This window comes from Nonomuraea sp. NPDC049421 (assembly GCF_040677005.1).
GTDB classification, from domain to species: Bacteria; Actinomycetota; Actinomycetes; order Streptosporangiales; family Streptosporangiaceae; genus Nonomuraea; species Nonomuraea salmonea.
In genome coordinates this window covers 1-115,343 of the sequence record NZ_JBFAQA010000015.1, presented here as the reverse complement: position 1 = coordinate 115,343, position 115,343 = coordinate 1, and the positions used below count along the sequence as shown (strand labels likewise).

The 115,343-nt window shown below is 71.6% G+C and carries 95 protein-coding genes, 1 tRNA gene, 1 other RNA gene and 1 pseudogene (1 of these 98 running past the window's edge); 53 read left to right on the top strand and 45 right to left on the bottom strand.

Going from position 1 to position 115,343, the window contains the following annotated elements; translation table 11 throughout:
* From AB0K18_RS25475 to sepH, 5 genes are all read left to right on the top strand, one after another.
* Positions 1–259 carry the 3' portion of an MFS transporter gene (locus tag AB0K18_RS25475; RefSeq protein WP_364918563.1) on the top strand. 944 nt of this gene lie to the left of the window's left edge, so only the last 259 of its 1,203 coding nucleotides appear in the window; the start codon falls outside the window, past its left edge; its stop codon occupies positions 257–259.
* Positions 260–358: 99 nt separating this feature from the next.
* Positions 359–1,078, top strand: coding sequence for a polysaccharide deacetylase family protein (locus tag AB0K18_RS25470; RefSeq protein ID WP_364918560.1), 720 nt, complete (start codon positions 359–361; stop codon positions 1,076–1,078).
* A gap of 44 nt (positions 1,079–1,122) precedes the next feature.
* Positions 1,123–2,400, top strand: a complete 1,278-nt coding sequence (locus AB0K18_RS25465) for a D-arabinono-1,4-lactone oxidase (protein WP_364918558.1) — start codon at positions 1,123–1,125, stop codon at positions 2,398–2,400.
* A gap of 286 nt (positions 2,401–2,686) precedes the next feature.
* On the top strand, positions 2,687–3,634 hold the full coding sequence (locus AB0K18_RS25460; protein WP_364918556.1) for a protease inhibitor I9 family protein: 948 nt from the start codon (positions 2,687–2,689) through the stop codon (positions 3,632–3,634).
* Between the two features lie 157 nt (positions 3,635–3,791).
* Positions 3,792–6,755: a septation protein SepH gene (sepH, locus tag AB0K18_RS25455; RefSeq protein ID WP_364918553.1), complete on the top strand. Its 2,964-nt coding sequence runs from the start codon at positions 3,792–3,794 to the stop codon at positions 6,753–6,755.
* Positions 6,756–7,508: 753 nt separating this feature from the next.
* Here sepH and AB0K18_RS25450 read toward each other — a convergent pair.
* Both AB0K18_RS25450 and AB0K18_RS25445 read right to left on the bottom strand, forming a co-directional pair.
* On the bottom strand, positions 7,509–9,092 hold the full coding sequence (locus AB0K18_RS25450; RefSeq protein WP_364918550.1) for a PH domain-containing protein: 1,584 nt from the start codon (positions 9,090–9,092) through the stop codon (positions 7,509–7,511).
* A gap of 236 nt (positions 9,093–9,328) precedes the next feature.
* A complete protein-coding gene (locus tag AB0K18_RS25445) occupies positions 9,329–9,850 on the bottom strand; it encodes a PH domain-containing protein (protein WP_364918547.1) in 522 nt (173 codons plus the stop codon).
* 730 nt (positions 9,851–10,580) lie between these two features.
* Here AB0K18_RS25445 and AB0K18_RS25440 point away from each other — a divergent pair.
* The 4 genes from AB0K18_RS25440 to AB0K18_RS25425 all read left to right on the top strand — a co-directional run bounded on the left by AB0K18_RS25440 (position 10,581) and on the right by AB0K18_RS25425 (position 16,119).
* Positions 10,581–11,129, top strand: coding sequence for a YbhB/YbcL family Raf kinase inhibitor-like protein (locus AB0K18_RS25440; protein ID WP_364918544.1), 549 nt, complete (start codon positions 10,581–10,583; stop codon positions 11,127–11,129).
* A 184-nt stretch (positions 11,130–11,313) separates the two neighbouring features.
* Positions 11,314–12,921 carry a hypothetical protein gene (locus tag AB0K18_RS25435; protein ID WP_364918541.1) on the top strand — a complete coding sequence of 536 codons (1,608 nt, stop codon included), beginning with the start codon at positions 11,314–11,316 and terminating at the stop codon, positions 12,919–12,921.
* Between the two features lie 78 nt (positions 12,922–12,999).
* Complete coding sequence (locus AB0K18_RS25430; protein ID WP_364918538.1) at positions 13,000–15,276, top strand: SulP family inorganic anion transporter; 2,277 nt, start codon at positions 13,000–13,002, stop codon at positions 15,274–15,276.
* Between the two features lie 210 nt (positions 15,277–15,486).
* Positions 15,487–16,119 carry a class I SAM-dependent methyltransferase gene (locus AB0K18_RS25425; protein WP_364918536.1) on the top strand — a complete coding sequence of 211 codons (633 nt, stop codon included), beginning with the start codon at positions 15,487–15,489 and terminating at the stop codon, positions 16,117–16,119.
* Here AB0K18_RS25425 and AB0K18_RS25420 read toward each other — a convergent pair whose 3' ends face one another.
* Both AB0K18_RS25420 and AB0K18_RS25415 read right to left on the bottom strand, forming a co-directional pair.
* Positions 16,120–17,295, bottom strand: a complete 1,176-nt coding sequence (locus AB0K18_RS25420) for an epoxide hydrolase family protein (protein WP_364918534.1) — start codon at positions 17,293–17,295, stop codon at positions 16,120–16,122. It abuts the gene before it with no gap.
* A gap of 191 nt (positions 17,296–17,486) precedes the next feature.
* The gene (locus AB0K18_RS25415; RefSeq protein ID WP_364918531.1) at positions 17,487–18,782 is read right to left on the bottom strand and encodes an FAD-binding oxidoreductase; all 1,296 of its coding nucleotides are present in this window, start codon (positions 18,780–18,782) and stop codon (positions 17,487–17,489) included.
* Positions 18,783–18,899: 117 nt separating this feature from the next.
* Between AB0K18_RS25415 and AB0K18_RS25410 the strand changes: the two genes are divergently transcribed.
* On the top strand, positions 18,900–22,088 hold the full coding sequence (locus AB0K18_RS25410; protein ID WP_364918528.1) for a BTAD domain-containing putative transcriptional regulator: 3,189 nt from the start codon (positions 18,900–18,902) through the stop codon (positions 22,086–22,088).
* A 167-nt stretch (positions 22,089–22,255) separates the two neighbouring features.
* Here the strand turns inward: AB0K18_RS25410 and rnpB are convergent.
* The 4 genes from rnpB to AB0K18_RS25390 all read right to left on the bottom strand — a co-directional run bounded on the left by rnpB (position 22,256) and on the right by AB0K18_RS25390 (position 25,718).
* An RNA gene (gene rnpB, locus AB0K18_RS25405) (RNase P RNA component class A) lies at positions 22,256–22,646 on the bottom strand.
* Between the two features lie 146 nt (positions 22,647–22,792).
* Positions 22,793–24,178, bottom strand: coding sequence for a bifunctional RNase H/acid phosphatase (locus tag AB0K18_RS25400; protein ID WP_364918525.1), 1,386 nt, complete (start codon positions 24,176–24,178; stop codon positions 22,793–22,795).
* Positions 24,175–24,915, bottom strand: a complete 741-nt coding sequence (locus AB0K18_RS25395) for a C4-type zinc ribbon domain-containing protein (RefSeq protein ID WP_364918522.1) — start codon at positions 24,913–24,915, stop codon at positions 24,175–24,177. Before AB0K18_RS25395 ends, AB0K18_RS25400 begins: the two co-directional genes overlap by 4 nt.
* A 2-nt stretch (positions 24,916–24,917) precedes the next feature.
* Positions 24,918–25,718 carry a Nif3-like dinuclear metal center hexameric protein gene (locus AB0K18_RS25390; RefSeq protein WP_364918519.1) on the bottom strand — a complete coding sequence of 267 codons (801 nt, stop codon included), beginning with the start codon at positions 25,716–25,718 and terminating at the stop codon, positions 24,918–24,920.
* 103 nt (positions 25,719–25,821) lie between these two features.
* Here AB0K18_RS25390 and AB0K18_RS25385 point away from each other — a divergent pair, with 103 nt between their 5' ends.
* From AB0K18_RS25385 to AB0K18_RS25375, 3 genes are all read left to right on the top strand, one after another.
* A complete protein-coding gene (locus AB0K18_RS25385; protein ID WP_364918516.1) occupies positions 25,822–27,273 on the top strand; it encodes an NAD(P)/FAD-dependent oxidoreductase in 1,452 nt (483 codons plus the stop codon).
* Positions 27,274–27,368: 95 nt separating this feature from the next.
* Positions 27,369–28,394: a dipeptidase gene (locus AB0K18_RS25380; RefSeq protein WP_364918514.1), complete on the top strand. Its 1,026-nt coding sequence runs from the start codon at positions 27,369–27,371 to the stop codon at positions 28,392–28,394.
* Between the two features lie 244 nt (positions 28,395–28,638).
* Entirely contained in the window at positions 28,639–29,736 is a 1,098-nt protein-coding gene (locus AB0K18_RS25375) for a M20 family metallopeptidase (protein ID WP_364918513.1), read from the top strand.
* Positions 29,737–30,065: 329 nt separating this feature from the next.
* On the opposite strand, the gene AB0K18_RS25370 is transcribed toward AB0K18_RS25375, so the two are convergent.
* On the bottom strand, positions 30,066–31,025 hold the full coding sequence (locus tag AB0K18_RS25370) for a YafY family protein (RefSeq protein WP_364918511.1): 960 nt from the start codon (positions 31,023–31,025) through the stop codon (positions 30,066–30,068).
* Positions 31,026–31,122: 97 nt separating this feature from the next.
* On the opposite strand from AB0K18_RS25370, the gene AB0K18_RS25365 reads away from it, so the two are divergent.
* The 5 genes from AB0K18_RS25365 (at position 31,123) to AB0K18_RS25345 (ending at position 36,190) form a co-directional block, all read left to right on the top strand.
* On the top strand, positions 31,123–31,671 hold the full coding sequence (locus AB0K18_RS25365; protein WP_364918509.1) for a DinB family protein: 549 nt from the start codon (positions 31,123–31,125) through the stop codon (positions 31,669–31,671).
* Between the two features lie 163 nt (positions 31,672–31,834).
* On the top strand, positions 31,835–32,608 hold the full coding sequence (locus AB0K18_RS25360; RefSeq protein ID WP_364918507.1) for a GNAT family N-acetyltransferase: 774 nt from the start codon (positions 31,835–31,837) through the stop codon (positions 32,606–32,608).
* A gap of 64 nt (positions 32,609–32,672) precedes the next feature.
* Positions 32,673–34,103 carry an Nramp family divalent metal transporter gene (locus AB0K18_RS25355; protein WP_364918504.1) on the top strand — a complete coding sequence of 477 codons (1,431 nt, stop codon included), beginning with the start codon at positions 32,673–32,675 and terminating at the stop codon, positions 34,101–34,103.
* Positions 34,104–34,198: 95 nt separating this feature from the next.
* Positions 34,199–35,143 carry a zinc-binding dehydrogenase gene (locus AB0K18_RS25350; RefSeq protein ID WP_364918502.1) on the top strand — a complete coding sequence of 315 codons (945 nt, stop codon included), beginning with the start codon at positions 34,199–34,201 and terminating at the stop codon, positions 35,141–35,143.
* A 51-nt stretch (positions 35,144–35,194) separates the two neighbouring features.
* Positions 35,195–36,190 carry a YafY family protein gene (locus AB0K18_RS25345; protein WP_364918499.1) on the top strand — a complete coding sequence of 332 codons (996 nt, stop codon included), beginning with the start codon at positions 35,195–35,197 and terminating at the stop codon, positions 36,188–36,190.
* Here the strand turns inward: AB0K18_RS25345 and AB0K18_RS25340 are convergent.
* From AB0K18_RS25340 to AB0K18_RS25330, 3 genes are read right to left on the bottom strand one after another with little or no spacing between them, the layout of a single operon-like run.
* Positions 36,169–37,659, bottom strand: coding sequence for an AMP-binding protein (locus tag AB0K18_RS25340; RefSeq protein ID WP_364918497.1), 1,491 nt, complete (start codon positions 37,657–37,659; stop codon positions 36,169–36,171). The genes AB0K18_RS25345 and AB0K18_RS25340 overlap by 22 nt on opposite strands.
* Positions 37,660–38,682, bottom strand: a complete 1,023-nt coding sequence (locus AB0K18_RS25335; RefSeq protein ID WP_364918494.1) for an acyl-CoA dehydrogenase family protein — start codon at positions 38,680–38,682, stop codon at positions 37,660–37,662.
* Complete coding sequence (locus tag AB0K18_RS25330) at positions 38,679–39,845, bottom strand: acyl-CoA dehydrogenase family protein (protein WP_364918491.1); 1,167 nt, start codon at positions 39,843–39,845, stop codon at positions 38,679–38,681. Before AB0K18_RS25330 ends, AB0K18_RS25335 begins: the two co-directional genes overlap by 4 nt.
* A 158-nt stretch (positions 39,846–40,003) precedes the next feature.
* Between AB0K18_RS25330 and AB0K18_RS25325 the strand changes: the two genes are divergently transcribed.
* From AB0K18_RS25325 to AB0K18_RS25315, 3 genes are all read left to right on the top strand, one after another.
* Positions 40,004–41,344, top strand: coding sequence for a HAMP domain-containing sensor histidine kinase (locus AB0K18_RS25325; RefSeq protein WP_364918488.1), 1,341 nt, complete (start codon positions 40,004–40,006; stop codon positions 41,342–41,344).
* Positions 41,345–41,503: 159 nt separating this feature from the next.
* Positions 41,504–42,103, top strand: coding sequence for a TetR family transcriptional regulator C-terminal domain-containing protein (locus tag AB0K18_RS25320; RefSeq protein WP_364918485.1), 600 nt, complete (start codon positions 41,504–41,506; stop codon positions 42,101–42,103).
* 64 nt (positions 42,104–42,167) lie between these two features.
* Positions 42,168–43,157 carry a diiron oxygenase gene (locus AB0K18_RS25315; protein ID WP_364918482.1) on the top strand — a complete coding sequence of 330 codons (990 nt, stop codon included), beginning with the start codon at positions 42,168–42,170 and terminating at the stop codon, positions 43,155–43,157.
* Here the strand turns inward: AB0K18_RS25315 and AB0K18_RS25310 are convergent.
* A complete protein-coding gene (locus AB0K18_RS25310) occupies positions 43,114–43,446 on the bottom strand; it encodes a hypothetical protein (RefSeq protein WP_364918479.1) in 333 nt (110 codons plus the stop codon). The genes AB0K18_RS25315 and AB0K18_RS25310 overlap by 44 nt on opposite strands.
* A 52-nt stretch (positions 43,447–43,498) precedes the next feature.
* Between AB0K18_RS25310 and AB0K18_RS25305 the strand changes: the two genes are divergently transcribed.
* Together AB0K18_RS25305 and AB0K18_RS25300 are read left to right on the top strand one after the other, a co-directional pair.
* The gene (locus AB0K18_RS25305) at positions 43,499–44,230 is read left to right on the top strand and encodes a copper resistance CopC family protein (protein ID WP_364918476.1); all 732 of its coding nucleotides are present in this window, start codon (positions 43,499–43,501) and stop codon (positions 44,228–44,230) included.
* A complete protein-coding gene (locus AB0K18_RS25300; protein ID WP_364918473.1) occupies positions 44,227–45,261 on the top strand; it encodes a CopD family protein in 1,035 nt (344 codons plus the stop codon). The genes AB0K18_RS25305 and AB0K18_RS25300 overlap by 4 nt, the downstream gene beginning before the upstream one ends.
* Positions 45,262–45,339: 78 nt before the next feature.
* Here the strand turns inward: AB0K18_RS25300 and AB0K18_RS25295 are convergent, their stop codons facing one another.
* Genes AB0K18_RS25295 through AB0K18_RS25285 form a run of 3 tightly spaced genes read right to left on the bottom strand, consistent with a single transcriptional unit; the run spans position 45,340 to position 48,656 of the window.
* Positions 45,340–46,527 carry a hypothetical protein gene (locus AB0K18_RS25295; RefSeq protein WP_364918470.1) on the bottom strand — a complete coding sequence of 396 codons (1,188 nt, stop codon included), beginning with the start codon at positions 46,525–46,527 and terminating at the stop codon, positions 45,340–45,342.
* Positions 46,528–46,544: 17 nt separating this feature from the next.
* Positions 46,545–47,363: a class I SAM-dependent methyltransferase gene (locus AB0K18_RS25290; protein ID WP_364918467.1), complete on the bottom strand. Its 819-nt coding sequence runs from the start codon at positions 47,361–47,363 to the stop codon at positions 46,545–46,547.
* A 33-nt stretch (positions 47,364–47,396) separates the two neighbouring features.
* Positions 47,397–48,656: a cytochrome P450 gene (locus tag AB0K18_RS25285; protein WP_364918465.1), complete on the bottom strand. Its 1,260-nt coding sequence runs from the start codon at positions 48,654–48,656 to the stop codon at positions 47,397–47,399.
* 293 nt (positions 48,657–48,949) lie between these two features.
* Between AB0K18_RS25285 and AB0K18_RS25280 the strand changes: the two genes are divergently transcribed.
* The 3 genes from AB0K18_RS25280 to AB0K18_RS25270 all read left to right on the top strand — a co-directional run bounded on the left by AB0K18_RS25280 (position 48,950) and on the right by AB0K18_RS25270 (position 53,310).
* Positions 48,950–49,357 carry a PaaI family thioesterase gene (locus tag AB0K18_RS25280; RefSeq protein WP_364918462.1) on the top strand — a complete coding sequence of 136 codons (408 nt, stop codon included), beginning with the start codon at positions 48,950–48,952 and terminating at the stop codon, positions 49,355–49,357.
* Between the two features lie 327 nt (positions 49,358–49,684).
* Positions 49,685–52,465: a CocE/NonD family hydrolase gene (locus AB0K18_RS25275; RefSeq protein WP_364918459.1), complete on the top strand. Its 2,781-nt coding sequence runs from the start codon at positions 49,685–49,687 to the stop codon at positions 52,463–52,465.
* The gene (locus AB0K18_RS25270; protein ID WP_364918456.1) at positions 52,462–53,310 is read left to right on the top strand and encodes an ABC transporter permease subunit; all 849 of its coding nucleotides are present in this window, start codon (positions 52,462–52,464) and stop codon (positions 53,308–53,310) included. Before AB0K18_RS25275 ends, AB0K18_RS25270 begins: the two co-directional genes overlap by 4 nt.
* Before the next feature lie 407 nt (positions 53,311–53,717).
* Here AB0K18_RS25270 and glpK read toward each other — a convergent pair whose 3' ends face one another.
* The 3 genes from glpK to AB0K18_RS25255 form a co-directional block, all read right to left on the bottom strand.
* Positions 53,718–55,229 carry a glycerol kinase GlpK gene (gene glpK, locus AB0K18_RS25265; RefSeq protein WP_364918453.1) on the bottom strand — a complete coding sequence of 504 codons (1,512 nt, stop codon included), beginning with the start codon at positions 55,227–55,229 and terminating at the stop codon, positions 53,718–53,720.
* 9 nt (positions 55,230–55,238) lie between these two features.
* Positions 55,239–56,045: an MIP/aquaporin family protein gene (locus AB0K18_RS25260; protein ID WP_355413323.1), complete on the bottom strand. Its 807-nt coding sequence runs from the start codon at positions 56,043–56,045 to the stop codon at positions 55,239–55,241.
* A 100-nt stretch (positions 56,046–56,145) separates the two neighbouring features.
* A complete protein-coding gene (locus AB0K18_RS25255) occupies positions 56,146–56,595 on the bottom strand; it encodes a GNAT family N-acetyltransferase (protein ID WP_364918449.1) in 450 nt (149 codons plus the stop codon).
* 243 nt (positions 56,596–56,838) lie between these two features.
* On the opposite strand from AB0K18_RS25255, the gene AB0K18_RS25250 reads away from it, so the two are divergent.
* Positions 56,839–58,947: an ATPase gene (locus AB0K18_RS25250; protein ID WP_364918446.1), complete on the top strand. Its 2,109-nt coding sequence runs from the start codon at positions 56,839–56,841 to the stop codon at positions 58,945–58,947.
* A 10-nt stretch (positions 58,948–58,957) separates the two neighbouring features.
* Here AB0K18_RS25250 and AB0K18_RS25245 read toward each other — a convergent pair whose 3' ends face one another.
* Both AB0K18_RS25245 and AB0K18_RS25240 read right to left on the bottom strand, forming a co-directional pair.
* Positions 58,958–59,959 (bottom strand): hypothetical protein, encoded by a 1,002-nt coding sequence (locus tag AB0K18_RS25245; RefSeq protein ID WP_364918444.1) that lies wholly within the window; start codon positions 59,957–59,959, stop codon positions 58,958–58,960.
* Positions 59,960–60,195: 236 nt separating this feature from the next.
* Entirely contained in the window at positions 60,196–60,417 is a 222-nt protein-coding gene (locus tag AB0K18_RS25240) for a hypothetical protein (protein WP_364918442.1), read from the bottom strand.
* Positions 60,418–60,512: 95 nt separating this feature from the next.
* Between AB0K18_RS25240 and AB0K18_RS25235 the strand changes: the two genes are divergently transcribed.
* Positions 60,513–61,412, top strand: coding sequence for a PAC2 family protein (locus AB0K18_RS25235; RefSeq protein ID WP_364918439.1), 900 nt, complete (start codon positions 60,513–60,515; stop codon positions 61,410–61,412).
* A 63-nt stretch (positions 61,413–61,475) separates the two neighbouring features.
* A complete protein-coding gene (locus AB0K18_RS25230) occupies positions 61,476–62,570 on the top strand; it encodes a Gfo/Idh/MocA family oxidoreductase (RefSeq protein WP_364918436.1) in 1,095 nt (364 codons plus the stop codon).
* 149 nt (positions 62,571–62,719) lie between these two features.
* Here the strand turns inward: AB0K18_RS25230 and AB0K18_RS25225 are convergent, their stop codons facing one another.
* A complete protein-coding gene (locus AB0K18_RS25225) occupies positions 62,720–63,523 on the bottom strand; it encodes a tyrosine-protein phosphatase (protein ID WP_364918433.1) in 804 nt (267 codons plus the stop codon).
* Positions 63,524–63,587: 64 nt separating this feature from the next.
* On the opposite strand from AB0K18_RS25225, the gene AB0K18_RS25220 reads away from it, so the two are divergent.
* Positions 63,588–64,460 (top strand): hypothetical protein, encoded by an 873-nt coding sequence (locus AB0K18_RS25220; RefSeq protein ID WP_364918431.1) that lies wholly within the window; start codon positions 63,588–63,590, stop codon positions 64,458–64,460.
* Positions 64,461–64,525: 65 nt separating this feature from the next.
* On the opposite strand, the gene AB0K18_RS25215 is transcribed toward AB0K18_RS25220, so the two are convergent.
* Positions 64,526–66,625: a M6 family metalloprotease domain-containing protein gene (locus tag AB0K18_RS25215; RefSeq protein WP_364918428.1), complete on the bottom strand. Its 2,100-nt coding sequence runs from the start codon at positions 66,623–66,625 to the stop codon at positions 64,526–64,528.
* 109 nt (positions 66,626–66,734) lie between these two features.
* On the opposite strand from AB0K18_RS25215, the gene AB0K18_RS25210 reads away from it, so the two are divergent.
* On the top strand, positions 66,735–67,889 hold the full coding sequence (locus AB0K18_RS25210) for a helix-turn-helix domain-containing protein (protein ID WP_364918425.1): 1,155 nt from the start codon (positions 66,735–66,737) through the stop codon (positions 67,887–67,889).
* Here AB0K18_RS25210 and AB0K18_RS25205 read toward each other — a convergent pair.
* Positions 67,856–68,302 carry a MarR family transcriptional regulator gene (locus AB0K18_RS25205; protein ID WP_364918422.1) on the bottom strand — a complete coding sequence of 149 codons (447 nt, stop codon included), beginning with the start codon at positions 68,300–68,302 and terminating at the stop codon, positions 67,856–67,858. The genes AB0K18_RS25210 and AB0K18_RS25205 overlap by 34 nt on opposite strands.
* Before the next feature lie 74 nt (positions 68,303–68,376).
* On the opposite strand from AB0K18_RS25205, the gene AB0K18_RS25200 reads away from it, so the two are divergent.
* From AB0K18_RS25200 to AB0K18_RS25180, 5 genes are all read left to right on the top strand, one after another.
* Positions 68,377–70,110, top strand: a complete 1,734-nt coding sequence (locus AB0K18_RS25200; protein WP_364918419.1) for an ABC transporter ATP-binding protein — start codon at positions 68,377–68,379, stop codon at positions 70,108–70,110.
* Between the two features lie 104 nt (positions 70,111–70,214).
* A complete protein-coding gene (locus tag AB0K18_RS25195; protein WP_364918416.1) occupies positions 70,215–71,468 on the top strand; it encodes an MFS transporter in 1,254 nt (417 codons plus the stop codon).
* A gap of 63 nt (positions 71,469–71,531) precedes the next feature.
* Entirely contained in the window at positions 71,532–73,076 is a 1,545-nt protein-coding gene (locus AB0K18_RS25190) for a gamma-glutamyltransferase (RefSeq protein WP_364918413.1), read from the top strand.
* A gap of 23 nt (positions 73,077–73,099) precedes the next feature.
* Positions 73,100–73,651, top strand: coding sequence for a hemerythrin domain-containing protein (locus tag AB0K18_RS25185; RefSeq protein ID WP_364918411.1), 552 nt, complete (start codon positions 73,100–73,102; stop codon positions 73,649–73,651).
* Positions 73,652–73,685: 34 nt separating this feature from the next.
* Positions 73,686–74,009, top strand: coding sequence for a DUF5709 domain-containing protein (locus AB0K18_RS25180; RefSeq protein ID WP_364918408.1), 324 nt, complete (start codon positions 73,686–73,688; stop codon positions 74,007–74,009).
* 24 nt (positions 74,010–74,033) lie between these two features.
* On the opposite strand, the gene AB0K18_RS25175 is transcribed toward AB0K18_RS25180, so the two are convergent.
* The 3 genes from AB0K18_RS25175 to AB0K18_RS25165 form a co-directional block, all read right to left on the bottom strand.
* Complete coding sequence (locus AB0K18_RS25175; protein ID WP_364918406.1) at positions 74,034–74,687, bottom strand: HAD family hydrolase; 654 nt, start codon at positions 74,685–74,687, stop codon at positions 74,034–74,036.
* Between the two features lie 105 nt (positions 74,688–74,792).
* Entirely contained in the window at positions 74,793–78,716 is a 3,924-nt protein-coding gene (hrpA, locus tag AB0K18_RS25170) for an ATP-dependent RNA helicase HrpA (protein ID WP_364918403.1), read from the bottom strand.
* A 92-nt stretch (positions 78,717–78,808) separates the two neighbouring features.
* Positions 78,809–79,168 carry a VOC family protein gene (locus AB0K18_RS25165; RefSeq protein ID WP_364918400.1) on the bottom strand — a complete coding sequence of 120 codons (360 nt, stop codon included), beginning with the start codon at positions 79,166–79,168 and terminating at the stop codon, positions 78,809–78,811.
* A gap of 57 nt (positions 79,169–79,225) precedes the next feature.
* On the opposite strand from AB0K18_RS25165, the gene AB0K18_RS25160 reads away from it, so the two are divergent.
* Positions 79,226–79,657: a MarR family transcriptional regulator gene (locus AB0K18_RS25160; RefSeq protein ID WP_364918397.1), complete on the top strand. Its 432-nt coding sequence runs from the start codon at positions 79,226–79,228 to the stop codon at positions 79,655–79,657.
* 52 nt (positions 79,658–79,709) lie between these two features.
* On the opposite strand, the gene ppgK is transcribed toward AB0K18_RS25160, so the two are convergent.
* Positions 79,710–80,432 (bottom strand): polyphosphate--glucose phosphotransferase, encoded by a 723-nt coding sequence (gene ppgK / locus AB0K18_RS25155; RefSeq protein WP_364918394.1) that lies wholly within the window; start codon positions 80,430–80,432, stop codon positions 79,710–79,712.
* 112 nt (positions 80,433–80,544) lie between these two features.
* Here ppgK and AB0K18_RS25150 point away from each other — a divergent pair, with 112 nt between their 5' ends.
* The gene (locus AB0K18_RS25150) at positions 80,545–81,678 is read left to right on the top strand and encodes a TIGR03118 family protein (RefSeq protein WP_364918391.1); all 1,134 of its coding nucleotides are present in this window, start codon (positions 80,545–80,547) and stop codon (positions 81,676–81,678) included.
* Between the two features lie 232 nt (positions 81,679–81,910).
* Here AB0K18_RS25150 and AB0K18_RS25145 read toward each other — a convergent pair whose 3' ends face one another.
* Positions 81,911–82,489: an HAD-IA family hydrolase gene (locus AB0K18_RS25145; RefSeq protein WP_364918388.1), complete on the bottom strand. Its 579-nt coding sequence runs from the start codon at positions 82,487–82,489 to the stop codon at positions 81,911–81,913.
* Between the two features lie 111 nt (positions 82,490–82,600).
* Here AB0K18_RS25145 and AB0K18_RS25140 point away from each other — a divergent pair, with 111 nt between their 5' ends.
* A complete protein-coding gene (locus tag AB0K18_RS25140; protein WP_364918385.1) occupies positions 82,601–83,419 on the top strand; it encodes a DUF4253 domain-containing protein in 819 nt (272 codons plus the stop codon).
* Positions 83,420–83,484: 65 nt separating this feature from the next.
* Here the strand turns inward: AB0K18_RS25140 and AB0K18_RS25135 are convergent, their stop codons facing one another.
* Both AB0K18_RS25135 and AB0K18_RS25130 read right to left on the bottom strand, forming a co-directional pair.
* Positions 83,485–84,312, bottom strand: a complete 828-nt coding sequence (locus AB0K18_RS25135) for an SAM-dependent methyltransferase (RefSeq protein ID WP_364918383.1) — start codon at positions 84,310–84,312, stop codon at positions 83,485–83,487.
* 183 nt (positions 84,313–84,495) lie between these two features.
* Positions 84,496–85,752: a Scr1 family TA system antitoxin-like transcriptional regulator gene (locus tag AB0K18_RS25130; protein ID WP_364918381.1), complete on the bottom strand. Its 1,257-nt coding sequence runs from the start codon at positions 85,750–85,752 to the stop codon at positions 84,496–84,498.
* Positions 85,753–85,976: 224 nt separating this feature from the next.
* Between AB0K18_RS25130 and AB0K18_RS25125 the strand changes: the two genes are divergently transcribed.
* From AB0K18_RS25125 to AB0K18_RS25105, 5 genes are all read left to right on the top strand, one after another.
* Entirely contained in the window at positions 85,977–86,714 is a 738-nt protein-coding gene (locus AB0K18_RS25125; RefSeq protein WP_345387553.1) for a hypothetical protein, read from the top strand.
* Between the two features lie 775 nt (positions 86,715–87,489).
* Positions 87,490–87,702 carry a hypothetical protein gene (locus tag AB0K18_RS25120; protein ID WP_364918378.1) on the top strand — a complete coding sequence of 71 codons (213 nt, stop codon included), beginning with the start codon at positions 87,490–87,492 and terminating at the stop codon, positions 87,700–87,702.
* Positions 87,703–87,760: 58 nt separating this feature from the next.
* Positions 87,761–88,507, top strand: coding sequence for a hypothetical protein (locus AB0K18_RS25115; RefSeq protein WP_355413268.1), 747 nt, complete (start codon positions 87,761–87,763; stop codon positions 88,505–88,507).
* Positions 88,504–89,721: an FAD-dependent oxidoreductase gene (locus tag AB0K18_RS25110; protein ID WP_364918376.1), complete on the top strand. Its 1,218-nt coding sequence runs from the start codon at positions 88,504–88,506 to the stop codon at positions 89,719–89,721. The genes AB0K18_RS25115 and AB0K18_RS25110 overlap by 4 nt, the downstream gene beginning before the upstream one ends.
* Positions 89,722–89,769: 48 nt before the next feature.
* The gene (locus AB0K18_RS25105; protein ID WP_364918374.1) at positions 89,770–91,725 is read left to right on the top strand and encodes a hypothetical protein; all 1,956 of its coding nucleotides are present in this window, start codon (positions 89,770–89,772) and stop codon (positions 91,723–91,725) included.
* A gap of 34 nt (positions 91,726–91,759) precedes the next feature.
* Here AB0K18_RS25105 and AB0K18_RS25100 read toward each other — a convergent pair whose 3' ends face one another.
* Positions 91,760–93,682: a Xaa-Pro dipeptidyl-peptidase gene (locus tag AB0K18_RS25100; protein ID WP_364918373.1), complete on the bottom strand. Its 1,923-nt coding sequence runs from the start codon at positions 93,680–93,682 to the stop codon at positions 91,760–91,762.
* 71 nt (positions 93,683–93,753) lie between these two features.
* Here AB0K18_RS25100 and AB0K18_RS25095 point away from each other — a divergent pair.
* Together AB0K18_RS25095 and AB0K18_RS25090 are read left to right on the top strand one after the other, a co-directional pair.
* Positions 93,754–94,797: pseudogene (locus AB0K18_RS25095) on the top strand (ADP-ribosylglycohydrolase family protein).
* A gap of 61 nt (positions 94,798–94,858) precedes the next feature.
* A complete protein-coding gene (locus AB0K18_RS25090; protein WP_364918370.1) occupies positions 94,859–95,518 on the top strand; it encodes an FCD domain-containing protein in 660 nt (219 codons plus the stop codon).
* A 147-nt stretch (positions 95,519–95,665) separates the two neighbouring features.
* On the opposite strand, the gene AB0K18_RS25085 is transcribed toward AB0K18_RS25090, so the two are convergent.
* Positions 95,666–96,370 carry a hypothetical protein gene (locus tag AB0K18_RS25085; protein ID WP_364918367.1) on the bottom strand — a complete coding sequence of 235 codons (705 nt, stop codon included), beginning with the start codon at positions 96,368–96,370 and terminating at the stop codon, positions 95,666–95,668.
* 318 nt (positions 96,371–96,688) lie between these two features.
* On the opposite strand from AB0K18_RS25085, the gene AB0K18_RS25080 reads away from it, so the two are divergent.
* Positions 96,689–96,943 carry a hypothetical protein gene (locus AB0K18_RS25080; RefSeq protein WP_364918364.1) on the top strand — a complete coding sequence of 85 codons (255 nt, stop codon included), beginning with the start codon at positions 96,689–96,691 and terminating at the stop codon, positions 96,941–96,943.
* Between the two features lie 155 nt (positions 96,944–97,098).
* Here AB0K18_RS25080 and AB0K18_RS25075 read toward each other — a convergent pair whose 3' ends face one another.
* The 6 genes from AB0K18_RS25075 to AB0K18_RS25050 form a co-directional block, all read right to left on the bottom strand.
* Positions 97,099–97,626, bottom strand: coding sequence for a nuclear transport factor 2 family protein (locus tag AB0K18_RS25075; protein ID WP_364918361.1), 528 nt, complete (start codon positions 97,624–97,626; stop codon positions 97,099–97,101).
* Positions 97,627–97,928: 302 nt separating this feature from the next.
* Positions 97,929–98,327 (bottom strand): nitrite reductase small subunit NirD, encoded by a 399-nt coding sequence (gene nirD / locus AB0K18_RS25070; protein ID WP_364363460.1) that lies wholly within the window; start codon positions 98,325–98,327, stop codon positions 97,929–97,931.
* On the bottom strand, positions 98,324–100,750 hold the full coding sequence (gene nirB, locus AB0K18_RS25065) for a nitrite reductase large subunit NirB (protein ID WP_364918358.1): 2,427 nt from the start codon (positions 100,748–100,750) through the stop codon (positions 98,324–98,326). Before nirB ends, nirD begins: the two co-directional genes overlap by 4 nt.
* Positions 100,747–102,141, bottom strand: coding sequence for an FAD-dependent oxidoreductase (locus AB0K18_RS25060; protein WP_364918355.1), 1,395 nt, complete (start codon positions 102,139–102,141; stop codon positions 100,747–100,749). Before AB0K18_RS25060 ends, nirB begins: the two co-directional genes overlap by 4 nt.
* Complete coding sequence (locus AB0K18_RS25055; RefSeq protein ID WP_364918352.1) at positions 102,138–104,165, bottom strand: molybdopterin oxidoreductase family protein; 2,028 nt, start codon at positions 104,163–104,165, stop codon at positions 102,138–102,140. The genes AB0K18_RS25060 and AB0K18_RS25055 overlap by 4 nt, the downstream gene beginning before the upstream one ends.
* Complete coding sequence (locus AB0K18_RS25050; protein WP_364918349.1) at positions 104,152–105,462, bottom strand: MFS transporter; 1,311 nt, start codon at positions 105,460–105,462, stop codon at positions 104,152–104,154. The genes AB0K18_RS25055 and AB0K18_RS25050 overlap by 14 nt, the downstream gene beginning before the upstream one ends.
* Positions 105,463–105,663: 201 nt before the next feature.
* On the opposite strand from AB0K18_RS25050, the gene AB0K18_RS25045 reads away from it, so the two are divergent.
* Entirely contained in the window at positions 105,664–105,954 is a 291-nt protein-coding gene (locus AB0K18_RS25045) for a hypothetical protein (RefSeq protein ID WP_345387581.1), read from the top strand.
* 64 nt (positions 105,955–106,018) lie between these two features.
* Here AB0K18_RS25045 and AB0K18_RS25040 read toward each other — a convergent pair whose 3' ends face one another.
* Positions 106,019–106,486, bottom strand: a complete 468-nt coding sequence (locus AB0K18_RS25040; RefSeq protein ID WP_364918346.1) for a GNAT family N-acetyltransferase — start codon at positions 106,484–106,486, stop codon at positions 106,019–106,021.
* A 118-nt stretch (positions 106,487–106,604) separates the two neighbouring features.
* On the opposite strand from AB0K18_RS25040, the gene AB0K18_RS25035 reads away from it, so the two are divergent.
* Positions 106,605–107,582: an aldo/keto reductase gene (locus tag AB0K18_RS25035; RefSeq protein ID WP_364918343.1), complete on the top strand. Its 978-nt coding sequence runs from the start codon at positions 106,605–106,607 to the stop codon at positions 107,580–107,582.
* Positions 107,583–107,761: 179 nt separating this feature from the next.
* On the opposite strand, the gene AB0K18_RS25030 is transcribed toward AB0K18_RS25035, so the two are convergent.
* On the bottom strand, positions 107,762–108,277 hold the full coding sequence (locus AB0K18_RS25030; RefSeq protein WP_364918340.1) for a hypothetical protein: 516 nt from the start codon (positions 108,275–108,277) through the stop codon (positions 107,762–107,764).
* Complete coding sequence (locus AB0K18_RS25025; RefSeq protein ID WP_364918338.1) at positions 108,268–108,747, bottom strand: hypothetical protein; 480 nt, start codon at positions 108,745–108,747, stop codon at positions 108,268–108,270. Before AB0K18_RS25025 ends, AB0K18_RS25030 begins: the two co-directional genes overlap by 10 nt.
* A gap of 110 nt (positions 108,748–108,857) precedes the next feature.
* Between AB0K18_RS25025 and AB0K18_RS25020 the strand changes: the two genes are divergently transcribed.
* The gene (locus tag AB0K18_RS25020) at positions 108,858–110,198 is read left to right on the top strand and encodes a hypothetical protein (protein WP_364918335.1); all 1,341 of its coding nucleotides are present in this window, start codon (positions 108,858–108,860) and stop codon (positions 110,196–110,198) included.
* Positions 110,199–110,333: 135 nt separating this feature from the next.
* On the opposite strand, the gene AB0K18_RS25015 is transcribed toward AB0K18_RS25020, so the two are convergent.
* Together AB0K18_RS25015 and AB0K18_RS25010 are read right to left on the bottom strand one after the other, a co-directional pair.
* Positions 110,334–110,471: transfer RNA gene (locus AB0K18_RS25015), tRNA-OTHER, on the bottom strand.
* Between the two features lie 120 nt (positions 110,472–110,591).
* A complete protein-coding gene (locus tag AB0K18_RS25010) occupies positions 110,592–111,323 on the bottom strand; it encodes a hypothetical protein (protein WP_364918332.1) in 732 nt (243 codons plus the stop codon).
* A gap of 263 nt (positions 111,324–111,586) precedes the next feature.
* Between AB0K18_RS25010 and AB0K18_RS25005 the strand changes: the two genes are divergently transcribed.
* The gene (locus tag AB0K18_RS25005) at positions 111,587–111,880 is read left to right on the top strand and encodes a hypothetical protein (RefSeq protein ID WP_355413230.1); all 294 of its coding nucleotides are present in this window, start codon (positions 111,587–111,589) and stop codon (positions 111,878–111,880) included.
* Between the two features lie 151 nt (positions 111,881–112,031).
* Positions 112,032–113,456 carry a glycoside hydrolase family 28 protein gene (locus AB0K18_RS25000; protein WP_364918329.1) on the top strand — a complete coding sequence of 475 codons (1,425 nt, stop codon included), beginning with the start codon at positions 112,032–112,034 and terminating at the stop codon, positions 113,454–113,456.
* Here AB0K18_RS25000 and AB0K18_RS24995 read toward each other — a convergent pair.
* Positions 113,446–114,462 (bottom strand): hypothetical protein, encoded by a 1,017-nt coding sequence (locus tag AB0K18_RS24995; protein WP_364918327.1) that lies wholly within the window; start codon positions 114,460–114,462, stop codon positions 113,446–113,448. The two genes, AB0K18_RS25000 and AB0K18_RS24995, sit on opposite strands and share 11 nt — an antisense overlap.
* An 82-nt stretch (positions 114,463–114,544) precedes the next feature.
* On the opposite strand from AB0K18_RS24995, the gene AB0K18_RS24990 reads away from it, so the two are divergent.
* Positions 114,545–115,177 carry a 1,4-alpha-glucan branching protein gene (locus AB0K18_RS24990; RefSeq protein ID WP_364918324.1) on the top strand — a complete coding sequence of 211 codons (633 nt, stop codon included), beginning with the start codon at positions 114,545–114,547 and terminating at the stop codon, positions 115,175–115,177.
* Positions 115,178–115,343: the final 166 nt, after the last annotated feature.

Here is a 115,343-nt window from a genome sequence, read left to right as displayed (position 1 = left end):
CACGCTCATCACCAGCTTCTCGCTCACCGAGCGGCTGGTGCCGCCGTCGCTGCTCACCGAGGGCATGGCGTGGATCTCGACGGCCATCGGGTTCGGCGTGGCCGCGGGCGCGTGGGCGGGCGGGCGGCTGACCGAGTCGTACGGCGCCTCCGCCGCGTACGGCTTCTCCGTGGCCGCGGCCGTCGCGGCGGTGATCGTCGGCGTGGGAGGTTCGGGTTTGCTGAGACTTCCCGAGGCTGCTTCACCCTCCGAGAGCTGATCCGCTACGGTCGGGAGATCCCTCGCAACACCCAACACACTGGAAGCACTAGTTATGTCCCGACACATCAGTTCACTTCTAGCAATCGCGGCTGTTTGCGTGACCCTTGCCCCGGCGGCGGCCATCGCCGAGGCGACCCCCGCTCCCGCCCAGGGCGCAAAGTCCGCGGCCGCCGAGAAGAAGGCGGCTCCGGTCGACTGCTCCCAGGTGAAGTGCCTGGCGCTGACGTTCGACGACGGACCGGGCAAGTACGCGGGCACGCTGCTCGACACGCTCAAGAAGTACGACGCCAAGGCGACGTTCTTCCTTGAGGGCCAGTACGTCAAGAGCCGCCCCCAGTTCGTCAAGCGCATGGTCGCCGAGGGCCACGAGCTCGGCAACCACAGCTACAGCCACCCCGACTTCACCAAGAGCGACGCGGCGACGATCCGTAACGAGATCAAGAAGACGCAGGACGCGGTGAAGAAGGCCGCGGGCGTCGAGCCCAAGCTGCTGCGCCCGCCGTACGGGCTGGCCGACATCCAGGTCTCCGACATCGCCATCGAGTTCGGCATGCCGATGATCCTGTGGACCGCGGGCTCCGCCGACTGGAGCTCCAAGAACGTCAAGGCCATCCAGAAGCAGACGCTGGCCGTGGCCAAGCCGAACGGCATCATCCTCATGCACGACTGGGTGAAGCAGACCGTGGACGGCATGCCGGCGCTGATCAAGACCCTGAAGAACAAGGGTTACCACCTGGTCACGGTGTCCGACGTGATCAAGGACCAGAACCTGGAGCCCGGCGACATCTTCCCCGTTCCCGCAGGCTGGGAGAGATGAGTATCGTTCGCGTTTAATCGGACGACTTTCGCTGGAGGGTGCTCGTGGCCTTCGTCAACTGGGCGCGCAATCAGACGGGCACCCCGGCCGAGATCCGCGTACCGGCCCGCGCCGACGACGTCGTACGCGCCGTGCGCGACGCCGCCGGCTCCGGCCGCCGCGTACGCATGGTGGGGACGGGCCACTCCTTCACCGGAGTGGCCCTCACCGAGGGCATCATGCTCAGGCCGGACGCGCTCACCGGCATCGTCTCCCTGGCGGACGACCGGGTGACCGTCCAGGCCGGCACCCCCTTACGCGTGCTGAACGAGCTGCTCGCCGAGCGCGGCCTGGCCCTGGCCAACATGGGCGACATCACCGAGCAGACCGTCGCGGGGGCCGTACAGACCGGGACCCACGGCACGGGACGCGACAGCGGCGGGCTCGCCGACCAGATCGCCGAGCTGGAGATGGTGCTCGCCGACGGCACTTTGACCACGGCCTCCCCCGGCGACGACCTCTTCGACGCCGCCCGCGTGGGCCTCGGCGCGCTCGGCGTCCTGACCACCGTCACCCTCCGCGTCGAACCCGCCTTCCTGCTGCACAACCGGCGGCGCAAGCTCGCGCTCAGCGAGATGCTCGGCGCGCTCGACGAGCTGACCTCCGCCAACGAGCACCTCGACTTCTTCTGGCTGCCGCACACCGACGCCTGCCTGGTCAAGACCAACAACCGCAGCCCAGGGCCGCCCCGGCCGCCCTCCCCCGCCCGGCGCTGGCTGGAGACCGTCTTCCTGGAGAACACCGTCTTCGGCGCCGCCTGCGCGCTCGGCGCCCGGCTGCCCGCGCTCATCCCGCGCATCAACGCCGTCAGTGCCGCCGCGCTCGGGGAGTCGTCGTCGGTGGACCTGTCGTACAAGCAGTTCACCGCGCGGCGCGACGTGCGCTTCCTGGAGATGGAGTACGCCGTCCCGCGCGAGCGGCTGGCCCAGGCGCTGCGCGAGGTGCGCGACCTCATCGAGCGGATGGACTGGAAGATCACCTTCCCCGTGGAGGTGCGGGTGACGCCGCCCAGCGACGCGTGGCTGTCCACCGCGTACGGGCGCGCCACGGCCTACGTCGCCTGCCACGTCTACCGGCCGACGCCGAACCCGGCGTACTTCGCGGGCGTCGAGGAGATCATGACCCGCCTGGGCGGGCGGCCGCACTGGGGCAAGCTGCACACGCGGGACGCCGCCTACCTGGCCAAGGCGTACCCGCGGTTCGCCGACTTCGTCGCGCTGCGCGACCGCCTGGACCCCGGCCGGCTGTTCGCCAACGCCTACCTGGACACCGTCCTGGGCTGACCCGCCTCAACCGGGCGGCTCGGGGCTGCTCCCGCCGTTCCCGCCGTTCTCGCCGTTCCTGGGGTTCCCGCGGGGCCTGCCGTTCCTGCCGCGCCTGCGCCGACTTGCCGGTGACTTGCTCGTGCGCCGTCCGCCCGGTCAGCGCCTGGTGGACGAGGACGCCACGCCCTTCCCCCGGATCAGTGCTTCCTCACACCATGCGTTCGGTAAAGAGCTTTCTCGTGAATAGACGTGAGTGCGTGTCCCGGTGCTCGTGCGACCTGCGTGACAGGCACCCTTGTAACTCGTGCCCCGACGACTCGGCCTGCCCTCCGTGTACCTCGCCGCGGCTGTGGCAACGGCTGCCACGACCGCCGTCCCCTTGGCCATGACGCCCGCCTCCGGTCTCGCCCTGCGCGACACGCCGCAGGAGCCCGCCCGCCCCTACGTCGTCACGGCCCGCGACCGCGCGGCCGCGCGCGACCTCGTCGGGGAGGTGCGCTGGCGGGTACGCCGCTACTACACCTCGGCGCTGCCCGGCCTCGCGACCTTCCTCACGCCCGCCGAGCTGGCCGAGCTGCGCGCCGACCCGCGCGTCCAGACGATCGAGCCCGACCGTGAGATCCACGCCATGGCCACCCGCGAACCCACCCGCCGCGCCCCGGCCGGAGCCAGAGGCGACGGCACCACCGTGTACGTCGTGGACAGCGGGGTCAAGGTCCGCCGCGACCGGTTCGACGACCGGGCCTGGCGGGCCTTCGACGCCACCGGCGGCACCGGGCGCGACTGCCGCGGTCACGGCACCCGCGTCGCGTCCCGCGCCCACCGCGCCGCGCCAGAGGCGGGCATCGCGTCCATACGCGTCCTCGGGTGCGCCGGCACGGGGACGCTGTCGGACGTCCTGGCCGGGCTCGACTGGATACACCGGCACGCCCGGGGCCCCTCCGTGACCGCGCTGGCCATCGACGGCGCCGACTCCCCCGCCCTGGCCAGGGCCGCGGGGTCGCTGTCGCGCTCGGGGATGTTCGTCGTGGGGACCGCCGACGTAGGCGCCTGCCACGTCACCACCGAGGGGCTCGCCTTCTCCGCCCGCGCGCCGTATCTGGCCGGACTCGCCGCCCGTCACCTGGCACTTCACCCCAATTCAGGACCGGCCGCCCTGGCCGACCGGCTCGGCTGCTCGACGGCGCGGGGCGCGATTCGCCAGAACCCGTCGCGGCCACATAACCTCCTCATGCGCGATGGCGGGCTCTAGAGGTATGGACTCCAATGTGACCGGCGTCACATCGCCCATGGGCTATCCCAGGAAGGCGATGTTCGGACATGCCGGGTACGGTGCTGGCAGGCAACCGGCACACGCGAGAGACTCAAGGGTCCGGGGGAAGAATGGCGACGCTGACGAAGGGACTCGCATGCAGGAGCTCCGACTCGTCGCGGTGAGTGAGGACGGCACCTACCTCGTGCTGGCTACTGCCGGGCGAGGGACGCGCTTCACGCTTCCCGTGGACGACCGGCTCCGTGCTGCCGTCCGCGGCAACTTCTCCCGTCTCGGCCAGTACGAGATCGAAGTGGAGAGTCCGTTGCGCCCCAAGGAGATCCAGGCCCGCATCCGCGCCGGAGAGACGGCGGAGGAGATAGCCGCGACCGCCGGGATCCCGGTCGAGCGTGTCCGCTGGTTCGAGGGGCCGGTGCTCCAAGAGCGGGAATACGTCGCCCAGCAGGCGCAGCGCGTCGCCGTACGCATGCCAGGAGAGTCAGCGCCAGGGCCCACGCTCGGCGACCTCGTGGCCGAGCGCCTCACCAGGCGCGGCGTGCCCACCGACGAGATCGACTGGGACAGCGCCAAGCGCGACGACGGCCTCTGGCGCGTCAAGCTCGGCTACGTCTGGAACGGTCACACCCGCCACGCCGAGTGGCTCTTCGATCCGCGCAAGCGCCACGTCACCCCGCACGACGACGAGGCGCTCCGGCTGTCCGCCGCCGACTTCGACCCCGAGCCGCCGGTGGTCGAGGACACCACGGTGACGCCGTTCGCGCCGCGCGTGGCCAAGCTCCAGCCGGTGCCGCCGCTCTCCTCCGAGACGCTGCCGTTCCCGTCCGTGGTGCGCCGCGAGCCGGAGGAGCCGGCCGTGGGCTACGAGCCGGCCGGCCGCAGTGGCGACGGCCCGTACCCGTCGACGCGCGGCACCCGCGACTCCTCCCACGACGACGACTTCTTCGACCCGCCCGCGCCGGCCGAACCGCCCGCGGCCTCGGACGCATCCACCCGCGATGAACGCCGTCCCGCCCCCTTCGACCCGCTGACCCGCGATCCCGCGCGGCAGGAACCGGCCGCACGCGAGCCCTTCCACCCGCCCACGCATGAGCAGTCGCGGCCCGAACCGGGCCGCGAGACCGGCTACACCCGCCCCGGCGACCCGACCCGCCGCGGCGGGTCTTCGCCATGGCTGCCCGACTTCAGCTCCGGCCGCGACCCCGAGTCCGCGATCTACGCCCCAGCCGACCGCACCCCTGACACCACCGACCGAGTCCCGGGCACCGCCGACCGTATGCCCGGCACCGCCGAGCCCTCGCACGCGGCCGATCGCACCCCGGTCACCGCCGAGCCCACCCGCCCGGCCGACCACACCTCAGGCGCCACCGAGCCCATTCGCCCGGCCGATCACGCACCTGTCACCGAGCCCAACGGTCCGGCCGACCGTGACTCCGCCGCGCCCCAGAGCCGGCCCGCTGACACGCCACAGACCGCTTCCGCCGCCACCGCGCCTCCTGAGCAGGCCACCCAACTCCGGCCCCAGGCTCCTGCGCCCGCCGCCGAGCACATCACGCAGCAGCAGCCCATCACCACGCAGCCGCCTGCCGACGCGACGACCACCGTCCAGCAGCCGGCACCCGCCACATCCCCGGCGACCGCTGCCGAAGCGCTCACGCCCGCTCAGGAGGTGGCGGCACCCTCACCCGAGGCCGCTGCCCCTGCACCCGAGCAGCCTCAGGCCACCACGGACGCCGCTGCCACGGCGACCGAGCCCGACCTCGTCACCGCGACCGCCGAGCCGACCACCGCCACTGAGTCCCAGCCCGGCACCGCCGCTGAGTCCCTGGCCAGCACCACCGCTGCGCCTCAGGCCACCACCGCCACTGACACCCCGGCCAGCACCGCCACTGAGCCTCAGGCCACCACCGCCGCTGAGCCCGCAGCCAGCACAACCGCTGCTCCTGTGGCCAGCACCATCGCTGCGCCTCAACCCAACGCCGCCGCTGAGCCCCAGGCTCAGGCCCAGGCCACCGCCGACGCTGTCGCACCCGCCGCACCCGACGCAGCGGCCACCTCTGCGTCGCCCGGAAGCACGACCTCCGAGGCAGCCGAGCCCAAGACCGAGGCCGCCTCGCCAGCAGTCGAGCCCAAGACTCCGGAGGTCTCCGCGACCGCCGAGGCGTCGGCGCCCACCCAAGCCGCCCGCGAGGCCACACCGGCGCAGGCGGCAGAGACGGCGCCGGCCGTGCCCGCTGCGGAGCCCCAGGCCGAGACGCCCGAGGCCCAGGCCGCGCCCACCGACGCTCCGGCAACCCAGCCTGAGCCCGCCGACGCTCCGGCAACGCAGGTCGCGCCCACCGACGCTCCGATGGCCCAGGCCGTGCCCGCCGACGCTCCGGCGACCCAGCCCGAGCCCACCGGTGCCCCGGCAGCTCAGGCCGCGCCCACGGATGCACCAGCGGCCCTGGCCGCGGCTGGGGATGCGCCGGTGACCCGGGCCGAGGCTGCCGACGTCTCCGCTGCCGGCACCGAGTCCGCTGCGGCACAAACCGGTACCGCTGCGGCACAAGACGACGCCGCTCCGAAGGCCGAGTCCGTCACCTCTGAGGCGGAGAAGGCGGTCACCGTAGACACGCCCGCCGAGGTTTCCTCGCCTGAGCCCGCCGCCGCTTCCGTACAGGAGCCGACGGCTCAGCCCACCGCCGGCCCGGCGCCGACGCCCATCGCCGAGCAGACCTCCAGCGCGGACGAGCCTGCCGCGCCCGAGAAGGCGGCCACGCCCGAGCCGTCCGAGAACGCGACCGCTCCTGAGCCGCAGAAGACTCAGGAGCCGGAGAAGGTGCGGGAGCCGGCGGCCGCGGCCGAGCAGCAGGACGCCGATCGTGGGAAGAAGTCCGCGGAGCCCGTCCAGGAGCCGAAGCCGCGTCCGGCGCCCAAGCCGAAGCCCGCCCCTCCTGCGGTCCCGGCCGCACGGGCGGGCAAGGACGACGGCAAGGAGGAGCCCGCCGTCCAGGTGCCCGCGCCTAAGCCCGCTCCGGGCCGGCGCAAGGGTTCGAGGGGCCGCCGCGCGTCCGTTCCGACGTGGGACGAGATCATGTTCGGCGCCCGCCGCCAGGACTGACCGCTCCCCACCCGGCCAGGGAAAACCCCTCCACGGCCAACCCACCCAAACCCAGCAACACCCGCACAAGACACCCGGACGGACAACACACCACCCGGTCAACGCACCACCCGCTTTACACGCAAGCCATCACCCCGCCGTGGCGGCACCGGGACACGGCGCCACCCGGACACCGCGCCACCCGGCCAAGACATCCCGGACGGCGCCCCCAGACAACTTCGGCGCCCCCGGACAACTTCGACGCCCGAGTCCGTCGGTGTCCGAGTCCTCCGGTGTCCGAGCCCTCCGGTGTCCGAGCCCTCCGCGGTCCGAGCCCTCCGCTGTCCGGACGCTCGCGCAGCCGAGACCGTCGGCACCACAGCGCAGCGGCACGCGAATGCGCCCGCGCGTGGACACGTTTGAAGCGGAACGCCGCGGCGATCCCAAGGCGTCCGTGCCACGCCCGGCCCCCAGGGCGTCGCCGCCCACCGCCTGCCGCCCTGACCATCGCCTGCGGTGAGCGCCGCCGCACGCCGGCCTTTCCCGTTCGAACCTCCGCCCCAACCCGCGTCGCCCGCTGTGCCCGGATCCCTGCGCATCTCGACCTCTCACGGCAGACCAAGGTCATCGGTGTCAGGGGGATGATGGCCAGCGGGCGGAGATCGCCTCCAGCGTCCCCGTTCGGGCCTCCGCCCCAACCCCACATTGCCCCGGCGTGTCCAGACCCTGCGCATGCCGACCGCTCACGGCGTCGTCTCGATGTCAGGGGCGGCATCAGGAGCGGCGGAGGGGATCGCCTCCCGCCGTCCCGTCCCCGTGAGGGTTCTGGTTGAGGAAGGGGGCAAGCCATTCCGGGGTCACTTCGGTGGAGAGGTCGACGGCCTGGGTCATCGATACGTCCATGGCCGAGTAGCCGCCCTTGCCCGCGCCCACGCCGGCGATCAGCGTGAGCACCCCGGCGCGCCGCTGGAACCAGGTCTGCCGGAGTCGCCAGCCCACCACGGCGCGGCGTTCGACCACGGCCTGGGCGCGCCGGAGCGACCCTGACCGTACGGAGAGCCGGCGGCCGTCGTAGCCGTGGCCGAGTGAGGCGTACCGGTCGAGGCCGAGCGGGACGCCGGCGGCGGCGAGCAGCAGGGTCACGATGAGGAGCATCCACCAGATCATCGTCCCGAAGAGCCACACGCCGACCGCGCTCACCAGGGCCGCCGCCGCCCAGGGGGCGATGGCGCGGAACAGCCGCCGCTGCCGGGCCACGGGCGGATGGGGACGCAGGTCGCCCCGGTAAGGGCCGATCGCGTCGCCGGTGACCTGGAAGGCGACGCTACGCGGTACGTCGGGCAGGAGTTGCCCACGCGTCTCCGAGTCGCCGAGCCCCGTCACGATCGCCCAGGCGCGGACGACCCCGGCCCAGCGTTCGGCCAGGCCGTCCACGATCTCGTAGCCGCGTACGCGCTGGAACTCCAGCGACACGCTGCGCCGGTTGATCAGCCCGCGCTCGGCCACCAGGTAGCCGTCGCGGCGCTTGAGGCGGAAGTCCCAGTTGAAGACGGCGTACATGACCCCGCCCGCGACCGGCATCGCCAGCACGAGCAGCACCGCGACGGCGAGCAGCAGGTACGGGTGGTCCCAGAGCCACTGCCCGGCGTTCCAGGCGGCGTCCCGGCCGAAGCCCAGCTCGTCGCCCCACTGAAACGCCAGCCCCACGGCACCGCCGGCGAAGGCGAAGGGGGTGAGGAGGTACGCGCCGGACAAAGGCCCGTACAACAGCCACTTCCTGGGCACGGCGAAGATCGTGCGTTCGGCGGGCTGGGCCGGCTCATGGGCCGGGGCGCCGGGGGCCGCCGGTGTGGACGTGCGGCGGAGGAGGACGGCTTTGAGGCGTTCGGCCTCGTCCAGGGTGACGCCGGCGAGCTTGGCCTCCTCCTCGTCGCCGCTCGCCCCTGTGTCGATCTTGAGCACGGCGAGGCCGAGCAGCCGGTGCATGGGCGGGGTGGAGACGTCGACGCCGCGGATCCGCTCCAGGGGGATGGTCCTGATCGAGCGGCTGATCAGCGACTGCTTGGTCTCCAGGCGGTCGCCGACGATCTCGTACGTGAACGTCGCCCAGCGGACGACGGCGTACACCACGGCGGCGACGACTCCCACCGCCGCGAAGCCGTACGACCTGGCCGAGAAGCCGCCCACGAACAGCACGCCCACCAAGGGGAGGAGGAGGGAGGGCAGCATGCGTACGGGGTCGATCAGCAGCACCTTGGGACTGAGCCGCTGCGGCGCCCGCCCCGTCTGGGGGTAGGGGTACGGCCCCTCGGGCCCTTCCCACGGCCCCCGCTCCCCACCCGCTCCAGGAAGCGGCACCGGCTGACCCGACACCGGCTGACCCGACACCGGCTGACCCGACACCGGCTGCCCCCCGGGCGGATGAGGGACCCCCATCCCAGGAGGCGGGACAGGACCCGGACCCTGCGAGCCCCCGTCCGGGGCCTGGCGGCGGTCGTCGTCGGATGGAGGGTGCTCTGGGGTGCCGGGGTGGTCCGGGGTGCCGGGGTGGTCCGGGGTGCCGGGGTGGTCCGGGGTGCCGGGGTGGGGGTCGGTCATGTGGCGTCGTCCCGGAGTTGCTCGGCGCGGTGCGCGAGCTGCTCGGCCAGACCCGCCGCCACGTGGAAGTCGAGGCCCTTGATGGTGGACGAGCCGGCGTGGGACGCCGTACGGATCTCAAGGGTGGCCAGGCCGAGCATGCGCTCGAACCAGCCCTGCCCCTTGTCGACCGTCTGGATGCGGCTCACGGGCACGAACACCCACTCCCTGGTCAGGAACCCCGACCTGGCATAGACGACGTCGCCTGACAGCTCCCAGCGGTGCACGGCGTACCGTACGAACGGCTCGGCCACCAGGAACGGCAGCACCACGACGAGGACCGCCACGGGCAGCAGCCACGAGTCCTCAGCGAACCAGTCGGGCACCCATGACCACCCGCTCCCGCCCACCCACGTGGACACCAGCAGCGCACCGCCCATGAAGAACAAGAACGCGATCAACGATTCGAGGAGCCACAACCTGATCGCCTTGGGCGAGACGCGGTTCGCCGGATCGCGCAGCGGGCCTGTTGACGTCACAAGCCCAGCTTAGGGTGCGAACCGGGCAGGCGATCAGTTCACCTGCGGTACGAATCCACCGCCTCACCCGATATCCGGGCCTACCATCCTGTCTCGCCCATCCCCCCGGATCGGGAAGGTCCCGGGGCGGGCGGTAAAGATCCCCGGTGCGGCACGGCGTGTCGGGTCGGAGGGCCGCCGGGGCGGTGCCATGCTCGGTGGCGGCCAACCGCAGGCTGTCGAGCTTGGCCACGTCGGCGGCGCCACGTTCGTGCCAGCCAGGCCCGGCAAGCGCGTGACCGCACCACTGCGCGATCGCCTCACGCAACGTGGCAGCCGCCGTCCACGGAAACAGCGCAGCCGAAACTCCGCAGGAAGCACCGAAGACGGAGCCCCGGTGATTGCGCACCGGAGCGGTTCCGCTACCCTGCTGTTCGAGCTGGCACACCTGGTTTTTCTGCTGGACGCCCGGTCCGAAACCTATGTCCCTTTTCGGGCAATTGACCGGGGATCTCCCGATCGCCCCCATACGCGATGAACTCGCAGGTGGCAAGGCTGTATCGGTGCGTGAGACAGAGCCCCGCGAGACCTCCTCATGCCCTGTTCATGTGGCCAACTTCACTACCCGGATGCCGTCATTCTGGCTGTTTTCGGATCCTTTACCGACCACGGACCATCGAGAAACGGTCTGCGCACCGCCGAGACCCGCGTAGCATCATCCGGCATGGGGCTGTGTAACACGGCATCACGCGTGCGACGCGTCACCGCCACTGTGACGGCGGTGGGTGTCGCGTTCGCCTTGTCAGGTTGCGGCAGTCTCGGTTTCATCGGCAGATCACAGGCGAAGGACATCGCGGAGATCAACGTCACGAGTCCTGAGCTGCGCGAGGGCAAACCGCTGCCGCGCGAATACTCCTGTCACGGCGACCAGGGCAGCCCCCCGCTGCGCTGGTCGAGCCAGCCGCTGTCCGAGGCGAAGTCGATCGCGATCGTGGCCGACAGCCACACGGGGTCCGATTCGGCCGTCCACTGGGTGATCTACAACATCCCGGCGACCACGACCGAGCTCGGCCCCAACGCCGCCGCCGACCCGCCTGAGGGCTCCGGTCAGGCGGCGGTGACCAGCGGGCGGGCCGGCTACGAGCCGCCCTGTGAGGACAAGGCAAGCTATCGGTTCACCGTCTACACGCTGGACGACAAGGTCGAGAGCGCCGAGGGCGCGGAGCTTCCGCAGATCTTGAAGCAGATCGCGAACCAGACCATCGCCCGGGGGCGGCTCACGGCGGTGAACATCGAGTGAACACCTGAACACGGCATGTGGTGCCGGTGTACCAATTCTTCACGTAGGGTGTGACAACTCTCATAGTGGTCCGACACAATCAGATCCAATCGTTAGGCACTGGTGATCAAAGGGGGCAGATCGCGTCGATGGCCGCGCGATCTCATCGGTGCCAGAGGGAGGCCATGGCTTTGAGGGTGGTGCAATGATCGCGGTCGTAGTGAGCTTGGTCGCTGTCGTGCTCCTCGTGCTCGTCGTCGTGGCACTGGGCATGCGTTCGATGAACCGCAGGGAGAGCTCGCTTCCTCCGGAACGGCTGAAGGAGATGGCCGAGAAAGAGGAGCAGACCCAGACTCGTTCGACGGACGAGTTCTCGAAGCATGAGCCCCGGATGGCCAACTTCAGCCCCGATTTCAGCCCCATAGACGAGCCGAAACCCAAGCCGGTCCGCACCGGCCAGCGTGGCCGTCGTGGCGTCGACGAGTGGGGCAACCCCACCAACGACGACGATGACGAGGAGTTCTGGGCCAGCATCCGCAGTGACGCGGAGGAGGGCGGGTTCGGTGCGGGTGGCACCGTCGCCGCCAGGAAGGCCGCCTCCCGTCCCGTCGAGCGCCCGTCCGAGCGCCCGTCCGAGCGTGAGCGTCCCGCCGAGCGCGAGCAGCAGCGTCCCGCCGCCCAAGCCGACCGGCCCACCGACCGGCCCACCGACCGGCCCGCAGCGCGGCCCGGCGGACGTTCCTCCGGACGTCCCGCCGAGCGGTCCGGTGAGCGCCCCGCCAAGCGGCGTCCCGCCAAGCCGCAGCCCGCCGCCTCCGTCGACCCCAACGCGGCCACCGTGCAGGCCCCGCTCCCTCAGCGCCAGCCCGCCGCCGCCAACCTCGCCGACCTCGTGGAGCCGCAGAAGCGGGCCAAGCCCTCGCAGTCCGAGCTGGCCGACCAGCGCACGGTGACGTTCGCGGCGCCGACCGCCGACGTGATGAGCATCCTCGCCCCCGGCGCCCAGCCGGTTCCGGCCCCCACGCCGCCCGAGCCCGCCACGAGGCCCGCCCAGAGGTCCAGCCAGAGGCCGGCCCCGGTGGCCTCCAGCGGCGTCTCCTCCAACTACCCAGCCACGGGCGGCGGCTACGGCGCGGGTTCGGCGAGCGGCTCCTATCCCGCCACCCCCGCGGCGACCGGCAGCGGCTCGTTCCCCGCGGTCAGCCCCACCTCCAGCGGCAGCTTCCCGGCCGCTCCCGTCGCGCCGATCCACGGCGCCCCGACGAGCGACCCGTTCCCCGCCTACAGCGGCACGCCCGACCCGCTCGACCCCTCCTACGGCAACACCGCGCGGCCCGGCAGCACGTCCGGCTCGTGGCCCGCCGCCTCGCCCGACATCCTCGACGACCCGGCGCCGAGCGACACCCCCTACGGCGGGGCCAGCTCCTGGCCGGCGTTCGAGCAGCCCGCCGCGCGCTCGTCCTACCCCGCCTCCTACGAGGTGCGCTCCGGTTACGCCGTGGCCGACGACTCCGACCCGCTCACGAGCCCCTCCCCCGCCACCGGCACCCCGACCGTGCCGGGCCGGGCGGTCTCCAACTACGACGTGCTCTCGGCTCCCACGCCGCCTCCGGCGCAGCCGGCGTCCCCGTTCGCGGTGGGTGCGTACGAAACGGGTGACATCACCACCAGTCCGGCGGCGTCCTGGCCGGAGCCTCCGGCGCCGGAGGGCGGCTGGCCCGCGTACGGCGGCGGCAAGGAGAAGGAGGGCGGCCGCGGGAGCCACCGCAGGTCGGCCCCCGAGCAGGACCTTCCACACGACTATTACAGATGATCTTTCGTACCCATTAATCCGTAAAACCAGCGTGACGCCCCCCTAAAGCGAGGGAGACGGAGCAATAGGGTTTGCTCCATGTTCCGCGACACGAAGAGTAGCTGGCTGGGCACCCTCCGATACGACGTGCCGGCCTCGCTCGTGGTTTTCCTCGTCGCGGTGCCCCTCTCCCTGGGCATCGCGATGGCCTCGGGAGCGCCGCTCGTCGCCGGGCTGATCGCCGCCGTGGTCGGTGGCGTCGTGGCGGGCGCCCTGGGCGGCTCGGCGGTGCAGGTGAGCGGCCCCGCCGCGGGCCTGTCGCTGGTGGTCGTGGACCTCGTGCACACCTACGGCTGGCGGGCCACCTGCATGATCACCCTGCTGGCGGGGACCGTTCAGCTCGTGCTCGGGGTGTTCAAGGCGGCCAGGGCCGCGCTGATGGTCTCGCCGGCCGTCATCCACGGCATGCTGGCCGCCGTCGGCGTGATCATCGCGCTCGCCCAGCTGCACATCGTGCTCGGCGGCAGCTCCCAGCGCTCGGCGGTGGCCAACCTGGTGGAGCTGCCCGGCCAGATCGCGAACCTGCACGGGCACAAGGTCGCCGTCGGCGTGCTGACGATCCTGGTGCTGGCGCTGTGGACGCGGCTGCCCAAGCCGGTCAAGGTGGTGCCGGCGCCGCTGGCGGCACTGTTCGCGGCGGCGGTCACGGCGTGGGCGTTCGGCTGGGACGTGACGCGGGTCGACCTGTCCGACAGCGTGACGGAGTGGGCCTTCCCCGTGCTGCCGCAGGGCGACTGGCACCTGGTGGTGGCCGCGGTGCTGCTGGTGGCGCTGCTCGCGGGCTGCGAGTCGCTGCTGTGCTGCGTGGCCGTGGACGGCCTGCACACCGGCCGCAGGGCCGACCTCGACCAGGAGCTGACCGGCCAGGGCGTGGCCAACATGGTCACCGGCGCGCTCGGCGGGCTGCCGGTCGCCGGGGTGATCGTGCGCAGCAGCGCGAACGTGCAGGCGGGCGCGCGTACCCGGTGGTCGGCGATCCTGCACGGGGTGTGGGTGCTGGTGTTCGCGTTCGGGTTCGGCTGGACGATCACGCTGATCCCGCTGGAGGCGCTGGCGGCGCTGCTGGTCTTCATCGGCGTGCAGATGGTGAACCTGGGCCACGTCAAGAAGGTGCACGGGCACGGCGAGGTGCCGGTGTACGTCGTGACGATGGTCGCGGTCATCCTGCTCGGGCTGGCCGAGGGCGTGCTGGCCGGGCTGGCGCTGGCCGCGCTGCTGGCGCTGCGCCGCCTCACCATGGTGACCGTGCTCAGGCGGGAGGACCGAGAGGGCCGGCTGCGGGTGACGATCTCGGGGTCGCTGACGTTCCTGGGCGTGCCGCGGCTGACCCACGAGCTGCGGGCGGTGCCCACCGGCGCCCACGTGGACCTCGACCTGAACATCGACTTCATGGACAACGCGGCCTTCGAGGCCCTGCACTCCTGGCGGCTCGACCACGAGCGCACGGGCGGCACGGTGGACATCGACGAGCTGCACGACGAGTGGTACACGCTGGCCGCGAGCGGGGGACGTACGCTGCCGAAGAAGTCGCCGCTGAAGGCGCCCGACCGGTCGTGGCTGCCGTGGGCGCACCGGCGCCGCGCCCCCGCCGAGCCGCCTGACAGCGTGGGGGCCGAGTGCCAGCTCACCGCGGGCGCGCGCGAATACCACCGCCGTACGGCGCCGCTCGTCCGCCCGATCTTCACCGAGCTGGCCCGCAAGCAGCAGCCGTCGCACCTGTTCATCACCTGCGCCGACTCCAGGATCGTGCCCAGCCTCATCACCGCGAGCGGCCCGGGTGACCTGTTCACCGTGCGCAACATCGGCAACCTCGTGCCCCGCAGGGGCGCCGAGCCGCACGACGACTCGGTGGTGGCCGCCATCGAGTACGCCACGCAGGTGCTGAACGTCCGGACCATCACGGTGTGCGGGCATTCGGGGTGCGGGGCCATGGCGGGGGTGCTGAGCGGCGGCGTGCAGGCGGGCAGCCTGCCGGGGCTGCGCCGGTGGCTGCGGCACGGGCACCACAGCCTGGCCACGTTCATCGAGCTCGAGGGCGACCGGCTGCACAGCGGGGCGCTGGACGTGCTGTGCCGGGTGAACGTGCAGCAGCAGCTGGAGAACCTGCGGACGTACCGGAAGGTGGACGAGCAGGTCAGGGCGGGGAAGCTGGAGCTGGTCGGGCTGTACTTCGACATCGGCTCGGCCCGCGTGCACATGGTGCCGCCGCTGCGGCCCGCCACCCCGTTCGTCGGCATGCCCGCCCGCCGGGTGATGACCGCCGATCGCCGCGTTCTGGGTAATCCTCCGCAGACCGGGCGCGGCGCGCGCGGTTAGGGTCGCGGTGCCAGCGAGGTTCGGCCGTCTGCCCACGGCGTTCCTCGTGACGCCGGTCCTGGCTCCCAGGGGCCGGAGGGGCGGAGGTGCCCGTTCGCCACGCCCTGTCGCGGTTCGTCGCGGCGGGGTGCCGGCGGTGGCGCGATGTCCGGGACGATCACCTCCGCCCCTCGTCGCTCCTCGTCGCTCCCGGCGGGGCATGCTGGAGGGATGACCGCGTTCCAGCATCCCCGTTTCGCTCAGGCGTACGTAAGGGCGTCCGAGCTCGCCGACCGGCGCGGTGCGTACGCGCACCGCCGCCGCCTGCTGGCGGGCCTGCACGGCCGGGTGATCGAGATCGGCGCCGGCAACGGCCGCAACTTCCCCCACTACCCGCCGTCCGTCACGGAGGTGGTGGCGGTGGAGCCGGACGACACGCTGCGCGCCCACGCGGTCGCGCAGGCCAGGTCGGCGCCGGTGCCCGTGTCGGTGGTGCCGGGTCACGCCGACGCGCTCCCGGCCGGCGACGGCACGATGGACGCGGCGGTCGTGTCGCTGGTGTTGTGCTCGGTGCCCGCGCAGAGCCGGGCGCTGGCGGAGATCGTGCGCGTGCTCGCCCCCGGCGGGCGGCTGCACTTCTACGAGCACGTACGCTCCCCGCGCCGCGCCACCGGCCTGCTGCAGGACCTGCTCACCCCGGCCTGGCGCCGGGCGGCGGGCGGCTGCCACCCGAACAGGGACACGGTGGCGGAGATCGTACGGGCGGGCTTCGAGGTGACGGAGATCGACCGCTTCCCCTTCGCCCCGCAGCCCCCGATCCCGCCCTTGACCCATGTCCTCGGCACCGCCGTCTTCAAGGACTGATCAGCGCAGGTTGCCGAAGAACCGCCGCATGTCCTCCACGAGGAGGTCGGCCGCGTCCTGGGCGGCGAAGTGGCTGCCCCGGTCGTAGACGTTCCAGGAGACGATGTTCTTGTGGTCGCGCCGGGCGAACGTCTTGATCGACTGGTAGTCCCAGGCGAAGTTGGCCAGGCCGAGCGGCACGGTCGTCGGCTCCGGCACGGTGGTGCCCCGGCCGTTGGTCTTCTGGGTGGCGGGGGCGGTCGCCGCGTCCTCGTAGTAGAGCCGGGCGGCTGAGGCGGCGGTGTTGGTCAGCCAGTAGATCATCACGTTGGTGAGCACGACGTCGGGGTCGAGCGGGCCGAGGAGCTGGGCGTGCCAGCCCAGCAGGCCGGCGGGCGAGTCGGCCAGGGCGTGCGCGAGGGTCTGCGGCTCGGTGGACTGCAGCTTGTCGTAGGCGCCCCTGTTCTCGGTGAACCACTTGGCGAAGTCGAGCTTGCCGCGCTCGTCCTCGGTGAGCTGCTCCAGCTCGGCCGGGTCGCCGGAGGGGAAGGAGAAGACCTGCGTGACGTGCACGCCGACGACGTGCTCCGGGTCGGTGCGGCCCACCTCGGGCGAGATGAGCGAGCCCACGTCGTTGCCGGCCGCGCCGTAGCGGTCGTACCCGAGCCTGCGCATCAGCTCGGCCCAGGCGCGGGCCACCCGATAGCGGTCCCAGCCGCGCTCCTTGGTGGGGCCGGAGAGGCCGAAGCCCGGCAGCGACGGGATGACCAGGTGGAACGCGTCCGCCGGGTCGCCCCCGTGGGCCCGGGGGTCGGTGAGCGGGCCGATCACCTCCAGCCATTCGGCCACCGTGGCCGGCCAGCCGTGGGTCAGGATCAGCGGGGTCGCGTCCGGCTCCGGCGAGCGCACGTGCAGGAAGTGGATGGTCTGCCCGTCGATCTCGGTGGTGAACTGCGGGTACGTGTTCAGCCTCGCCTCCCAGGCACGCCAGTCGTAGCCCGTGCGCCAGCGCTCGACCAGCTGCTTGACGTACCCGACCGGGACGCCGTACTCCCAGCCGGGCGGCACCCGGCCGGCCGGGGCGGAGTCGTCCGGGGGCAGCTCCTCGGCCCAGCGGGTCCGTGCCAGCCGCTGCTGGAGGTCGTCGAGGTCGTCCTGGGGGACGTCGATCCGGAACGGGACGATGTCGTTGCTCATGAGGCCAAGCTAGACACCGAATAGGCACAGTCCGTTCCTAATGGAGAGACGGGAATCGGAGCCGCACCTTGAGCGTCCTGGCCGCCGCCTGCCGTGACCATGAGCGGCCGCCTGGCGTCACCGGGGCCCGGGTCGTCGTGCACGCCGCTGCCACCGCGCCGCCCCCCGGCTCTTGAGACGGCCGGCGGTGATCAGCCGAGGACGGGGAAGTTGCTGCGGAAAGTGCCGCGCGGGTCGCGGGCGCGCTTGATGGCGCGGAGGCGGTCCAGGGTCTCCGGGGTGAAGGCGGCGGCGGCGCGTTCGCCGGGCGCGAGGAAGGTGAACGGCTTGCGGCCCGTGGTGTGCGGGATGAGCGGGTCGGTGATCTGCCGCATGCGGTCGCGTACGGCGGCGCCGCCGTCGGCCCCGGGGATGCCGAACAGGTACAGCGCGAACGGCTCCTCCAGGTGACCCGCGGGGGTGCCGGACGGGCGGGCGAGGGCGCCGCCGAGGTGCCGGACCTGAACGCTGAGCAGCGGTTCGATGGGGCGTTCCAGCAGGGCCGCCGCCACCTCGTCGGTCAGGCCGGTCAGGAGTTCGGCATGGGAGCAGCCCGGACCTGGGTCGGTGGGCTCGGCGGTGATGGAGCCCAGGCGGTCGACCGGCAGCACGGCGCGTGAGTCGGAGAGCGTGCCCCCGATCTTCTCCAGCGGGCGCAGCAGGGTCTCCGCGTCGCCTGCGTCCCCGAGGAAGGTCACGTCGACCGCGACCATCGGGGCGGCGCCGGGGAAGTGCAGGAGTTCGTACCAGACGGTCAGCTCCTCCGGGGCGGTGCCGGTGATCTGGCGGTAGGCGTCCAGGACGGCCGGGGCCTTGGCGGCGGGCCACAGCATGCGCCCGCCGTACAAGGTGGGCGCGGGGTGCAGGGCGAACTCGGTCGCGGTGACGACGGCGAAGTCCCCGCCGCCGCCGCGCAGCGCCCAGAACAGGTCGGGGTCGCTCTCGGCGGTCACCCTGGCGCGGGCGCCGCCGGCGTTCACCACCTCGAAGGCGCGCACGCTCTGGGCGGCGAAGCCGTGCTTGCGGCCGAACCAGCTGAGGCCGCCGCCGAGGGTGTAGCCCGTGACGGTGACCGCGGGGCTGCTGCCGGCCAGGCCGGTGAGTCCGTACGGGCTCGCCGCCGACAGCACGCGCCCCCACGAGACGCCGGCGCCCGCGCGGGCGATCCGCTCGTCCGGGCGGACGTCGAGCTCGTCGAGGCGGCCGGTCCGCAGGAGGATCACCTCGCCGGTGTTGCCACTGGCTCCGTGGCCGCTGGGCTGGGTGGCGACGGTGAGCCCGGCCAGGCGGGCGTACCGGACCAGGGCCGCCACGTCGTCGGCGTCGGCGGCCTCGACCACGGCCCGTACGGGCTGCTCGACCGCCAGGTTCCAGGGCCGCCGGGCCAGGTCGAAGCCCTCGTCTCCCGCCACGAGCACCCTGCCGCGCAGTTCGTCCTTGATGTTCATGCTTTCCCGCCCCTTGTGATCGTTGACGGCTCCACCGTGCCGGACCGCGTCTGGGATCGAGCTGGGGTCGAGTTGAGGTGCCCTAGAGTGAGGTCCGGCATACCGGGGGAAAGGGTCATGACGGGGTTGGAGTTCCGGCTGTTCGGGCCGCTGGAGGTGACCGGCGGCGACCGGAAGGCGTTGGATCTCGGCACGCGCAAGCAGCGCGCCCTGGTGGCGATGCTCGCGCTGGAGCCCGGCCGGGTCGTGGCGCTCGACCGGCTGATCGAGGAGCTGTGGGCCGGTGAGCCGCCTGCCGGGGCGACCCGTACGTTGCAGGCGTACATCGCCCACCTTCGCCGGGTCCTGGAGCCCGGACGCCCGCCGCGCACCCCGCCCGCCGTCCTGCTGACCCGCGACCCCGGTTACCTGCTGGCCATCGCGCCGGGGCAGGTCGATCTGTGGCGCTTCACCGCCTGGGCGGACGAGGGCCGCGTGGCGCTGGCTCAAGGCGCGCATGAGAGGGCGGCCGGCGTCCTCGGCCGTGCCCTCGATCTGTGGCGTGGCGATCCGCTCGGGGAGTTCGCCGGTGAGGAGTTCGCCCAGCCCGTCGTCGCCCGGCTCGCCGAGACGCGCGTCACGGCCATGGAGGACCGCTTCGACGCCAGGCTGGCCCTGGGCGAGACGGCCTCCCTGATCCCCGGTCTCGAGGCGCTCGTCGAGCACCAGCCGTACCGGGAGCGTGCCTGGTCGTTGCTCGTGCTCGCGCTCTACCGGTCAGGCCGGCAGGCCGACGCGCTGGCCGCGCTGCGCCGCGTACGCACCCGATTGGCCGACGACCTCGGCCTGAGCCCCGGACCCGGGCTGCGCGAACTGGAGCAGGCCGTCTTCGACCAGGCACCGGATCTGCGTCCTCCCCCGGTCACCGTGACAGAGCCCGCGCCGGAGCCTGGCGAGGTCGGCCTCATCGCGCGCTCAGGCCAGCTGGAGCTGGTGCAGCATGTGCTGGGGGAGGCGCGGCGCGACCGGGGCGGCGTCGTCCTGGTCACCGGGGAGGCGGGGATCGGCAAGACCCGGCTCGTCCGCGCCGCCGCCGACCTCGCCGCCGCACGCGGCTTCCAGGTCGTCTGGGGGCAGTGCGTGGACGGCACCGCACCGGCCTACTGGCCATGGAGGCAGATTCTGCGCGAGGCCGGTGACGGCTCAGGGCTGCTGTCGGGCGGGGCGCCCGATCCCGAGCAGGACGTGTTCGGCCTGTACGAGCAGGTCGCCGACGTCCTGACGCGGAAGGAGACGCCGACGGCCGTCGTCCTGGACGACCTGCACTGGGCGGACGTCTCCTCGCTGCGGCTGCTGAGCTTCGTCGCGCAGGCGGCCGTACGGCATCGCCTGCTCGTCCTCGTCACCTGCCGCCCCGAGCCGGGCGACCATCCCGACGCGCTGCGCGACACCCTCGCCGTGCTGTCACGAGCCGGCGAACGCGTGGAGCTGCGCCCCTTCACCGCCGGCGACGTGGCGTCCTACCTGCGCGCCAAGCGGATCGCCGAAGAGCCAGGGCTGGTAGGAACGCTGCTGGAAAGGACCGGCGGCAACCCCTTCTACCTCGGCGAGCTCCTGCGGCTGCGCGGAAGCGAGCAGGCGGTGCCCGACGGCGTACGCGACGTCATCGAACGCCGCGTCGCCCGGCTGCCCGAGGAGACCCGCGCCCTGCTCCACGCGGCCTCGGTCGCCGGCCGCGACGTCGGCGCCGGCCTGCTGGAGAGCGTGACCGACAGCACGGCGGAGCAGGTGATGACGTCCCTGGAACCCGCCGTCGCGACGGGACTGCTGGTCGAGCCGCCGGACGGGGCCGACTACCGGTTCGCCCACGCCCTGGTCAGGGAGGCGCTCTACGCCGGGCTCGGCCGGCTGGCGCGATCGCGCCTGCACCTGCGCGTGGGCGAGGCCCTGGAGCCCGTGCTGCCGGAGTCGGAGTCGGCCATCCTGGCCCACCACTTCACCCAGGCCGTCCGGCTGGGCGGAGCGGACAAAGCGGTCAAGTACGCCTCCCGCGCCGCCCGCCACGCCGCCGGCCAGCTCGCGCACACCGAGGCCGTCGACTTCTGGACGATGGCCCTGTCGGCGCTGCCGCCCGGCCGGGACGGCGAACGGGCCCGCCTGCTCACCGAACGCGGCCAGGCCCACCGCGCCGTCGGCCGGCCGCAGGAGGCACGCGGCGACTGGGAGGAGGCGATCCGCCTCGCCCGGGCGATCGGCGACCGGGCGGCGCTGATCCCTGCAATCACCGCGGCCGGCGGGCCTTCCCTGTGGAACTGGCGCGCGTACGGCGTGGTCGACGACGCCATGGTGACGGTCATCGAAGAGCTGCTCGACGGCCCGCTCACCGACCCCGACCGTGCCGCGCTGCTGGGCGCGCTGGCGCTGGAGCTGCACTACGGGCCGCGCGGCGCCGAGGGCGAACGCCATGCCGCCGAAGCCGTCAGGATCGCCAGAAAGGTCGGGGACGTCCCCCTGCTGGCCAGGACGATGAACAACTACCTGCTCGCCGCGTTCCGCCCCGGCCGCAACGCCGAACGCCGCGCGATGGCCGCGGAACTGGCCGCCCTGCCCGGCCTGCCGGTCAGCGGCGAGGTGATGGCGCGGGTCTTCCTGATGTCCTGCCTGCTGCGCGACGGCGACCTGGCGAGCTGGGACCGGGAGCTGGCCCGCTGCGAGACGCTGCTGAAGGCGGCACCGCGTCCTGAGCTGGAGTCGATGGTCCGCATCGCCCAGACCGCCCGCGCCACCCTCGACGGCAGGTGGGACGACGCGGAAGAACTGCTCGCCGAGTACGGCGACCTGCAGTTCGGCTCAACGTTGTGGGGCCGGTCGTTCCGGCGCCTGGTGACGACATACACCTGCCGCCGCGCCCAGGGCCGAGTGCCCGAAATCCTGGACGACCTGACAACCGCCGCTGACACCCCCGACCTGGTCCCCCTACGACCGCTCGCCGTGCTGGCTGCCATAGAGGCGAACCGCGAAGAGCTGGCCCACGACCTGATGACCCGATGGGGCACCGAAATCCCCGACGACTGGACCACCGACTTCCTCCTCCCAGTCTGGGCCCTGGTCGCCGCCCACCTCGGCACCCCGAACCCCCGCGATCTGTACAACCGCCTGATCCCGTACGCAGACCAATACGTAGTGGCCGGAATGGGCTCCGCCTGCTGGGGCCCGACCCACCACATCCTGGCCCGCCTGGCCCACCGCCTGGGCGACGACCAAGCAGCCCAAATGCACACCCACGCAACCCAACAGACCCACCACCGCTGCGCACCGTCCGCTTAGAAGCCTGAGCCCCACTTCATCGATTCGGCACGCAAGCACCTGCCGCCGAAAGCCTCCGAACGGGCGCGGAAGGCCCTCGACAAGCAGTTGGCGTCCGGCGGGTGTGCCGCCGATGTGCCCTCTGGAAACTTCGACGCTGTCGGCTGAGCCTTCCGCCAAGGGTGTGGGGGACGAGTCGGCCTGTAGGCCGGGTTCTGTCCTTCTTGCGAAGGGGCGACCATCCATCTAGGACCGCCGTTGCCGGCGGTCTCAAGCGGTCTACCCGCGCGACTCGGGCGGGCAGCCCTCGAGCGTCGCGCGCGGAACGCCTCGAAAGGCGTCCCTTCTTGACCTTGCTCCGGGTGGGGTTTACCTAGCCGCCCACGTCACCGTGGGCGCTGGTGGTCTCTTACACCACCCTTTCACCCTCACCTTCCGGCCGAGGCCGGGAGGCGGTCTGCTTTCTGTGGCACTTTCCCGCGGGTCACCCCGGGTCGGCGTTACCGACCACCCTGCCCTGTGGAGCCCGGACCTTCCTCGGCGGGCCCGGAGGCCCGACGCGGCCGCCCGGCCGACTCGTCTGGAGGAGGTTATCAAACCTCAGGTCATCCCCAAGTCATCGACAAGATCGGATCGGTGGAATGGGCCGTCATCGCCTGAGGGGGACGATGGCGCCCCCGGGGCCGTGCCGGTGCATGCCAGTGCCGGCACGGCCCCGGCCTCGATCAGCGCAGGTGGGCGGTGTCGTTGAAGGTCTTCACCACGGCGGGGCCGTCGGCGTAGTACTCGATCAGCGACAGGCACGCCAGGTCGAGGTGCATGCGGTAGAGCGCCTGGAGGGGGGCCGTCAGGGCGTCCTGGAGGAGCAGCTTGATGGGGGTGACGTGGGAGACCGCCAGCACCGTGCGGCCCTCGTACCGTTCGATCAGGTGCTCCCTGGCCGCCTGCACGCGGCGGGAGGCTTGGGCGAAGCTCTCGCCGCCCGGCGGGGCGACGGCCGGGTCGGAGAGCCAGGCGGCGAGCTCGTCGGGCCAGCGGCGCTGCACCTCCGTGAACGTGTGGCCCTCCCACGCGCCGAAGTCGGCCTCTCTGAGGTCGTCGCAGACCTCCACGTCGAGGCCGGTCTGCTGGGCGACCGCTTCCGCGGTCTGGCGGGCGCGCGTCAGGGGCGAGGTGACGATGACGTCCAGCCGGTACGGCTCCCGCGCCAGCCGGGCGGCCGCCGCCGACGCCTGGGCCAGGCCGTTGGCCGTCAGCTCCGCGTCGCCGTGCCCCGAGAAGCGGCGCTGGACGGACAGCTCGGTCTCGCCGTGGCGCAGGAGGAGGAGCGAGGTTGCGACGCGGGTGGGCGGGGCCCAGCCGGTGCCGGTGCGCTCCCCCGTGCGCTGGGCGGTCTGCTGGGCCGTGGCGACGGAGGCCGTCGGGGCGGACAGCTCGCCGGCGTCGAGGAGGTCGGTCTGCCGGGGTACGGACGGCGCCGCAGGACCGGTGGCGACCGCGGCGCCTCTGACGCGGCCCTCCGGCCGGGCCGAACCATCCGCCGCACCTCGTGAGGATCCTTCCGGCCGGGCGGAACCATCCGCCACACCTCGCGCGGATCCTTCCGGCCGGGCCGAGTCTTGAGCCGTGGCGCCCCCGACCGGCCGAACCGGAGCAGCGGTCTCCTTGGACGAGCCGCCGGCGGTCCAGGTCAGGCCCTGGGCGGCGGCGTCCATGGCCTCGTTGGCCAAGCGGTCGGCGTGCTTGTTGCGTTCGCGGGGGATCCAGGTCCACTCCGTCACCCGCAGCCGCCTGACCAGCGAACCCGCCTCCGCCGCCAGCGGCCGTAGCCCCTCGTTCTTGATCTTCCAGCGGCCCGCCATCTGCTCGATGACGAGCTTGGAGTCCATGCGTACGGCCACCTGGGCGCCCTCGCCGGCCAGGTCGAGCGTGGCGCGCAGGCCGGCGATCAGGCCCCGGTATTCGGCGACGTTGTTGGTCGTGACGCCGATCGCCTCCGCCGCCTCCGCCAGCACCTGGCCGTCGGAGGCGTCTTTGACGACCGCGCCGTAGCCGGCCGGGCCCGGGTTGCCGCGCGAGCCGCCGTCGGCCTCGATGACGTAGGTGGTCACAGGCCCGACTCTGGGGTGCGGACGAGGATGCGGCGGCATTCCTCGCACCGGACGACCTCGTCGTGGGGGGCGGCCTTGATCGAGTTCATCTCGGCGATGGACAGGGCCACCTTGCAGCCCTGGCACCGGCCGCCGTGCAGCATGGCGGCGCCGACGCCGTACTGCTCCTTGAGCTTCTCGTAGAGCTTGAGCAGGTCGGCGGGGATGTCGCCGGCGACGCCCCCGCGGCGGCCCTGGACCTCGGCCGCCTCCTTCTCGATCTCGGCGAGCGCGGCGTCACGACGGTCCTCGGCGGCCGACAGCGCGGCGCGCACCTCGTCGCGCTGGGTGATCAGGTCGGTCACCTTGGTGTCGGCGGCCTCGCGGCGTTCCATGATCTCCAGCACGACCTCCTCGAGGTCGCCCTGCCGCTTGTGCAGCGAGGCGATCTCGGACTGCAGGCTCGCGAGGTCGCGCGGCGAGGTGACGGCTCCGGAGTCGAGGCGCTTCTGGTCGCGGTCGGCGCGGGTGCGTACGGCGTCGACGTCGTTCTCGGCCTTGGTCTGCTCACGCGCCAGGTCGCCCGCCTCGGTCTCGGCCTCGATGACCTGGGTGACGAGCTTGGCGTAGCGCTTGGAGCGCTCGTCGATCTCGGCCAGCTCCGGCAGAGTGCGGCGGCGGTGGGCCAGCCGATCAAGCACGGAGTCGAGCTCAGCCAGGTCGAGCAGTCGCTTCTGTGCCTCAGGGGCTGCTTTCATGATCAATATCCTCTTGTCCAAGCATCGGTGACCGTGGCGGAGACGCGCGTTTCAACGGTAACGCCACTCTCGTGCAGGATGGACGCGGCGCTGTCGAGCCAGGGCCACTCGGTCGCCCAGTGGGCGGCGTCGATCAGCGCGGGCCCGCCGGCCTCCACGAACTCGCTGGCCGGGTGGTGGCGTAGATCGGCCGTGAGGAAGACGTCGACGCCCGCCGCCTTGGCCGCGCCGAGCAGGGAGTCGCCCGCTCCCCCGCTGACCGCGACGCGCCGCACGGGACGGCCGGGTTCGCCCGCCACGCGGATGCCCCACGACGTGCGGGGCAGGCCCTTGACCACCCGCGCGGCGAACTCCTCCAGCGTCGTCTCCTCCGGCGGCTCGCCGATGCGGCCGAGCCCGCGCCACGGGTCGTCGGGGAACGGCTGGAGCGGCACCAGGTCGCCCACCAGCCCGACCGCCCTGGCCAGCGCGTCGGAGACGCCGGGATTGGCCACGTCGGCGTTGGTGTGGGCGGTGTAGAGGGCGACGTCGTTCTTGATCAGGGTGTGGATGAGGCGGCCCTTGGGCGTGGTGGTGGCCACGGTGGTGGTGCCGCGCAGATAGAGGGGGTGGTGGGTGACGATCAGGTCGGCGCCCCACTCCAGCGCCTCGTCGGCCACGGCGGCGACCGGGTCGACCGCCAGCAGCACCCGCCGCACCTCCTGGGCCGGGTCTCCGCTGACCAGCCCCACCGCGTCCCACGACTCGGCCCGGGCGGGCGGGTAGGCCGCCTCGAGCACTCCGATCACGTCCGTCAACGTCACAGCAGCCACCTGCGCAGACTACCGGTACGCGGGAGGCGGAGGGGTGTCGCGGCGGCGGGGTTCGGCGTAATGTAAGTGGATCCTGACTTGCGGAGGGACTGGCATGGCGCCACGCGTCGCGATCATCGGAGCGGGTTTCGGCGGGCTGTGCATGGCGATCCGGCTGGAAAGGGCCGGGATCCACACGTACACCGTCTTCGAGAGGGCCGCGGATCTGGGCGGTACGTGGCGGGACAACAGCTATCCCGGGGCGGGGTGTGACATTCCCTCACATCTGTACTCGTACTCGTTCGAGAAGTACGCGAGCTGGACGCGGCGCTATCCCGAGCAGCCGGAAATTCTCGACTACCTCCAGCATTGCGCCGATAAATACGATGTCAGGCGGAAAATCCGCTTACGGACGGAAGTGCGGCGGGCGGTCTTCGACGGCGGCGCCTGGCAGGTCACCACGTCGTCCACCGAGGGCGAACGCACGGAGACGTTCGACGTGGTCGTCATGGCGGTGGGACAGCTCAACCGACCCCACATGCCGGACATATCCGGGATGGACGAGTTCGAGGGTGTCTGCTTCCATTCGGCCCGCTGGAACCACGGCCACGACCTGACCGGCAGGCGCGTCGCGGTGATCGGCACCGGGTCGTCGGCGGCACAGCTCGTACCTCGGGTGGCGGAGCGGGCCGAGCACCTCTATCTCTTCCAGCGCACCCCCAACTGGGTCATCCCCAAGCCGGACGCCGCGTTCGGGCCTTTGACGCGGATGGCGTTCCGGTTCGTGCCGGGGCTGCAGCGCGCGTACCGAGAGTGGATCTACAGGTACGCCGAGGGCACCCTCTATCCGGCGCTGGCCCAGGGGTGGAGCGAGGGGTTACTCAGGCAGCGGGCGCTGCGCCACCTGCGCGACCAGGTGCCCGACCCCGAGCTGCGGGCCGGGCTCACCCCCGACTATCCGCCCGGCTGCAAGCGGGTGGTCGTCGACAGCTCCTTCTATCCGGCCCTGACCAGGCCGAACGTGTCGCTCGTGACCGATCGGATCGCCCGCGTCACGCCCAAAGGCGTTGATACGGCTGAGGGCGCGTACGAGGTGGACACGATCGTCTACGCCACCGGCTTCAGGAGCACCGAGTTCCTGGTGCCGATGGAGGTGGTCGGACGCGAGGGACGGTCGCTGAGCGAGCGGTGGAAGGACGGCGCCGAGGCGTACCTCGGCATCTCCGTTCCGGGCTTCCCCAACCTCTTCATGCTGTACGGGCCCAACACCAACCTGGGGCACAACTCCATCATCTTCATGATCGAGTGCCAGGTGGCGCACATCATGGCGTGCCTGCCGCGCCTCGGCGCCTCCGGGCCCATCGAGGTGCGGCCCGAGGCGATGGCGGCCTGGCGGCGGCAGCTCGACGTCACCATGAGCAGGATGGTGTGGGGCGCGGGCTGCAGGAGCTGGTACAAGACGGCCGACGGCCGCGTCACCAACAACTGGCCGGGGCCCACGACGCTCTACCGCAGGCTGACGGCCAGGCCGCCGGAGCCCGCGTACCGGGCCGTCGGACCTGGGTAGGACCCGTCGTCTTGTGCGTCGGACCAGGGCCGGACGCCAAAGATCGGACCTGGGCACATTGTTGCTGGTCATGACCGCGAGGTAGCGTCCTGGCCATGACGATTCCCCTGCACCAGCGCGCAGTCGTGGCCGACACCCACAACGACCTTCTCATGGCGGTCTCCGCACGCCCGCCGCAGCAGTGGGCCTCGTTCTTCCGCGAGCAGTGGCTGCCGCAGCTCCGCGACGGCGGGGTCGACCTGCAGATCCTGCCCGTCTTCATCGACGACCAATACCTGCCGGAGGGCGCGCTGCGGCAGACGCTGCGGATGATCGAGTGCGCTCACGTGCTGGCCGAGGGCAACCCCGACGAGGTGAGCCTCTGTCTCGACGCCGCCGCCATCGACCGGGCGCTCGACGCGGGCAAGATCGCGTTGGTGCTGGCCATGGAGAGCATGCCCGGCATCGACGCCAGCGTCGAGCTGATCCCCACCATGCACCGGCTGGGGGTGCGGGTGGCGTCGATCGCCCACTTCGGGCGTACACCGCTGGCCGACGGCAGCGGCCAAGACGCCACGGGCAGCCGTCTGACCTCGCACGGCGTCGAGGCGCTGCAGGAGATGGAGCGACTCGGCATGATCTTCGACGTCTCCCACCTGGGTGCCTCCGGCGTCGCCCACGTGCTCGAGCTCGCCACCAGGCCCGTCATCGCCACCCACTCCTCGGCCCGCGCCCTGCGCGACCACCACCGCAACCTCACCGACGACCAGCTCCGCGCCGTCGCCGCCAACGGGGGCGTGGTCTGCGTCAACTTCTTCGCCCCGTTCCTCGCCGAGCGCACGGAGGACATGACGCTCGACCGGCTGCTCGACCACATCGAACACGTCGCCTCCGTCGCCGGCATCGACCACGTGGGGCTGGGGCCCGACTTCATCCGCGAGGTGATGGACGACCTGACGCCACCGTGCTGCGAAGACGTCCACGCGAGGGGCGTCGACCCGAAGGCGGCGATCCCCGGCCTGGAGGGGCCGAGGGGGCTGCCCATGGTGACGGAAGGGCTGCTGGCGCGCGGCCTCCCGGAGAAGGACGTCATGCGGATCGTCGGGGGCAACGTCCACCGCCTGCTCGGGGAACTGCTCTGATGCCGCGTCCCGTACGTCTGGACACCCGCGCCACCGCGGCGGCGTTGCACGCCCGGACAACCGGTACAAGCCCGCTGACCGGCGCCACCGCACGGGCCTCCCGCGTCCGAACGGGCCGTGCGATCGCCTTCCGCGCGCCGGCACGGCGGGCGATCAGTGCGGCCGCTTCTTCTACGCGGCCTCGGCGCGCCGCCGGGGTGAGCGCCTCTCCGACCACGACCGCATCTCACGGGGGACTTCCGGCATGACAGACAGCACCACTTCTCCGCAGCTCGCGGCCATGCTGGCCGATCTCGAAGAGCTGGTCACGTGTGAGTCGTTCTCCAGCGATCTGGAGGCCGTGGCCCGCAGTGCCAAGGTGGTGGCCGCGATGGGGGCGCGCCACCTGGGCAGCGGGCCCGAGTTCCTGGTGATCGACGGCGTGACGCACCTGCGCTGGTCGTTCGGTACGCCCAAGGTGCTGCTGCTCGGTCACCACGACACCGTCTGGCCGATGGGCAGCCTCGCCACCCACCCGTGGTCGGTGGTCGACGGGGTGGCCAGGGGGCCGGGTGTGTTCGACATGAAGGCGGGGCTGGTGCAGACGTTCCACGCGCTGGCCGGGCTCGGCTCGCTCGACGGCGTCACGCTGCTCGTCACCGGTGACGAGGAGGTGGGCTCCATCACGTCGTCGCGGCTGATCCAGGACACCGCGCGCGGGCTGGCCGCCGCCTTCGTCATGGAGGCCAGTGCCGACGGCGGGGCGCTGAAGACGGTCAGGAAGGGCACCTCGCTCTACACCGTCAACGTGCACGGCAAGGCGGCGCACGCCGGGCTGGAGCCGGAGAAGGGGGCCAATGCGGGCATCGAGCTCGCGCACCAGATCCTGGCCATCGCCGGGCTCGGCGCGGGGGCGACGACCGTGACGCCGACGGTCCTGTCCGGCGGCTCGACGCTCAACACCGTCCCCGCCTTCGCCTCCGTGGGGGTGGACGTGCGGGTGGCGGAGGTGGCCGAGCAAGAGCGGGTCGATGCCGCGATGCACGCGCTGCGGCCCGTCGTGCCCGGCACCCGTCTCGACGTCGTCGGCGGGCCCAACCGGCCGCCGCTCGAAGCCTCCATGTCGGCCTCGCTCTTCGCCCTGGCCCAGGAGCTGGCGGCGGGGCTGGGCCTGCCCGCGCTGACCTCGGCCTCGGTGGGCGGCGCCTCCGACGGCAACTTCACGGCCGGCGTGGGCTGCCCCACCTTGGACGGCCTGGGCGCCGTCGGGGGCGGGGCACATGCCGACCACGAACACGTCCTGGTCTCCGAACTCCCCAGCCGCACCGCCCTGCTCCGCGCCCTGATCGAGGCCGTCCGCTGAGCCCCTGCTCCCGCCGCCCACTCCCCCGCCTCCGCCCGCGCGACCGCGTCATCACGAGACCGCCACGACGGACCGCCTGACCGGTGTGGCGGCCCGCCTGCTCACGCGGCCGCGCGCGACCTGATTGCCGTGCAGCTGCGTGGCCATGCAGCTGCGTGGCCGGGCCGGGGCCGGGGCCGGGCCGGGGCCGGGGCCGGGCCGGGGCCGGGGCCGGGGCCGGGGCCGGGGCCGGGGCCGTCTAGGTGTATCCGCGTGGGTGCCTGGCCGTGTCACTGCATGGGCGCGTGATCCGAGTGCGGGGGTGTGGGAGCGCGGGGGGCTTGCCGGTTTTACTGGGCGCGGGTGAAGCGGGTGCCCAGAGTGTGGAAGCGGGTGAGGAGTTCTGGGGGGCTGATGACGCGGAAGTCGGCGTCCAGGGTGCCGACGGCCATGATCGGCCAGTCCAGGCTGTCGGTCATCATGTAGACCATGCATTGGCCGGGCTCGGTTTCCTCCACTGTGGCCCAGCGGCCTATGCGGGTGCGGACCTCCTCCGCTGGGGCGTGGACGAGGACCTGGGTGCGGTAGGACTGCGGGGAGACGTTGTCGAGGCTGGACTGGATGAATTCGGCGGCGTCGGCGGTGGGGAGGTCGCGGGGGCGGAAGCGGGCCCCCGTGCTCTGCGGGTCGGACAGGCGGTCGATGCGGAAGCTGCGCCAGTCGTGGCGGGTGAGGTCGTAGGCGACCAGGTACCAGCGGTGTCCCAGCGACACCAGGCGGTGGGGCTCGGCGTGGCGCTCGGTGGTGCGGCCGTCGGCGGCGGTGTAGGTGAAGCGGATGCGTTCGTTGTCGCGGCAGGTCAGCGCGATGGTGGTGAGGACGGACGGGTCGGCGGCGGCTTTGGCGGGGTTGCCCCAGCCGGCGGAGACGGTCATGACGCGCAGCGCGTCGATGCGGCGGCGCAGGCGTACCGGCATGACCTGTACGACCTTGGCGAGCACCCGTACGGACGACTCCGCGATGCCCTCCACCGGATTCTGGGCGGCGGCCTGGAGGCCGACGGCCAGGGCGACGGCCTCCTCGTCGTCGATCACCAGCGGCGGGAGCGCGGCCCCTGCGGCGAGCTGGTAGCCGCCGTCGACGCCGCGCTGGGCCTGCACCGGGTAGCCCAGCTCACGGAGCCGGTCGATGTCCCTGCGCAGGGTGCGCGCCGACACGCCGAGCCGATCCGCCAGCTCGGCGCCGGGCCAGTAGCGGTGGGTCTGGAGCAGGGACAGCAGGCGCAAGGTACGGGTGCTGGTGTTCGCCATGTTTTTCAGTCTCTCCGCTATTGAGGACGGAAAGTGGCCACAATGGGCGTCATTCTTTAGGTGAACGAGCGAGAACGCAACCAGGGAGGCACCGCCCATGACCGTCGACACGCCGAGCACGAGCAGCACCGCCGAGGTGACCGGGGAGCGCGCCGACCTGCTGGCCGAGCTGGCGCAGAGCCGGCACTTCCTGCGCTTCACCACCCGGGGCCTCACCGACGAGCAGGCCCGCATGCGCACCACCGTCAGCGCGCTGTGCCTCGGTGGCCTGATCAAGCACGTGACCCAGGTCGAGAAGGGCTGGGTGGACTTCATCCTGAACGGCACTTCTGCGATGAAGAACTTCGCGGACATGACCGAGGAGGACTACGCCGCGCGGGAGGCGGAGTTCGAACTGCTGCCCGGTGAGACGCTGGCCGGGGTGCTGGAGGCGTACGAGGAGGTGGCCAGGAGGACGGACGAGGTGGTCGCCACCCTGCCCGACCTGGGTGTCGCCCACCCGCTTCCCGAGGCGCCGTGGTTCCAGCCCGGCGTCCGGTGGTCGGCCCGGCGGGTGCTGATCCACATCGTCGCCGAGACGGCTCAGCACTCCGGGCACGCCGACATCATCCGTGAGTCGCTCGACGGCGCGAAGAGCATGGGCTGAGGCCCTCCTGTGCCTCCACAGGCTGCCCGCCCCGGCCCCGGTACGCAGAGGTGGGGGCCGGGGGCGGGGGCCGGGGGCGGGGCCGGGGGCGGGGTTCAAGGTCGGGGGTCAGGAGGCGGGGGGCGAGGGGTTGTGGGGTTCGGGGGCGTGCGTAAATGAAGGCATGGAGCACGAGGAGGCGGCGGCCAGGGCCGGTGTGAGGGTCAGGGAGCTGCGGGAGATCGGCGAGTTCGAGCAGGTCTACCGGCTCTTCGACGAGATCTGGCGCCCTGGGCCGACGAACGTGCCGGCGACGGTGGAGCTGATGGTGGGGTTCGCGCACACCGGGAACTACGTGGCGGGCGCGTACGCGGGCGACGAGCTGGTCGGGGCGTCGGTGGGGTTCCGTGCCGCGAGGCGGGCGCTGCACTCGCACGTGACGGGGGCCGTGGCGGGCCGGGGCATCGGGTACGCGCTCAAGGCGCACCAGCGGTGGTGGTGCCTGGAGCAGGGGCTGGAGCGCATCACGTGGACGTTCGACCCCCTGGTACGCCGCAACGCCCGCTTCAACCTGGTCAAACTGGGCGCCCGCCCGGAGGAGTACCTGCCGGACTTCTACGGCGTGATGGCCGACGCGATCAACGAGGGCGACGCCTCCGACCGCCTCCTGGCCGTCTGGCACCTCCAGGAGCACATCGAGCCGGACGACGAGCCCCGGAACGCGGCCATGACGTTGTGGGAGGGGCCGAACGGGGAGCCCGTCCGCGAAACCGGTGACAAAAGCAGGTTGCTCCTGGTGGGCACGCCGAGCGACGTGGAGAGATTGCGGCGCGACAACGCGTACGCGGCGCGGGCCTGGCGCCGGGCGATGCGGGAAACGCTGGGCGGAGCCATGGCGGCGGGCGGTCATGTGGTGGGTTTCACCACTCGCGGAGAATACGTCGTGTCGATTACTTAGGTATTCCACTGCTGTTTTGGATCTCTGTAATGTGGCGGCAGGAATGCCGAGCAAGGAGATCCGCATGACGGAGTTCACCCCCACCGTTCCTGCGCGAGTCCTACCGACCGTCGAAGTCCGCGACCTCCCCGAGCCACCCCGATCGACCTGGCGCATCATCGGCCCCGGCCTGGTGGGCGCGGGGGTAGGGCTGGCGTCGGGCGAGTTCATCCTCTGGCCGTACATCGCCTCGCAGGTCGGCCTGATCTTCATCTGGGGAGCCGCGATCGGCATCATCACCCAGTGGTTCCTGAACATGGAGATCGAGCGCTACACCCTGGCCACCGGCGAGACTGCGCTGACCGGGTTCAGCCGCATGTGGAAACACTGGGGCCTGGTCTTCGTGATCATGACGTTGTGCTCGAACCTCTGGCCGGGCTGGGTGACCACGTCCGCGACGATGGTGACGTACCTGACGGGCTCAGGGCAGGGCTCGGTGCGCTACATCGCGATCGGCATGCTGATCGTGATCGCGGCCGGGCTGACGCTGGCGCCCGTCATCTACACGCTGCTGGAGAAGGTGATCTTCGTGAAGATCGCCCTGGTGGCGACGCTGGCGATCGTGGCGATCGTGGTCGCGATCAACGCGGAGAGCTGGCTGCAGCTCGGCCGCGGCCTGACGGTCGGCGCCCGCTTCCCGGTGCCGCCGCTCGACTTCGCCGTCCTCATGGGCGCCATCGCGTACGCGGGCGCCGGCGGCGGCCAGAACCTGTGCCAGAGCAACTGGATCCGCGACAAGGGCTTCGGCATGGGCCTGTACGTGCCGCGCCTGGTCAGCCCGGTCACCGGCCACGAGGAGGCGGTGTCGTCGACCGGCTACCAGTTCGCGCCCACGAAGGAGAACCTGGCGCGCTGGAAGGCGTGGTGGCGTTTCGCGAACGTGGAGCAGGCGTGGACGTTCGCCATGGTGTCGTTCGTGACGATCGCGCTCATGTCGATGCTGGCGTACTCGACGGTGTTCGGCCGGCCGGGCCTGGAGAACAGCATCGCGTTCCTGGAGGCCGAGGGCCGGGTGCTGATGGACGTCGTCGGGCCGTGGTTCGGTGTGCTGTTCTGGGTGATCGGGGCGCTGGCGTTGTTCGCGTCGGCGATGGGCATCGTCGATTACACCTCGCGGCTGGCCTCCGACACCCTCAAGACCGTCTACCTGCGGGACAAGGCGGTCTCGGTCAACCGGGTCTACTTCATCGTGGTGTGGGCGATCGCGCTGGTCGGCACGGTGATCCTGCTGGCGGGGCTGGACCAGCCGCTGATCCTGCTGGTGTTCTCGGCGTGCTTCGCGGCCGTGATGATGTTCGTGTACTCGATCCTGCTGATCGTCCTCAACAGGAAGGCGCTGCCTGAGGCGATCAAGGTGCGGTCGTACCGGCTGGGTGCGCTGGTCTGGTCGGTGCTGTTCTTCGGCACGCTGACCGTGATCGTGGTCTTCCAGCAGGCGCAGAAGCTGTTCGGGTGACGGCGGGCGCGCCGGTGCGCCGCGCGCACCGGCGCGCACCGGCGCGCACCGGCGCGGTTGACCTCAACCGAGGTTGAGTTTGCAGACTCGGACGCATGCGAGTCGTTGAAGTGACGGAGTACGGCGGTCCCGAGGTGCTGCGCGTGGCGCGGGCTCCCGAACCGGTGGCGGGGCCCGGGCAGGTGGTCATCGGGGTGTCGGTGGTGGACGTCATGTCCATCGACGCCCAATTGCGCGCCGGGTGGGGGCGGGACTGGTTCCCCGCGGAGCCGCCGTTCGTGCCGGGCACCGGGGTGGCGGGGCTGGTGGTGTCCGTGGGTGAGGGGGTGGACGGCTCCTGGATGGGACGGCGGGTCGCGGCGCTGCTGCCCGGTGGGGGTGCCTACGCCGAGCGGGCCGTCGCCGGCGTGGAGACCCTCGTGGAGGTGCCTGACGAGGTGTCGTCGCGGCAGGCCGCGGCGTTGCTCCAGGTGGGGCCGGCCGCGCTGAGCCTGGTGGGGGCGGCTGAGCTGAAGCCCGGCGCCGAGGTGCTGGTCACGGGGGCCGGTGGGGCGCTGGGGCTGGCCGTCGTACGGCTGGCGCGGGCGGCCGGCGCCCACGTGACGGCGGCGGCGCACGACCCGGCCAAGCGACGTGCGGCCTCGGCTGCCGGGGCTGACGTCGTCGTCGGCTATCAGGAGGTCGCGGGGCCGGTCGAGGTGGTCTTCGACGGCGTCGGGGGCGAGGTGGGCGGGGCCGCGTTCGAGCTGCTGGGATCCGGCGGGCGGTTCTTCGCCTACGGGGTGCCCAGCGGGTCGGTCGCGCTGATCGACCCGGCGGAGGCCGCGCGGCGCGGGGTGCGGGTCGTCGGGATGGAGCAGGTCCAGTTCGCGCCGGACACGTTCAGGGAGCTCGCCGGACGGGCGCTGCGGGAGGCGGCGGCCGGACGGCTGGTGGCCGATATCGGGCTGGAGGTCCCGCTGGAGCGCGCCGCCGAGGCGCACGCCGCGCTGGAGGGCCGCCGGCTGGTGGGCAAGGCGTTGCTGCTGGTCTCCGAATGACCTGAGCATTGCGGCAACCCTCTTGCCGCGATTGCCGCCACACTGGTGACCATGCTCGACACCTCGGCCCGTCTGCTCAAGCTCCTGTCCCTGCTCCAGGCCCACCGCGACTGGCCGGGCCCCGAGCTGGCCGAGCGGCTCGGGGTGTCGACGCGGACGATCCGCAACGACGTCGAGCGGCTGCGGTCGCTCGGCTACCCCGTGCACGCCACCCCGGGCGTGGCCGGCGGGTACCGGCTGGGGGCGGGGGCGGCACTGCCGCCGCTGCTGCTGGACGACGAGGAGGCGGTGGCGGTCGCGGTCGGGCTGGGGCGGGCGGCCGGGGGCGGCGTCGAGGGGATCGAGGAGACGTCGGTACGCGCGCTGGCCAAGCTCGAACAGGTGCTGCCGGCGAGGCTGCGGCGGCGGGTGAGCGCGCTCAACGCGTACACGGTGCAGATCCCGGGGACGGCGCCGCAGGTGGCCCCCGAGGTGCTGACGACGATCGCGAACGCCGCCCGCGACCACGAGCGGCTGCGGTTCGACTACTCCGGCCACGACGGCGAGGAGAGCGTGCGCGACGTCGAGCCGCACCGGCTGGTGCACCGGCGGGGACGCTGGTACCTGGTCGGCTACGACGTGGACCGGCGGGACTGGCGCACGTTCCGGGTGGACAGGGTGCGCCCGCGCACGCCGTCAGGCCCCCGGTTCGCGCCGAGGGAGCTGCCGGGCGACGGCGACGTGGCGGCGTACGTGGAACGAGGGGTGAGCACGGCGATGCAGCGGCACCACGCGAAGGTGCTGCTGCGGGCGTCGGCCGACCACGTGCGCTCGCTGCGGCTGCCCCTGGACGTCGAGCCGGTGGACGCCGGCACCTGCGTGGTCGGCCTGGGCGGCGACGACCTGCGGGGCATCGCGGTGTGGATCGGGTTCGTCGGCGTGGACTTCGAAGTGCTCGACCCGCCGGAGCTGGCCCAGCACGTGCTGGAGCTGGCGGACCGCTACCGGCGGGCGGGCAGGGCGAGCGGCGGGAGACGGGCGGGCGATCAGGGACGGGAGGCGAGGTAGTCCTCGCGGACCTTCGAGCGCGACAGCTTGCCGGTCGGCGTCCGCGGCAGCACCTCCCGGTATTCGATCAGCCTGGGCTGCTTGAACCGGGCGATGCGCGGCCCGCAGTGCTCCAGCAGCTCGGCCGTCAGCGCGGGCCCCGGCTCGGCGCTCGCGGCGGGCTGGACGAGCGCGACCACGACGTGCCCCCACTCCTCGTCGGGCACCCCGATGACGGCCACGTCGGCGACGGCGGGATGTTCGAGCAGCGCCGCCTCGATCTCGGCGGGGTAGATGTTCACCCCGCCGGAGACGATCAGGTCGGTACGCCGGTCGCACAGGAACAGGTAACCGTCGTCGTCGAAGTAGCCGATGTCGCCGGGGGTGTACCACTCCCCCAGCATGCTGGCGGCCGTCTTGCCGGGGTCCTTGCGGTACTCGAACGTCCCCATGCTGGATTTGACGTAGACCAGGCCGGGCGAGCCGGGAGGCAACTCGCCGCCGGACTCGTCGCAGATCTTCGCCTCGAACGTGGGCACCGGGCGGCCGACCGTGCCGGGCCTGGCCAGCCAGTCGTGCGGTTTGACAGCGAAGGCGATGGTGGACTCGGTCGAGCCGTAATACTCGTACAGGACCGGCCCCCACCAGTCCATGATCTGCTGCTTGACCGCGACGGGACACGCGGCGGCGGTGTGGATGACCTGCCGCAGGCTGGACAGGTCGTAGCGGGCCCGCACCTCGTCGGGCAACTGCAGCATCCGGTGGAACATGGTCGGCACCATCATGGCGTTGGCGATGCGGTGGCGGTCGATCAGCTCCAGGATGTTGACCGGGTCGAAGCGGGGCGCGATCACCACGGTGTGCCCGAGATGCAGCGCGAACTGGGCGTGCGCGCACGGCGCCGAGTGGTACATCGGCGAGGTGACGAGGTGCCGCGCGTCGCCCGGCGTGAGGTCCACGACCTCGCCGAGGAACCACACGTACAGCGGCACCATCGCCTCGGGCTCGGCTCCCGACAGCGGGCGCTGCACGCCTTTGGGAAAGCCGGTGGTGCCGGAGGTGTACCACATGACGGCCCCGGAGGTGCGGTCGCCGGGCGCCTCGGCAGGTTGGCCCGCGGCCAGCCCGTCCGTCCCGATCTCGCCGCCCGGCACGGCGTGGTCGGGCCCGGTGACGACGACCTTGGCGTCGCAGTCCTTCAGGATGTACGCGATCTCCGCCTGGGTCAGGTGCCAGTTGATCGGCACGTAGTAGAGCCCGATCTGCCCGGTGGCCATGACCATGACCACCGCGTCGACGCCGTTGGGCAGCACGCCCGCGACGACGTCGCCGGTGCCGAGACCGCGGGCGCGCAGCCCGTGGGAGACCTGGTTGACGCGGGCGAGCAGCTCACCGTAGGTGGTGCGGGTGCCGTCGGCGTCGATCACGGCGAGGCGGCCGGGGTCGGCGGCGGCGATGGCGTAGAAGCCGGGCAGGCCGCTGATGTCCATCTAGAGCTCCAGGAGGTCGGCGAGCCTGGCGCGGTGGATGCGGGGCGGGCCGAGCAGCACCTCGTCGGCCTTGGCCCTTTTGTAGAACAGGTGGGCGTCGTGCTCCCAGGTGTAGCCGATGCCGCCGTGCAGCAGCAGGTGGTCGCGGGCCACCTCGAAGCAGGCGCGGCCGACGTACGCCTGGGCGAGCGCGGCCGCCTCCGGCAGGTCGGCGGGCGACTCGTCGGCGGCCCACGCGGCGTACCTGACGATCGACTCGGCCTGTTCGAGTTTGGCGTGCATGTCGGCGAGCTTGTGCTTGACGCCCTGGTAGGAGCCGATGTACCGGCCGAACGCGACGCGGATCTTGGCGTAGGCCACGATGGCGTCGAGCGCGGCGCGCATCACGCCGAGCTGCTCGGCGGCCAGCGCCACGCACATCCGCTCGGTGACGCCGCTCTCGGGCGCGGGCCCGAGCAGGCGGGCGGGGGCGCCGTCGAGCACCACGTCGGCCTGGCCGCGGGTGAGGTCGAGCGTCTCCAGCGGGGTCCTGGTGACGCCGGGCCCGGCCAGATCGACGGTCAGCAGCACGGGCCCGTCGGCGGTGCGGGCGGGCACGACCAGCACGGCGGCCTCCATGCCGGACAGCACCTGGGGCAGCCGGCCGGAGGCGGTGGCGCCGTCGTAGGAGACCTCGGCGGAGTGGACGGTGGCGGCGACGCGGCCCTCGGCGATGCCGGCCAGCAGTTCCTTGTCGGGCACCCGGCTGAGCGTGATGGCGGCGAACGCGGTGGCGAGGAAGGGGCCCGGCAGCAGGGCCGCGCCGGTCTCCTCCAGCGCGACGGCCAGCTCGCTCAGCCCGGCGCCCGCGCCGCCGTACTCCTCGGGGACGATCAGGCCGGACAGGCCGAGCTCGCCGTTGAGCCGCGCGTAGACCTGCGGGTCGTACCCCTCGCGGGCCTTCGGGAGCGGCGAGGCGGCGCTCAGGAAGGCGCGTACGGCCGCGCGCAGCTCCTGCTGTTCGGTGCTGAGTACGAGCTTCACCCCTGCGTCCCCACCTTCAGGTCCTTGAACGGCACGGTCTTGTCCACGCGCGGCTCCGGCGGCAGGCCGAGCACGCGGTCACCGATGATGTTGCGCATGATCTCGTTGGTGCCGCCGCCCAGCGCCATGCCGGGAGCCATGGAGATCGCGCGGGCGAGCGGGTGGTCGGCCAGCGTGGACTCGGGGCCGACGAGCCGGGTGGCGAGGTCGGCCTGGAACTGGGTCAGCTCGGCCAGCAGCAGTTTGGCGGCGCTGCCGCGGGCGCCGGGGAAGACGCCGGCCCTGGTCTCCTGCGACAGCCGCTCGTTGAACAGCTCCAGCGCGCGGCTGCGGATGTGCAGCTCGACGAGCTCGTCGCGGACCAGCGGGTCGGCGGTGTCGACCTGCCTGCGCAGCGCGTCGAGCGCGGCCGGGTTCTCCTTCTGGCCGCTCATGCCGACGCCCGCCGAGATCGACAGCCGCTCGTGCAGCAGCGTCGTGACGGCCACGCTCCAGCCGTCGTTGACCTCGCCGACGCGGTGCTCGTCGGGGATCGGCACGGCGTCGAAGAAGATCTCGTTGAAGTTGGCCCGGCCCGACATGTCCTTCAGCGGCCTGACCGTCACGCCGGGGTGGTGCATGTCCACCACGAACATGGTCAGGCCCTTGTGCTTGGGCCGGTCGGCGTCGGTGCGGGCGAGCAGCAGGCCCCAGTCGGCGTGGTGCGCGACGGAGGTCCACACCTTCTGGCCGTCGATGATCCAGTGGTCGCCGTCGCGTACGGCCCTGGTCTGCAGGCTGGCCACGTCGCTGCCGGCGCCCGGCTCGGAGAAGAGCTGGCACCAGACCTCCTCGCCGCGCAGCAGCGGCCGGATGAACCGCTCACGCAGGGCGTCGCTCCCCCGGTCGACGATCGTCGGCCCGGTCATGCCGAGGCCGATCGAGAAGACGTAGGTGGGCAGGGTGAAGTCGCGGGCCTCCTCGGCGAACACCCGCTCCTCCGCCTGGGTCAGGCCCTGGCCGCCCCACTGCTCGGGCCAGCTGATGCCGGAGTAGCCGGCGTCGTACAGCTTGGCCATGAACTCCTTGGCGCGGGAGATCCCGTCGGCCTCCGGGTAGTCGTCGGTCGGTGCGTTCTCCTGCAGCCAGCCTCTGGCCGCACGCCGATACTCAGCAAGGTTCACTTCGACTCCTCGGCATCAGTGCTCACTTACTCTAGTCAGCTCACCCCGGCACGCATAGAGCATTGCTCTGGTGGGTGCCGGGGTGATTCGTCATGGAATCTCCGATGATTCGAGGAGAAGCCGCCCGATGTGATCACCTGACCTGCAGGGGGATGGGTGTGATCGTACGGCCGGGCCGATCCATACGAGCAAGACTGGCGCTGTTCGCCAGCGCGGCCATGACGCTGCTCTGCGTCGCGGCCGCCGCGCTGCTGCTCTGGGCCACCCGCAGCACGATCGTGGACATCAGGACCCGCGAGGTCATCAGCACCGCCCTGCGCGTGGTGTACCTCATCAAGGACCACAACCTGCCCCGCGTCACCTCGATCGACCTCGACGGGCTGCAGGTCGTCGACGCCTCCGGGCAGGTGGTCTCCTCGACGCCCAACCTGGCCGGGTCGCCGCGCCTGATCCGCACGGTCCCCGAGGGGGACGAGGCCACCCGCATCGGTACGGTCTGCGACCGGCCCGAGTTCGCCGGCGACTGCCAGATCGTGGTGTCCTTCCGCGTCTACGAGCCGGAGGGCGACTGGGTCGTCTACGCCTTCGGCCCGTTGCCGCCCTGGTACGTCAGTCCCGCCGCGATCATGTTCCTGCTCCTGTTCACCGTGGTGCTGGTGGCGCTGACCTGGTTCGGCGTCTCGCGGGTGGTGGCGAGGACACTGGACCCCGTCCAGGTCATCACCGAGCGGCTGGCGGCGATCACCGGCGGCGACGGGTCGCTGCGCCTGCCCGTGCCGGACAGCGCCGACGAGATCAGGAGGCTGGCCGAGACCGCGAACCAGACGCTCGAACGCCTGGAGTCGGCACTTGAGCAGCAGCGTCGCTTCGCCTCCGACGCCTCCCACGACCTGCGCAGCCCGATCACCGCCATGCGGACCGAGCTGGAGATGGCGATGCTCGCACCCGAGGAGACCGACTGGCGCGAGACCGGCACGAAGCTGCTGGCCGGCCTCGACCGGCTGCAGAACATCGTCACCGACCTGCTGATGCTGGCCCGGCTGGACGCGGGCGAGCCGGGCACGCTGGAGCCGGTCGGCCTGGGCGAACTGGTCGCCGGCGAGACCGCGACGCCGCGCTCGAAGCAGGTGGTCACCTCGCTGGAGCCGGGCGTCGTGGTCACGGGCGACCGCCACCGGCTGGCCCGCCTGCTGACGAACCTGCTGGACAACGCCGAGCGGCACGCCGAGCGCACGATCACGGTCACCGTACGGGCGCAGGGCCCGCAGGCGGTGCTCGAGGTGCTCGACGACGGCGCGGGCATCGCGCCCGAGCACCGCGAGCGGGTCTTTCAGCGGTTCATGCGTCTCGACGCGGCCCGTAACCGCGACGCGGGCGGCACGGGACTGGGCCTGCCGATCGCGCGGGAGATCGCCGGGACGCACCACGGAACGCTGCGGATCGAGGACTCGGAGACGGGCGCCCGCTTCGTCCTTCGCCTGCCCAGAGTCGGCGGCTGAGCCGGTTTTCCGACCCCACCGAAAGGCGTTCGGTACCCCCAACTACCATGATCACCATGAACGGGACTGTACGTACGTACCGGGGCTCCATATAACCAGAAGGACTGACGTCCGTTTTGTCCTATAAATACTAGTGATCAGAAGTTAGAGTTACCCGCTGTGACAACTGGTTTCAGCCGATTACGGCGCGAGGATTTGCTGAAGACGGCCTGCGAGGTGATCGCGGAGCAAGGTTTCGGGCACACCAGGACCCTGGACATCGCCAGGGCGGCCGGAGTGAGCCAGGCCCTGCTCTTCTACCACTTCGAGACCAAGGAGCGGCTGCTCGCGCAGGCATTCGGCTATGCGGCACGCGTGCACCTCGAGGCGCTCGCCGACGTCGAACGTTCCTCCGGCACACCGCTCGAGCGCCTGCGCTCCCTGCTCAGGCTCTGCTCGCCGGCGATCCCCACGGAAGGCTGGCGGCTCTGGATCGACGCCTGGTCCGAGGCGATGCGCAGCACCGAACTGGAGGAGACCTCCCGGCGCATCGACGCCAGGGGGCGCACGCTGATGCGCACGATCATCGAGGCGGGCGTGGCGAGCGGCGACTTCGACTGCGACGATCCCGACTCGGCGACGTGGCGGCTGTTCGCCCTGATCGACGGCCTCGCGGTGCAGACGCACACGCATCCCAAGGTGTTGTCACGGCGGCGCGTCAACGTGCTCATCCGTACGGCGGCGGCCAAGGAGCTGGGGGTGGACGCGGAAAACCTGTGACCCTCACCTTCCCAGCGCTATTGGATGCTTCGTACAATTACTGGGCGAGGAGAGGAGTGCAGCGATGACGTCCGCACCACGCTCTACCGCCCCCCAGGAACGCGACGAGCACGTCGGCGACGGCGGCGCCTACCGCGCGGTCATCGAACGCCTCTCGAAGGCGTCCGTCGACAAGCACTGGGAGCCCTACCGCGACATCCCGTGGGACGACCCGGAGTTCCACGTGGACCCGTCCGATCCGCGCTGGGAGCTGCCCGGGGTCGACCGGCTGGGCGGCCACCCCTGGTACCGCGCCCAGCCCCCCGAGGTGCGGGCGCGGATCGGGCTGTGGCGGGTGGCCACCGCGATGAAGATCGGCCTGCAGTTCGAGAACCTGCTCAAGCGCGGGCTGCTCAACTACGCCTACCGGCTGCCCAACGGGTCACCCGAGTTCCGGTACGTCTACCACGAGACCATCGAAGAGGGACATCACGGGATGATGTTCCAGGAGTTCGTGAACCGTACCGGGATGCCGATCCGTGGCATGCCGCGCCCGCTGTCGGCCGTCGCGCAGGTCGCGCCCTGGATCCCGCTGATCTCGACCGAGCTGTTCTTCGTGTTCGTGCTCGGCGGCGAGGACCCGATCGACCACGTCCAGCGCAGGGTGCTCAAGGACAGCAGGCCGCACCACCCGCTGGAGGAGACCATCATGCGCATCCACGTCGCGGAGGAGGCCAGGCACATCTCGTTCGCCCGGCACTACCTGCGCAGCCGGGTGCCCAGGATGCCGGCGTACCGGCGGTTCCTGCTCGGCCTGTTCGCGCCGGTCGTGCTCGGCGTGATGGCGCGCATCATGCTCGCTCCGCCCGGGCCGATGATCCGGCGCTTCGGCATCCCCGCGAGCGTGGTCGCCGACGTCTATCTGCGCGACCCGGACGCCGGGCGCGAGGTCCGCGACTCGGTGGCCCGCACGCGCGAGCTGTGCGCCGAAATAGGGCTGGTCAACCGGGTCAGCAGGCGGGTCTGGCAGCTCATGGGAGTCTGGGCGGACGCCGCGCCGTCACGACCTCGGTGACCGTCGTCAGCGCCCACCGGCCGTGCCGGGTCGCCCGCGATCCAGTGCACGTTCGGCGAGCGCCGCGCCAGGCGCCTGCCTCGGTCAGCATGCCTAGGCCGGGATCGACGGCCAGGACTTCGCGCACCCGTCCGGCCAGCGGGATCGCCGGCGTGCCAGGGCCGTAGCCGAGATAAAGCACCGTGCTGTCCGCCCCGAACGCCGCCGCCAGGTGAGCGATCACCGGCTCCCGTGGGCGGGAGCGATATTTCGCGTAGCAGGGGGCCGCGCCGCCGAACAGGTCCGCCATGGGTGGGACCATATACAGGTTCATGACGAGGTTCGATGGAAGGTTTCGATCTGTGAGGCGGCTACTCACGGTCCTGCTGCTCGCCGTCGCGGCGACCGGGCTGCTCTGGTCCCCCGCGCGGGCGCACAACGTGCTCATCGGCAGCGACCCCAAGGACGGAGCCGCGCTGACGGCCGCGCCCGAGCGGGTGACGCTGGTGTTCGACCAGGCGGTGCGTCAGGGGTACGCGCAGGTGGGCGTCACGTCGGCGGACGGCGGCTCATGGGCCGACGGTGCCGCCTCGGTGGCGGCGGAACGGGTCAGCGTCCAGGTCAAGCCGTTGCCCGCCGGGTCGTACGTGGTGGGCTACCGCATCCTGTCGTCCGACGGGCACCCGGTCACCGGGAAGATCTCCTTCACCGTGACGGGCGGCGCCGCCGCCGCGCCCGCCGCGCGGGAGACGGCCGGCGGCTCCGACGCGGCGGCGGCCGAGGCGGCGGCCAACGGCGGTGCCGGGATGGCCGTGCTGTGGGTCCTGGGCGCCCTGATCGTCCTGGCCGCGGGCACCATCGTCGCCCTCCGCCGCTCGACCCCCGCATCCCCAGCCACCGCCCCTGCAGAACCCGCACCCCCAGCGACCGCCCCCGCAGAATCCGCACCCCCAACCCCTGCGAACTCCTCAACCCCCACCCCTGACTCCGCATCCCCAACCCCTGCGGGCTCCTCGACTCCTTCCCCTGACTCCGAGGCCCCGGCCCCGGCGGTGGGCGACGGTGGCCGTTCTGGTGAGGGGGCTCGGGCGTGAGTGTGGTCGCTCCCCCGCTGCCGCGGACGCGGGAGGTCGGCGGGCGGCTGGTCGCCGGGGCGTTCGGGGTGTGCGCGGTCGTCGCGGCCGTGGCGGCCAGTTCGCTGACGGCGCAGGAGTCCGTGCCGGGCATCCCCATGCCGGGGCCCGTCGTGGAGATCGGCCTGCCCCTCGTCAGGGCGCTGCTCGACATCGCCGCCGTGGCCGTGGTCGGGCTCAGCCTGCTGCCCAAGCTGCTCGGCTTCAACGCGCCAGAGCGTACCGAGCCGGTCCTGGTGCGGGTGCGCCCGCTGGCGGTGGTGGCCGCGTGGGCGTGGGCGATCTGCGCGCTGTTCACGGTCGTCTTCCAGACGGCCGAGCTCAACCCCGGCGTGGTGCCGACGTTCGGGATGATCGCGGACTACGTCGACACCGTCGGCACGGGACAGGGACTGCTGTTCAGCGCCGCGTGCGCGCTGGCGGCGGCCGGGATCGGGCTGATGGCGGTGCGGTTCGGCGAGAAGGTGCCGGCCGAGCTGCGGGTGATCGTGGGGTTGTTCGGGCTGCTGCCGATCCCGGTCACCGGCCACGCCGTCAACTCGGTCTGGCACGACCCCATCATGATCTCGATGGAGGTCCACGTGATGGGCGCGGCGGCGTGGGCCGGCGGGCTGGTCGTCACGGTCGCCTTCCTCGCGCCGCACCACGACCTGCTGGCGGTGGCGCTGCCGAGGTTCTCCAGGACGGCGACCGTCTGCCTGCTCCTGGTGTCGCTGTCGGGCCTGATCACGGGGCTCGGCACGATGGCGCTCACGCCCGGCGTGACACTGCCCGACGCGATCGTGACCAGCCACTACGGACTGCTGGTCGTGGCCAAGGCGGCGCTGGTGGCGCTGCTCGTGCCGCTCGCCGCGCACATCCGCTTCCGGCTGCTGCCCGCCATCAGGAGGGGGCAGGCCACCGCCCTGGTCGGGTGGACGGTGGCCGAGGTGAGCGTGATGGGGCTGGCGTACGGGGTGGCGGTGGCGATCACCCGCGCCTCGATCGCCTGACCGCCCCTCCTGCCCGGAACCTCAGGTGGTGGCGAGAGCCTCAGGCGGTGGTGGGAGCCTCAGGTGGTGGCCGGAGCCTCAGGTGGTGGCCGGAGCCGCCACCACCGGGGCGGGCGTCCCCACGGGTTGAGCCCTCCTGCGGCCGGTGAGTGCCTCGATCGCCAGCCAGGCGACGAGCAGGCCGATGCCGGCCCACACCGCCGACGACGTGGCGAGCGGGGGCGCTCCGAGCAGCCCCTCCTGGCCCTTGAGAGCGCCGTAGACCGGCCCCATGACCGCGTTCTGCACCACGAGCGCGCCGTACGCGGCGGCGGTCGCGACGACCGTGCCCAGCACCGCCCGCACGTACGGCATGCGCACCAGGAACGCGACGTCCACCAGCAACCCGGCCACGACCAGGAAGAACGGCAGCGCGGACGGCGGGAAGCCGGTGAAGGTGAGCAGCGGCCAGATCACGGTCCTGAACCCGACGTAGCCGGCCGCGACGAGCGTCGCCGCGCCGGACCTGCCGATCAGCCGCCTGGCCAGCACCAGCACGGACAGCCCGACGACCACCGCGTAGACCGGGTAGAGGTAGTCGGGCACCGGCAGCGTGAACCCGGCCATCATCTCCCTGTCGATGGGCCGGTTCATCTGGTCGGCCGCGAACTGGAGCAGGATGGGCTCGGCGTAGGTCGCCTTGTTGTCCCAGGCGCCGAGCGAGAGCACGCCGTACTCCTGGTGCTGCTCGGGGAAGTGCACGTTCTCCAGGAAGAACGCGAAGAAGGCGCCCAGCACGACCGTGCGCTCGCGCCCGGGCGGCGCGCCCATGAACCAGCCCCTGATCACGCCGGCGATCATGAAGAACGTCCCGACGTACAGCATGATGTGGGACGGGCTCCACGAGGTGATGTCGAGCCCGTTGACGCGGTGGTTGATCAGGTCGAGCGGCACCGCGACGAGGAAGACGCCGGTGCCCCACTGGATGAGCTTGAGCGCCTTCTTGTCGACGCCGTAGCCGGTGTAGCCGTGGATCAGGGTGAGGGCGACGGCGACGGCGGTGCCGGCGGAGTTGAGCAGGTGGGGCGGCGCGAGGTCGTCACGCAGCCACTTGAAGTGCCAGGAGACGTCCCAGGCCGAGCCGAGCAGCTTGAGCGTGAGCGCCACCAGCCAGCCGAAGTAGAGCACCCTGAACAGGTCGGGCGGTGTGTCGCGGCCTGCCTCGCCGCGGGTCCAGTAGGGCAGGGCCCACGCGGCGGCCTTCTTGAGCGTTGCTGGAGACTTCACGGCAGAGAATCTTACGGTCAGCCGCCCGGAACGCCGCTCCCGGCCGGGCTCGCGGTCGCCCGCAGGGAGAACATCAGCGGGATCCGCGGCGCGCCGGCGGGCGGGCGGTAGCCGCCGTCGCGTTCCGTGTAGGTGCCGAAGCGGCGGAACAACGTGTGGTCGTGCTCGTGCAGGAACTCCAGGCGCAGGCCGGCGTTCGCGACCGCGGTGACGATCTCACCCATGCCGTGCCTGAACTCCACGGACGTCCGGTGTTCGAGCACTTCGGGGCCGGTGTAGGTGTGCGGGTAGTCCCAGACGTGGGGGCCGCGGTCGAAGTAGTCGCTGGTGACCTTGGTGCCGGTTTCGTCGTCGAGGACCTCGGTGAACGGGTGGAAATCGGCGACATAGAGGAATCCGCCGGGTTTGAGCAGGCGGGCGACGGTCCCGGCCCAGCGGGTGAGGTCGGGCAGCCAGACGAGGGCTCCGATGCCGGTGTAGACGATGTCGTACGTCGCGCCGAGCGCCTCGGGAGCGTCGTACACGTCGGCCGTGACGAACCGCGCCGGGATGCCGCACTCCGCGGCGATGCGCTCGGCCTCATGGATCGCGGCGTCGGACAGGTCGAGGCCGGTCACCTCCGCGCCCAGCCTGGCCCAGGAGAGGGTGTCGAGGCCGAAGTGGCACTGCAGGTGCACCAGGCTGCGGCCGGTCACCTCGCCGACCTCCTCGATCTCGAACGCGCGCAGCGGGCTGCGGCCGGACTTGAAGCCCGCGACGTCGTAGAAGGAGCTGGCGACGTGGACGGGGACGCGCGCGTTCCAGTTGTCCCGGTTGATGCGCAGGTAGTCGACCATGATCGTGATGATAGGCAGCCGATCGCCGGGTTTTCAGCACGTTTTCCTGGAGCTCAGGCGTACCGGAAGGTGCTTGAGGCCGTTCTGGAAGTTGGAGGTGAGGCGGCGGGGCGGGGCGGCGAGTTCGACGTCCCACTTGAGCAGCTCCCTGAACACCGAGCGGAGCTGGGCGCGGGCCAGGTGCGCGCCGAGGCAGAAGTGCGGGCCGAAGCCGAAGCTGACGTGGTCGTTGGGGGTGCGGGCGATGTCGAAGCGGTCGGGGTCGGGGAAGACGGCCGGGTCGCGGTTGGCGGAGGCGTGGTAGACGACCACCTTCTCGCCCGCCCTGATCCGCTGCCCGCCGAGGGTGAGGTCGTGGGTCGCCGTACGCCTGAAGTGCATGACCGGCGGCCAGAAGCGCAGCATCTCCTCGATGGCGGAGTCGAGCAGCTCGGGGTGCGCGCGCAGGCGCTCCAGCTGGTCCGGGTGCTCAAGGAGGGTGAGCAGGCCGCCGGGGATGCCGTTGCGCAGGGTCTCGTTCCCGGCGACGGCGAACAGGAAGAACATGTTCTCGAACTCGGCCTCCGTCAGGCCGCCCTTCCGCATGGCGGACATGACGGACTCGTCGTCCACGGGGGACTCTCCCAGCGCGTGCGCGTAGGCGAACATGTCGGCCAGGGCCGCCCGCGACCGCGGGTTGACGCCGGGCCGCGGCTCCGGCCTGGCTTTGACGGCCTGACGGCCCATGGGGGTCAGGGAGGCGACGTCCGCCGTGGACAGGCCCGCGTAGTCGGCGTCCTGGTAGCCGATGACGCGCGACGCCCAGTCGTAAAGCAGCCGCCTGTCCTGCGCGGGCACCCCCATGACGTGCGCCAGCGTCCAGACGGGCAGGTCGGCGGCCACCTCCACGACGTCGCACTCCCCCGCCTCGAACAGCGCCGCCGCCCGCCGCTCGATCGTCCGCTCCAGGGCTCGTACGGCGCGGGGCGTGAAGGCCGCCGCCACGATCCTGCGCAGCCTGGAGTGACCCGGTGGGTCCATGTTCAACATCTGCACCTGGACGAACTCCAGGTCGGACGGGGTGTCGGGGTCGCGGATCTGGGTGGCGCCGAGATGGGAGGAGAAGTCCTCCGGGGTACGGAGGACGTGCTTGACGTCGGCATGCCGGAACACCGCCCAGTACCCGGGCCCCGCCCGCCACGGCCCCACCGGAGGCTCGGGGACGCGGCAGACGGGGCTCTCCTCGCGCAGCCGGGCGAAGAGCTCGTACGGGACGGCCCGGTCGTAGGTGGAGGGCAGGAACACCTCGACCACATCACCCCCAAGGTCCGCCTCCTTCGCCCGCAGCCGCCGATCCCGCTCCCCCGGTCTCTGATCCGGCTCCGTCGCCTGGCGCCACCGATCCCGCTCGCCCGGCCTCTGGTCCGCCGCCTCGGGCCTCGGTCTTCGGGGGCGTCGGGGGCGTCGGTCCATCGCACCGTCGTCGTTCGCGGCCGACATGTGCATCCTCCGGGCTCGTCCACAGGCAGTTCGCGGGGCGTGGCCGGTTGTCCACAGGTCGTGCGTGCGGCGGCCCGCCCGTCCTGTCCAGCGTGCATGATGTCCGCGTGACTCCAGAAGACGCAGAGGCGATCCTCCAGGAATACTTCGCCCCCTGGATCCGTCAGCTCGGGCTGCGCGTGGAGGAGGTCGGCGAGCGCCACGCGATCGTCCGCCTCCCCTGGTCCGACGACCTGGCGAGGGAGGGCGGCGGGCTGTGCGGCCAGGCCATGATGGCCGCCGCCGACACCGCCACGGTCGTCGCGATCTCGGCGGCGCGCGGCGGGTTCGTGCCGATGACGACGGTGCAGCAGTCCACCACGTTCCAGCGCCCGGTGGTCGGCGACGACGTGCTGATCGACGTCCGCATCACCAAGCTCGGGCGCACGCTCGCCTTCTCCGAGATCACCTTGCGTGCGGCGGAGAGCTCCGAAACGGCCGCCCACGCCACGACCGTCTACGCACTCCTGGCCTGACCCCCGCCTCGGCCAGGGTCCGCGCCCTGCCAGCGTGAGCGTGCGCCGCCCTGGCCACGGTCTGCGCGATGCCGGGGCATGAGCGCACGCCCAGCCGCGGTCCGCGCACTGCCGGCATGAGCGTTCGCACAGGGCGCGCGGGTTCGGGACCTGAGCCGCGAGGGTTCGGGACCTGAGTGCGAGGGTTCGGGGCCTCAGCGGCGAGGGTTTGCGCGATCTTGCCGGAACGGCCGCTGACCAATCCTTTCAACCCCGGTTCACTCCTGGGCGGTGTCCGCGCGGGCGCCGTCTCAGGGATCTCTCAGGTGCGGAAAGTAGGCTCACCACATGAAGCGTGTGGCCGCTCTGGTAGTGGCACTCGCCCTCATCGGGGTGGCGACATGGCTCGTATGGCCGTCGGCGCCCCAGGTGCGGGGCCAAGACCAGCAGATAACCGTCGTCGACGGACCGTCGGACGACCAACGGGTCGAACTCGACACGACGTTCTTCCCGCCGCCGGAAGGCGGAAAAGCGCCCGTCATCCTGCTCGCCCACGGTTTCGGCGGCAGCAAGCAGAGCATGCGGGACCAAGCGGTCCGCCTCGCCCAGCAGGGCTACGGCGTGCTGACGTGGTCGGCGCGCGGCTTCGGCCGTTCCGGCGGCCAGATCGCGCTCAACTCGCCCGACTACGAGGTCAAAGACGTCAAGCAGCTGATCGACTGGCTCGCCAAACGTCCCGACGTGCAGCTCGACGCGGCGGGCGACCCTCGTGTGGGCATCGCGGGCGGCTCCTACGGCGGCGCCATCGCGCTGATGACGGCGGCGTACGACCAGCGCGTCGATGCGATCGTCCCGCAGATCACCTGGTCCGACCTGTCCGACGCGCTGTTCCCCAACGCGGCCGCGCCGAGCTCGGGCGAGACGGCCGGTGGGGTCTTCAAGCGCATGTGGGCCGGCATCTTCTTCGGCCAGGGCGTCTCGCTCGACGCCTCGTCGCTGCTGGGCCGGCGTGAGGCCGCCGCGCCGCTGACGCCTGAGCAGGCGCGGTGCGGCAGGTTCCTGCCCGCCATCTGCGACATCTACCAGCAGGTCGCCACCGACGGCCAGGCCACGCCCGAGGCGGTGGAGCTGCTGCGCAAGTCCAGCCCCGTCACGGTGGCCGGGCAGATCAAGGCGCCGACGCTGCTCATCCAGGGGCAGCGCGACTCGCTGTTCCCGATCGGCCACGCCGACGCCAACGCCAAGGCCATCGCCGCCGCCGGCACGCCGGTGAGCATCGCCTGGTTCGACGGCGGGCACGACGGCGGCAACGGCGAGGCCGACTGGCTGTTCGAGCAGACCTCGGCCTGGTTCGGCCACTACCTCAAGGGCGAGGGCTCGGGTGACGCCGCGACGCCGGTGAGCGCGTTCACGGTGACCCGCGACGGCGGACGCGACCCCGGCACCCGCCAGCGCATCCGCCTGCACCCCGAGGCCGACTCCTACCCCGGCCTGACCGGCACCGACACCACTGCCGTCGAGCTGAGCGGCCCCGCGCAGAACGTCGTCAACCCGCCGGGCGGCGCGCCCGCCTCCATCTCCACGGTGCCGGGCATCGGCGGCCTGCTGGGCGGCCAGGGCACCGGCATCTCCCTGGACATGCCGGGCCAGAGCGCGGCCTTCGAGTCCGGGCCGCTCACCGCGCCGCTCCAGCTCACGGGCAGCCCGACCGTCAAGGTCACGGTGACGGGCAAGGGCGAGGCGACGCTGTTCGCCAAGCTCTACGACGTGGCCGACGCCCTCCAGCCGCCCACCCTGCCCGCGGGGCTGGTGGCGCCGTTCCGGGTGACCATCCCCGAGGGCGCGGGCAGCGCCGAGGCGACGATCACGCTGCCGGCCGTCGACCACCGCTTCGCCGTGGGCCACCGCCTGCGCCTGGTGGTGACGACGACCGACATGGGCTTCGCGACGCCGGCCCAGCCCGCCGCGTACCAGGTGGCGCTGGCCTCCCCCGCCCTGACCGTCCCCACGGTCTCGACGCTGGCCGCCGCGCCGACGGGGGTCGCGTGGTGGGTGTGGGCGATGCCGCTGGCCGCCGTGGTGATCGCCGCGATCATCCTGGCCACGGGCCGCACCTCCTCCCGCCGCCGCCCGGCCTCCCCCACCAGGTCCATCCCCTCCGACGCCACCGAGGCGAGAGAGAGCGTGGCCGCCAACCTCACCACCGCCGGGGCGTCTCGAAGCACGGCCGGCCCGAACGGCAAGACGCACGGCCACGACACGTCCAGCGACACCACCGCCAACGAGACGCCCGCGACCGGCACGAACGGCGAGACGCGCGAGCGTGACGTGGCCGGTGACGCCGCCGCACGCAACGAGGATGCCGGTCGCGAGGTCGCCGGGGCCGGTACGGGGGTGCCGCTAGAGATCAGTGGGCTGACCAAGGCGTACAGGAACGGTGAGCTGGCCGTCGACAACCTGTCGTTCCGCGTCGAGCAGGGCCAGGTGCTGGGGCTGCTCGGCCCCAACGGCGCCGGCAAGACGACGACGATGCGGATGATGATGGGCCTCATCCAGCCCGACGCCGGCGAGATCCGCATCTTCGGCGAGCGGGTGACGCCGGGCGCGCCCGTGCTGTCGAGGCTGGGGTCGTTCGTCGAGGGGCCGGGGTTCCTGCCTCATCTGTCGGGGCGCGACAACATCCAGCTCTACTGGGCGGCCACCGGCAGGCCCACCGCCGACGCCCACTTCGACGAGGCGCTGGAGATCGCCGGTCTCGGCAAGGCGCTGGAGCGGGCCGTACGCACCTACTCACAGGGCATGCGGCAACGGCTGGCCATCGCCCAGGCGATGCTCGGCCTGCCCGACCTGCTCGTGCTCGACGAGCCCACCAACGGGCTCGACCCACCCCAGATCCGGGAGATGCGCGAGGTGCTCAAGCGCTACGCGCGCGACGGCCGTACCGTGATCGTCTCCAGCCACATGCTGGCCGAGGTCGAGCAGGCCTGCAGCCACGTCGTGGTGATGCAGCGCGGGCGGCTGGTCTCGACCGGCCCCGTCTCGCGGCTGCTCAGCTCGGCCGCGACAGGAAACGGGCACGGACCGCGCTTGGAAGACGTGTTCCTCGACCTCATCGGAGACAAAGGGTGACCACCGCGACCGGTTACGCGCCCCGCCGCACGCTGCCGCTGCGGGTGGAGATCGTCAGGCAGTTCAAGCGGCGGCGGACGATCGGCATGTTCGCGCTGCTGCTGGCGTTGCCGTGGATCCTGGTGATCGCGTTCCAGTTCGGGCCGCAGTCGAGCGGGCAGGGGCAGTCGTCGCTGCGCATCTCCGACCTGGCCACCGAGAGCGGCCTCAACTTCGCCGCCTTCGCCCTGTCGGTGTCGGCCAGCTTCCTGCTGGTGGTGGCGGTGGCGCTGTTCTGCGGCGACACCGTGGCCAGCGAGGCCAACTGGTCGTCGCTGCGCTACCTGCTGGCGGCCCCGGTCCCCCGCGACCGGCTGCTGCGCCAGAAACTGATCGTCGCGCTCGGCTACTCGGCGGCGGCGGTGATCTGCCTGCCGCTGATGGCGCTGCTGGCGGGCACGCTGGCGTTCGGCTGGGACGACATCCAGGTGCCCGGCACGGGTGAGGTCATCCCGGCGCTCGACGTCCTGCCCCGGTTCGGCATCGTGATCGGGTACGCCCTGGTCAGCCAGCTCGTGGTGGCCGCCCTGGCCTTCCTCATCTCCACGATGACCGACTCGCCGCTCGGCGCGGTGGGCGGGGCCGTCGGGCTGTGGATCATCTGCACGATCCTGCAGGCGGTCGAGGCGCTGGGGTCGCTGCGCGAGTTCCTGCCGACGTTCTGGAACAACGCCTGGCTCGACGCCCTGGCGCCGGAGCTCGACTGGAGCGGCATGGCCAAGGGCGCCTCGGTCTCGATCACGTACGCCGCGATCCTGATCGCCATCGCCTTCCGCCGCTTCCGCAGAAAGGACGTAGTGAGCTGACGCTCCACCCCTGACCTCGGGAGCCACCAGACGATCGATGGCGGGGCACCCGGCACCTGTGGCCGGGCACCCCGCCATCGGCGCTGTGCACCCTGCACGAGCGGCACGGCGCCCCGCCATCGGCGCTGGAGCTCTATGGGCTGGAGATGCGCTCAGGTGCGGCAAGCGGCCCGACGGCTGTGCAAGGCGCGCCCTCTGGTACGGCGCCCCTGACGGAGGCGCCTCCGGACGCGGGCACGTGCGGGCCAGAGCGCGTGCGGGCCAGAGCGCGTGCGGGCCAGAGCGCGTAGGCCGGAGCGCGTGCTCGCGAGAGCGCGTGCGGACGGAAACGTGTGCGGGCCGGAGCGCGGAGCGATGAGTGCTCTCCGCCGTTCCCGAGGGCGCGGAAGTCCTGGCCCCCTGTGGGGTTAGTCGAGCCAGGCGAAGGACTTTGTTACTGCCTTCTTCCAGCCGGCGTAGCCTTCCTCGCGTTGTTCTTCGGTCCACGTCGGTTCCCAGCGGCGGTCTTCTGCCCAGTGGGTGCGGAGTTCGGTGGTGTCTCTCCAGTAGCCGACGGCGAGGCCGGCCGCGTATGCGGCGCCCAGGGCCGTGGTCTCCGAGACGGTGGGGCGGCTGACGGGGACGCCGAGGATGTCGGACTGGAGTTGCATGCACAGGTCGTTCGAGGTGACGCCGCCGTCCACACGCAGGACGTCCAGGACGACCCCCGAGTCGCGCTGCATGGCCTCCACCACGTCCCGGCTCTGGTAGCAGATGGCCTCCAGGGTCGCGCGGGCGATGTGGGCGTCGGTGTTGTAGCGGGACAGGCCGACGATGGCGCCACGGGCGTCGGCCCGCCAGTACGGCGCGAACAGCCCGGAGAAGGCGGGCACGAAGTAGACGCCCCCGTTGTCGGGCACCTGCCGCGCCAGCGTCTCGCTCTGCGGGGCGGAGGTGATGATGTGGAGCTGGTCGCGCAGCCATTGGACGGCGGAGCCCGTGACGGCGATGGAGCCCTCCAGTGCGTAGACGGCCGGCTGGTCGCCGAACTTGTAGGCGACGGTGGTGAGCAGGCCGCTCTCGGAGCGTACGCGGGAGGTGCCGGTGTTGAGCAGCAGGAAGTTGCCGGTGCCGTAGGTGTTCTTGGCCTCGCCGGGCGAGAAGCAGACCTGGCCGACGGTGGCCGCCTGCTGGTCGCCGAGGATGGCGGTGATGGGCACCTCGCCGCCGACCGGGCCGTACCCGAGCGTGACGCCGTAGTGGGAGGGGTCGGCGGAGGGGCGGATCTCGGGGAGCATGGCGCGCGGGATGCCGAAGAAGGACAGCAGCTCGTCGTCCCAGTCGAGGGTGTCGAGGTCCATGAGCATCGTGCGGCTGGCATTGGTGACGTCGGTGATGTGCACGCCGCCGTTGACGCCGCCGGTGAGGTTCCACAGGGTCCAGGTGTCGGTGTTGCCGAAGACGGCCTCGCCGCGGTCGACGGCCTCGCGGACGCCGTCCACGTTCTCGAGGATCCATTGGATCTTGCCGCCGGAGAAGTACGCCTCGGGCCGCAGCCCCGTCTTGTCGCGGATGACCTGGCCGCGGCCGTCGCGTTCGAGTTCGGCGGCGATGCGGTCGGTGCGGGTGTCCTGCCAGACGATGGCGTTGTAGTAGGGGCGGCCGGTGCGCGGGTTCCACACGATGGTGGTCTCGCGCTGGTTGGTGACGCCGAGGGCGGCGAGGTCGCTGTGATGCAGGCGGGTGCGCTGGAGGGTGGTCTGGATGACGGCGGCGGTACGCGTCCAGATCTCGATCGGGTTGTGCTCGACCCAGCCGGCTCTGGGCAGGATCTGCTCGTGTTCGAGCTGGTATTTGGCGTATTCAGCGCCGTCGTGATCGAAGATCATGAAGCGGGTGCTGGTGGTGCCCTGGTCCACCGCGCCGACGAAATCAGGCATGGCTCACTCTCAATCTGACGGCTTCACGGTGTCGCGGTCCTCGCCCTGCGGCAGGAAGCGGGCGATGCACAGCTGGTAGAGGGCGGCTCCGAGCGCCGCGCCGACCAGCGGGCCGACGATGGGGACCCACCAGTACGGGTCGCCGTACTGATCTCGCCAGGCCCCGTCGTACCCGGTGAGCCAGCTGGCCAGGCGGGGGCCGAAGTCGCGGGCCGGGTTGATGGCGTAGCCGGCGTCGGTGCCGAACGACATGCCGATCCCGACGATGAGCAGGCCGATGATGAACGGCCCCAGGTTCGCCCCCGGCGCCATGTTGAGGACGTCGGAGAGCGCGAAGAGGACGAACAGCAGGATCGCGGTGCCGATGATCTGGTCGCGCAGCCCGCCCCACATGGAGACCGGCAGGGTGCCGTTGCCGGGGAGGGTGGAGAAGACGATCTGGGTCTTGATGGTGTGGCCGGGGTCGGCCATGGCCAGGACCTCGGTGTAGTTCCAGCGCACGATGAGCGCGGCGACGAACGCGCCGAGGGTCTGCGCCAGCGCGTACGGGAGCACCTTCGGCCACGGGAACCCCCGGAACAGCGCGAACCCCAGGGTCACGGCCGGGTTGATGTGGGCTCCCGTCGTGCGGCCCGCGACGTACACGCCGAGCGTCACGCCGATGCCCCACGCCCACGCGATGCTGTCGTGGTCGCCCAGCTCGGCGGCGATGACCTGCGCGACGACGCCGCAGCCGAACAGGATGAGCACCATCGTGCCGAGGAACTCCGCGATGAGCTCCCCCGTCAGCTTCCGCTGGGTGAGCAGATGCGCCACCGATCCACCTCCTTGCCGTGCTTGTCTGCTTTCCCGATCAACGGGCGCCGCATACGGCATGTGGTGGATAGGTTGCGCAAAGTGCTGGAGGGCGGACCTCTCAGAGAGCGCGGGTGAAGGTGACCAGGCTGGTGCCGGGGCCGTTGTAGCCGGGCACCGGGTCGCCGGCCGTGAAGCCCATCCGCTGGTGGAACGCGATCGACGTCGCGTTGGCGGGGGACGTCACCGCGCGGACGACGTGGCGGCCGTGCTCGCGGGCGAGGGCGAAGAAGCGCTCGTAGAGGGTGCGGGCGAGGCCGCCGCGCCTGGCCGCCGGGTGCACGCCGGCGAAGTGGATGTACGCCTCGCCGGGCAGGGACGGCGACGGGAAGCCGATCAGGAAGCCGGCCAGGTCACCGGAGCTCTCGGCGACGAGGCTGGTGGCGTGGAAGTGGTCGAGGAAGAGCCGCGGGAGCGCGGCGCGGATCGGCCGGCCCCACCAGTCGTCGGCCACGGCGGCGATGGCGTCGTAGTCGGCCGGTGCGGCGGGGCGGAGGTCGTAAGGGGGCACCTGGTCAGTCCCAGTGCGGGGGGCGGTTCTCCAGGTAGAAGGCATCGTCGTCGGTGTCGCGCCACTCGCCCCAGCCGAGGTCGGTGTCGTCGGAGGTCTGGTCGGGTAGGAATTCCTTCACGTCGTACATGCTACCGAGGCGTACAAACCTGTCCCCGGTGTGTCCGCTGGATCAAGGACAGTTCGCAAGGTCAGCGGTACGATGCGTAGGCAGGTGTCGCCGATCCCCCCGTGAGGCTGCTCATGGCCACCCCGACAGGCTGGCGGCGAGAAGGCAATCTACCGGCGGAGCTGACCAGCTTCATCGGCAGGACACGTCTCCTCGCCAACCTCAAACGACACCTCAACGAGTCACGCCTGGTGACCGTGACCGGCATCGGTGGTGTCGGCAAGTCGCGCACGGTGCTGCGCCTGGCCCATCAGGTGCGCGCCCACTACCCCGACGGCGTGTGGTTCGCCGATCTCGCCCGGCTGCAGGACGCGGGCATGGTCAAGCACACGATCGCCTCGGCGCTCGGCATCGCCGACCAGTCGTCGCGCACCGAGTCGGAGTCGCTGTCGGAGTGGGTCGGCGAGCGCGACATGCTGCTCATCATCGACACCTGCGAGCACCTCGTGCAGGGCTGCGCCGAGCTGGTGCACGAGCTGCTGGAGGCGGCGCCCAACCTCAAGGTGCTGGCCACCAGCCGCCAGTCGCTGCACCTGCCTTACGAGCACGTCGTGCCGGTGCCGCCGCTGCAGGTGCCGGGCGACGACCCGGCCGAGAGCCTGTTCACCAACGAGTCGGTGCAGCTGTTCTCGGCCCGCGCGAGCGCCAGCGTGCCCGACTTCGTGCTCGACGAGGACAACATCGGCCCGGTGGCCGAGCTGTGCCGCAGGCTCGACGGCATCCCGCTGGCGATCGAGCTGGCCGCGGTGCGGCTGCGCGCGCTGTCGGTCGAGCAGATCCTGGGCCTGCTGGCCGACCGGTTCAGCCTGCTGGCGGGCGCGAGCCGCACGGCGCTGCCCCGGCACCAGACGCTGCGCGCGGCGATCGGCTGGAGTCACGAGCTGTGCGAGCCGGCCGAGCGGCTGCTGTGGGCGCGGCTGTCGGTGTTCGCCGGTGACTTCGAGCTCGACGCGGCGAGGTTCGTCTGCTCCGACGGGCGGCTGCCGTCAGAAGACATCACCGACCTGGTGACGGGCCTGGTGGAGAAGTCGATCCTGCTGATCAGGAGCAACCACGCGGGCGTGCGCTACAAGCTGATCGACACGCTGGCCGAATACGGCGAGGAGTGGCTGGAGAAGCTGGGCCAGACCGAGCAGCTGCGCCAGCGCCACCTGGAGTACTACCTGAGCCTCGCGCAGCGCAGCGAGGACGCCTGGTCGGGGCCGCGGCAGATCTACTGGTTCGTCCGCATGCGGCAGGAGCACGACAACGTCCGCCTCGCGCTGGAGCACTCGCTGTCCACGCCGGGCAAGGAGCCGCTCGCGCTCACCCTGCTGTCGTCGCTGTGGTTCATGTGGGTGTGCTGCGGCTTCGCCCGCGAGGGCCGCCTCTACCTGGAGCGCGCGCTGGAGGCCAACCCCACGGTGAGCAAGGAGCGCTGCAAGGCGCTGTGGGTGCTCTCCTACACCAAGAGCGCCCAGGGCGACAGCGCGGGCGCGCTGGCGGCGGCCGAGACGTGCAGCACCGAGGCCGTCCGCGTCGGCGACTCGCGCGCGGTGATCCTGGCCTCGAAGATGCAGGGCACGGCCGCGCTGCTCCAGGGCGACCTGCAGAAGGCCAGCGCGCTGCTCGGCGTGGCGATCGAGTTCAACACCGACAACAAGGAGCTCAACCCCGGTCTGCTGCCCGCGATCGTGGAGCTGTCGATCGTGCTGACCACGCAGGGCGAGCTCTACGAGGCCGAGTCGCTGCTGCAGGACTGCCTGCAGGTGTGCAAGGAGCGCGGCGAGCTGTGGGTCGGCTCCCACGCGCAGTGGGCGCTGGCCAGCACCAGGCTGGCGGCGGGGCGCACCGAGGACGCGTTGCAGAACGCGCGGGAGTCGCTGCGGATCAAGCGGCACTTCCACGACACGATGGGCACCCTGACGGCGCTGGAGACGACGGCCCGGATCCTCGTCATGCTCGGCCGGCCGCTGACGGCCGCCCGCCTGCTCGGGGCGTTGCAGCAGAGCTGGAAGACGGCGGGGCTGCCGCAGCTCGGCGCGCCGTGGATGACCGGCGACCACAACGGGTGCGTGCGGGAGTGCCAGCGCCAGCTCGGCGAGCTGGCTTACAAGGACGCCTTCGAGGAGGGTGCCAGGCTCGACCTCGACGAGGCGTCCGCGCTCGCGCTCGACGACACGGACGCCCCTGACGAAGGCTGATGCGGGACCGTCAGACGGCCTTCGGCCACTGGGTGCCGTCAGGCCAGGCGTGCACATACCGCGCACTGCCGAGGGAGAATGCGATGTGGCCGCGAACCCAGTGTTCGAGGCCGCGGACGTACTTGCGCACCGGGAGCGGCGCCCACTGTTCGAGCACGGCGCGCCGGGCGACGAACGCCGCGATCGCGTCGTTGTGCATCTGCGCGACCTCGCGCAGCGCGTCCTGCAAGGTGAGGGACTTGTGCGTGGCCAGCACCGTCACGAGATTGTGCCGGGCCTTGTCGTTGCCGCGTTCCTTGGCGTACGACAGCAGGTCGTTGTCCCAGCCGATGAGGTCGCACGCCAGGTCGGAGAGCATGCGCACGTCGGGGTGGTGCCATTCCTCGGCTTCGAGCCGGTAGCCGCCCCCGACGTCGATCAGCGCGAAGCAGGTGTAGGTGGCCCCCGTGATGCGGCGCATCAGGACGTAGTCCTCGGGGGTGGGGATGAGGTCGACCTCCCGGTTGGCGGCCTCCCAGATCTGGGCGAACAGGTATTCCTTCACCGTGATGCGCCACCGGTCCACCTGGGCGGGGGTGGCGTACTCGGAGATCCGCTGCTGGAGCTCCTGGAGCGCCTGCCCGAAGGGGTCGTCGGCGGTGGGTCGCCGCCGGCCGTCGAGGATCTCGAGGAGCGGCGGCAGGGCGCGGGCGAGTGCGGAGGCCCGGTGCCCCATCAGCTCGCCTTCGCAGAACGCGTCGTCGAAGGCGAACAGCCAGTTGTACCAGTCGTTGATCAGCCGGAGGCTCTCGCGCGGCACGGTGGGGTTGGTCCGTGCCGCGAGCAGGCCGATCTTGGAGCGCCGGAAGTGCTCAATCGTGTCGGCGCCGTTCAGCATGTTGGAGGCGGCCAGCCACAGGTGGCTCTCCGTGTCGACCTCCGAGGCATGGACGTTGACCTCGTTCGGGAACGGACACGGCAGCGGAGGGATGTGGAGCGGTCGCCTACTGAAGGGATGCGCAGATGTAGCCACGCCTTCCAGCATGACTAGAGAGTGTTCGAAAGGCCACACTCGGCAACTTCGCGCCCTTAAATGCTTATTTCATACTATGAAGCGCTTTGCGGGAAGCATTGGATAAACAGGCTAATCGCCAACATTTGCGTAGTCTGCCGGGCGGACGGCAGTCCCGCACCAGGATCCGCTCCGGTGTCCGGCAACGCTCTGACCACGGCGGACTCTTTCATGAGCACCGCACAGGCCGCCCACGGTCATCGGCCCCATGATCGCCGGCAGCCGGGTGTGACAAGCACGCGTACAGACTCGGCGTGACCGTAATAAGCCGCCGGCCTCAGCAAAGTGTCACCTTTGCCATCGATCAGGCCGGCCGGCGTCCCGGCCTCGGCGTACGCCCGCAGCGCCGCCGCCTCCCCGGCCCTGGCCAGGTCGAACGGCTCGGCCGCGGGCCCTTCGGGCTTCGGGTCCGCGTCCATGTACGCATTCTTCCCTCGATAGGGTGCCCTGCACGGAATCGTTCCGACGCGCCGTAGGTTCTGGTGAAGAGTACCTAGGGAAAGGCTGTCCAACCGTGTTCGACCCGAAGGATCTCTACGAGCTCGCAGACGACGCGCCCGAGCTGCCCGATCCGGTGTTGCTGTACCACTTCGACGGTTTCGTCGACGCGGGCGGTGCCGGACGTCTCGCGCTGGGCCACCTGCTGGCCGAGCTGGAGCACCGGGTCGTGGCGACGTTCGACGTGGACCGGCTGCTCGACTACCGGTCGCGGCGTCCGATCATGACGTTCGACACCGACCGGTGGGTGGATTGGGAGAGTCCCGAGCTGGCCGTGCACGTCGCCAAGGACGCGACGGGCACGCAGTTCCTGGTGATGAGCGGGCCCGAGCCCGACCGGGAGTGGGAGCTGTTCGCCAAGGCCGTGGCCGAGCTGGTCGAACGGCTGAAGGTGAGCAAGCTGGTGACCCTGCACGGCATCCCCATGGCCGTGCCGCACACCCGGCCGCTCGGCGTCACCGCGCACGCCAGCCGGCCCGAGCTGATCTCCACGCAGACCAGCGTGTTCGGCCGGGTTCAGGTGCCCGGCAGCGTGGCGGCCCTGCTGGAGCTGCGGCTGGGCGCCAAGGGTCACGACGCCGTGGGCTACGCGGTGCACGTGCCCCACTACCTGTCGCAGGCCGAATACCCGACCGCCGCCGTGGCGGCCCTGGAGGCGGTGACGCGCGGCACGGGGCTGGTCTTCCCGATGGAGTCGCTGCACGACGCCGCCCGGCGTACGACGACGGAGATCGAGGAGCAGATCAAGGCCTCGACCGAGCTGTCCACCGCGATCACCGGCCTCGAGCAGCAGTACGACGCCTTCGCCGCGGGCGCCGAGCGCGAGAACCTCATGGCCGAGACCACGCCGATGCCCACGGGCGACGAGCTGGCCGCCCAGTTCGAGCGGTTCCTGGCCGAGCGCGACGACGACTAGCGCCGCCTGGAGGGGCGCGCGGACAGCACGGTCGCGAAAGGGGCGGGCGGATAACCTGGGCCGATGAGCGATCAGGCAGACCGGCCGCAACCGCGGCGCGCCTCCCAGCCGTCCGCCGGCACGGACATCCGTGTCGGCCTCGTCGGCTACGGCACCGCGGGGGCCCACTTCCACGCCCCGCTGATCCACGCCACCCCCGGCCTGTCCCTGGCCGCCGTCGTGACCAGGAATCCCGATCGCCGGGCCGAGGTCGCCGCCACGTACGGCGCGGCCGCGGTGGACGACGTGCAGGACCTGTGGGGCCGCTGCGACCTCGTCGTGGTCGCCTCGCCCAACCGCACCCACGTCGCCACGGCCGCGGCGGCGCTCACCGAGGGCCTGCCCGTGGTCGTGGACAAGCCGCTGGCCAGGACCGCCGAGGAGGGGCGCGGGCTGGTCCGCCTGGCCGAGGAGCGTGGTCTCCTGCTGACCGTGTTCCAGAACCGGCGCTGGGACGGCGACTTCCGCACCGTGCGCCGCCTGGCCGGCGAAGGGCTGCTGGGCCGGGTGCTGCGCTTCGAGTCGCGCTTCGAGCGCTGGCGTCCCGTGCCCAAGGGCGGCTGGCGCGAGAGCGGCGGGCCGGATGAGGTGGGCGGGCTGCTGTACGACCTCGGCAGCCACCTGGTGGACCAGGCGCTGCAGCTCCTCGGCCCCGTACGCGCGGTCTACTGCGAGAGCGACGTGCGGCGCGAGGGCGTGGCGGCCGACGACGACACGTTCATCGCGCTGACCCACGCGAGCGGGGCCAGGTCGCATCTGTGGGCCAGCTCGATGGCCGCCCGGCTCGGGCCCAGGTTCCGGGTGCTCGGGTCGGCCGCCGGCTTCGTCAAGTACGGCATGGACGTGCAGGAGGAGCGGCTGCGGGCCGGAATGACGCCCGGCGCGCCGGGGTTCGGGGACGACCCGGAGGAGCGCTGGGGCGAGCTGGGCACGGAGGGCGAGCGGCGCGTCGTGCGTACGGAGGCGGGGGCGTACCTGGACTTCTACCGGGAGGTGGCGGCGGCGCTGCGCGGCGGCGGCCCGCCACCGGTGGACCCGGCGAGCGCCGTCGAGGCGCTCGCCGTCATCGAGGCCGCCCGCCTGTCGGCCTCCCAGGGCATCGTCGTCCACCTCGGCTGAAGGCCCAGGGGAGGCCACTGGGGCCGGCTGGAAGCCCAGGCCGCCGTTCAGGCGGGCTGTCCGCGGTACGGTCCGCGCGGGCTGACCGGGCGAGCTGACCGGGCGAGCTGACCGGGCGAGCTGTCCGGGCGAGCTGACCGGCGGGGCCGTCAGTCGCGTAGGCGGGCGCGCAGGGCGGTCGTGTCGGTGTCGGTCCAGCCGTTCGCGGCCAGCCAGCCCATCGGCCCGCCGAACCGGTCGTCGAGCACGCCCAGGAACTGCTCGATGTAGCGCGCCCGCGGCATGTGGTCGTCGGCCGGGCGCGAGTCGAGGTCGTCGCGGTAGGTGTCGCTGCCGCGCAGCCGCTTGAGAATCAGCTCGAGCCGCTCCCCCGTGGCGACGTAGTCCTCGACGATGGCCTGCCTGGTGGCGCCGGCGACCTCCAGGGCCAGCGCCGCCAGCACGCCGGTGCGGTCCTTGCCCGCCGCGCAGTGCACCAGCGCCGCGCCGTCGTCCAGCGCCATCGCCCGCAGCGCCGCCACCACGCCGTCGGGCCGGTCGCGCAGGTAGCCGAAGTAGAACCCGGTGACCCGCAGCTCCTCGTCGAGCACCCGGTCCGCCCACGGCAGCACCCGCTCGCCGTCGATGCCCTCGGGCGCGACGTCGGCCTCGACGTCGGTGTGCCGGCCGCCCTCGGCGAACAACGTCAGGTGGTGGTGGCGCACCTCGGGCACCCGGGTCAGCGGACCTGGCCCCTCCAGCGTCACCTCGGCCGTCGAGCGCAGATCCACGACGTGCCGCAGGTTGAGCTCGCCGACCAGCAGCGCCACGTCGGCGGGCGTCAGCCCCTGCAGGTTGTCGGCGCGGTAGAGCCGGCCGCGACGGGTGCGGCCGCCGTCACGAGTGGGCAATCCGCCCAGGTCACGCGCGTTGACCGCGCCTTCAAGGTCGATCCACCTCGTCATCTCGCTCATTATTACGACCCTATATGTCCGGCAGAACGCAGCGAATTCGAGGTTCATAACGCAGCATGAACGTATGGATCCACGAGCTCTGCCTCCACGGCTGGTGATCGATCCATCGCTGCCCCCGGAGATCTCGGTCGAGTTGCGGTCGAGCCCGCACATCCTCCGCCAGGCTCGATCGGGCGCGCGAATGGACACCACGCGAAACCCCGCCACCCTGTTCGTCCTGCCGGCCTTCCTGTTGCTGCTGTTCATGCTGACCAGCAGCACGCCCCTGTTCGTCATGGGCACGGGAGTCGGCATGATCGTCGTGATCAGGTGGTTGGCGACGGACGGCACCTACCGCTCGACCAAGCGAAGACTGGGGCTCGCGCGGGCGCACGCCGAGCACTACATCCTTCCCGAGGACCTCGACCACCCCTGCCAGATGCTGCTGCGCAGGGCGCAGAACGCCGTGGAGGCCATTCTCCACTCCAACGTGCACAAGGCCGGGCTCATCGACAGCGTCGAGAACCAGGTGTCGCTGCCCGAGGAGGTCTGGCAGATCGCCCAGCGGCTGCGCCGGCTGTCGTCGATGCACGCCGAGCACGGCAAGCTGGTGCCGCGCGAGCTGCCGCCGGACATGGAGGCGGCGTTCGAGCCGTACACGAGCGCGCTGGACGCCGCCTGGACGTCGCTGACGCACCGCGTACGGCATCTGGAGAAGTACGCCAAGCAGGTGCTGAAGGCCGACAAGGTCTACCACGCCCACCTGCGGCTGGAGAAGCTGGCCGCCAAGACGCCGGAATACCAGCAGCTGCTGGCCGAGACCGTACGCGACGAGCTGGCCCACGGCCGCATCAACGAGCTGTCGGACCAGGCGGCCCATGTGCGCAAGCTGTTCGAGGAGAGCATCCTGCAGGCCAGGCAGACGGCGGGCGAGCTGCTCCGCTCGCCGCTCACCTAGGCGGGGCACAGACGAACGCGGCACAGACGAACGGGGCACGGCTTCGGCCGTGCCCCGTCGTCATGTCAGCCGATCACGGTGCAGCTGGCCGTGGCCTTCTTGGCCGGGTCGCTCTCGGACGTGGCCGTGAGCTTGATCTTGCCGACGTGGCCGCCGCCGGTGCGTACGGCGTCCACGCTGACGAGCTCCTGCTTGCCGAACTCGACGGAGGCCAGCGCGTTGGGCAGCCGGACGTCCCAGCCCTTGCCCTGGACCTCGGCCTTGAGCCGGTAGATGTCGGCGTTGAGGTAGGCGCTGACGTCCTCGGGGTGCTGCCCCCTGGCCGCGGCCTTCTTGCCGGTGTTGAACAGCGGGAACTTGCAGGTGGAGACGTTCTTGCCGGACGGCAGCCCCACCGAGGGCAGCAGCTTGACGCCGCGCCGCTGCGGGCCCGCGCCGTCGAGCGAGCGGATCGCGACCGTGTACGACAGCTGGCCCTTCTTGTCCCGGTGCAGGTCGGTGACGTAGAAGCGCAGGCGGTTGGCCTCGTCGACGTACTCGTACTCGCTGCCGGAGTCGGTGCCGGCGTGGAAGAGGGCGTCGGACAGCTGGCGGTAGTCGCCGATGGTGATCGGCACCTTCGTGCCGTCGGGCAGCACGTAGTCGGTCATGCCGATGTCCTGCGGGTTGGCGTCGATCACCCACTCGAACGGGGACCTGTCCTCGTTCTTGGTCTTGGCGAGCAGCACGCCGGAGTCGGGCGTGAACGAGTCGGCCCCCATCCGGTCGACGACCTCGACGGTGTAGTTGTCGTAACCACCGCCGTCGCACAGCGGGTCGCCGCTGTCACAGGTGCTGCGGTCCTGGTCCATCGCGATGTTGACGCCGGAGAGCCCGTTCTTGCCCGGCTGCACCACGCGGGCCGTCACCTTGGCGGTCACCAGGCCTGACTCGGCGAGCGCCTCGCGGCTGAGCCGCAGCACGTTCGCCTCGTCCACCATGTTCAGCTTGATCTTGTTGCGGAGCATGTGCTGGGCGCCCATCGAGCCGCCCGCGGTGGGCGGGACGAGCCAGCGCGAGTGCGGGCCGCCGGGGCCGTTGAAGCTGCCGCGGCTCAGCATCTCCCAGATGCCGGTGTACGACCGCCGCGGCGGCACCCCGTACGGGTTGTTGTAGTTGTCGGCGATGCCGAAGATGTGGCTCAGCTCGTGGGCGTAGACGCCCATGCCGGAGCTCTCCGCCTGCACCGAGTCGACGCCGAAGCGGGCGTTGGGCCAGAAGTTGGAGCCGGCCTGCCAGGAGGTCCACTCGACGTAGCGGGTCGGCGACCAGTTGGGCAGCGCCGGGTCGTCCGGGCCCCACTCGTCGGTGACGTCCTCCTTCGTCGGGAACTTCATCATCCCGAACTCCTGCCAGGTGGCCGATTCGTCCTGGCCGGCGCTGAGGTAGAAGACGAAGTCGAACTGGTCCGCCACGTCCTGGCCGACGTCGGCCAGCCAGGCGGCGTTGCCGTCGGCGCGCAGGTTCTTGTTGCAGCTGTCGCCGGAGGGGCACGACTGGCGCTGGTACTCCATCGCGTACTCGTGGTCCTTGCCCGGCATCGTGTACGGGCCGAACCCGGTCAGCTCCACGCCGATGCGGCCACCGGAGTCCTCCATCCAGTACTCATGGATGGTGTGCCCCTTGTTGAGGTCGTTCGGGGTGTTGAGGAAGTCCTGGTAGAACCTGGCGACCTGGTCGCGCGGGATGTCGTGGGCCTCGGCGCTCGGGTTGGCGTACACCGTCGAGTTCTGCGGCTGCGTCACCACGAACGGCTGGTTGGGGTAGTCGAGCAGCACGAGCGCGCCCTTGAAGGTGCGCTGCGACCCCTTGACGGCGGGGTCGTTCCACTTCGTGCCGGGGGGCTTCTTGTAGTCCGCCCACGTCATGTTGTCGGGGTTCACCCAGTTCTGCGGGTCGACGGGCTTGAGGCCGGCGCTGGGAGTCTTGCGCAGGGCCCGCTCATCGGCAGCGGCGTCGAGGGATTCGTCGAGCTGCCAGGGCTGGGTCTGCGGCCAGTGGTTCTGCCGCCACGGGTGCTCGGGGTTCTCGGGGGGTGCTGCGGAAGCAGGGGTCGCCATCAGGGTCACCGGGATCAGCACGATGGCCGCCAGCAAACCCTTCAGCAGCTTCTTCGGGGCGTTCACGGCTTGACCGTATAGACGTTGTTGACGGAGATCACCGAGCAGTTGTAGGGAAGACCTGTACTGACATTTCCGTCATTTGTCGAAAAGGCCACGTAAGGGGGTGTTTGTGGTGGATCTTCAGCGGGCCGTGGACGAGCTCGCCGCCCGCCTCGAACGCCCCCTGCTCCTGGAGGACCGCCACCAGCGCGTGGTCGCCTACAGCGAGCAGAACGGCGCGATGGACGACGTCCGCCGCGACTCGATCCTGCGCCGGCACACCGAGCCCGAGGTGCGGCGATGGCTGCGCGCGGCCGGGATCGCCGAGGCCGCCGGGCCGCTGCGCACGCCTGGCGCGCCGCAGCTCGGGCTGCTGCCGCGGGTCTGCGTCCCCGTACGGCACGCCGACGGCCTGCTCGGCTTCCTGTGGTTCATCGACGCCGAGCCGCCCATGCCCGAGCCGGCCGTCGCCGAGGCCGCCCGCGCGGTGCCTGGGCTCGCCCTCGCGCTGTTCCACGAGAGCCTGGCCAGCGGGCTCGCCTCGCAGCGGGAGCTGGAGGCGGTGACGGGGCTGCTGCTCGGCGAGCGGGACGCGGCCAGGCAGCTCATCGAGGCGGGCGCGTTCCCGCAGGCGCAGCCGGTGACCGTCCAGGTGGCCAGGCCGCGTACGGCCGAGCCCGACGACGCGCTCCGGCTGGCGCTGGAGCAGGGGCTGCTGGCGCTGCGGCGGCGGCTGAGCGGGCACCACCCGCTGCACCTGATGCGCTACGACCACGCGGTGCTGCTCACGGCGGGGCCGCCGGTCCCGGCCGACGAGCTGCACGCGGCCATGCCGGTGCCGGTGGTGGTCGGGGTGGGGCGGCCCAGGGCCGAGCTGGCGCTGGCGGCGGAGTCGTACCGGGAGGCCAGGCACGCGGCCGAGGTGACGGCGCGGGTGCCCGGCCTCGGGCGTACGGCGGAGTGGGCCAGGCTGGGCGTCTACCGGATGCTCACCCAGCTGCCCGACCAGGAGCTGCACCCGGGGCTCGAAGGGCTGCTGGCGGACGCGCAGTACCTGCCACTGCTGGAGACCTTGGAGACGTACCTGGATCTGGCGGGCAGCGCGGTGGCGACCTCGAAGGCGCTGCGGCTGCACAGGACCTCGCTGTACTACCGATTACAGCGGGTGGAGGAGCTGGCCCGCACCGATCTGAAGGACGGCGGCGAGCGGCTGGCGCTGCACCTCAGCCTGAAATTGGCCCGCCTGTCCGGGCGTTACCTGCCGCGCGAGCCGCCCGGCCCGTCCTGACCTCCGCTCTCGACGCGTTCGAGCAGCTCGCGCAGCGACGCGCGCTGCCCGGGCGTGAGCACCGCGAACAACTCCTCGCCCGCTTCCCTGCGCGCCTCGCGGGCCCGCTCGGCCAGCGCGCGCCCCTCGTCGGTGAGCACGACCAGGGTGGAGCGCCGGTTGGCCGGATCGACCTGCCGGCGCACCAGGCCCGCCGCCTCCAGCGCGTCCACGACGGGCGTGAGCGAGCGCGGCACGATGCGCAGCTCGTCGGCCAGCCTGACCATGCGCATGGGCTGCCCTGCGCCGGCCAGAGCCCGCAGCGCCCGCGCCTGGCCCGGATTGAGCCCCAGCGGGACCAGCCGGTGGGCGTAACCGTGCCGCACGCGCTTGCCGACCAGGTAGAAGAGCTCCGCGAGCTCCTTGTCTGCCATGCCGAGAAGTTTAGCCGGAACAAATATGAGCTAACCTCTGTTCGAATGGGCAGCCGAAAGAAGGAGGTTCCACGTTGGCGGAGGAACCGCGCGCGCCGATCGGGCGCATCATCAGGCTGTTCGGCGCCTACCGCGGCCGCCTCACCGTGGTGGCCTCGCTCATCGTGCTGTCCTCGCTGGTGGGGCTGGCCTCGCCGTTCCTGCTGCGCGAGGTGCTCGACGTGGCGATCCCGGCCAGGGACGCCGGGCTGCTCACCCTGCTCGCCCTCGGCATGATCCTCGTGGCGGTCACGACGACCGTGTTCGACGTGCTGCAGACGCTCGTCTCCACCACCGTGGGCCAGCGGGTCATGCACGACCTGCGGGTCTCCGTCTACAGCCACCTCCAGCGCATGTCGCTGGCCTTCTTCACCAGGACCAGGACCGGCGAGGTGCAGTCGCGCATCGCCAACGACATCGGCGGCATGCAGGCCGTCGTCACCTCGACGGCCGCGTCCCTGGTCTCCAACCTGACCACGGTGATCGCCACGGTCGTCGCCATGGCCGCCCTCGACTGGCGGCTGACCCTGGTCTCGCTCGCGCTGCTGCCGGTGTTCGTGTGGATCAGCCGCAAGGTCGGCTCGGAGCGCAAGCGCATCACCTCCGAGCGCCAGCGCAAGCTCGCCGGCATCGCCTCGATGGTGCAGGAGTCGCTGTCGATCAGCGGCATCCTGCTCGGCCGCACGATGGGCCGCTCCGCCGAGCTGACCGAGCGCTTCGGCAAGGCCTCGCACGAGCTGGCCGAGCTGGGCGTGGCCACCAGCATGGCGGGGCGCTGGCGGCAGGCGTCGATCCAGCTCGTGATGGCCGCCATGCCCGCCGCCATCTACTGGGCGGCCGGCCACACCGCGGCGATCTCGGTGGGCACGCTGGTGGCGTTCACGACGTTGCAGACGAGCCTGTTCCGGCCGATGGTCTCGCTGCTGCGGCTCGGCGTCGAGGCACAGACCTCGCTGGCGCTGTTCGGGCGCATCTTCGAGTACCTCGACCTGCCGGTGGACATCAGGCCGGGCACTCGGGAGCTGACGGACGTGCGCGGCGAGGTCCGCTTCGAGCAGGTCGACTTCGCGTACGGCGACACCCCCACGCTCACCGGCGTCGACCTCACCGTGCCCGCGGGCTCGTCGCTGGCCATCGTGGGCGAGACGGGCTCGGGCAAGACCACGCTCAGCTATTTGCTCCCCCGCCTGTACGACGTCACCGCCGGCCGGGTCACCATCGACGGCGTGGACGTGCGGGAGCTGACGTTCGAGACGCTCAGCGACACCGTGGGCGTCGTGTCGCAGGAGACGTACCTTTTCCACGCCTCCATAGCCGACAACCTGCGCTTCGCCCGCCCCTCGGCCACCGACGAGGAGCTGGAGGCGGCGGCGCGGGCGGCCCGCATCCACGACCACATCGCGGCGCTGCCCGACGGCTACGACACCGTGGTGGGCGAGCGCGGCTACCGCTTCTCGGGGGGCGAGAAGCAGCGCCTGGCCATCGCCCGTACGCTGCTGCGCGACCCGCCGGTCCTGGTGCTCGACGAGGCCACCAGCGCGCTGGACACGCAGACGGAGAAGGCCGTGCAGGAGGCGCTGGACACGCTGGCGCGGGGGCGTACGACGATCACCATCGCCCACCGCCTGTCCACCGTGCGCGACGCCGGCCAGATCGTGGTGCTCGACCACGGGCGGGTCGTGGAGCGCGGCACCCACGACGAGCTGATCGCCCGCGGCGGCCACTACGCGGCCCTGGTGAGCCGCGACCAACCCGTGGAACTCGTCTGACCGCGTTCTAAACGTGCTTTGCCTCACATTACAGTCAGACCGGAATCCGCTTCGCGGAAGCGCTTGTTCATCCCCCCGGTGCTTCCCCAAGGCAAGGATTCTTCGTGTCTCTGTCCTCCTCCACGTTCAGGGCCCTGCGTCATCACAATTACCGGCTCTGGGCGGGAGCCGACATCGTCTCCGTGACCGGCACCTGGATGCAGGTGCTGGGGGTGAACTGGCTCATCCTCACCCTGACCGGCTCGGCGACCAGCGTGGGGCTGAGCCTCGTGATGCAGGCGCTGCCGACGCTGCTGCTCGGCATGTGGGGCGGGGCGCTGGCCGACCGGCTGCCCAGCAGGCCCGTCGTGATCGCCGCGCAGCTCGCGCAGGCGGGTCTCGCCGCCGTGCTCGCGGTGATCGCGCTGAGCGAGGTGACGTCCGTGCTGCCCATCTACGGCGTGGCGCTGGCGGGCGGCGTGGTGAACGCGCTCGGCGGGCCCGCGCTCGGGCGCTTCGGCGCCGAGGTGGTGCCGCCCGATGACCTGCCGAACGCGATGGCGCTCGGCTCGATCCTCAACTCCGCCGGTCGCATCCTGGGCATGAGCCTGGCGGGCGCGCTGCTGCCGTTCACCGGCAACGGCGGCCTGTTCGTGGTCAACGCCGCCAGCTTCTTCGTGGTGATCGCGGCCGTGCTGGGCATGCGGCGCCGCGAGTTCCACCGGCTGGCCGCCGCCGACCGGCAGCCCGGCGCCGTGCTCGACGGCCTGCGGTACGTGCTGCGCACGCCCTGGCTGCTCGTGGTGCTCGCGCTCTGGTTCGTCTCGGGCAGCGTCGGGCGCAACTACCAGGTCACCATGGCCGCCATGAGCGCGGGACCGCTGGAGTCGGGCGCGGGCGGCTACGGGCTGCTGTCCACGGTCTTCGCCGTCGGCACGGTGCTGGGCGGCTTCCTCGCCGCCGCGCGGACCCGGCTGACGCTGCGGCTGCTGCTCATCATGGCGTTCCTGACCGGGCTGGTGCAGGCGCTGAGCGGGCTGATGCCGTCGCTGTGGTCGTTCGCGGCCCTGATGGTGCCGATCGCGGCGGGCGCGGTGGCGCTGGACACCACCGTCTCCGCCCGCGCCCAGCTCGACAGCCCCGACGCGATGCGCGGGCGGGTCATCGCGGCGCTGTCCATCGTCAGCGCCGCCGCGGGCGCGGCCGGCGGGCCGCTGCTCGGCTGGCTGAGCGACACGCTCGGGCCGCGCGTCGCCCTGGAGGTCGGCGGCGTGGCGTGCCTGTCGGCCGCGCTGCTCACGGCGGTGGGGCTGGCCCGGCTCTCCGGGCGTACGGTCCGGCAGGCCATCCGGCTGCGCCCCCAGCTGGAGAACGCCTGACCACGCGCGCATCCCGGACCAGGAGCGGGCCAAGGAGATCGGCGGGGCGCGTACTCTCGTGGCGTGCACAACACGAGATACGCGCCCTCCGGCATGGTGTGCAGCGTCGACCACCTGGCCTCGGCGGCCGGGCTGGCGATGCTGGAGCGCGGCGGCTCGGCCGCCGACGCGGCGATCGCCGCCAACGCCGTGCTGGCGGTCGTCGCCCCCCACATGTGCGGCCTCGGCGGCGACCTGTTCGCCCTGGTCCACAACGGCGCCACCGTCACCGCGCTCAACGCCTCAGGACGCGCGGGGTCCGGCGCCGATCCGGCCCGGCTGCGCGCCGAAGGCCACACGCGCATGCCCCACCTGCACGACGTCAGGTCCGTCACCGTGCCAGGGTGCGTCGACGGCTGGGCCGCGCTGCACGGCAGGCACGGCAGGCTGCCCATGGCCGAGCTGCTGGCGCCCGCGATCCGGCTGGCCTCCGCCGGATTCCCCGCCTCGCCGCTGATGGTGGCGGGCGCGGCGAACGCGGCCCGGCGGCCCGGTGGCGGCGACTTCGCCTCCGTACGCGCGGCGGGCGACCGCGTCACCAGGCCCGGCGTGGCCCGCGCGCTCCAGGCCGTGGCCGGGCACGGTCGTGACGGCTTCTACCTGGGCGAGTTCGGGCAGGGCCTGGTCGAGGCGGGCGCCGGCGAGTACGTCGAGGCCGACCTGGCCGCGCCGGGCGCCGACTGGGTCGAGCCGCTCAAGACCCGCGCCCACGGCCACGACGTCTGGTCGATGCCGCCCAACTCCCAGGGCTACCTGCTGCTGATGTCCCTCGCCATCGCCGAGGGGCTCGACCTGCCCGCCTCCCCTTCCCATCCCGTCTGGGCCCACCTGCTGGCCGAGTCCGCCAGGATCGCCGGGCACGACCGGCTCGACGTGCTGCACGAGGACGCCAAGGACCTGCTCGACCCGGCCGAGGTCACCCGGCGGCGGTCGCGGATCGACTCGCGGTCCCGGCTGCGGCTCGGCGGGCCGGCCCGGGACGGCGACACGACGTACCTGTGCGTGGTCGACGGCGACGGCATGGGCGTCTCGCTCATCCAGTCGAACGCGTCCGGGTTCGGCAGCATGGTGTTCGAGCCCCGTACGGGGATCAACCTCCACAACCGCGGCATCGGCTTCTCGCTCAAGCCCGGCCACCCCGCCGAGTACGGGCCGGGCCGCCGCCCGCCCCACACGCTCACGCCGGCGCTGATCACCCGCCCCGACGGCTCGCTGAGGTCCGTCGTCGGCACCATGGGCGGCGACGCCCAGCCCCAGATCCTGCTGCAGGTCATCACCCGCCTGCTGCGTCACGGCGAGGAGCCGGGCCGGGCCGTCGCCGCGCCGCGCTGGCGGCTCGGCACCGGCGGCACCGGGTTCGACACCTGGGACGCGCCCGACGACGCCGTGCTCGACCTGGAGGAGGGCGGCGGCTGGTCCGACGGCCTCGCCGCGCTCGGGCACCGCGTGGCGGCGCTGCCGTACGGGAGCTCGTTCGGCCACGCCCACCTCATCGACGTCCGCCCCGACGGCATGCTGGCCGGCGCCGCCGACCCGCGCTCGCTCGTCGGCGCCGCGATTGGACGCTGAGCCGCCGGGTAGCGGGTGCCGCTATGGCTACGGACGTCATCACGCTCATCACGCAGGACCACAGGACCGTCGAGTCGATCTTCGACCGGCTCAAGACCGGGCAGGGCGACCAGAAGGCCGCCGTCGCGGAGCTGCACGCCCTGCTGATCGCCCACGCCAGAGCCGAGGAGGACCGCGTCTACCCCGGCCTCGACGCCCACCACAGCGTCGAGGAGCACAAGGAGGCGGAGATCCTGCTCGACGCGCTGGTCCGCGCCGAGCCCGGCACGCCGGAGTTCCGCGAGACGCTGGACGAGCTGGTCGCCTCGGTCGGGCACCACGTGCAGGAGGAGGAGAGCACGCTGCTGCCCGCGCTGCGGCAGACGGCCGACGCCAAGGAGCTCGACCGGCTCGGCAAGGCCTTCGAGCAGCGCCGCGCCGAGGAGCTGAAGGCCCTTTCCGGGTCCGCGTCCGGCTCTCCCGACGGCGCCACCAAGGCCGAGCTGTACGAGCAGGCGCAGCAGGCCGACATCCCCGGCCGGTCTCAGATGGACAAGCAAGAGCTGGCGCAGGCTTTGAAGAAGGCCGGATCCTAGGATTCCGGCCCGTTCAGAGGGTAGGGGTACCCCTATGACGGAGCTGCCTCCGGACCGGTTCGGCCTGGCTGACGAGCAGGAGATCGAGGTCGAGGAGTGGACCGACGACCTCGGGTTCCGGCACGAGGTCGTCCCCGACGACCCCCGGCACCACGACTCGCTCGACGAGCGCCTGCGCCGCGAGGCCCCCGACCGGCTGCGCGGGCCCCGCCCCAAACACCGGCTCACCCAGCCGGACGAGGGCCTCGGGCCCGACCTGGACGATGAGGAGATCGCCACGGAGTACTCCGACGACGCCGACGACCTCTCGGCCGAGGAGCGGGCGATCCGCATCGACTCGGAGGACGACCTCACCTGACGTGAAGCGGCGCTCAGGCGGCGCTCAAGGAAGGCGGCGCAGGGCGGGGAGGATGGCGTGGAGGTCGTCGACGATGACGTCGGCGGCCTTCGCCTGCGGCCGCTCGGCGTGCAGGTAGCCCCACGGGCCGCGGCGCAGCAGCGCGGTGCGCATGCCCGCCGCCGCGGCCGGCAGCACGTCGTTGTCCAGCCGGTCGCCGACGTACAGGATCTCGGCGGGCGCGCATCCCGCCACCGCGGCGACCTTGGCGAAGAAGCCGGGGTCGGGCTTGGCGACGCCCCAGCCGTCGGAGGTGTGGACGGAGTCGGCGGGCAGGTCCATCGCCACCAGCGCGTCGTAGGCGCGGCGCGGCTGGTTGCCGGCGATGATCACCTGGTGTCCCGCGGCCCTGATGGCCGCCAGCGCCTCGCGCACGTCGGGATAGAGGTCGTCGGCGTCGAAGTGGTTGCGCAGGCCGTCGGGGTCGTCACGTTCCCAGGCCGCCGCCTCGGCGTCGATGTCGATGCCAGGACGCACGAGCCGGAAGGCGTCGCTGTGCGACCTGTCGAGCGCCGCCATCCCGCCCAGGGCGCCCATGAGCAGGAAGGGGCTGACGCCCAGCCGCTCGGCCCAGCGGCGCCAGATGCGGCCCTCGCCGATGAGCGTCTCACCGACGTCGAACACCACTGCCTTGATCATCGATCCCCCTGCTCACCTGGCGGTTAGGCGCACCGGCCGGCCCGACAGACCAGGACAAACGGTGCACGGGTGATTTTCTCACGGGAGGGCCGCGAACCACACGTCTCAGGGCGCCAGCCGGTCCATCGCCTTCTTGATGCGCTTCTCCGAGACCGGGGTCGGCGTGCCGAGGGTCTGGGCGAAGAAGCTCACCCGCAGCTCCTCGATCATCCACCGGATCTCCGCCACGTCGGGGTCGCCCCGCCGCGCCGGATGCAGCTTGGCCAGCAGGTCGTCGTAGTCGTCCTCGACCTTGTGGACGCGGTCCATCCACTCCTGGTCGCGCCACGGGTCCTCGGGCAGCTTGGTCAGGCGGCGGTCGATGGCCCGCAGGTAGCGCAGGAGGTCGGACAGCCGCCGGTGGCCGGTCGCGGTGACGAAGCCCGGGTAGACGAGCCTGCCGAGCTGTTCACGTACGTCGTCGGTGGCGGCGCTCGCGCGCAGGGAGTCGAGCCGGGCCCCGGCCTCGTGCCAGACGCTGAGGATCTGCTCGACCTTGCCCAGCACGTCGCGGGCGGCGTCGTAGAGGTCGGCGCGGACGTGCTGGTAGAGGCGGTCGTAGCCGACCGGCTCCCAGACGACGCCGCCCGCCTCCAGCATGAGCTTGTCAGCCGCCGCGTTGACGACGTCGTCGAACAGCGCCACCGCCCCGCCGTGCGGGCTGCGCGACAGCGCCAGCTTGGCCTGGTTGGACAGGCCGCCGAGCAGCGACTTCGCGGGGTTGGTGACGTTGAGCAGGAGCAGGCGGCGCAGGCCCGGCCAGTGGGAGCGGCGCTGCTCCGCCTCGGTCTCGAAGATCTTGACGGAGACGGAGTCGCCGGCGTCGACGAGCGCCGGATAGCCCTTCATCCGGCCCTGCTCGAACACCTTGGGCAGGGTGCCGAAGCTCCACGTGTGCAGGCCGGTCTGCTCGAGGTCGTCGCCGGCTTGCGAGAGCGTCTGGCGCAGGCGCGGGGCCAGCCGCCGCTTGAGCGCGTCGAGGTCCTTGTCCTCGGCGACCGTACGCCGCTTCTCGTCGATCACCCGGTACGTGATGCGCAGGTGATCGGGCACCTGGTCGAGCTGCCACGCCTCACGCGGCACCCGGACGCCCGTGAGCCGCAGCAGCTCGCGCTCGACCGCGGCCAGCAGCGGCTCGCCACCCTGCTTGACGCCGGCCAGCACCTGCTTGGCGTAGTTGGGCGCGGGCACGAAGTTGCGGCGCAGGTGCTTCGGCAGCGACCTGATGAGCGCGGTGATGAGCTCTTCGCGCAGGCCGGGGATCTGCCAGTCGAAGCCGTCGGAGCTGACCTGGTTGAGCACCGCCAGCGGCACGTGGACGGTGACGCCGTCGGCGTCGGCCCCCGGCTCGAACTGGTAGGTCAGCTTCATCCGCTGGCCGAGCTGCTTCCACGTGTCGGGGTAGTCGCGGGTGCTGATGTCGGCGCCCTCGTTGACCAGCATCTCGGGCGAGAACGTGAGCAGGTCGGGCTGCTCCCGCCCGGCCTTCTTCCACCAGGAGTCGAAGTGGCGGGCCGAGACGACGTCGGCGGGCACCCGCTGGTCGTAGAAGTCGTAGAGCGCCTCGTCGTCCACCAGGATGTCGCGGCGGCGGGCGCGGTTCTCCAGCTCCTCGACCTCGCCGAGCAGCCGGCGGTTGTCCTTGAGGAACCTGTGGTGGGTGTCCCAGTCGCCCTCGACCAGCGCGTGCCTGATGAACAGCTCGCGCGACAGGTCGGGGTCGATGCGGCCGTAGGTGACCTTGCGGCCGACGACGAGCGGGACGCCGTAGAGGGTGACCTTCTCCAGGGCGATCACCGCGCCCTGGTTCTTCTCCCAGTGCGGCTCTGAGTAGGTGCGTTTGACCAGGTGCTGGGCGAGCGGCTCGACCCAGTCGGGCTCGATCTTGGCGTTGACCCTGGCCCACAGGCGCGAGGTCTCGACCAGCTCGGCCGACATGACCCACTGCGGCTGCTTCTTGGCCAGCGCGGAGCCGGGGAAGATGGCGAAGCGGGCGTTGCGGGCGCCGATGTACTCCTGGATCGGCCGCCGGCCGTCCTGCCCGCGCTGCTTGTCGACGACGTCCTTCACGCCGATGTGCGACAGCAGGCCCACCAGCAGCGAGGCGTGGATGTGGTACGGCTCGGCGGGCTGGGAGTTGGGCTGGGCGCCGAGCGTCTGGCGGAGCTGGCTGTAGATGTCCTGCCACTCGCGTACGCGCAGGTAGTTGAGGAACTCGGCCTTGCACAGCCGCCGGAACGCGCTGGATGACAGCTCCTTCTGCTTGTCGCGCAGGTAGTTCCACAGGTTGAGGTAGGCCATGAAGTCGGACTCGGGATCGGCGAAGCGCCGGTGCTTCTCGTCGGCCTGCTGCTGCTTCTCGGCGGGCCGCTCGCGCGGGTCCTGGATGGACAGCGCCGCGGCGATCACCATGACCTCGCGCAGGCAGCCGTTCTTCTCGGCCTCCAGCACCATGCGGCCGAGCCGCGGGTCGACCGGGAGCTGCGCCAGCTTGCGGCCGACGGGGGTGAGCTTGTTGTGGGCGTCGAACGCGCCCAGCTCATGGAGCAGGTTGACGCCGTCCTTGACCTGGCGGCGGTCGGGCGGCTCGACGAACGGGAACGCCTCGATGTCGCCCAGCCCGATCGAGGTCATCTGCAGGATGACCGAGGCCAGGTTGGTGCGCAGGATCTCGGGGTCGGTGAACTCCGGCCTGCTGAGGAAGTCGTCCTCCTCGTAGAGCCGGATGCAGATGCCGTCGGATGTGCGGCCCGAGCGGCCCTTGCGCTGGTTGGCGCTGGCCTGCGAGATCGGCTCGATCGGCAGGCGCTGCACCTTCGTGCGGTGGCTGTAGCGGGAGATGCGCGCGAACCCGGGATCGACCACGTATTTGATGCCGGGCACGGTCAGGGACGTCTCGGCGACGTTGGTGGCCAGCACGATGCGGCGGCCGGTGTGGCGCTGGAAGACGCGGTGCTGCTCGGCGGCGCTCAGCCGGGCGTAGAGGGGCAGCACCTCGGTGTTGCGGAAGTCGGCCTTGCCCAGGGCGTCGGCGGCGTCGCGGATCTCCCGCTCGCCCGACAGGAACACCAGGATGTCGCCAGGGCCCTCGCTGATCAGCTCGCGGCAGGCGTCGACGATGCCCTGCGTCTGGTCGTCGTCGTCATCGAGCGGGCGGTAGCGCACCTCGACCGGGTAGGTGCGACCGGAGACCTCGACGATGGGGGCGTCGTCGAAGTGCCGGGAGAAGCGCTCGGGGTCGATGGTGGCGCTGGTGATGATGACCTTGAGGTCGGGGCGCTTGGGCAGCAGCTGTTTGAGGTAGCCGAGGATGAAGTCGATGTTGAGGCTGCGCTCGTGGGCCTCGTCGATGATCAGCGTGTCGTACTGGTCGAGCATGCGGTCGTTCTGCAGCTCGGCCAGCAGGATGCCGTCGGTCATGAGCTTGACCAGCGTGCGGTCGCTCGCCTGGTCGGTGAAGCGGACCTTGTAGCCGACCACCTCGCCGAGCCCGGTGCCGAGCTCTTCCGCGATGCGCTCGGCGACCGTGCGGGCGGCGATGCGGCGGGGCTGGGTGTGGCCGATCAGGCCGCGTACGCCCCGGCCCAGCTCCAGGCAGATCTTCGGGATCTGGGTGGTCTTTCCCGAGCCCGTCTCGCCGGCGATGATCACGACCTGGTGGTCGCGGATGGCGGCGAGGATGTCGTCCTTACGCTGCGAGACCGGCAGATTGTCCGGATAGGTCACCGCCGGGACGGCGTCGCGGCGGCGTACGAGCCGCTGCTCGGCCCGCTCGACGTCGGCGAGGATCTCGGCGGCGATCTTGTCGCGCGCGTCGCGGGAGCGGACTCTGCGCATGCCGTCGAGCCTGCGCCGCAGCCGCCGCTGGTCGCGCGGCATGAGCTCGGGCAGGCGCGACTGGAGCTCCGCGAGTGACCCGGAGGGCCGCGCGGGCCGGGAAGGCGAGGCCGGAGACGGCGAGGACGGCGAGGACAACGAAGACGTTCCCATACTGCTTTCAGGATATTTGAGCTCCGCTTCGCCGGAGCCAACCGCCCATGGTGCCCGACCCGCCCGCCGCGCGCATCCCAATATCGCCGTGACTAGCGGCTGTGCGCGGTGACCACGTAGCCGTCGGGGTCGGTGAAGCTGAACGAGCGGCCGAACGGGCCGTCCGCGGGCGGGGTCACGATCGGCACGCCGGCCGCCTGGAGCTCGTCGTGCAGCCGCTGGGCGTCGTCGCACTCGAACCACAGGACGACGCCCGTGCCGGGGCGCTCGGGCAGCTCGACGCCGGGGAGCGGCTCGCGTACGGCGAAGGGGACGGGCTCGGTGGCGAACACCACGGCTCCGGGCGGGCCGGCGGGGGCGCGCTTGAGCCCGAGCCGCTGCTCGTAGAAGTCCGCGGCCTTGGTGAGGTCGCGGACCTGGAGGGCGACGAAGTCGATGCCGGTGGCGGTCATGGTCTCTCCTCATATGTCAGAACGTTGACATAGAGAACTGTATGTCAGAATGTTGACATGATGCAAGACGAGCTTGGACTGAGCGTCGGATACCAGCTCAAACGGGTGCAGGCGGCGCTGCGGGCGGCCATGGACGGCGTGCTGCGCACGCACGGGCTCACCACCCCGCAGTACTCGTGCCTCGACGTGCTCGGGCAGCGGCCAGGGCTGTCGAACGCGGAGCTGGCGCGCGCGGTGTTCGTGACCCGGCAGTCGATGAACGTGCTGCTGCAGCACCTTCAGGAGACCGGGCTGGTCGAGCGGCCGCCGACGGCCCCCTCGGGGCGCGCGCTGCCCGCCCGGCTCACCGAGGCAGGGCGGCGCCGCCTGGCGGCCGCCAAGGCCGACGTGCTGGCCGTGGAGCGGCGGATGAACTCCCCGCTGGCCCCGGACCAGGCGGATGAGCTGGCACGGCTGCTGGCCCGCATGGCCGAGGCCCTCACGGACTGACACCCGCAGGCCCGCGCACGACGTCGGCGGCTATGCGTGGGAGGCGGGGGCGCTATGTGCGGGCGGCGCCGGCGTGGGCGGCGCCGATGATGCCGGCCTGGTTCTGGAGGCCGGCCGGCACGATCGGCGTGTCGAGCCGTACGTGCGGCAGGAACTTCTGGGCCTTCTTGCTGACTCCCCCGCCGATGACGATCAGCGACGGCGAGAACAGCATCTCGACGTGCCGCAGGTACTCCTCGACCCGCTCGGCCCACTTCTCCCAGCTGAGGTCGTGCTCCTCGCGCACCCGGGCGGCGGCGCGGTGCTCGGCGTCCTTGCCGTGCAGCTCCAGATGCCCCAGCTCGGTGTTGGGGACCAGCACCCCGCCGGTGAACAGGGCGCTGCCGATGCCGGTGCCGAAGGTCAGCACCAGCACCGTCCCCTGGTGCCCGCGGGCGGCGCCGAAGCGCATCTCGGCGAGCCCGGCCGCGTCGGCGTCGTTGAGCACGGTCGCCCCGCCGAACAGCCGGCCCGCGTCCACGCCGATCCACGAGCGGTCGACGTTGGCCGCCGAGCGCACCACGCCGTCCACGACGACACCGGGAAAGGTGACTCCGACAGGACCCTTCCACCCGAAGTGTTCTCGCAGCTGAGCCACCACGCCCGCGACCGCGTCCGGGCCCGACGGCTCCGGTGTGGGGATGCGCAGCCGCTCCCGCAGCAGCTCTCCTGCCTCCGTGTCGACCGGCGCGCCCTTGATGCCGGAGCCGCCGATGTCGATGCCCAAGACGTCCATGCTCTTCCTCTCCCCGTTACGACGCCGGCGAACGCTATTTATGGCCACGGCTGAACCCTTCTCCCGCCCGCATGCGTACCTCGCGTCACAAGCGCTCATTAGGAGGCACCGGATGCGGCCACGCATCGTCACACTCTGCGCTGTTGCGGGCGTTCTGGGAGCGACTCTCACCACTCCCGCACACGCCACCACCAGGACGAGTTTCGACGTCATCAACCTTGTGTCGGACGTCAAGGGCAAAGCCCCTGTCACCGACCCCAAGGTCGTCAACCCGTGGGGCCTGGCCATGGGCAAGACTCTGTGGGTCTCGAACACCGGCACCGGCACCGCCACCGTCTACTCCGGCACGGGCAAGAAGGAGAAGACGGAGGTGGCGATCCCGGGCGGAGCCCCGACCGGGCAGGTGTTCAACCCCGGCCAGGGCTTCACCGTCAAGGGCAAGCCGGCCTCGTTCATCTTCTCCAGCCCGAGCGGCGCCATCAGCGGCTGGAACGCGGAGGTCGACCCGGCCAACGCGATCATCGCGGCCTTCACCCGCGGCGCCGACTACAAGGGGCTGGAGCTCGTCCAGACCGAGGACGAGGCGTTCCTGCTGGCGGCCGACTTCGCCGGTGGCCGCATCCACGCCTTCGACCAGGACTTCCGGCGCGTCAAGCTCGCGCGCTGGCAGTTCAGGGACTCGGCGCTGCCGAAGGGCTACAACGCCTACAACGTGGCGGTGGCCAACGGCAACATCTGGGTCGCCTACGCCCTGCGTGACCCGGCGACCGGCAAGCCGGTCTTCGGCAACGGCAAGGGGTTCGTCAGCCGGTTCAACGCCGACGGGCGGCTGACCGGGCGCATCTCCCGGGTCGGCCTCAACGCCCCCTGGGGACTGACCGCCGCGCCCAAGGGCTGGGGCCGCGAGTACGCGGGCTCGCTGCTGGTCGGCAACTTCGGTGACGGCACGGTGCACGCGTACAACCGGGGCCGGCACCTCGGCGCCCTGCGCGACTCCGGTGGCAGGCAGATCGTGCTGCCCGGGCTCTGGGACCTTGAGCCGGGCACCGCCGCCACCGGCGGCGAGAAGGCCCTGTGGTTCTCCGCCGGCATCGACGGCACCAAGCACGGCCTGATCGGCGTGATCGCGCCGAAGGGCACGAAGGTCAGCTCGAACGGGGCGGCCGCGGCGCCGAAGCCGTCGGGCCAGAAGACGAGCGCCCCAGCGACCCGGCCCCCCTCCCAGAATCCCTACGGCGGGTACTGACCGGCGCTCAGCCGCCGCCGTCCCCTCCAGCCCGGCGAGGAGCGCAGCTCGCCCACATGGGCGAGGGGGCGGCGGTCGGGGGGGTCTCCGGCGCGGCCGGCGCGAGCCGCGCCGGAGACGCCCGCCACTCGCGCGATCGCGGATCCCGCGCGCGGCCGGTCAGGTGAGGCCGGTCAGGTGAGGCCGGTCAGGTGAGGCCGGTCAGGTGAGGCCGGTCAGGTGAGGGCGGCGGTCAGGTGAGGGCGGCGGTCAGGTCGGCGAAGGTGCGGTAGTGGACGCCGGTCATGCCGAGCGCCACGGCCGCCTCGACGTTCTGCGGCCGGTCGTCCACGAACAGGCAGCGCTCAGGCGCCGCCCCGGCCAGCTCGGCGGCGATCTCGTAGATGCGCCGGTCCGGCTTGGCCACGCCGACCCTGGCGCTGCTGACCACGGCGTCGGCGAAGTACGTGAGACCCAGCAGGTCGAGATGCGACTCCAAGGTGTCCATGGCGTTGGTCACGATGACCACCGGCACGTGCTCCTGCACCCGGGCCAGCAGCTCTCCGACCTGCTCGTCCACCCAGAACCTGATCTCCACGAACTCGGCCACCGCCCGCCTGGCCCGCTCGTCCCCCCCGAGCGCCACGGCGATCGACTCGGCCCATTCGGCCTCGGTGCGCTCGCCGAGCGTGGCCGGCATGATCAGCTCGGGGTCGAAGGCCGTTTTCGTGAGCGGCAGCCCGTAGCGGGCCTCGATCTCGGCCTGGGCGGCGTGGTCGAAGTGGCGCAGCACGCCGTCGAAGTCGGTGAGGACCGCGTCGTAGGGGATCACAGCCCACCATTCTGCCCGGTGCGCGCAACCCCGTCCCCCCTGCCACAGGTGCTGAGGGGACCCGCGGCACTACCATCTCCGAGACAGGATTCGGTATCGGAACGGTAGGGCATGAGCGATCACCGGCTGCCACGCGAGCTGTGCCAGCTGTTCGCCGACGGCGGCAAGGGGAGGAGGCTGCCCGTGGCGCTGCCTCCCGGCGACGTCGTATGGCCGGATCCCGGCTACACCGGGCAGGGGGAGGCACCGCGACCGGCGTTCTGGATGAGCGACGAGCAGGCGGGCGGCGCCGACTGGGCGCTGCTGCGCGAGTGGCACCCGCACAGCGGGTTATGGCCGCTGCTGCTGGACGAGTCGGCGCAGCCGTGGGCGGTCGGGCAGGTCGTGCCGGACGATCCCCGTCAGATCGACCACTTCACCGCCGAGGGGTTCATGACCGAGGTGTGGGAGGAGTGGGTGGCGCAGATGCCGGCGGACGCGCTCGAAGAGCTGGATCCGTACGGCGCGATCTGTCCTGGCCCGGCCCCGCCCGGCGTCCTGCGGGCCGATCCGGAGGCGGTGGCGGCGTGGCTGGCGGGCGAACTGGCGGCGAAGGGGATGCCGCTCGGCCTGGTCGCCGCGGGCCGTGGCGCGGACGCGCTGGCCGTCATGGGCTGGCAGGGGGCGCTGCACCACAACGAGTGGATGGTGCCGATGGCGGCGGTGGTGCGCAGCTGGGAGGACCGCTTCGGGGCGCGGGTGGTGAGCGTCGGGTTCAACACGCTCGACCTGAGCGTCGCGGCGCCGCCGGTCGATCCTGAGCACGCGCTGCACGTGGCGGCCGAGCACTGGACGTTCTGCCCGGACAACGTGGTGCAGGGTCCTGGCGATCTGCAGGGGTACGCCGAGCAGATCATCGGCGGGCACGCCTGGTCGTTCTGGTGGGACTGAGCGCTCAAGGGCGCCCCTGACGCGCGGGGGCCGGTTTCCGTGCCGTCCCGGCCCCGTCGTCCGCGTCAGGGGACGCGCGCCACGGCCCCGTACGTGCCGGAGGCGCCGGGATCGCAGGCGTCGTCGGAGCCGTCGGGCCGCCAGTCCGGGACCCACACCAGCCCCGGCTCGACCAGTACGAGCCCTTCGAGCAACGCCTTGACCTCCTCCCTGGTGCGTACGGCGTGCCCCGGCAACGTCATCGCCAGCAGGTCGTGAATGGCCGGCAGCAACTCGGGGGGAATGGCGTCGAACGTGGTCTGCACCAGCGACAGATAACTCCGCTCGGGAACCACCTGCCGAATGCGTTTGATCACGTAATGGAAGTATTCGTCGTCGTTGAGGCTGTAAGCCGACAGCAGTAACACGGCCATGGGCCGGTCCCAATCGAGGAACGTCTGCAGGACGCGGTCGTCGAGCACCTCGTCGATCTCGCGCAGGTCGCCTTCGACGACGCGGACGAGATCGGTGACGGGCTCGATGGTGGCCCGCGCTCCGGCCAGCACCATCGGATCGTTCTCGACGTAGACCACGCGCGGCACCGAGTCGAGCAGCGCCTTGCGCGCGACGTCGTGCAGCTGGCGGCCGGCGGGCAGCCCGCTGGGCACCCCACTGCCGACGATCACGAACTGGTCCACACCGCGTACGGCCAGGTGACGGACCACCCGGCACAAGAACCGCAGCACGGCACGGGCGGCCGTCGTGGTGACGGGGGCGGCCAGGTCGTAGCGCCGCACGGCGTCCCGATCGGCCGTGAAGTGGTTCTTCCCACCTGCGGCCGCGTCGAGAATCCGGGTGACTCTCGCTTGGGTCAGCTCCAGCTTCGCCAGATTTCGGATGGCACGCTGACGCATTGAGTGTTGCCCCTTTCCCCTCGCCCACAATCTCGGGAAAAGATGATCCTTTCGGACCCCACTCGATGACCCAGACCATATGATCCTCGCCACACGGGGAAAGACAACCGGAAAAGCCATTAGTTTTGGGTATATGTCACTAACCACTCGCCGGCATAAATGATCTCGCGGGCGGGAAGGGGCTCATTTTCCGAATGAACGCGAAAGCCTTTCGCGATGCTGGTTGAGCACCTCGAAGGTCTCTTCGCGGGTGGTGGTCGTCACCGACAGCTTGGTGAACGCCTGGTGGTAGACCTCCACCTCGGCCGCGTCGCCGGTCAGCCGGTCGGACTCGATGCCGTGGGCGCAGGCGACGTCGGGCTCGAACGCCTCGGCGAAGCGCCAGATCGTGAACGGGCCGGTGCGCGGGACGTAGACGGGGTCGTCCGTCGGCACCACGTGCAGCGAGACGTTGGGCCGCTTGGCGTGCTCAAGGAGCACCTCGAGCTGACGGAGCTGGACGTGCTGCCCGACGATCGAGCGGGTCAGCACGCTCTCGTCGATGACGGCCCACAGCACCAGGCCGTTGTCGCGGGGCAGCGCCTCCTGGCGGGCCATGACGAGGGCGAGCGCCTCGTCGACCGTCTGCTGGCCGAGCGTGGCGGGGCCCGCGACGGTGAGCGCGGCCCTGGCGTACTCCTCGGTCTGCAGCAACGGCGGCACGAACTGGGGGTGGTAGCTGCGGATCACGGTGGCGCGCTGTTCGAGCGCGTAGCCGGTGGCCAGCCAGACGGGCACCGACTGGGCGTCGTACCAGGCGGCCTCGCGCTCGCCCCTGGCCAGGCTCAGCACGTATTCGCGGATGGGCGGCGACGCGACGCCGTAGACGGTCAGCAGGCGCTCGACCGTGATGGGGGCCGGCGCGATGCGGCCCTCCTCGATGGCCGGGATCGCCGCGGCGCCCTTGCCGATCGCGGTCTCGACCTGCTCGACGGAGAGCCGGGCCGAGACGCGCAGGCCGTGCAGCCGCTTGCCGAGCGCCCTGCGCTGCGGCCCGCTCAGCGGCGCGACCGCCTCGGGGATCTCGGAGGTGGGCTCGGGCTCGTCGGGCAGCCCCTCGGCCTTGCGCGCCATCTCCACCACGCCGCGCAGCACGGCCAGCGAGCTCTCGGACAGCCCTGAGGCGGACAGGCCGATGGTGGCGGCGCGCAGCTGGAGGTCCTCGACCGACCCTGACTCGAGGTAGTCGTCACCGACCAGCCAGCCCACGCTCACCTGAAGGCACGAGGCCAGCGCCCGCAGCACCTGCAGCGTCGGGTTGGTCTGCTTGCCCGTGCGCAACTGGCTGACGTAGGCGCGCGTGATGGGGATGCCCGCCTCCGTCAGGGCGGAGGCGACCTGCGCGCCGGTGAAACCGCGCTTGGTCAGCGCGAGATCGAGCCGTTCGGCGAAGTTCGCCACGGCACACCTCCTACCGCCCGTGAACTTTTCCAGCGTAAGGGACGCGGGGCCCGGTGTCCCCTGCCATGCGGGCAAGCTCTGCCCCGCGATGGGGTATCAACTTATTCGCAAACTGTCAGTTGACATAGTCCCCCTTGAAAGCGGACTATCGGAAGCGCGTGGTAACTGTGGCTTAACAGCCTACGGGTTCTGGAGAGATTCCCCGGGCAAGGAGGTGGCCGGACATGACCATGGAGCATCGGGACGGTTCCCGGTTCATGGACGATCCGGTCTCCGCCGGGCAGGAAGAGGCGGTGCGCCGCATCTGTGCCCGCGTGACCGGGCCGGAGGCGGGCGACGACGTCCAGGTCGCCGGCCTGCCGCTGGGCGGTCTCCAGGTCTGGCTGGAAAGCCCTCGTCACCGCTGGCGCTTCTACCACCGGATGGCCCGCGAGCTGCGGCTGGCCGGCTGGCACACGGAGACGGGACCGGAACGGCTGCTGTTGCTCGGGTGGAGTGCGGTCTGCCTGAGCCACCGCGTCAGGATGCTGGGCGCGGCCCTCAAGGGACGGCTGGCCGACTTCGACCAGACGGCGTTCACCGCCGTCATGCTCGCCACCCGGCTGTGTCACGACGGGTTCCCGATGGCGGACGTGCCCGCCGAGGTCGAGGCTCGCTGCGCCGACGCGCTGCGCTGGCCGGCCCGGCTGGCCGACCTCGAAGGGCTCGAACGCCGGTCGTCGCTGGAGCCGATGCGGCTCAGGCTGGCCCAGGTGGCCGGTCTGGAGGCCAAGGTGGCCAGGCGCTGCGGTGAGCACCTCGTCCTGGCCTCGAAGGTCGCGCGTACGGTCGCCGGTGGTGCGGGACCGGCACGGACGCGGACGGCCGGGCCCCGATCGGCGGCACAGCGTGCCGGGCTGACGGAGCGCATGGTCTGCGTCAGCGTCCCGAACGTGGCCGAGAGTGCGGTGACGGCCCGATGACGAACACCAGCCGCCAGGGCGCGACCTCGGTCATCACGGCCGCGCCAGGGCCAGGACCGCGGGGAGGACGGCCCGATCCCAGCATCGGAGCCGCGATGCGGTTCCCCGTCTCGCTCGCGCCGTTCGCCGGCGAGCGGTCCACCGGACGCGTGCCTCCGGGCACCGCGCCGGCGCGCGTGAGCGCAGGCGCCGGAATGCCGGCGCTGCCATCCGGCGGCGGGAGGTGGCGGGCCGCGCACGGCCTGCCCGGCCCGTCCGCCTTCAGTGCGGGAACGGTGGCAGCGCGCAAAGCGCTGGCCCCGGCGCTTCCCCGCCCCCCCGGCACCGTGCGGCACGTGCCCGACTCAGTCGGTTCGGTGCTGTTGGCCAGCGCGGTAGCGGCTGGCGTGCTGGCCAACTCGAGGGGTAGCGCCTGGGGTCGGCTCAACTTGTTCCAACCCGGCTTCGGCGGGTCGATCGGCAGGGCGGGCGCCACTGAGCCGATCGACCGGCCGTCCCGGCGGGCAGCGGTGCCCGGGCGTGCGCCCGTGACCGTTCCGCCGGCCGCCGTTCTGCTCGCCGCCACGGCGCTGGTGCGGGTCGCCGTGGCGTCGGGACGTGAGACCGGACGTCGATCTCAGCGCGCGGCGGAAGAGGGGCCGGCAATCGCCCGCCGGCTCCTCGCCGCACGACGCGCGGCCTTCCTCCAGGTACGCGGCCACGCGCCGCGCCCGCGCGGAGGCCCCCGACTCAGCCCGCAACCGTTCAGGACACCCGCTATAGATCAGGAGCGATCATGCTCACCGACGAAACGCGCAGGTCACAACCCCATGAAGTGCACCCGCGAGGCGTGAGGCCCGGCCCGCCGCCACCCTACGGCGACGAGGACAGGCCGGCTCCGCCCCCGCAGGCGACGGCGCGCACCGCGCACCGGCTGCGCCGCATCCGTCAGGTGTCCGTCGACGCCATCACCGAGATCGACCAGGCGCTCCGGCACCGCCCCTCGTGACCCTTTCTCTCGCCTTCCCGCACAGGAGGAAGACCATGCGCACCGTCCGGGGCACGCTGTGAGCCGCGGCAGGGTCGGCGTGATCGTCGCGCCGGAGAACCCCTCCGCCGAGCCGGAACTCACCCGGCTGTTCGGCTCGCGTGCCGACATGTACGTCGCCCGCCTCCCCATCTGTCCGCGTCCCTCGCTGACCGACCGCCTGGAGAGCTACAACGCCGCGCTGCCCGCCATGGCGCGCGCCTTCGGCGGCCTGCGGCTGGACGCGCTGGTCATGGCCTGCACAGAGCCGCGTTACCTGCTGGGCCCCGACGAGGACCGCCGGCAGTGCACGGAGCTGACCACGGCGACCAAGCTGCCGATCGCCTCGGCGACGCTGGCCACCCACGAGGCGCTCGACCATCTCGGCGTGAGCGACATCGTGCTGGTCTCGCCGTACGAGCCGTGGGTGACCGACCTCGCCGAGCGGTTCTGGAAGACGGCCGGCGTCACCGTCACGCAGGTCGTGCAGATCCGCGCGGGCGACGGCTACTCCTCGTACGCGGTCACCCCCGAGGAGCTGATCTCCCAGGTGGAGTCGGCCGAGCCGCCCGATGACGCGGCGCTGCTGTTCACCGGCACAGGGCTGCCGACGCTGCCCGTGCTCGGGCCGCTGACCACCGGCAACGACCGGCGGCTGCTCACCACCAACCTCTGCCTGGCCTGGTGGGCGCTGTCCAGGGCGTTCGGCCGTCAGGTGACGCTCAGCCCGCTCCCCCACCGCAGGACGGCCGCGCGGAGGGTGGCGCACACGGGAGGCCGCGCATGAACGGCGTCATCGTCGTAGGAGCCGGGCCGGCCGGCCTGACCGCGGCGCTCTCCCTGGCCAGGGCCGGGATCCCGGTTACCGTGCTGGAGCGCGAGAGCGAGCTGCCCAGGCAACCCCGGGCCTGCACCTTTCATCCCGCCACCCTCGACCTGCTCGACGACCTCGGCGTGGCCGCCAGGCTGGTCGCCGGCGGCCGGGTGGTCGACCGGGTGCAGTGGCGCGACAGGTCGGGGCTCGTGCTGGCCGAGATGGGCATGAACCGGCTCGACGGCCTGACCAAGCATCCCTTCAGGATCCACGCCGACCAGAGCGCGCTGACGCCGCTGCTGCTGGAGGCGCTCAACGTCTACCCCCAAGTGGACGTACGCTTCGGCGCGCAGGTGGACGGCGTCGCCGAGGGCGGCACGGGCGTCCGGGTCCGCGTCGGCCACACCTGGACGCGGGCCCGGTACATGATCGCCGCCGACGGCGCCGGCAGCAGCGTGCGCGGGGCGCTGGGGCTGCCCTTCCCCCGGGCCGCCTGCCCGGCCCAGGCGCTGCGGGTCTTCACCGAGGCGCCGCTGGACCGGCTGCTGCCGAGTCTGGCGCCGCTGACGTACGTACGGGACGTGCAGCAGTCGTGCACCCTGCTGAAGCTGCCCGACCACTGGCGGATCATCTTCAAGATCCCCTGCGAGGCGTACGAGCCGCTGTCGCCGTCGAACCTGTCGCTGCTGGTCCGCCGGTCCCTGCCGGGCGCCACCGAGCCCATCAGGGTCACGGGGGCCGACCGGTTCGGGCTGAACCGGGGGGTGCTGACCTCGTACCGGTGCGGGCGGGTGCTGTTCGTGGGCGACGCGGCGCACCTGACCTCGACCATCGGCGGGCTGAACATGAACGCCGGCATCCACGACGCCGCCGAGGCCGCCCAGGTCATCGCGGCGGTGATCGGCGGGTACGCCCCGGCCGCCGCGCTGGAGGCGTGGGCGTGGCGGCGGCGCTCGGTGCTGATGCACCGGGTGATCCCGCGCGGCGAGACGCGTCCCGCGGGCGTACGGGAACGTGACAGTGCCCGGCTCGCCGCGGCCATGGCCGGGTTACGTGCCATCGCCGGCGACCCCGACGCGACCCGCGCCTACCTGGCGCAGGCGTCGCTGCTCGACCCGGTGCCGAACCCTGGGCCGAACCCTGGGCCGAACCAGGTGCCCGTGCGGAAAGCCGTGGGGAGGGCCTGACGCTTGAACACCACCCGACCGCGTACCGAATGGAGGAGGTGACACCGGATGTGGCGAACCCTGTCAGACGACGCGCGCCAGGCCATTCGTGACCTGTGCGACAAGCACGGAGCCCGGCTCTACGACTACTGCCGCACCGAGCTCGCCGCCGGCGACGCCGAGCAGGCCGTGGCCGGCGCCGCGATGACGGCGCACCTGTACGCGGACCGCGTGGTGGACCCGGCCCTGCGCCGCCCCTGGTTGTACGCGGTGGCCCGCGCGCACCGGGCGTTCGTCGCCCGGCCGGCCAGCATCGGCTCGTGGTCGCGGCCAGGCCGCATGTCGGAGCTGCTGCCCGAGGCCCTGCTGTCCCTGGAGCGGCCCCAGCGGGAGCTGCTCGACCTGTCCGTCCGTCACGGCCTGTCCGACCCCGAGCTGGCCGCGATCTTCGAGCTGCCCGCGGCCGAGGTGCACGCCATCGTCACCAGGGCCGCGTCCGGCCTGGAGGAGTGGTTCGCCGCGATCGTCGCGGCCCGCTCCCCCGACGGCTGCCCCGACCTGACTGCCCGGATGGAGGCGTGGGTCGCCGCGCCGGGCCGCCGGGCCAGGGCCAGGATCGGCCGGCACATCCATGCGTGCGCGATCTGCCGGGCCGCGCCCAGGACGATGACGGCGGCGGCGCTGCTGCGCCGGCTGCCCATCGCCACACTGCCCGGCACACTTCCCAACCGGCTGGCGTCGGCGCAGCCGTTGCCCGGCGAGGGGCCACTCTGGCGGGCCGACGGCTTTCCTGTGCAGGCCCGCACACTGGTGGAGACCTCCTCGTCGCAGGCTCCACCGGCCGCCGACGCCATGCCGTCCGCCCCGGTCGCCGGCCCCACGACGGCGACCCCGGGAAAGCCCTGGTCGGAGGCGGGCGCGGCCGCCTCCGACCAGGAGCCCCCGACCATTCCCGCGGCCCGGCTGCCGCTGGAGTCCCTTCCGCGGCCGATGTCCATGCCGCTGGCGGCTCCCACGTACGCGGAGTACGACACCGAGGACGAGGCTCCCGAGGAGCCCATCGCGGCGCCGGCCGTACGGGGGCGGCATCCGTTCACGCCGCCGAGCCGTACCAGGGCCTTCCGCGGCGGCGTGGCGGGCGACAAGCTCGTCTACCGCACCGCGCTCAAGGGCGAGAGCAACGGCGTGCCGCACGACGCCCCTGTCATCCGCTACGGCGGGATCACGGTGTCCAGCACGGTGTCCAGCACGGCGTCGAACTTCGTCCAGCCGCCCGGGGGCGGGGACGGCGGACAGTGGCAGGAGTACTGGCGTGAGCCGCCCGACGACGATCCCGAGCAGGGCACCCCGATCAGGGCCGTCGCCAGGCTGGCGCTGATCCTCGGTGTGGGGCTGCTGGCGGCGGGGCTGATCTGGGCCATCATGAACGGCCAGGCCGGCACCCCGGCGCTCACCAAGGCCGCCGCCCAGTCCAGCGCCGACCCCGACGCGCCGTCCGGCGCCCAGGCCGGAGCAGGGAGCGAGGCCAAGAGCGGGCCGCAGAGCAGCGCCCAGCCCGATGAGCCGGCGCGCGAGGCGACCGAATCTGACACCGCCGGGCGCGAGGCGTCCGGGCGGGAGGCTTCGGGAGGCGGGGGTGAGGAGAGCGCCGGGTCCGGGTTGAAGGCGGTGCCGCGGAAGAGCGCGCTGCCGAAGCCGGCCGCGCCGGTCGCCAGGCTGTCGCCGTCGTCGGCGTGGCTGGGCGAGCGGCGCACCGGGTCGTTCGCGCTGGCGTGTACCGGCCGCTGCCAGGTCGTCTCCGCGGCCGGCACCACCGGCATCGCCGTGTCGGGCACCCGCTTCCGCGTCGCCGACCGGCTGGAGAGCTGCGACCCCGCACCGGCCGTACGGCGCGGGAAGATCACCGTCAAGTGGGCGGGCACCGCGAAGGGCGACGGTGAGCGCACCGGCGGCACCACCACCGCGAGCGGCACGCTCACCATGAACGTGACCTGGACGCCCTCCCCCGACGCGAGCTGCGGGTAGGAGGCCCGGAACCGGGCCCCCTACCAGGGACTTCTTAGAAGAAGTGGAACCCGGGCTCGGGCTCCGGCAGGTCCAGCTTCTCGGGGCCGCGGAACGTGGTGGCGTCCTTCGGCACGTCGGCGAGCGGCGTCCCGAGCACGAACGGCACGCTGACGCTGCTCCTGGTCAGGTCGAGGGTGACGTTCGCGCCGGTGCCCTGCTCACCGGTGTAGGTGCCGTCGGTGCCCGCCACGATCAGGCCGATGCGGTGGCCCTTCCTGAACGTGTAGTCCTGCGGCAGCGTCAGCCACTTGACCGTGCCGTACGTGCCGGGGGTCAGCGGCTTCGCCTGGCTGAGCGAGTCGCGGTTCTGCACGTCGATCCAGCCGCGGGCGACGATCTCCAGCGGGCGGGTGGCCACGTTCGTGACGACCTTGCGGTAGCAGGCGTCGTCGTCAGCGGTGCTCTCGCCGTGGCAGTCCTCCTCGGTGAGCGTGGTGATGCCCTGGCCGGTCCGCCAGTCGACGCGGGTGTCGGTGCCGAAGTCCACCAGGAGCGCGGTCAGGTTGGCGGTCGGCTTGTCCAGCTTGACCCGGAGGTCGGCGGTGGGCGTGCCGGACAGGCGCAGGCTCAGCGGAAGCGGGCCCGTGGTGAACGCGACCCGGCCGGGCTTCGCCGTGCCCACGTCGGCCACCATGTCGTTCTCGCTCATGCGGACGTCGGTGAAGGAGGCGGTGCTGTTGCGCTTGGCGGGCTTGAGCCCGAGCGTGCCGTCGGCCGACGGGCGCAGCGGCACCTTGAGCGCGAGCGGCGCCGGCCAGTCGCGCTGGGTGATCCACTTCGCCGGGGCCACCTCGACGTCCGCGCGGGGCTCGTTCGTGATCCCGTTGCGCACGCCGTGCAGCCAGTGGTCGAACCAGCGGTGCAGCGTGTCCACCCAGAGGTCCCTGCGGCCCTCGAAGTCGAACGGGTCCACGTGCTGGGTCTGGCCGACCCAGATCTTGCGCGGCACTTTCCTGTCGGCCAGCGCCTTCCACCAGACGGAGAAGTTGTCGGGCTTGACGTTGAGGTCGTTGACCGTGTGGATGACGAAGACGCTCGCCTTGACCTTGGAGACGTCGCCGAGCAGGCCCTTGATGTAGTCGCGCTCGGCCCAGAACGTGTTGAAGTTCCCCGTGTCGTCGCCGTCCTCGGCGTCCATCCTGTCGCGGACCTGGCGGCACTTGTCCTCCGGGTCGGTGTCGACGTAGTTGGCCAGCCAGGACGCGTAGTCGTAGTTGTAGATCACGCCGTTCGAGCGCTGGTACTTGTACCAGGAGCTGATCGCCGAGATCGGCACGATGGTCTTCAGGCCGTCCACGCCGGTCGCGGCGACGGCGTTGGCGAGGGTGCCGTCGTACGACTTGCCGATCATGGCGGCCTTGCCGGTCGTCCAGTCGGCCACGGCGGGGCTGCCGTCCGCCCGGAACGCCTTGGCGCGGCCGTTCAGCCAGTCGATGACGGCCTTGCCGCCCAGCACGTCGGCCTTGCCGCCGATGTCGGGGCAGCCGTCGGACTTGGTGGTGCCGAGCATGTCGACGTTGAGGACGGCGTAGCCGCGGGGGACGAAGTAGTTGTCGTAGAAGAGGGGAAATTTCACGACGTTTCCGGCGGCGTCGTAGACCTTGCGCTCGCCTTCGTTGCCGCGGCCCGAGTTGTCGTAGTACGGGCTCTCATCGATGATCACCGGGACCTTGAGTCCCGGGCCGGACTCCTTGGGCCGGATGATGTCCACCCTGACCTTGTCGAGGGCGCCGTCGAGGTCGCTGTCGACGGTCGACTCGACGTACACGTGCTCGCGGACGGCGTCCGCGTACGAGAAGACCGGCTGCGTCCTGCCGTTCTTGACGGTGATGGCCGGGCCGGCGGCGGCCTGGGCCGGAGTCGCGATCGCGAGGGTGAGGGCGACGGCGAAGAGGGCTGGGCGTAATTGTGACACGCGTGACCTCCGGGACATTTGACAACAAACGCCACCGTCTCAGACGGCCTGAGAGGTGGCAAGATCCCACTATGGATGTTCTGGATCGGGTGCTGGGCTGTCTGCTGGGCGGCGCGATCGGTGACGCGCTGGGGGCGCCGATCGAGTTCCAGTCGCTGCGGGAGATCCGCAGGGCGTACGGGGAAGAGGGCGTCAGCGACTACGTCACGGATTGGCGGGGTAAGGCCGGCCTGATCACCGACGACACCCAGATGACCCTCTTCACCGTCGAGGGCCTCCTGACCGATGGTGGCTCTGCGGATGTGGAGGCCGTACGAGCGGCCTATCTGCGATGGCTGGACACGCAGGACCATTAGGCGCCGCCCCCGGCGAGCCTGCCGCACCACACCGGACGGCTGCGCGAGGAGGGCTGGCTGTACTCGCGGCGGGCCCCCGGCAACGCCTGCCTGTCCGGCCTGCACCGGCCCTTCCCAGGCCCGGCCGCGTGGGGCGAACCAGGCCCGGTGAACCCCGGCTCCAAGGGCTGCGGCACCGTGATGCGCTCCGCCCCCTTCGGCCTCCTCGCCGCCCTCGCCCATCAGGCGCCTGCCGACAGCGGGGAGCGGGCGGTGCGGGAGGCGTTCGAGCTGTCGGCGGTGTGCGCGCAGATCACGCACGGGCACCCGACCGGGTACCTCGCCGCCGGGGCGTTCGCGGCGATCGTCGCGCAGCTCATGGCGAGCGAGGCGCTGGAGCCCGCCGTACGCCGCACGCTCGCCCTCCTGGCCACCTACCCCGGCCACGAGGAGACGACGGCCGCCCTCCACGCCGCCCTGGAGCTGGCCGCGGCCGGGCAGCCCACCCCCGAGGCGATCGAGTCGCTCGGTGGCGCGTGGGTGGCCGAGGAGGCGCTCGCCATCGGCGTCTACTGCGCCCTCGCCGAGCCCGAGGTGGACCGCGCCCTGCTGCTGTCGGTCAACCACTCCGGCGACAGCGACTCGACCGGCTCGGTGTGCGGCAACCTCGTCGGCGCCCTGTACGGCAGGGCCGCCCTGCCCGCCGCCTGGCTGCGTCCGCTGGAGGGCCGCGAGACGATCGAACGGCTGGCCGCCGAACTCGTCGCCACCCCGGGGTGATCGTCGGCCCCCGCCCCGCAGCATCTAGGGTGGTGGGCGTCAGCCGTTGAGGAGAAGGTGGATGCGTAACGTCGCTCGGACCTCGCTCGTGGACGCCGCCATCGCCGAGCTCCGCCGGGAGATCGCCGAAGGGGTGTGGCCGGTCGGCACCAAGATCCCGTCGGAGAGCCGCCTCGCGGAGAGCCTCGGCATGAGCCGGCTGTCCGTACGCGAGGCCGTACGCGTCCTGGCCCACGCGGGGCTGCTGCACACCCGGCAGGGCGACGGCACGTACGTCACCGCCACCGACGAGTCCGAGGTCGCCCTGCGCCGCCGGCTCGACACGGCGGCCGCCATGGACATCATCGACGTACGCCGCGGCCTCGACCTCGTCGCCGCCCGGCTGGCGGCGGGCCGGCGCACCGACGACGACCTGGCCGCGATGCGCGCCGCGCTGGCCCGCCGCGACGCCGCCGCCCAGGCGGGCGACCTCGACGGGTTCGCCGACGCCGACGTGGCCTTCCATCTGAGCGTCGCGGAGGCCGCGCACAACGTCCTCCTCGGCGACCTCTACCGCAGTATGAGCGCGGCCCTGCGCGACAGCGTCAGAGACCAGGAGCAGGCGGCCCTCGACCCTGACCCCTGGCACGCCGAGCTGCTCAAGGCCATCGAGAACCGCGACCCCGCCGAAGCGGTCGCCGTCTCCATCGCCCTCCTCGACAAACAGGAACGCGACCTCTGACCCCTCAGCGACGCGGCCGGTTTCGGGAGAGGGGCGCGGACAGGCCGGACACGGCTCCGCAACTGCCCGGGGACAGGCCCGCTTCTGCGTCAGGCACGCGCGCGAGCGCCCGGAACGTGGTCGCGTCCCGGGCGCGCGGTGCCTTCGTCACGGGATGGCAAGGGTGTCCGTGGAGGAGTCCGCCGGTGGGTCGGGGGACTGGCGTCGGCGGCGGGCCGTCAGCCACAGCGCCCCCGCGGCGAGTGCCGCGCCTCCGGCGGCGGCGAGCAGCAGGGTGTAGGCGGGGATCCCGGTGCTGGTGACCGCGCTCTGAGCGCCGGCCTTGGCCGCGTCGCCACCTGTCCCAGCCGCCTCACCGCCGGTTCCGGCCGCTGTTCCGTTCGCGGGCACTGCCTCTTGCGAGGTCGGCGCTCCTGGCTTGGGCGCCGTCGCCAGTTGGCCGGGAGAGGCTGGGACGAAGGTGGGGACCTCGCCGGGGACGACCTTCGGGGGCCGGATCGCGCCCCAGCGCTCCTCCGTACGCCGGCCTCCCACCATCTCGGCGGGCACGGGCGCGACGCGCATGTTTCCGGGGACCTTCAGGACGCCCACCTCGTACGGCGGGAACCAGCCCTGCAGCGCCTCCACCTTCCACTCCCCGCGCGGCACCGCCAGGGACGTCGCGTAGTGCGCCGCCTCGGGCAGCGGCGTGGCCTCGAACGTCACGCTGCGGCCGTCCGCCCGGGTGAGCCGCAGCCCGACGCGGTCGAGCACGCCCTCGAACGGATGGGTGCCGTGCTGCAACACCCAGAACCCCACCGTGTACGTGTGCCCGGCCTCGAACCGCCCCGGCACCGGATCGAGGTACGTCACCGCCCATCCCCCACGGGCCCCCGCTTGGGTTCCGGCCTGGGATGCCGTCTGGGATGCCGCTTGGGATGCCGGCACCGGCACCGGTGCCAGGACCGGGGCCGCCGCAAGTGCCAGGGCCGCCAACGCGACCATCGTCTTTCGCATGAAAGTCACCTCCGGTGTGCATACACCGCAGGAGTGCCGGAGGTTCTGGGGGTCGCGTCATCAGCGGGCGACATTTCCTGACAAGGGTGCACACATTTCCCGACCGGGGCACGCACAATGGAATTCAAGAGGGCGAGGGCGAGAATTCGGCGGGGAGCGAGGAGGCTTGGCGCCGTGTCCGCCTCGGGACGCGACTATCTGACCGCGATGCTCGACGTGCTCGTCTACGAGAACGTGCTGGTGGCCTGGAGACGCCTGCCTTCGGGCTGCTACATGCTCGTCTCGCACGAGGGCGAGGAGATCAGGCTCACTCCACAGCAGGCCGACGCGTGGACGAGGGGTGCTTTCGCGGTCTACCTCGCGCTGGTGGACCAGCGCCGCATCAGCCCCCGCATTCCCGGCGATACTCCACATCATCAACTCGAATAAGCGCATATTTCCGGCGCCCACCGCGCTGGGCAGTGGCGGGTCCGGTCAACGGCCGATGGCCGGTGGCCGGGGGCGGGTCTGGTCGGCGGCCGGTCGCCTGCGACCCGCCGCCTCCCCCGCCCTCGACAACCCCCGTCAGGGCGTCACCGACCTCGTCAGCCCTTGTTGTTCATGAACTGGGAGATCTTCCACTCCTCGCCTTCCTTCGTGAGCACGAACAGCTCGCGCATGTTGTTGTCGCCCTGCTTGCTGGTCGCCCTGACGATGGCGTCGTCGGGGCCGGCGGTGCGGGTCTCGTCGATGGTGTGGGTGGCCTGCTTCATGCCGTTGCCGCCCTGGAGCTGCTTCTGGAACAGCGACTTGATGGCTTCGCCGCCCTCGGCGGTGGGCTGCCCGGCGAGCAGGACCACCGCGTCGTCGGCGAAGGTGTCGGTGACCTGGTCCACGTCGCCCGACTTGAGCGCGTCGAAGAAGCCCTGGACGGCGGTCTCCGCCTGCCCGCCGCCCGCGGTGTCGCCCGGCGAGGCCGAGTCGTCGGGTGAGGTGTCGGGCGCCATGGAGTCCATGTCGGTGGGGCTGGCCGCCCCCTTCATGGCCTGGGTGTTGCCGGAGCAGCCCGCAACCAGGAGGGCGGGGACGATCGCGGCCAGCAGGAGTGCCCTGCGCTGAGAAATCTTGCTCATGGCCGCTTTGATGCCCCCGCCGATGAGTGGCGAATGCGGGGTTTAGGCACTCCGCACGACGCCTTTACCTGGTCGGGGTGGTCCGGACGGTAACGGTTAACGGATCAGGGAGAGACGCGTCAGAGGTTCGATCGTTGCCGTCCTGATACCAGCGGGCCGGAGAGCGCCGATAGCGTGCCTACAGTGCCGCGAATCTTGGCGAACGCCGAACCCCTCCCCCAGCGCGAAGACGCCGAACGCTGCGACAGTGTCGAAGCAGGACGGCGCTGCGTGCTCCCGGTGGCGCATCGCAGCCCCCACGTCTACCCACCGGTCGAGGCGCCCGCCGTGGAGGCCAGCGCGTAGGCGGGCTCTTCCCGGGTGACTTCCGGTGCGGCTTCCAGGGTGACCTCGACGTGGCCGAGGGCGTTCACGCGTACCGGATAGGCCGGCACCGAGACGCCCGGGTCGTCCAGGCAGCGGCCGGTGCGCAGTGAGAACACCTGCTTGTGCAGCGGCGACGCGACGGTCGGCTCGCCCTTCCTGGTGCCGACGATGCCGCGCGAGAGCACGTACGCGCCGCTGAACGGGTCGAGGTTGCCGAGCGCGTGCAGCTCGCCGTCGTACGTGCGGAAGACGGCCACCTGCGTGCCCTCGACGAGGGCGCAGACGCCGCGCTCGGGCAGCAGGGAGTCGTAGGCGCAGATCGTGGTCCAGCTCATCGGGCCATCACCGGCTTGATCTGGCCGCGCTCGCTGGCGAACACGATCGACGGGTCGGGCACCCCGGGCGCGTTGACGAAGCTGACGAACCTGCTCAGCTTGTCGGGGTCGTCCAGGGTGGCGGCCCATTCGTCGGTGTACGTGGCGATGTGGTGCTCCATCTGGGCGTCGAGGTCGGCGCAGATGCCGAGCGAGTCCTCCATGATCACCTCACGTAGGTAGTCGAGGCCGCCGTCCAGTGACTCGATCCAGGCGGCGGTGCGCTGCAGCCGGTCGGCGGTGCGGATGTAGAACATCAGGAACCGGTCGATGGTCCTGAGCAGTTCGTCGGTGGTGAGGTCGTTGGCGAGCAGGTCGGCGTGGCGGGGCTTGAAGCCGCCGTTGCCGCCGACGTACAGGTTCCAGCCCTGCTCGGTGGCGATGACGCCGAAGTCCTTGGAGCGGGCCTCGGCGCACTCGCGGGCGCAGCCGGAGACGGCGGACTTGAGCTTGTGCGGCGAGCGCAGGCCGCGGTAGCGCAGCTCCAGCGCGATGGCCATGCCCACGGAGTCCTGGACGCCGTAGCGGCACCAGGTGGAGCCGACGCAGGACTTCACGGTACGCAGGGCCTTGCCGTAGGCGTGGCCGGACTCGAACCCGGCGTCCACGAGCCGCCGCCAGATCTCGGGCAGCTGCTCGACCCGGGCGCCGAACAGGTCGATGCGCTGCCCGCCGGTGATCTTGGTGTAGAGGCCGAAGTCGCGGGCCACCTCGCCGATCACGATGAGCTTGTCGGGGGTGATCTCACCGCCGGGGATGCGCGGGACGACCGAGTACGTGCCGTTCTTCTGGATGTTGGCGAGGAAGGCGTCGTTGGTGTCCTGCAGCGCGGCCCGCTCGCCCTCCAGCACGTGCCCGTTGTGCAGGGAGGCGAGGATGGAGGCCACGGCGGGCTTGCAGATGTCGCAGCCGCGGCCCTGCCCGTGCTGGGTGATCAGCTCGGAGAAGGTCGTGATGCCGCGCACCCGTACGATGTCGAACAGCTCGGCCCGCGAGTACGTGAAGTGCTCGCACAATGCCTTGCTGACCTCGACGCCCGACTTCTCCAGCAGCTGCTTGAGCATCGGCACGCAGCTGCCGCAGGTCGTCCCGGCCCTGGTGCACGCCTTGATCGCGGGCACGTCGGTGGCGGAGCCGTCGGCGATGGCGGTGCGGATGTCGCCGGCGCACACGTTGTTGCAGGAGCAGACCTGGGCGTCGTCCGGCAGGTCGAGCCCGGCGCCCGCGCCGGAGAAGAGCAGGTCCGACGGCGAGGCGGGCAGCTCCTTGCCCACGAAGGGCCGCAGCGAGGTGTACGGCGCCGCGTCGCCCACGCAGATGCCGCCGAGCAGGGTGCGGGCGTCGTCGCTGATGAACAGCTTCTTGTAGATCCCGGCGACCGGGTCGAGGTAGGTGACGTCGAGCGCCCCTTCCATGGCCCCGAACTGGGCGACCTCGACGCCGAGCAGCTTGAGCTTGGTGGACAGGTCGGCGCCGCCGAACGTGGCCGTGCCGCCCATGATCTGGTCGGCGGCCACCTCGGCCATCGTCTGACAGGGCCCGACGAGCCCGTACACCATGCCGCCGGCCAGCGCGCACTCGCCGACGGCGTAGACGGCGGGGTCGGAGGTGCGCATGGCGGCGTCGACGACGATGCCGCCGCGCGGCCCGACCTCCAGGCCGGCGTCCCTGGCCAGCTCGTCGCGCGGCCTGATGCCCGCGGAGAACACCACGACCTGCGCGTCGATCAGCGTGCCGTCGGGCTTGCGCAGGCCGCTCACCTCGCCGCCGGCGTGCACGATCTCCTGCACGCCGGCGCCGGCGTGCACGGTCAGCCCGAGCCCCTCGATGTGCGACTTGAGCACCGAGCCGCCGCCCTCGTCCACCTGGCGCGGCATCAGCCAGGGGCTCATCTCCACGATGTGGGTCTTCAGCCCGAGCGCGCGCAGCGCGTCGGCGGCCTCCAGGCCGAGCAGCCCGCCGCCGACGACGACGCCCTGCTCGGCGTCCTTGGCGGCGGTCCTGATGGCGTCGAGGTCCTCGATGGTGCGGTAGACGAAGGCGTGCTCGGCGCCGGGCACCGGCGGCACGAACGGCGCGGAGCCGGTGGCCAGCACGAGCACGTCGTACGGCTCGCTGCCGCCGTCGGCGAGCGTGACCTGCCTGGCCTGCCGGTCGATGGCGGTGACCCGGGTGTTCAGCCGGGTGACGACGCCACCGGGCACGGTGTAGGTGAGGTCCTCTGCCGAGGTGCCGTTCAGGTAGGAGGTCAGGTGCACCCGGTCGTAGGCCGGTCGCGGCTCCTCCCCGATGACGGTCACGCTGCCGCTGAAGCCCCTGCTCGTGAGGGTCTCGACGAGCCGGTGGGCGGTCGGGCCGTACCCGACGACGACGATCCTGTTCACACGGAGATCCCTTCCTGCTCGCACAGCCAGCCGACGATGCCCTCCACGGCGTCGCGGCAGGTCCCGCATCCGGTGGTGGCCCTGGTCGAGGCCGCCACTCCGGCCACGTCACGGGCGCCGGCCTCCCAGCACGCCCTGATCCGGCCCTTGGTCACGTTGTTGCAGCGGCAGACGATGGCCGCGTCCGGCATCAGCGTCGGGCTGCCGGCCACGGGCGCCGCCGCGAGGCCGGGGAACAGCAGCCCGGCGCGGTCGCCCGGCAGCGGCCCGCCCCGGTCGAAGAGCTGGGTGAGGGTGCCGACGGCGTCGCTCTCGCCCAGCAGGATCGCGCCGACCAGGCGGCCGTCCCTGATGACGAGCTTCCTGTAGGTGCCGCGGGCGCGGTGGCTGAAGCGCACCACCTCGGCGTGCTCCTCGCCGAGCTGGGTCTCGCCCATCGCGGCCAGCTCGACGCTCTTGGCCTTGAGCCTGGTGACCAGGCGGGAGCCGCGGTAGAGCGCCTTGCCGCCGGTGATGACCTCGGCGGCCACGGTGGCCTGCTCCCAGGCGGGGGCGACGAGGCCGTACACGGTGCCGTCGTGCTCGGCGCACTCGCCGATCGCGAAGATCGACGGGTCGTCGGTGCGCAACTCGTCGTCCACGACGATGCCGCGCCGCACCTCGAGCCCGGCGTCGGCGGCCAGGCCCGTGACCGGCCGCACCCCGCAGGCCAGCACGACCAGGTCGGCCTCGACCAGCTCGCCGTCGTCGAGCCTGACGCCGTCGTCCTCGATGCCCGCGGCGCTGACGCCGGTGCGGATGTGCACGCCCAGCCCGGCGAGCGTCTCGCCGAGCACCTCGCCCGCCTCCACGTCGAGCTGGCGTTCCATCAGGTGGCCCGCCAGGTGCAGCAGCGTGACGGGCAGGCCGCGCCCGGCCAGGCCGCGCGCGGCCTCGACGCCGAGCAGCCCGCCGCCGATCACGACCGCCGTACGGGCCCGCTCGGCCTCGCCCAGGATGCGCTCGCAGTCGCCCAGCGTGCGGAAGGGGATGGCCCGCTCGACGCCGGGGATCGGCGGCACGATCGCGTCGCTGCCGGTCGCGAGGACCAGCAGGTCGTACGGCTCGCGCCGCCCGTCCTCGGTCACGACGTGCCTGGTCTCCCTGTCCACGTGCGCGACGGGGCTGCCGAACGCGGCCTCGACGTCGTGGGCGTCGTACCAGGCGGGGTCCACCAGGCGGACCTGCTCGGGCCGGGAGCTGCCGGCCAGGACGTTGGACAGCAGGATCCGGTTGTAGGGCCGGCACGCCTCGGCGCCGAACACGGTGATCTTCATGTGCGGGTCCCGGGTGCGCACCTCGCTGACCAGGCGCGACCCGGCCATCCCGTTGCCCACGACGACGAGCCTCATGAGTCCCTCTCCACCCTGACGGCGCAGACCTTGAACTCCGGCATCCTCGACGTGGGGTCGAGTGCCGGGTTGGTCAGCCGGTTGGCGCCCTCCCAGTGGAAGGGCATGAACACGGTGTCGCGCCTGATGGCGTCGCTGATCCTGGCCACGGCCTTGCTCTCGCCCCTCCTGCTGCTGACGCGGACGACGTCCCCCGCCGTGATGTCGAGCTGGTCGGCCAGGTCGGGGTGCAGCTCGACGTACGGCTCCGGGGCGGCCTGGACGAGCGGCGCGATCCTGCGGGTCTGGGCGCCGCTCTGGTAGTGGGCCAGCACCCGGCCGGTGCTGAGGTAGACGGGGTAGTCGGCGTCGATCTCCTCGGCGGCGGGCCGGTGCTGGACGGGCACGAATCTGGCCAGCCCGTCAGGGTGCGCGAACCGGTCGAGGAACGGCCGCGGCGTCCCCGGGTGCTCCTCCGACGGGCACGGCCAGAACACGCCGGTCTCGTCCGCGATGCGCTCGTAGGTGATGCCGGAGTAGTCGGCGGGACCGCCCGCGCTGGCGCGGCGCAGCTCGTCGAAGACCTCGACCGGCTCGGTCCCGAAGGTGTGGCCGAGCCGCTCGGCGAGCGCGGCGATGACGTCGAGGTCGCTGCGCACCCCCGGCGGCGGGTCCAGGGCCTTGCGGCGCAGCAGCACCCGGCCCTCCAGGTTGGTCATCGTGCCGGTCTCCTCGGCCCACTGCGTCACCGGGAAGACCACGTCCGCCAGCGCGGCGGTCTCCGACAGCACGAAGTCGCAGGTCACCAGCAGGTCCAGGGAGCCGATCCGCTCGGCGACGTGCTCGGCGGCGGGCGCCGAGATGATCGGGTTCGAGCCGAACAGCAGCAGCGCCCTGGGCCCCTCAGAGGTGCCCAGCGCGTCGAGCAGCTCGTACGCCGACCGCCCAGGCCCCGGGATGTCCTCGGCCGGGATGCCCCAGATGCCGGCCATGTGCGCGCGGGCCGCCGGGTCGTCGATCTTGCGGTAGCCGGGCAGCTGGTCGGCCTTCTGCCCGTGCTCCCTGCCGCCCTGGCCGTTGCCCTGGCCGGTCACGCAGCCGTACCCGGAGCCCGGAGTGCCGGGCAGGCCGAGCGCGAGCGCCAGGTTGATGAACGCGGTGACCGTGTCGGTGCCCTTGGCGTGCTGCTCGGCGCCGCGTCCCGTCAGGACGTACGCCCGCTCCACCGCGGCGAGCGCCCTGACCGCCTGCCGCATCTGGTGCACGGGCACCCCGGTGATCCGCTCGACCCGCTCGGGCCACCAGGAGGCCAGCGAGGTCCGTACGTCGTCGAAGCCGGTGGTCCGCGCGGCCACGTACGCCTCGTCCACGAGCCCGTCGGCGACCGCGATGTGCAGCAGCCCGAGCGCGAGCGCCAGGTCGGTGCCCGGGGTGGGCTGCAGGTGCAGCCAGGCCAGCCGGGCGGTCGGCGAGCGGCGCGGGTCGACGACGATGAGTCGCGGCCCGTCGAGGTGGCGGACGAACGGCGGCATGGTCTCGGCGACGTTCGCGCCGGCCAGCAGCACGACGTCCGCCTCCGCGAGGTCGGTGACGGGGAACGGCATGCCCCGGTCCATGCCGAACGCCCTGATGGACGCGGCGGCGGCCGACGACATGCAGAACCGGCCGTTGTAGTCGATCTGGCTGGTGCCGAGCGCGACCCTGGCGAACTTGCCCAGCGAGTACGCCTTCTCGTTCGTCAGCCCACCGCCGCCGAACACGGCCACGGCGTCGGGGCCGTGCTCGGCGCGGATGGCGGACAGCCGGTAGGCCACGTAGTCCAGCGCGACGTCCCAGTCCACGGGCTCGCCGTGCAGGAGCGGGGTGGTCAGGCGCTCGGTGCTGGTGAGCAGCTCACCCGCCGTCCACCCCTTCTGGCACAGCGCTCCCGGTGCGTTGGCCGGGATGTCGGTGCGCGGGCTGATGGCCGGCCCGGGTCCGATCCTCATGCCGCACTGCAGCGCGCAGTACGGGCAGTGCGTCGCCGTCACGTCAGACCCTGGCATGAGCGAGGCTCGCCACCACGTTGACGCCGACCGTGCGCATGTAGCACCACCAGGTCAGGGCGAAGCAGGAGGCGTAGAACAGGCCGAAGGCGAGGAACGCGGCGGCCGGGCTGCCGGAGGCGGCGAACGACATGCCGAACGCCCGGTTGATGAGGAACCCGCCGAGCGCCCCGACCGCCGAGATGATGCCGATGGCGGCGCTGGCCTGACGCTTGCCGTACAGCAGGGCCTCCTCGCCCTCGCCGCGCTCGGCCACGGCCTTGGCCTGGAAGATGGCCGGGATCATCCGGTACGTCGAGCCGTTCCCGACGCCCGAGGTGACGAAGAGCAGCTGGAAGGCCAGGAAGAACAGCCAGAAGTTGCCTCCCGTGCCGGCCAGCCAGACCAGCAGCACGCCGCCGCCCATCGCGGCGAAGTTCCACAGCGTGACGGGGGCGCCGCCGTGCCGGTCGGCCAGCCAGCCGCCGACCGGCCTGATGAGCGAGCCGAGCAGCGGCCCGACGAAGGCGACCGCCGCGTACGGCGCGTCGGGGAACAGGTTCTGGCTCAGCAGCGGGAAGGCCGTCGAGTAGCCGATGAACGAGCCGAACGTGCCGATGTAGAGGAACGACATGACCCAGGTCTGCGCCTTGCCCGCCACCGCGAACTGCTCGCGCGGGTCGGCCTTGGCGCTGGTCAGGTTGTCCATGAAGAAGAACGCGCAGGCTCCGGCCACCACGATGAACGGGATCCAGAACCATCCGGCGGCGGCCAGCCCGAGCGAGCCGATCACCAGCGGCATGACGAGCTGCACGGAGCTGACGCCGACGTTGCCGCCCGCCGCGTTCAGCCCGAGTGCCACGCCCTGCTTCTCGCGGGGGTAGAAGTAGGTGATGTTGGCCATGCTGGAGGCGAAGTTCCCGCCACCCAGCCCGGCCAGGGCCGCGATCACCAGGAAGAGCCAGTACGGCGTGGCCGGGTTGTTCACCGCGACACCGAGCAGCACCGCGGGAATGAGCAGCAGCGCGGCGCTGACCACGGTGAAGTTGCGCCCGCCGAACCTCGCGGGGCCGAACGTGTAGGGCACCCGCAGCACGGAGCCGATCAGGTTGGGCAGGGCGACCAGCCAGAACAGCTGGTCGGTGGAGAACTCGTACGACCCCATCCTGGTCGCCACGATGCTCCACAGCGTCCACACGGTGAAGCCGAGGTGCTCGGCCACGATTGAGAAGACCAGGTTGCGCCGGGCCACCCGCCGGCCTGAGCTCTCCCAGAAGGCTGGGTCATCGGGGTGCCACTCGGCGATCCAGCGCGCCATCGACCTCTCCTACGCTCGGCGTCCGGGATCCCCAAGGTAGGAAGGGCTCATTACGCACGATGACCGTGCGTGGCCGTGCGTTCGTTACGGGTGATTCACCGCGGTAACAAGCTCCGCACAACCGTCACCCGCGAAACATGATGTTAATGATCGGTTATCGGCCTCTTGCTGGGGTAACAGCACTCAGACAAGGGGGGAAACATGATCAAACAGCTGCACAAGATGGGCGTTAAGTCGGGCCACATGTACACCTGCGGCCTGGCGTCGATCGCGCTGGCCTTCGCCAGCTGGGCGGTGTCCACGAAGGCCGAGAAGGCCGGGCTCGACCGGGCCGACCGGTGGGGCATCTTCGTCGGCGAGTGGGCGCCGACCTTCTTCGCGATCGGTGTCGCGCTGCGGATGGAGGAGACCCACCGCGAGCTCGACGAGTCCGAGATGGGCATGTTCGATCAGTCCGAGAGCACGCGGAGCAGGACGCACGCCGGCGTCTGAACCGTATGTGTCACGCAGGTCACGTCACCGTGCGTGACCTGCGTGGCCGTGTGCGGGGGTGTTCTCAGCCGGCCAGGCGGCGCAGCGGCTCGTCGGTCAGCCGGTAGCGGTACCACTCGTTCTGGTTGACCGCGCCGAGCTTCTCGTAGAAGGCGATGGACGGCTCGTTCCAGTCGAGGACCGCCCACTCCAGGCGCTCGTAGCCGCGCTCCGCGCAGACGCGGGCCAGCTCGCGCACCAGCGCCACGCCGTGGCCGCCGCCCCTGTGCCGCGGGCGGACGTACAGGTCCTCCATGTAGACGCCGTGCACGCCGCGCCAGGTGGAGTACGTCAGGAACCACAGCGTGAAGCCCACCACCTCGCCGTCCTGCTCGGCCATGTGCGCGAAGGCCGCGGGGTGGTCGCGGAAGAGGGTGTCGTGGAGCTGCTCCTCGGTCACCCGCACCTCGTGTGCGGCCTTCTCGTACTCGGCTAGCTCGCGGATCATGCTGACGATCTCGGGCACGTCAGCGGGTGTGGCGGGACGAATCATGGCAGACAGGGTACGTGCCCTGGTCCAGCGCCCGCGCCTCGCCGAGGCCCCGGCGTGCGCGGTGGGTGTCGGCATCCGGGACACTGGTGCTGGTCACGTTCGAGAAAGGCAGACACCCATGGAACAGCGCGTTTTGGGACGTACCGGACGCCAGGTCGGTGTGGTCGGCCTCGGCGCCTGGCAGCTCGGCGCCGACTGGGGCCAGGTGACGGAGTCCGACGCGGTCGCCACGCTGGAGGCGGCGGTGGACGCGGGCGTCACCTTCATCGACACCGCCGACGTCTACGGCGACGGCCGCAGCGAGCAGATCGTCGGCCGCTTCGCCAAGAACCACCCCGGCCTCACGGTGGCCACGAAGATGGGCCGGCGGGTGGAGCAGATCCCCGCCAACTACGTGATGGACAACTTCCGCGCCTGGAACGAGCGCTCCCGCCACAATCTCGGCGTGGACACCCTCGACCTGGTGCAGCTCCACTGCCCGCCGACGCCGGTCTACTCGACGGACGCGGTGTTCGACGCGCTCGACACGCTGGTGGCGGAGAAGAAGATCGCCGCGTACGGCGTGAGCGTCGAGACCTGCGAGGAGGCGCTGACCGCGATCGCCCGTCCCGGTGTGGCGACCGTGCAGATCATCCTCAACGCGTTCCGGCTCAAGCCGCTCGAGCAGGTCCTGCCCGCCGCGCGCGCCGCCGGGGTCGGCATCATCGCCCGCGTCCCGCTGGCCAGCGGCCTGCTGTCGGGCAAGTACGACGAGCACACCACGTTCTCCTCCGACGACCACCGCTCGTTCAACCGGCACGGGGAGGCGTTCGACGTCGGGGAGACGTTCTCGGGCGTCGACTTCGCCACCGGCCTGGAGGCGGTCCGCCGCCTGGCGCCGCTGGTGCCGCCGGGGGCGACGATGGCGCAGTTCGCGCTGCGATGGATCCTCGACCAGGAGGGGGTCTCGGTGGTGATCCCGGGCGCCCGCAACCCCGCCCAGGCCCAGGCCAACGCCGCCGCCGACGCCCTCACGCCGCTGGACGACGCGGCACTCTCGACGGTCCGCGAGGTCTACGACGAGCTCATCCGCCCCCAGGTCCACGACCGCTGGTGACAGGGCGGTCCGGCGTCCCGCCCGGAGCGGCAGAGGCACCGTCAAGCGGCGGCAGGTCTGGTGACCTCGCCGGTCACCGCCACCTATCTCGCCGTCCGGGCGGGACTACCCGCCGGGGACACGCCCCGGCCGGGTCTCCCTCCACCTTCGTCCCGTATCGGCGCCCCGGCAAGGGCCTTTCATGCTCGAAGCCGCCAGAGGATCACGACCAGCAGGGCCAGCGCGCAATACATGGCGATGACGGCGACCTCGCCGAGCCAGGCGTACCCGGACTCGGCCAGCAGGGCGACCGCCCCCGCCCCCACCACCGCCCATCGCAGCGCGTCGAGCAGCGTGACGTCGTAGTGGTCACCGAAGGGGCGGATGTACCGGATCACGACGTCCACCACCGCCCAGAGCGTGACCAGCGCCCCGGCGGAGTACCCGAGCCAGAACGCCGAGTACGTCCCCTGCGCCGCATGCGCTTCGAACAGCGCGACGACCGACAGACCGGCCATTCCCAAGGCGAGCCACCCCGCCTTGCTGCCCGATTTAAGGTCGCCCACCCCGAGCAGGCACAGCCACCAGCCGATCGGGTCGAACAGCAGGTCGAGCCCGCCCACTCGGAGGGCCGCGAAGGCGACCAGCAGCCCGATCGCGATCTTCAAACCCGGCTGGGCGGGCGCCGCCGGGGGCGCCGGCTCCTTCAGGACCACTCGTCGCTCACCGCCTCGTTGCACGCCTCGGCCGCGAGTCCGCGCTGCCAGGCCAGCGTCACGTCGTCCCCCAGCCCGGAATAGCGCCAGGAGTCCGGCACCGCCTCCGACTCCCCCGACCACAGCGGGGTCCGGTAGGTGAACCGCACCGGCCGCGGCTCCCTCGGCACCTTCGCGCAGTCACCGACGTGCACGCTTCTGGAGATCGAGACCAACTCGTAGGCCGCGACCCTGACCGACGCCCGCTCGCGCTTCGTCCCGTCAGGGGGCAGCAGGCGCAGGCCGGGGACGTCGAGCGCGATCCCCGTGACCGTGAACGGGACCGGCCCCTCGTTCCAGACTTCGAGCGTCATGGAGGTGACGAGCCGCCCGGCCTCGTCGCGGTAGGACAACCCTTCGTCGGCCGTCCAGGCGGCCCGTGGCTCCGTCGCGCCCGCCCACGACAGAATGGCGACGACGACGGCGAGCACCGCACCACTCCAGCCCACCGCCCCGGACCCGGATAAGCGCCGACTACCGATGCCTAATCGCCGCCATATTTCATCAGGATGCATGGCACAGCACCTTATATCGTGGCCCGGTGATGATCTGGGTGTTGGGGCTCGCCGCCATTTCCGCGGCGGCGATGACGGTGTCGCGGGAAATGCTCACGAGGTTCGCCACGCTGAGCGGTTATCCGGTCACCATGGAAAATGCGCCGCAGGTCATCGCGTATTTCTCGCGATTACGCCGATGGCGGCTGGTCGCCGTCGTCCTGGCCGTTCCGGTGGCGGGTTTCACCGGCGACCCGTTCTATCTCGTCGCCGGCTGGTGCACCGGGCCGCTATTGGCGGCCAGGCGCGTGCCGTTCTTCGCGATGGCTGTCCCGCGTGCCCTGTGGCTGACGTCCGTGACCGCCGCCGCACTGGCCGGCGTCCACCTGGTCCTGTCGGATGACCCGGGCCGAACGCTGCTGCCGCACGCCGCCGTGGCCGTCGCCGTCGCGGCGGCCGTGACGCTCGCGGACCGGCGCCCGCGCATGGAGGATCAGGATCAGGCCGCGCGAGCGCTGGGCGCTTGGTCGGCGCGGAACGTGCACCTCGTGGGCAGCGCGGTCGTGCTGGCGAGCGTCCTGCTCGCCCCAGGACGCCCGCCCCAGGACGAACCGCCTGGCCACAACGGGCCCGCCGAGGTGCGGGCGATCCCGGCCACGTTCGAGACCGTCGACGAGCACGACGCCCCGACCTGCCCGTGGTTCGACGAGACCGTGGCCCCGTGCCGGTTCTGGCTGGTCAACGGCGAGCCGTTCCCCCAGGCCGCCCCCTATGTCGCCGAGGCGGGCAAGGCACCCCGTAGCGCCCCCTTCGCCGTCGCCCCGAACCGCAAGGCGGTGGTCTACCTGCACGCGAAGGACCGCCGTCTGACGTACCAGGACGCCGGCGGCAGCCGCCCTCTCACCCCGCCCCTGGCCGACGCCGATGTGCCGACCGTCACCTTCAAAGGCCGTTTCGTGGTCATGTCGGGAGCCGGCGCGCAGGTCGTCGACACCCGCACCTGGGTGCCGCTGCTGACCGCCGGCGCGCGGAAGGTCCACGACGTCAACGCGGCCGGCGTCGTCGTCACCAAGGGCGATCGGGTGCTCGTCCTCGACCTCAGAGGCAGGGTACGCATGCGGCTCCCGGCCGGAAAACGCGGCGACGACTATCACCTGCGCCCCGACGGCCGCCGGCTGGTCGTCATCCGGTGGGCGAAGCAGCGCGCGGAAACCTATGACCCGGCCACCGGAAAACGCCTGTCGGCGGTCACGTATCGCTTTCCCGGTGAAGACTGGCTGGAGAATGTGCCGGGCTGGTCGAAGGGCGGGCGATTCCTGCTGCACAGCGCGTACCAGGACCGCTCCTATTCGCTCGACCTGGCGACCGGGAAGCTGACGCCGCGGTGAAAAGGCGGCGGCCCCCCGGTTACCCTACCGGGGGGCCTGAGAGAGGCCGCCATATCGCGGTGCCGGCGGCGTTTAAGAGGACGGGTCAGTCATCACGACGTGCGCTCGACCATTGAACCATCGGGGCAGGAAAAGAGCCCCGAACCGGATTCGAACCGGTATCTCACCATCACAGCCCGTCCTCGGTCGATCCGGCACCTGGCGGCGAATGCTGAATCTGGAGCGAGAATCTGAGTTTCAGGCGGCTGCCTCTACCAATTGGGCCACCGGGGCGCGTGAATGCCCCGGGGAGGACTCGAACCTCCATGTCACCGCCGATCAGCTTCAGGCGTCAGCCTCAGCTTGCGCTCCTGGCGCACCCCCGCCCGAAGGCGAGGGGGTCTGGGGGAGGGTTCACCCGAACAGGTAGGTGAACACCTTGTCGCCGATCTTACGGTCGGCGACCTGCGTGCCGTTCGCCTCCTCACGCGCGTACTTCACCGCGTCCTGCAGCTTCTGTACGCGGGTCAGCAGCTCGTTCACCCGCCGCTGCGGCAGCGCGCCGGAGAAGGCGACCTTCGTCCAGTATCCGACCACGACGTCCTCGTTGTACACCTGCACCTGCGCCGGGTGCTTCTCCGTCGCCTCGGCGAGCACGTGGTTGCGCGGCACCTTCTTGGTGCGGGTGGTCTTGACCGGGTCGGTGCGCCACGTGTCGGTGGCCTCGTCGCGCGACCAGGTCTCGGCCGGGTCGAGGGCCGGCAGCTTGGAGACGAACGTGTAGACGTCGGTGAGCTGCTTCTCCAGGAAGAGCAGGTACGTCACCGGCACGTCCTCCAGCAGCACCTCGCCGTCGACCCGCACGCTGGCCTTGGCCTCGCAGTTGGCCCAGTCCTTGGTGGCGGTCACGTCGAACAGCCGGGTCAGCGTCGTGCCGACTCCCTTGAGCACCTCTTCGGCCTGCACCTGCACGCGCGTCGACTCGGGCGGCAGCTGCTCGCCCTCGTCGTCGATCGGCTGGTAGGTGCGGGAGAGGCCGGACAGCAGGGGCGCCTTCTGGATCTGGTGGTAGGCGTCCGTCACCTTGCGCTGGACGTCCGACTTCACACCCTTCTCGACCGCGAGGATCTGGTTGAGCTTGGTCACGAATCAACCCTAGAGGTCCGGCGAACCCGGACACATCCGGTTTTCTGCCAAACGCCGGGGTCCCTCCTGGCAAGGAGGGACCCCGACGTCCGGCGGACGTTGGCGCTCCAGGGCCCCCACTGGAGCGATGCCAGGTTAGTAGCTTCATGTCCGTTTTGTGAAGATATGCGGACCATTCCGCTGCGCCACCGCGACATTGACTTTATGTAGTCAATCGATTACTACTCGTTGGGTAACTGATGGCAGCAGGAAGGACACGTTCCGTGCGCAAGACTCTCACCGCCCTCGCCGCCGCGTGCTGCGCCCTGGGTGCGGCCGCCGCCCCCGCCCAGGCCGCCCCCGCCGGCAACGCACCCTCCTGCGTGGTCGTCTGGCAGACGACCGGCACCATCACCAAGACCGGCTACGCGCGCAACGACTGCAGCAGGACGCTGCGCCTGAAGATCGTGTGGGCCCACGGCACCGACGGCCAGTGCCACACGGTCCGCCCCGGCGGGACGATCTGGTCGAAGGTGGCCCGCGGCGTCCGTACGTTCGACGGCGCCAACTCCTGCTGACCTCGTGAGCACGGCGAGGCCGCCTGGCCTCGCCGTGATCTGCAACCGGTTGCACCGCGTTTCCAGCGGAAACAGGCGGCGAGCGTCTGGATCACCGCAATGGGTCGGCATATGCTCCGGGCGGTCCCGAGCGTGACAGGGAGAGTCGCCCGTGCTGAGCCGCCGCGCCGCCATGCGTGCCCTGGCGATGTCCGCCATCGCCGTCCCCATCCTCACCCCCGAAGCCGCCCTCGCCCGCGAGTCCGGAACGCCTGCAACGCCCACTGCTTGGACTCGTGCGAACCGCATCGCCGCGCGCGTCCGCCCGCCCGCCTTCCCGCACCGCCGCTTCGACATCACTCGCTTCGGCGCGCGCGGCGACGGCACGACCGACTGCACCGCCGCCATCCGCACCGCGATCAGGGCCTGCCACCGGGCGGGCGGCGGCCACGTGGACGTGCCGGAAGGCCGCTGGCTCACCGGCTCCATCCACCTGCTCGACCGCGTGGACCTGCACGTCAAGGAGGGCGCCACGCTGCTGTTCAGCACCGACCCGAAGGCGTACCTGCCGCTGGTGCCGACCCGGTTCGAGGGCGTCGAGCTGTTCAACTACGCGCCGCTCATCTACGCCTACGGCCGCAGCGATATCGCCGTGACCGGGTCGGGGGTGCTCGACGGGCAGGCCGGCGACGAGCACTGGTGGCCGTGGAAGGGGTCGGGCGACCACGGCTGGGAGCCGGGCGAGCCGACCCAGGCCGCCGCGCGGGCCGCCCTGTTCGCCCAGGCCGAGCAGGGGGTGCCGGTCGCGCAGCGCCGCTACGGCGAGGGCGGTTACCTGCGGCCCTCCTTCATCGAGCCGTACCGGTGCCGCAACGTGCTCATCGAGGGCGTCACCATCGTCGACTCCCCCATGTGGGAGATCCACCCCACCTTGTCAGAGAACGTCCTCGTCCAGAACGTCACCGTCGTCTCCCACGGCCCCAACAACGACGGCTGCAACCCCGAGTCCAGCCGCATGGTGGTGATCAGGGGCTGCACGTTCGACACCGGCGACGACTGCATCGCGATCAAGTCGGGCCGCAACGCCGACGGCCGCCGGGTGAACGTCCCCAGCGAGCACATCCTGGTCGAGAACTGCACCTTCCGCGACGGGCACGGCGGCATGACGATCGGCAGCGAGATGTCGGGCGGGGTGCGCGAGGTGTTCATCAGGGACTGCGCGATGTCCAGCCCCAACCTCGACATCGCGCTTCGGTTCAAGACGAACTCCGTACGCGGCGGGTTCATCGAGGGCTTCCACGCCAGGGACCTGGAGATCGGGCAGGTCGGCGGCTCGGTGATCGACGTGAACTTCTTCTACGAGGAGGGGCCTGGGCACGGGTTCAACCCGTCCGTACGCGGGATCGACGTCAGGGACGTGACCGTGCGGACCGCCAGGCGCGCGCTCAACCTGCGCGGCTACCCGGAGGCGCCGATCCGCGACGTCACCCTCACCGACGTGGACTTCGGCGCCACCGCCACCCCGAACGTCCTCGAGAACGTCGAGAACCTCGTCCTCGAGAACGTCACCGCGAACGGCGTCCCCGTCACGGCCTGAGAATCGCCAAGCTCTCCCGCCAGTCCGCAGGCATCTCGTACCTGGTCAGGCTCGCCTCGCCCGGCCTCCACAGGGCGACCACACCCTTGTGGTCGCTCTCGCGGGGGTGGTCGTCCGCCGTGGTGACGAAGCCGCCCGCGAGCACCAGCCGGCCGGCCGGCGTCCAGCGCATGCGGCGGCTCTTGACGTCCACGGGGAGGGGCATGGACGGGACGTGCGTCCATGCGAGCGAGCGCGTGTCCAGCACCCAGACGTCGAGCGACTCGTGCGCGCCGGGGGTGGGGGTGAGGAACGGAACGGCGACGTACGTGCCGTCCGAACTCACCTCGCCCTCGGCCACCACGCCCGTGCCGCTCGGCCTGCCGACCGGCCGTTCCTTCCCACCTGGCACCACCAAGGCGAGCCGCCCGTCCTTCCGCTCGACCAGCAATTCCCTGGACGTCGCGGCGACGATCCGCGGATAGCGGGCGGTCTTCCGCAGACCGTCATGGGTCAGGAGCAGCGACTCGCGCCGGTGCCTGGCGTGCAGCCCGTAAGGCGTGTCGGCGTAGGGCAGGGCACCGCAGGGGCTCCACCTGGGGCGGCGCAGGATCGTCCCGTCCTCGGCCTGCTCGCGTACGGTGCAAGGACCGCCGTACTCCGGCTGATCCGTCACCCAGAAGCCCGAGCCGTCAGCGGCAGGGAACGCGTTCCAGCCGCTGGCCAGCTCGACCGCCTTTGACCCTTTGAGCAGGTACAGCCGCACCTGGTTGACGCCAGGACCACTCGCGGCGATCACCGTGTGCGGCCCGTGGACGGTGGCCGCGAGGGTGACCCTTCGATCCGCCGGCAGCCCGGTCACAGGCGTCGCGGCGCCGGTGTCCACGTCCACGATCCTCGTGCCGCCCACCAGCAACCGGATCCCGCTCGGCCGTGGGCTCTCCGTGGCCCGTCCGGCCTGGGGAGCAGCGGCACAACCCACCGCGAACAGCAGCACGAGCACCGGCCCCACCCTGCCCGCCCACATGCGGAGAAGCTACCGGAAAACCCTCTCTCGTAGCATGCGAAGATCCTGGTGCAGATACGACGCGACGAAAGAGACCCCCGCCATGGCCGTCATCCACCACACCACCCTCAAGCCGACCAAGCTGGAGCTGCTCACCGCCTGGCTCCCCACCCGCCCGTGGTACCGCGGCTCGACCGCGCCCGAGCTGTCGAAGGCGGGCGGCTTCCGGCTGGACGATCCCGAGGGCGCGGTGGGCATCGAGTTCATGGTGGTCAACGACACGTCAGGCGGCCGGGCGACGGCGTACCTGGTGCCGCTCACGTACCGGGGAGCTCCGCTCGCGGACGCCGAACACGCCCTGATCGGCACCGCCGAGCACGGCGTGCTGGGCCGGCGCTGGGTCTACGACGGCTGCCACGACCCCGTCCTGATCGCCCAGCTGACGGCCCTCCTCGAAGGCCAGGTGACAGCCCAAGACCAGAACACCACCGACACCCCCGACCCCACCATCACCGTCTCCTACACCGCGACGCCGGCAGGCCCCGCTGAGACCGGCACCACCGACGACAGAGACGGCACGATCCTCCCCGGCCCGTCCGGCGCGGCTCTCCGCCTCCACCGCGTCCTCCAGCCCGCGGCCCCGCCGGCCACAACCGGCCACATCACCGGCCCCTGGTCCAACTCCGACGGCACCAAGGCCAGCGGCCCTTTCCTCACCGTCCACCCACGACATTGAGCGACCGCAAGGCCATCGGCCGGACGCCCACGGGAGGGGCCGGCCGGACGATTCAGCGCTGCTTGAGGCGGCAGGGCCGTTGCGTTCTCGACGGGTGAGACTGTTGAACCCCTGAGCCGGGTGGGCAAGTAGAGGCGCCCCAGTGCGGAGATGACGAACGCGACCC

Bases quoted from the DNA above. Each gene is read 5' to 3' on its own strand.
- AB0K18_RS25110 (WP_364918376.1), top strand. From the start codon at position 88,504: ATGAACGGCGTCATCGTCGTAGGAGCCGGGCCGGCCGGCCTGACCGCG.
- AB0K18_RS25180 (WP_364918408.1), top strand. From the start codon at position 73,686: ATGACGGAGCTGCCTCCGGACCGGTTCGGCCTGGCTGACGAGCAGGAG.
- AB0K18_RS25365 (WP_364918509.1), top strand. From the start codon at position 31,123: ATGACCGTCGACACGCCGAGCACGAGCAGCACCGCCGAGGTGACCGGG.
- AB0K18_RS24995 (WP_364918327.1), bottom strand. From the start codon at position 114,462: ATGTGGGCGGGCAGGGTGGGGCCGGTGCTCGTGCTGCTGTTCGCGGTG.
- nirD (WP_364363460.1), bottom strand. From the start codon at position 98,327: ATGAGCTGGACCACGATCTGCGCCTACGACTCCCTGCTGCCCGAGCGC.
- AB0K18_RS25135 (WP_364918383.1), bottom strand. From the start codon at position 84,312: ATGCGTCAGCGTGCCATCCGAAATCTGGCGAAGCTGGAGCTGACCCAA.
- glpK (WP_364918453.1), bottom strand. From the start codon at position 55,229: ATGCCTGATTTCGTCGGCGCGGTGGACCAGGGCACCACCAGCACCCGC.
- AB0K18_RS25420 (WP_364918534.1), bottom strand. From the start codon at position 17,295: ATGAGCAACGACATCGTCCCGTTCCGGATCGACGTCCCCCAGGACGAC.
- AB0K18_RS25050 (WP_364918349.1), bottom strand. From the start codon at position 105,462: ATGGCGCGCTGGATCGCCGAGTGGCACCCCGATGACCCAGCCTTCTGG.
- AB0K18_RS25045 (WP_345387581.1), top strand. From the start codon at position 105,664: ATGATCAAACAGCTGCACAAGATGGGCGTTAAGTCGGGCCACATGTAC.
- AB0K18_RS25275 (WP_364918459.1), top strand. From the start codon at position 49,685: ATGAAGCGTGTGGCCGCTCTGGTAGTGGCACTCGCCCTCATCGGGGTG.
- AB0K18_RS25040 (WP_364918346.1), bottom strand. From the start codon at position 106,486: ATGATTCGTCCCGCCACACCCGCTGACGTGCCCGAGATCGTCAGCATG.
- AB0K18_RS25205 (WP_364918422.1), bottom strand. From the start codon at position 68,302: ATGGCAGACAAGGAGCTCGCGGAGCTCTTCTACCTGGTCGGCAAGCGC.
- AB0K18_RS25355 (WP_364918504.1), top strand. From the start codon at position 32,673: ATGACGGAGTTCACCCCCACCGTTCCTGCGCGAGTCCTACCGACCGTC.
- AB0K18_RS25175 (WP_364918406.1), bottom strand. From the start codon at position 74,687: ATGATCAAGGCAGTGGTGTTCGACGTCGGTGAGACGCTCATCGGCGAG.
- AB0K18_RS25340 (WP_364918497.1), bottom strand. From the start codon at position 37,659: ATGGACATCAGCGGCCTGCCCGGCTTCTACGCCATCGCCGCCGCCGAC.
- AB0K18_RS25125 (WP_345387553.1), top strand. From the start codon at position 85,977: ATGACCATGGAGCATCGGGACGGTTCCCGGTTCATGGACGATCCGGTC.
- AB0K18_RS25230 (WP_364918436.1), top strand. From the start codon at position 61,476: ATGAGCGATCAGGCAGACCGGCCGCAACCGCGGCGCGCCTCCCAGCCG.
- AB0K18_RS25345 (WP_364918499.1), top strand. From the start codon at position 35,195: ATGCTCGACACCTCGGCCCGTCTGCTCAAGCTCCTGTCCCTGCTCCAG.
- AB0K18_RS25290 (WP_364918467.1), bottom strand. From the start codon at position 47,363: ATGGTCGACTACCTGCGCATCAACCGGGACAACTGGAACGCGCGCGTC.
- AB0K18_RS25315 (WP_364918482.1), top strand. From the start codon at position 42,168: ATGACGTCCGCACCACGCTCTACCGCCCCCCAGGAACGCGACGAGCAC.
- AB0K18_RS25140 (WP_364918385.1), top strand. From the start codon at position 82,601: ATGAGCGATCACCGGCTGCCACGCGAGCTGTGCCAGCTGTTCGCCGAC.
- AB0K18_RS25360 (WP_364918507.1), top strand. From the start codon at position 31,835: ATGGAGCACGAGGAGGCGGCGGCCAGGGCCGGTGTGAGGGTCAGGGAG.
- AB0K18_RS25310 (WP_364918479.1), bottom strand. From the start codon at position 43,446: ATGGCGGACCTGTTCGGCGGCGCGGCCCCCTGCTACGCGAAATATCGC.
- AB0K18_RS25250 (WP_364918446.1), top strand. From the start codon at position 56,839: ATGGCCACCCCGACAGGCTGGCGGCGAGAAGGCAATCTACCGGCGGAG.
- AB0K18_RS25370 (WP_364918511.1), bottom strand. From the start codon at position 31,025: ATGGCGAACACCAGCACCCGTACCTTGCGCCTGCTGTCCCTGCTCCAG.
- AB0K18_RS25185 (WP_364918411.1), top strand. From the start codon at position 73,100: ATGGCTACGGACGTCATCACGCTCATCACGCAGGACCACAGGACCGTC.
- AB0K18_RS25120 (WP_364918378.1), top strand. From the start codon at position 87,490: ATGCTCACCGACGAAACGCGCAGGTCACAACCCCATGAAGTGCACCCG.
- AB0K18_RS25380 (WP_364918514.1), top strand. From the start codon at position 27,369: ATGACGATTCCCCTGCACCAGCGCGCAGTCGTGGCCGACACCCACAAC.
- AB0K18_RS25415 (WP_364918531.1), bottom strand. From the start codon at position 18,782: ATGAACATCAAGGACGAACTGCGCGGCAGGGTGCTCGTGGCGGGAGAC.
- AB0K18_RS25220 (WP_364918431.1), top strand. From the start codon at position 63,588: ATGGATCCACGAGCTCTGCCTCCACGGCTGGTGATCGATCCATCGCTG.
- AB0K18_RS25150 (WP_364918391.1), top strand. From the start codon at position 80,545: ATGCGGCCACGCATCGTCACACTCTGCGCTGTTGCGGGCGTTCTGGGA.
- AB0K18_RS25090 (WP_364918370.1), top strand. From the start codon at position 94,859: ATGCGTAACGTCGCTCGGACCTCGCTCGTGGACGCCGCCATCGCCGAG.
- AB0K18_RS25105 (WP_364918374.1), top strand. From the start codon at position 89,770: ATGTGGCGAACCCTGTCAGACGACGCGCGCCAGGCCATTCGTGACCTG.
- AB0K18_RS25225 (WP_364918433.1), bottom strand. From the start codon at position 63,523: ATGAGCGAGATGACGAGGTGGATCGACCTTGAAGGCGCGGTCAACGCG.
- AB0K18_RS24990 (WP_364918324.1), top strand. From the start codon at position 114,545: ATGGCCGTCATCCACCACACCACCCTCAAGCCGACCAAGCTGGAGCTG.
- sepH (WP_364918553.1), top strand. From the start codon at position 3,792: ATGCAGGAGCTCCGACTCGTCGCGGTGAGTGAGGACGGCACCTACCTC.
- ppgK (WP_364918394.1), bottom strand. From the start codon at position 80,432: ATGGACGTCTTGGGCATCGACATCGGCGGCTCCGGCATCAAGGGCGCG.
- AB0K18_RS25375 (WP_364918513.1), top strand. From the start codon at position 28,639: ATGACAGACAGCACCACTTCTCCGCAGCTCGCGGCCATGCTGGCCGAT.
- AB0K18_RS25385 (WP_364918516.1), top strand. From the start codon at position 25,822: ATGGCGCCACGCGTCGCGATCATCGGAGCGGGTTTCGGCGGGCTGTGC.
- AB0K18_RS25060 (WP_364918355.1), bottom strand. From the start codon at position 102,141: ATGAGGCTCGTCGTCGTGGGCAACGGGATGGCCGGGTCGCGCCTGGTC.
- AB0K18_RS25350 (WP_364918502.1), top strand. From the start codon at position 34,199: ATGCGAGTCGTTGAAGTGACGGAGTACGGCGGTCCCGAGGTGCTGCGC.
- AB0K18_RS25240 (WP_364918442.1), bottom strand. From the start codon at position 60,417: ATGGACGCGGACCCGAAGCCCGAAGGGCCCGCGGCCGAGCCGTTCGAC.
- AB0K18_RS25435 (WP_364918541.1), top strand. From the start codon at position 11,314: ATGATCGCGGTCGTAGTGAGCTTGGTCGCTGTCGTGCTCCTCGTGCTC.
- AB0K18_RS25425 (WP_364918536.1), top strand. From the start codon at position 15,487: ATGACCGCGTTCCAGCATCCCCGTTTCGCTCAGGCGTACGTAAGGGCG.
- AB0K18_RS25055 (WP_364918352.1), bottom strand. From the start codon at position 104,165: ATGCCAGGGTCTGACGTGACGGCGACGCACTGCCCGTACTGCGCGCTG.
- AB0K18_RS25165 (WP_364918400.1), bottom strand. From the start codon at position 79,168: ATGACCGCCACCGGCATCGACTTCGTCGCCCTCCAGGTCCGCGACCTC.
- AB0K18_RS25410 (WP_364918528.1), top strand. From the start codon at position 18,900: ATGACGGGGTTGGAGTTCCGGCTGTTCGGGCCGCTGGAGGTGACCGGC.
- AB0K18_RS25430 (WP_364918538.1), top strand. From the start codon at position 13,000: ATGTTCCGCGACACGAAGAGTAGCTGGCTGGGCACCCTCCGATACGAC.
- hrpA (WP_364918403.1), bottom strand. From the start codon at position 78,716: ATGGGAACGTCTTCGTTGTCCTCGCCGTCCTCGCCGTCTCCGGCCTCG.
- AB0K18_RS25395 (WP_364918522.1), bottom strand. From the start codon at position 24,915: ATGAAAGCAGCCCCTGAGGCACAGAAGCGACTGCTCGACCTGGCTGAG.
- AB0K18_RS25075 (WP_364918361.1), bottom strand. From the start codon at position 97,626: ATGAGCAAGATTTCTCAGCGCAGGGCACTCCTGCTGGCCGCGATCGTC.
- AB0K18_RS25035 (WP_364918343.1), top strand. From the start codon at position 106,605: ATGGAACAGCGCGTTTTGGGACGTACCGGACGCCAGGTCGGTGTGGTC.
- AB0K18_RS25160 (WP_364918397.1), top strand. From the start codon at position 79,226: ATGATGCAAGACGAGCTTGGACTGAGCGTCGGATACCAGCTCAAACGG.